Raw genomic sequence first — 115,343 nt, 5'->3', positions numbered from 1 at the left:
ATTTAGCAGCTAATTTAAAAAGGTTATTTGCTTTTTTATCCGAGTAATAAGCAAAGTCCGCCGACGGAAAGTAAAATTCAAACAGAAGCGTCAGCCCCGACTTGGGCTGCACTCCCTTTGTTGGAAACGATATGTCCGCATCGGAAAGATTATAGTACTCGTGGAAATAGCCGTTTGCCTTGTAAGGAACCAACCGGGGAGTGTCGCTGTTGAGGTCGTAGCAAAATTTATTTTCAAAGCCATTTACGCTTGCCATCTTCTTTACATCAACCGCATTATAGAACCTGGTTGTATCGTGTGGTAGAAAAACGTTATTCAGGTTGTCGATTAACGACCACTGCTGTTGTTTATGCAGGTACACCTCGTTATAATAATGGTTTCCATAGTGCCAGTTGCCCTGGGGTCCGGCAAAAGTGACCGCCCGTGTTGTTAGTCCGGCAATGGTGCCGAGAAAGTGAAACATTGCCGTATAATTGCCGCAATTGATATTTACATCCTGCTTTACAGAGAGCTCGAGCTGTTTCAGGGGCGAAAGGTTCAAACTGGTTACGTCTACACCGTTATTGCTGACCCGTAGTTTTCGCAGGTGTCTGCCAATCTTCAAAGTTTTGGTCAGGTCATTATCCGTTGCCAGAATACCAATTGGTCCATTGATGAGTTCAGTAGCAGATCTGAGTTCCGCAGCGGTAAAAGAACTGATGGGCGTTTGCCATCGGCTTAACGGCAGTGTTTCAGTACCCGGGCCGGGAATATTTGCGTAAATAAATTCGTTGTCGAAGCCCTTTGCCGTTGGTGAGTGGTCCACCACCAGTTTGATACGGTTTGCAGCATTGCTATCAACGGGCCGCAACTCGTACCGGTGTGCTCTAACAAGAATGGGGATGGTTATTACTTTATTGCTGGTGTTGATCGTTTTTGTAAAAGTATTGTCGATAAACAAACTCCACTGAGCGGCACCCGGAAAGTGCGACAAGACAATATCGAGGGTTTGATTGGAAAAATTGAGCGCGGCTATCTGTAATGTCGAATCGGAGACGTACAGTTGTGCGTAAGTTTTATATGGATAATACCGGTAACCGTTGTTGCGGTTAACAAGGATATACAGGTTCGAAATCAGCAGAGCAAGCAGTAATAGCCACCATTGAACGCGATTTTTCATGGTTGATCTTGTTGCATCGTCCAATTTTGCGGTAGTACTAGAGAAGCAGGGACGCCAGGGCGAAGTCGGCAATTAAGATCAGGATACAACTTACCACTACCGACGTGGTACTGGAGCGACCGATTTCAAGCGCCCCTCCGGTTACATAATAACCATAGTAAGCGGGAACACTGCTAATGATAAACGCAAATGTAAAGGCCTTACTCAACGCAAAAAATACGTTATAAGCTTTAAAGTTTTCCCGTAAGCCGATATCGAAAATGTCGGCGCCGATGATGCCAGACATACTACCTGCCGTTCTCCCGCCCCAGATACCAAGTACCGCCGAAATGCAGATTAGGCCGGGAACCATAATCAGGGCCCCAATTACCTTTGGTAATACCAGGTAAGCCTTGGTGTTGATACCCATGATCTCCAGCGCATCGATTTGTTCGCTGATGCGCATATTACCAAGTTCACTCGCGATCTTACTTCCTATAACCCCAGCCAACACAATACTTACTACTGTTGGAGAGAGTTCGAGGATCATACTATCGCGTACAATTTGGGCGATAGTGGATTGAGGTACCAGGGGCGAAACAAGCTGGTAAGCCGTTTGAACGGTAGTAACCCCGCCGAGAAACAATGAAATAATCACAACAATAGGCAAGGAACCGATCCCGATTTCGACACACTGGTGCATAAACTCCTTCCAGTACATCTTGGTGTTTTCCGGGCGCGAAAACATCCTTTTCATCAAAAGCAGGTATTCGCCAAACTTGGTAAAAAACTTCATGAATGTGGTAATTCCTTTTTAATTGTGTTCCTTCCCTGCACTGGTAACGGTTCCGGGGTATCCTGTCGGCTACATACCCATGGTAACGGACAGCAGGGCATTGAACAGGAGCGTAAATCCGGCCTCAACGTTGTTAAACTTCCTGTACAATAGCTGCTAAACTGCCCGCTTCTTTTTCCACCAGCTCGTCTTTTGTACCTCCAGGTTGGTGTCGCCTTTGTTCTTCATTTGAGCATCAACAACCGCAATCATCGTCATGTTTACAATGCTCCTGACGCTGCTGCCTAGCTGTAATACGTGAACCGGTTTTTTTAAACCTAATAAAATCGGGCCAATGGCATCTGCTCCACCCACCTCTTTCAGCAGGTTGTAAGCAATGTTTCCTGCTGCGAGGTTAGGGAAGATGAGCGTATTTACATCTTCATCAACCAGTTCGCTAAAAGGGTAGTTGTCGCGTAATATCTCCTTATGAAAAGCAGTGCTTGCCTGCATTTCGCCGTCAACGATTAGCCCCGGGTCTTTTTGCTTGATCAGTACCCGTGCCTCTGCCACCAGTTTTGCCTCCGGCGAATTGCTGCTTCCAAAATTGGAGTAGCTCAACATGGCAATTCTTGGTACCAGGTTAAACTGGCGAACTTCCTTGGCCACCATCAGCGTAATATCCGCAAGCTCCTGCGAAGTTGGGTTAAAGTTTACCGTTGTGTCGGCAAGGAAAAGCGGCCCTTTCTTCGTAAGCAAAAGGTACATGCCCGCGATCTTCTTTACCCCGTCCTCTGTACCGATAATTTGAACCGCTGGCCGGATTGTATCAGGATAGTTTTTTTGTAATCCCGAGATCATCGCATCCGCATCGCCGTTCTCCACCATCATGCAACCAAAATAGTTCCGGTCGCGCATAATCTTTTTGCTCTCGTAAAAATTAAAGCCCCTGCGACCGCGTTTTTTGAAGAAGATTTCTGCGTAGGCATTTCTTTTTTCCTCGGTTTCCTCGCTGATCGGATCGATTATAGGAAAATCGGTCAGGTCAATTTTGTTTGCTGCGGCGAGCTCAAGAATCTTCTTTTCGTCGCCCAGTAATATCGGGTAAGCGATCCCTTCATCGTACACAATTTGCGCTGCTTTCAAAATCTTCAGGTTGTCTGCATCCGCAAACACCACCCTTTTCGGGTTTCCTCGGGCCTTGCTACCCATGATGCGCACAATCTGGTTGTCGAGGCCAAGCCTTTTGTTCAGTTCTAGAATGTAGCCTTCCCAGTTGTGGATCGGTTGCTGGGCAACCCCGCTTTCCATTGCAGCTTTGGCGACCGCAGGCGCAACTGTGGACAGTAACCTTGGATCCAGCGGTTTTGGAATGATATAATCGGGCCCAAAAGTCATATGCTTTTGGTTGTAGGCCAGGTTAACAATATCGGGTACAGACGTTTTTGCAAGCATGGCCAGCGCGCGTACGGCAGCAAGCTTCATCGCCTCGTTAATCTGCGTTGCCCGAACATCAAGTGCACCCCGGAAAATGTAGGGGAACCCAAGCACGTTGTTTACCTGGTTTGGGAAATCCGTTCTGCCCGTAGCCATAATAATGTCTTTACGGGCATTTTTTGCCGTATCGTAGCTGATCTCGGGATCGGGGTTGGCCATCGCAAATGCAATCGGGTTGCGGGCCATGCTTTTAATCATGTCTGCGGTAACCACGTTTCCAACACTCAACCCAAGGAACACATCCGCATCTTTCATCGCCTTTTCCAGGTTCCACTCTTCATCGCTCTGAATGGCGAACTTGATCTTGTCTTCGTCAAGATCAGGACGGCCATGACGTAACACCCCATCCTTATCGAACATGATAAAGTTCTCATGCCGTGCACCCAGAGCAACGTAAAGTTTTACACAAGCCATGGCGGCAGCGCCAGCTCCATTTACAACAAACCTGACCTTGTCAATTTTCTTGCGCTGAAGCTCCAGCGCATTAAGCAGTGCGGCTCCGCTGATGATCGCCGTACCATGCTGGTCGTCGTGCATCACCGGTATCTTCAGATTCTCTCTTAGCCGTCTTTCAATCTCGAAACATTCGGGGGCCTTAATGTCCTCGAGGTTTATGCCGCCAAATGTTGGCTCGAGCGCAGTAACGATTTGTACAAATTTTTCGGGATCGGTTTCGTTTATTTCAATGTCGAACACGTCGATATCGGCAAAAATCTTAAACAGTACGCCTTTTCCTTCCATCACCGGCTTGCTGGCTTCTGGTCCGATATTACCAAGCCCAAGCACAGCCGTTCCGTTGCTGATAACACCTACAAGATTGCCCTTGGCAGTGTATCGGTATACATTCTCTTTATTAATGGCGATCTCTTTGCAGGGCTCAGCAACGCCGGGGCTATAAGCAAGCGAAAGGTCCCGTTGGGTTTTTGCCTCTTTTGTTGGAATTACCTCAATCTTACCGGGCCTGCCCTTTTCATGGTATTCCAACGCTTCCTGCCGTCTTAACTCTTTTTGCATAAGTTTCGATATAAACTGCAAAGTACAACAAACTAGTTCAAGCGGTTTGTTAGTTGTGCAGGAGAATTACTGCAAAATCCTTTCGGGCGTTTTAATATCTTTGCCGCCCCTGAATTTAGCATTTGTGTCGTGCGGCGCCCTCTTTTTTTGGGGATGGCTTACCCCCGCTAAAACAAATTTTTGCACACGTGTACAGGGACTGATACCACAAAACTCATCCTAACAATTACAAAATGTACAGAACTCATACATGCGGGCAACTCAGGTTATCAGATGTAAAAACCCAGGTGACCCTTGCTGGTTGGGTGCAAACGGTTCGCAAATTCGGCAGCATCACCTTTGTTGATCTTCGCGACAGGTATGGGATCACCCAGTTATTATTTAACGAAAGCCTGAACGATAACCTGGAGAACCAGCCGCTCGGCCGCGAATTTGTTTTGCAGGCAAAGGGTGTGGTAAACGAAAGAAGCAACAAAAACCTGAACATACCTACGGGTGAAGTCGAAATCCTGGTAAATGAGTTTACCATCCTGAACCGGTCGGCCGTGCCACCCTTTTCGATACAGGACGATACCGATGGCGGTGATGATCTAAGGATGAAATACCGTTTTCTTGATTTACGGCGGAACGCAGTAAAAAAGAACCTTGAATTGCGCTATGCGGTAAACCGGTCGGCACGAAACTACCTCCACCAAAACGGTTTCATGGATATCGAAACCCCTTTTCTGATCAAATCTACCCCGGAGGGTGCACGCGATTTTGTTGTACCATCCCGTATGAACCCCGGCCAGTTTTATGCACTGCCGCAATCGCCGCAAACCTTTAAGCAGCTGCTGATGGTTAGCGGGTACGATCGCTATTACCAGGTGGTAAAATGTTTCCGCGACGAAGATCTCCGGGCCGATCGTCAACCGGAGTTTACCCAGATCGACTGTGAAATGGCTTTTGTTGAGCAGGAAGATATCCTTGAAATGTTTGAGGGGCTTATCAAGGCAATATTCAAAGATGTAAAAGGCATTGATTATACCGAAAAGGTGGAGCGGACTACCTGGGAAGAAGCTATGTGGACATATGGCAACGACAAGCCCGATATCCGCTTTGGCATGAAGCTCGGCAACCTGAAACACCCGTCAACCGTGTTCTCCGGCAAACAAGCGGAGGTGTCCGCGTCACCGCTCGCAGGAACCACAGGTTTTGGCGTTTTCGACAATGCAGAAACAATCCTTGGTATTGCTATTCCAGGTGCGGCCGAGTACACCCGAAAGCAGGTTGACGAACTTACCGAATGGGTTAAGCGTCCACAGGTTGGCATGCAGGGGCTGGTAAACATCAGGTACAACAGCGATGGTTCCCTCAAGAGCAGCGTAGATAAATTTTTCAACGAAGATCAACTCAAAGCTATCGCGAACTATTGCAATGCGCAGCCGGGTGATCTGATTGTTGTGTTGGCAGGTAAAGAAGAAAAAACCAGGAAAGCCGCGAGTCAACTTAGGTTGGAACTAGCGCAACGGCTAGGTTTAAGAAAGGATACCGAATTTAAATTGCTCTGGGTACTGGATTTCCCTTTGTTCGAGTACGCAGAAGAAGAAAACAGGTGGGTAGCAAGGCATCACCCGTTTACATCGCCGAAACCTGACCAGATTAGTGTGATGATTAATAACGATCCGAAAATCAAAGATGCCGATAAGTACCTTGATCACCCTTATGCGAACATCAAAGCAAACGCTTACGATATGGTGCTTAATGGTAATGAGATCGGCGGTGGCTCCATAAGGATATTTCAACGCGAACTGCAGGAAAAAATGTTTGCTGCCCTGGGTATGGACGAACACGAGCAGCAGCACAAATTCGGTTTCCTGTTAGGGGCATTTGAGTATGGTGCACCTCCACACGGTGGAATTGCTTTTGGCTTCGATCGTTTATGCGCCATACTTGGTGGTAGCGAGAGTATACGTGACTTTATTGCATTTCCAAAGAACAACAGCGGCCGCGATGTAATGCTCGATGCACCGGGAACAATCGATGAGAAGCAGTTTGATGAACTTCAGATCCGGCTTGATTTGAAATCGTAGTGGATGAAGCAATTACCGTTTGCCCTCATCTTGTTCAGGTTGAGCCTCACGCCCGTGGTCTTGATTATTGCCCATTATTTCCCGGAACATAAATATCTCATCGGCATTCTTTGTTTTCTCGCCATCCTTTCCGACATCATGGATGGCATTATCGCACGAAACCTTGGAGTAGCCACTTCAACTTTACGGTTGTGGGATAGCAATGTGGATCTCGTGTTTTGGTTAGCCACCTGTGTTAGTGTGGGCATATGTTTTCCCGGCTTGATCAGTGAAAACCGTTATTACATTATTCCGTTATTTGTACTTGAGCCCATACCTGATATAATTTACTATACCCGCTTTAGGAAGTTCGGTTGCGCCCATAACTACGCCTCTAAACTTTTTGGGCTTGCAATGCTGGCAAGCTTCAGCTGCCTGTTTTTTGCCGGTATTGCATCATGGCCGTTTTATGCGGCAATAATTATCGGGATCGTCTCCCAATTAGATCGGGTGTTGATCTCCGCCATTCTTCCATCAAGGGTATGTGACGTTCCAAGCTGCTATCATGCATGGCTCATCAAAAAAGAAATTCCGTTTAAAAAGCATAAGCTCTTTCACAGCTAGCTAAAATTAATGCCTGTTTGCGACGTTATAAACAAGGCATATCCGAACAGCAATTACCTGGGTACGATTTCGTCGGTGATTAAGGGCGTAAAGTGCGGTAAACAAAAGAACTAATTCATGACCATCATTTATCGAATATTCGGGGTTATCTTAAGTATAGTTGCAGTAATGCTGGCATTATCGATCATATCAGCGTTTTGGGCAATTTTGTCGTCCCCGCTTAACATGTTGTCGGGCTTCCTCATGGTAAGCATCGTTTTATACTCGTGGTTCAGCACCAGGTTTCACAGGCAAGTGCTGCAGCGGAATAAAAAGGTAAACAGCAGTTTGCGGGATTACATCAGGGTAAACGGAATTGTAGCCATGATCTTCAGCATCATCATCATCCTGGAGGGCCTTATACTCATGGCAAAGCCGGAGTTGTTTACAGAAGCCGTCAGCAAAATGGGGGTGCCAATACCCAAAGTAGACCTGGGTATCCTGTTTGGGATTGTGGCCGCATACGGGTTAATACTGTTAGTCCACATCAACTGGACATTCCTGCTAATGAAAAAGTATGCTTCGTTCTTTCGATAAGCTTTCCTGCAAAACCGAATTCGCCAGGTTTTTGATTACTTTGGTTTATGAATTCACCAGCGGTTCCATTAGCGGAAAGAATGCGTCCATCCACCCTCCAGGATCTTGTGGGCCAGGAGCACCTCACCGGTAACGGCAGTATCCTCCGGACCTCCATCAACAATGGCGTTATTCCGTCTATGATCCTTTGGGGGCCTCCGGGCGTGGGTAAAACAACCATCGCCAATATAATAGCGCATACCCTTAACGTGCCCTTTTACCAACTTAGCGCAATCAGCAGCGGGGTAAAGGATGTGCGTGAAGTAATCGAGTCGGCAAAGCAACAGGAGCGGGTGATCCTGTTTATTGATGAAATTCACCGCTTTAACAAGGGGCAGCAGGATGCATTGTTGGGTGCTGTAGAAAAAGGTATTATTACCCTCATTGGTGCCACCACCGAGAATCCGTCCTTCGAAGTCAATTCTGCCTTGCTTAGCCGGTGCCAGGTTTATGTACTAAAAGCACTAACCAGTGATGACCTGGTTGCACTCCTAAAGCAGGTGATGGTTAAAGACGAGTGGCTCAGGTCGAAACAAATTGAACTGCTGGAAACTGAAGCCCTGATCAATATATCGGGTGGAGATGCGCGAAAGCTACTCAACCTGTTCGAGTTGGTTATGCAGTCAGCCAATAACCCAACTGGGCCCATCGAAATTAACGACCGGTTTGTAATGTCGGTGGCACAGAAGAAAATCGCCCTTTACGATAAAACGGGCGAACAACATTACGATATCATCTCTGCGTTTATAAAAAGCATGCGGGGCAGCGACCCCAATGGTGCCGTGTACTGGTTGGCAAGAATGATTGAGGCGGGAGAAGACGTCAAATTCATTGCCCGGCGTATGGTCATTTTCGCAAGTGAAGACGTAGGCAATGCCAATGCAAACGCGCTTCTGCTGGCTAATGCAACGTTTGAAGCAGTAAACAAAATCGGCTATCCCGAAAGCCGGATTATCCTGTCGCAATGTGCAACCTACCTGGCTTCGTCAGTAAAGAGCAACGCGTCTTACGAGGCCATCAACAAGGCGCTTGCAGCAGTTTCGCAGCATGGCGATTTGCCGGTTCCGTTACATCTTCGTAATGCACCTACCAAGCTGATGAAGAACCTTGATTACGGCAAGGACTACAAGTACGCCCATGCTTATGAGGGCAACTTTGCCGACCAGGAATACCTTCCCGAAAAAATCTCCGGAACCAGGTTTTACGATCCGCAACAAAATGCCCGCGAGCTTGAACTCCGCAAATACCTGAAAGAAAAATGGGGAGAGAAGTACGGGTACTAAATCCGGTTATGAGCTAAGAATTATGAGTTAATGTCTTTAGTGAAGAACATTTTTTGGACCCGACAGTGGTATTCTATTTAGCATCGTTGCGTCGCACTCTTGTACCGCAAAGCTTTATTCAGCTGTTTTTGCATCGGTTTTACAGGAGGAAAAAGCTTAATCCGGCGAGCTGCTAGAAAATTCGTGTTGCTTACAATGAAGCGTCGGCAATCACCTGCAAGGATCGTTCAATCAGCCGTTCAACAGCCAGCGCTCCGTTCTTACTAAATTCTTTTTGTACCCTGTTTGCAACGATCACGTTCAGGCTTACACAACGGTGACCTAATATCTTTCCGAGCCCGTAAATGGCCGAGCTTTCCATTTCAAAGTTGCTTACAAAATGATTGTTGAAACGAAAGCTGGTGAGCCGATCAACCAGTTCCGGGTAGGCGAGTGGCATTCGTAAAATTCTACCTTGTGGTGCATAAAAGCCGGGGCAGGTAACCGTGATACCTTTATGGTAATCGTTTCCAAAAAGTTGCAACAATTCTTCGCTTGCCGAAGTGATATAAGGCGTGATTTTGCCGTCATCAAGGTTTGTATGCGCCGTAAATGCTTCCAGAATATTCCGCTCGTCGGGGTTGATGGTAGGTCTGTAATAGTGCAGCAGGTTATCCAGGCCAAGCCCAAACGTTCCAGCTACAAAACTGTCTACGGGTATGTCGCCCTGCAATGAGCCCGAGGTACCAAAACGCAGGATGCTTAATTGTTTTAGCGATGCATTAACTGTGCGTGTTTCAAAGTTAATGTTTGCCAGGGCATCAAGTTCATTAAGTACAATATCAATATTATCCGGTCCAATTCCCGTACTCACCACGGTAAGCCTTTTTGATCCGATTCGACCCGTATGGGTTACAAACTCCCGGTGCTGCATGGTAAACTCTACTTGATCAAAGTGTTTGCTAACTTCCTTAACCCTGCCGGGATCGCCAACCGTTATAATGGTGCCCGCAATTTCTTCGGGGCGTGCGTCGAGGTGGTAAATCGCCCCACGGCTATTAATGATCATCTCAGACTCGGCAATACGTTGCATAACAGGATTTGGTTTGGTAAAGATTAAGGCATGTGTAACAGGATATGAATGTATAGTCTTTCAGTCGAATTTGGCTGAAAGTGGCGCTAAATAAACAGCAACACATCGTTTCGGGTTTAAGGAAATTATACAAGGTGGCTAAAAGCTTCAGCGTTGATCATCCGGGAATGTATCCTAAAAAGTTGATGACTTGAAAGATAAAAGCGGATGGGACAATGCGGGAGTCAATAGCGCTGAAGGCAGGCTTTCAACGGCTAAATTATCCTGCCGGATCCCATCATTTAGAGTAATTTTAGGCATATAACTTTAGATATGGTGGATACTAATGGTGCAGCTATGCCGCTGTTGATGCGAACACCCAGGATAGACCAGGTGGGAGTGGTGGAAAGAGCAGCCCGGATAACAAAGCGCAGCATCAAAAAAGAAACAAAGGTGAACGGCCTGCTGCTAACCTTAAACATGATTGACCTTACCACGCTTGAGGGTAAAGACTCCGAAGGCAAGGTTAAGCAGATGTGTTATAAGGCTAAACATTTGCTCGACACTTACCCGGGGTTACCTACCGTTGCAGCGGTATGTGTCTACCCCGCTATGGTACATACGGCCAAAAAAGCAGTTGAAGGTACGGGTATCAGGGTAGCCTCTGTAGCAACAGGCTTTCCCAGCGGGCAGGCCTCACATGAGGTGAAAATAAGCGAAACAAAATTTGCGGTTGAGCAGGGCGCCGACGAGGTGGACATGGTTATAAGCCGGGGCAAATTCCTTGCAGGAGAGTACAACTTCGTATTCGACGAAATTGCTGCCATCAAGGAAGCTTGCGGAAATGCCCGCCTAAAAGTCATTCTGGAGACGGGCGAGCTTGTGACCTTTGATAAGGTTCGCCGGGCTAGTGATATTGCCATGTATGCCGGAGCCGATTTTATTAAAACGTCGACTGGTAAAGTAACACCTGCCGCAACACTGCCGGTAACCCTGGTGATGTTGGAAGCCATCCGCGATTTTCACTACGATACAGGCCGGATGGTAGGCATGAAGCCGGCAGGTGGTATATCGAAATCAAAACTGGCACTTCATTACCTGGTCATGCTCAACGAAGTGCTGGGTGAAGAATGGATGAACAACCAGTGGTTCAGGTTTGGTGCCAGCAGCCTTGCGAATGACGTACTGATGCAATTGATGAAGGAAAAAACAGGGGTATACCAGGGCAAAGATTATTTCTCGCTCGACTAATCTGCGCAAGCGGCTGGTTGTTGTCAAAAGCCACCCTGTATTGCGGTTCCTGGTCCCACATTCAAACTTATCGGCCCTCTTAAAACACAGCTCATTGGAAAAAAACAACACCCTTAAACTTAAATTCGAAAGCGCCCGAAAGTATGCACCTGCACCTGAGAGCAGGAGTGCTGCAAAGATCAATGCGCAATACGAATTGTTCATAAACGGTCGTTTCGAAAAGCCCCTTAGCGGTAAATACTTCGATACGATTAACCCTGCCACCGAAGAAAAGCTTTCGCAGGTTGCCGAGGCAAATGATGCGGATGTCGACAGGGCAGTAAAAGCGGCCCGTAACGCATACGAGAATGTTTGGAGAGATATGCCGGGCGCAGAACGCGGCAAATACATTTTCCGAATTGCACGGATGATTCAGGAAAGGGCACGCGAACTGGCGGTAATTGAAACATTAAATGGCGGAAAGCCAATAAGGGAAAGCCGCGACTTTGATATACCGGTTGTCGCCAATCACTTTTTTTATTATGCCGGCTGGGCCGATAAGCTCGAGTATGCATTCCCCAATCGCAGACCGCAACCGCTTGGCGTTGCTGCCCAGATTATTCCCTGGAACTTTCCCTTGATGATGGCCGCCTGGAAAATCGCCCCGGCTATCGCAACCGGTAATACGGTCGTACTTAAACCGGCAGAAACAACCCCGCTAACAGCCCTGAAACTCGCCGAGATCATCCAGGAATCTGGCCTGCCACCCGGGGTGGTCAATATCATTACAGGGGCAGGCGCCACCGGCAGTGCCCTCGTTAACCATCCCGATGTTAACAAAATAGCGTTTACGGGCAGCACGGAAGTGGGCAAACACATCCAGAGAGCCATTGGCGGTACCGCAAAAAGGACTACCCTCGAACTTGGTGGAAAGGCAGCCAACATCATCTTTGATGACGCACCTATTGACCAGGCTGTAGAAGGGGTGATCAACGGTATCTTCTTCAACCAGGGACACGTTTGTTGTGCCGGCTCAAGATTGTATGTACAAGAGTCGGTTCTCGGTGAGGTAATAAGAAAGCTTAAGGACCGGTTGGAAACGCTGATCGTTGGTGACCCCATGGATAAGAACACGGACATTGGTGCAATCAATTCTCGCCAGCAACTTGAAAACATCAATAAGTATCTCGACATCGGTCGTGCTGAAGGGGCTGAAATGTACCAGCCCGATATCGAACTACCAGGCAAGGGGTTTTTTTGCAAGCCGACCATTTTCACCAATGTTGCCCAATCAAACAGGATTTCGCAGGAGGAGATTTTCGGTCCGGTTTTGACCATCCAGAGTTTTCGGACCGATGACGAGGTGATTGAAAAAGCCAACAATAGCCCTTATGGTTTATCGGCAGGGGTTTGGACCGATAAAGGATCCAAGATTTTCAACCTTACAACCAAACTCAGGGCAGGAGTAGTATGGGCAAATACCTACAACCAGTTCGATCCAACTTCGCCATTTGGTGGCTACAAAGAAAGTGGCTATGGTCGGGAAGGAGGATTGCATGGCTTAAATGCTTACGTTAAGTTTTAAGAGAAGGATGCTTGGTGGTTGCCTGTTAAAAAATATAGATTGTTGCGCGAATAAAACAAAGTTCATGTCAGTAAAAAATAAAGAGACGATTGCCGCTGAAACGGAGGCAGACATGCGGCAGCCTGAAGAAGCGAGCCGCCGGTTAGAGGTGTTGAAAACGTATAAGATTTTCATTGGCGGAAAGTTTCCGCGTACCGAGTCGGGCAGGTATTACGTAGCGCAGGATGAAGCCGGGCATAAGCTTGCGAACGTATGCCTCAGCTCGCGTAAAGACTTTCGTGAAGCAGTCGTTGCCGCACGTACCGCGTTTGGGGACTGGGGATCGAGGGCTGCCTTCAACCGTGGACAAATACTTTACCGCATCGCCGAAATGCTTGAAGGACGCAAGTTGCAGTTTATTGATGAGCTGGTTAAGCAGGGCGCTGGGCAAGCGGCTGCCGGGCAGGAAGTGGAGCAATCCATTGACCGCCTGATCTATTATGCGGGCTGGTGCGATAAGTTTCAACAACTATTCAGTAGCGTAAATCCTGTTGCAACATCTCACTTTAACTTTTCTGTTCCTGAACCTACAGGAGTTGTGTCGATACTTGCACCGCAAGACAGTGCACTATTAGGATTGGTCTCGGTGATTGCACCGGTTATTGCCGGCGGTAATACTTGTGTTGTCCTTGGTTCATATAGCAAGCCGCTGAGCGCGGTTACCTTTGCCGAGGTGCTCAGCACCTCTGATGTTCCTGGCGGAGTCGTAAACATACTTACAGGTAAGATGGAAGAGCTCGCTCCATATTTCGCCGACCATATGGATGTAAATGCATTGGTGTATTGCGGAGACGATATGGAAATGAAAAAGCTGTTACAACAAAAAGCTGCCCTCAACCTAAAGAGGGTTGTTTTTTATGATCACGTGGATTGGATGTCGGCAAACGGGCAATCACCCTACCTGATCGCAGACAGCCAAGAAATAAAAACAACCTGGCACCCCATTGAAAACATTGGTGGAGCAAAAGCGGGGTACTAGCAGCAAGTGCTTTTGCATTTTGAAATCGGATCTTCTAAATTCGGCTTCAACCCACAAAAGCTTCCTTGCTTTTGCGACGCCTTTATTGAAGCCATCTGCATATTCTGCGGTTTACCACCGAGTCGATAAACCGCTGTTGCCTGAACTTACTTACCCTAATCTGCCCCGTATAAAGGGGTCTCTATATGCATTTCAGAAACTAATGCAGTTTTATGTTGTTGGTGTTTAACACCCAATAAACAAAAACTTGTTTACATAAACTGGTTCCACTTTCTTTGCAAAAGATACTAGCTAGTATGTTTTATGAAAAAGGCAGAGGCAACCAGGTTAGCCATTTTACAAAAGGCATTTGAACTGATATACGTGAACGGTTATCAGACTACCAGTGTTGATGATATCATTGCTACAACCCAGGTAACAAAAGGTGCATTCTACTACCACTTCAAAAGCAAAGATGAAATGGGTATGGGGATCATCAACGAGCTCATCAAACCAACCCTCGCAAATAGTTTTATTAAACCCCTTCATCAGGGGGGAAACCCACTTGATGCTATCTATAACCTGATGTATCATCTGTTGATGAAAAATGATTTTTTGAAAGTTGAGTACGGTTGTCCCGCCGCTAATTTTACACACGAAATGACCCCTTGGAATAAGGACTTTAGTATCGCCTTAAACGAAGTTGTACAACAGTGGATTAAGGTAATGACCGATGCTATTGTCAAAGGAAAAGAGAAAGGATTGATCAGGAAGGATGTAAATGCAAAGCAAGTAACGATGTTTGTAATGTCCGGCTACTGGGGTATTCGAAACTTTGGTAAACTGGAGAACAGCAAAAAAGTATACCTGCCTTTTTTGAAGGAGTTAAAATTATACCTCGGGTCTTTAAGATAGTTTTTTTTGTACAAAAACATACCATTTAGTATGTTTCTTATTCACGACTGAAAACAGAACATGTACCACGTGCTTCTAGTTTCTCACAGTTGGGTTCGCTGGCTTGTGTTGGCAAGCCTGGTGTTTGCAATATCCAGGGCATACAATGGATATACTTCGAAGTCAACCTTTTCCCGGACAGACAATGGCATAAGACATTGGACAGCCACCATCGCACACATACAATTGGTGATTGGGATCTTACTCTATTTTCAAAGCCCGCTTATAAAATACATTATGGCAAGTTTGAAAGGAAATCTACAGCAGTTTGAGCTTGCCTTTTTTGGGCTTATTCATGGATCACTAATGTTGGCCGCAATCGTTGTTGTTACAATTGGCTCAGCGAAGTCAAAAAGAGAACAAATTGACACGCATAAATTTAAAACAATGCTGGTATGGTATGCGATTGCTTTGGGAATTATGCTCATAGCCATTCCCTGGCCATTTTCACCACTTGCTACAAGACCCTATCTCAGATAATATGCTACAGCTACTCAAAACAAAAATCGGGCGACTCCGGATCATCGGGTTCTTAGAAGGACTTTCTCTTTTAATCCTGGTTTTTATCGCAGTCCCGATGAAGTACCTTTTCCACAATCCCGGGTCGTCGAAATTTGTCGGTCCCATTCATGGAGCAATTTTCCTGTTATTCTTGCTAAACACATTAAGTGTAAGCATAGAACACAACTGGAAGTTCAGGTCTACGACTTGGAAGATATTGCTGGCGTGTTTCATTCCATTTGGTACATTTTATATTGACCGAAAAATCCTTCGGAATATGCAGGCTACCAACTATTGAGTTGTTCCGGCAGCGCCGTGGTGAATAGCGGAATGCGCGTCCAGGCCATTCTTGAAACCCAATACATTCGGAACCGAGCCGAATGCCCGTGGCTTCAATCGGCCTCTCGATGAAAAATAATTGTTAAGTACTACCACTTGGGAACAGCTTGATATGATAATGCATGTATCCCGTCCTTAGCAAGTGCCGATACACCAATTTGCGGCTGTTGATCCAGCAGGCAGCAATCTCCGTGGCAAAACAAAGATGTGTACCGTACGTATTTTCTGAGTCTTAACTTTGGCACGTATGAAAGAACTCTCGGTTGTAATCACGGTAATGAACGAAGAGGACAATATTCGTCCAATGGTAGAGGCACTTGAAGACGCCTTGAGGGGCTTTAATTACGAAGCCATATTTGTTGACGATGGTTCAACCGATGCCACCCGTACAAGGTTAAGAGAACTGGTAAACGACCGTATTGTACTGGTTGAATTAAGAAAGAACTACGGCCAGAGTACAGCGATGACTGCCGGCATAGACCATACGCGGGGAGAATATATTGCTTTACTCGACGGCGATCTTCAAAATGATCCCACAGATATACCGGGTATGCTCGAGTTACTTAAACGGGAAGATTGGGATGTGGTAGCAGGCAACAGAAAAAACCGTAAAGATGGATTTATACTCCGGAAGATTCCAAGTAAGATCGCCAATTACCTTATCCGGCGTTGGACCAAGGTTTATATCAAAGATTATGGTTGCACCTTGAAGTTGTTTAAACGGGAGATTGCGGAGGACCTTGGCATATATGGCGAACTCCACCGCTTTATACCCGTTCTTGCCGCCATGCAGGGTGCGCGTATCACCCAGGTAGATGTAAAACATCATGCACGCCGATTTGGTACGTCAAAGTATGGATTAGGCAGAACTTTCAGGGTAATGAGTGATCTGGTCACCATGATATTTTTCAGGAGGTATATTCAAAAACCCATGCACCTTTTCGGCACCATGGGATTCATTAGCCTGGCTGCGGGGATACTTATTAATGGCTACTTGCTTATACTTAAAATATTGGGTTATGATATCTGGGGAAAACCCTTGCTCATCCTTGGACTTATCTTCCTGCTCGGGGGTATTCAGCTGATCACAATCGGCATCCTGGCCGAAATTAATGTCCGGACTTATTTTGAGTCGTCGAACCGTAAAACTTACCAGGTAAGAAAAATTTATGGCGGACAACAGGCTTAAAAATGTTTTGAAGCTGCTCCTCAAAGTAGCGGTCACCATCCTTTGCCTGTGGTATGTAAGTCGTAAAATTGATTTCCTGCTTACCTGGGACTTATTACAACAAAGTGATAAATGGTGGTTATTTCTGGCTGCCATTTTTTTTGTGATGTCGAAGGTGGTCTCGTCTTTCCGGCTCAATTTCTATCTCCGGAATATCGGGGCTCACTTACCAGAGTTGGCAAACCTAAAGTTGTATTGGCTTGGAATGTTCTACAACCTCTTTCTTCCGGGTGGTATCGGTGGCGATGCATATAAGGTGATCGTATTAAACCGGCGCTTTGGGAAACCTGTTAAAAAACTTACTGCCGCTATTTTGTTAGACCGGATAAGTGGGGTGGCCGGCCTGGGAATACTTTCGGCAATTGGCTACTTCCTGATCTTTAAGGGTGAGCAGTATTCGTGGTGGCTGCTTGCTGCAGTATTGCCGGGATTGGCGGCATATTACCTGTTTGTCATAAAACTTTTTCCTTCATTTGTAACCAGTTACTGGAGCACTTTAGTACTTGGTATTGTTGTGCAGCTATTACAGGTGGTGGCGGTGTTCTTTATCATGTCGTCAATCGATATCAACGTCCACCGGTACGAATACATCCTCTTGTTCCTGGTTTCTTCAGTTGTCGCGATCTTGCCTTTTACGATAGGCGGCTTAGGGGCACGTGAAGTTGTTTTTCTATGGGGTAGTCAGCACTTTGCATTGGATAGCCACCAATCCATTTATATCAGCCTGTTGTTTTACCTGATTACACTGGTAACATCGTTTGTGGGTATTCGATGGGTGTATGCGGATCCTTTGCCCGCAGAACCTCCTGGTGCGAAGCCAATCGTATCCTAAACGTGTCCGGGCCACGGTCTTTTATAACGAAGCTTTTGCACCAAAAAAAGCCATCATTCCCATCCCGATTTCAATGGCCCGCTCATCAACATTAAACTTGGGGGTGTGCACATTATGGATAATTCCCTTGTCTTCGTTTCTTACTCCCAGGCGGTAAAAACAACCCGGAACCACATGGGTATAGTACCCGAAGTCTTCGGCACCCATACGCAGTTCAGTTTCTTCAACATTTTCACTGCCCATGAAATCTTTTGCAAGTGCCCATGCATCGTCGGTAAGCAGGGGGTCATTGTCTACAAAAGGGTAGCCTACGTCAATCAAAATATCGGCTTCACCGCCAAGCGCGTGTACCAATTCATAAGTTTGCTTTTTGATGAGTTCATGTGCCTTGTACCGCCATTCTTCATCCATCGCGCGAAAGGTGCCCATCAGCTTTACTTCACTGGGTATAACGTTGGTTGTGTTACCTCCTTTTATCGAGCAGATCGACAATACCGATGGTGATGTAGGATTATTATTCCGGCTGATTACCTGTTGGAGACTTACAATCAGGTGCGAAGCAATGAGGATGGTGTCGGCCGTGAGGTGCGGAGCAGCAGCATGACCACCTTTACTCTTCACCGTGATAAAGATTTCATCAGCGCTTGCCATTACCCTGCCTTTCCGAAAGCTAAGTTTGCCGATTGGTAAACCCGGGTGTACGTGTAAGCCAAAGATGCCTTGCGGCCGGGGGTTCTCCAAAACGCCTTCTTTGATCATCAGGCTTGCCCCGCCAGGATTTCTTTCTTCGCCGGGCTGGAAGATCAGCTTGACGGTGCCCTCCCATTCGTCTTTCAACTCATTTAGTATGCGGGTTGCACCAAGCAGGCAGGTGGTATGCACATCGTGGCCACATGCATGCATAATGCCTTCATTCACCGATTGGTAAGCCATGCCCGTTTCTTCAAGTATGGGTAACGCATCGATGTCGCCACGAAGCGCGAAAGTTCTGCTGTGGGGATTGTTGCCTTGTACATAGCCTACAACCCCGGTAGTGGCTTTTACTTCGTAACGGATGTTCCATTGATCGAGCTTTTCCCTGATGAATTTGGAGGTTTCAAACTCCTGGTAGCTGAGCTCAGGATGTGCATGCAAGTAACGGCGAATGGCAATAAACTCATCGTGGTACCGGCTTGCAAGAGCCTTTATTTTGTCTTTAAGCATGTTTGGTTTCAGTAGGTACCTGGCTGTGATTCGCGGTTAGAAGTCCAGGTCCTCGTCGTCGGTAAAGGTATATTCTATCAGGTCTGGAACTACGTAGATGTATTTATCGGGGTACAAATTTGTAATAAGCTTCTTCAGGTCGGCAGCATCACGCTGTTTTAAAAAGTTACCTACCCGCACCCTGAAGTGTGGGGCCTGGTAAAGGAGGTAGGTCTTTTCGTCGGGAAAGCGGCGCAACATTTCGGCTTTCACTGTGTTCGCTTCTTCGCGTTTCGAGGTATTGATCACCTGGATCCGGTAGCCACGAATTTTCCCGCTTCTCGACAACAGGGATGCACGTTTGTTAATCTCTGCCTGCTTCGCTGATAGCACGTCGAGGCGTGGATCCTTATACACCACCACGGAACCAAAACCCGAGTCCGGAAAAATAGATGGCTGTTGTTTTTGCGCCGATAAGGATAGGGATCCAAAAGCCAGCAAAAACCAAAGAAAGTAGCGCATATAAGAAATTTTAATTGTTAATCTGCTCTCCGCAGTACCCTGCGCCATCATGTTGTTGTTGCCTGTTGTTCGGCCATGATTGCACTGGCGTTGGGTGTGAAAATCAGTGATGCACCTGCTTCAAAATATGCACTGGCTTGATCGTAATTGTATCCAACAGCCGCAACCTGTACTTTATCGGCCAGGTGACTTCTCATTGTCCTTACGTCTGCGGGTGCAGGCTCCCGCTCGCCAAAACCGGTTGAAACCTTCAATACGTCCGTACCCGCTACACCATAAAGGTCGCAACACTTGATCATTTCGTCTTCGGTAAGCAATCCTGTTTCAATGGTAAAGATTACTGCTTTCTCTTTCTTCTTAATCACCGGCACAATGTGGTTGATTTCTTGCGCAACGTAAGCCCAATCACCGTTTTTGATCGCCGTCATATTCACTACTACTTCAAGATTATCCGCACCGTCGACCAATGCAAGCAATATTTCTGCCAGTTTCGCCTCTACGTATTGGTAACCGAACGGAAAGGCAATTACCGTTGAAACTTTCACACCGCCCTCCTGCAATTGCTCCTTTGCCCGCTTCAAAAATAAGGGCGGCACACATACCGCGTTAAAACCATAAGCTTTAGCATCTGAACACAACTTATCGATGTCGGCGATGAGTGGGGGCGGAGCGAGGGTTGTTGAAATAATATTCGAAGGAGAAAACATGTGCCCGTGTATTCGTTAACTGAAATTAGAGAAGATGTTGTATCCGCGAACCTTCACCGGAGCACCTGGTGCTGCACGATGGTTTACCGATGAACGTAATGCGACGCCCGTCCGACTGGTGCATCCGGGCGGGCAACGATGACGCCATGGAATACCCCCGATGGTTCCAAAAAAACTGTGGTCGGAAAGCTGTTGCAAAATGCTGTACATAAAAAAACCAACCACCTGGTGAGATGGTTGGTTTTGGGGCTATTTAGCTACAGGTCTTTTCCATGACACTGCTTGTATTTTTTTCCGCTTCCACAAGGGCATGGATCATTACGGCCAATTTTTGGTCCAACCAGTATTGGTTGCTGCTTTACAGCAGCTCCGTCACCCTGCTCAAAATAGTCGTTTTCGTTGGCAGCATAGTCTTCACCAGCGGCGTCTACCTGCTCTTTATTGGATTGCATCCGGCTCATATCGGTCTTCTCTTCGCGACCTTCCCGGATGGGAATCGGGCGCTCTTCTTCAACCGGTATTCCGCTATGGCAAAGGAAGGAGACGATCTCTTTATTTACACCTTCGTCCATTTTCTTAAACAACCCGAAAGCTTCCATTTTGTAGATTACCAATGGATCTTTTTGTTCGTAAGAAGCCGTTTGTACGCTTTGCTTCAGATCGTCCATTGCCCTCAGGTGCTCCTTCCAGGCGTCGTCGATAAAGCCAAGTGCAATGCTTCGTTCCACTGCATTTGCCAGTTCAGCGCCTTCAGTTTGAAGCGTTTTTTCGAGGTTTGCCAACACCTGCATACCACGACGACCATCAGTAAATGGAACAACTACGTTTTCGATATGATTGCCCTGCTGCTGCCTGATGTTTTTGAATACCGGCAGGGCATTTTTGGCGATCTCAGCCTTTTTACGCTGGTAGTTTTCGTTTGCCTCAACGTAAAGTTTTTCGGCAAGTTGTTGTTCGTTGTTTTTATTGAAGTCCTCTTCAGTAATGGATGTATCAATGCCGAAGTTCATGATTACTGCAAGGCGGAAACCTTCGAAGTCGTTTTGTTCTTTAGCATCGACAACTACGTTTTCTGCAACAAGGTAAAAAGCATTATCGAGGTCGAGTGCAAGGCGCTCGCCGAAGAGTGCATGGCTTCGCTTGGTATAGATTACCGTCCGTTGTTTGTTCATTACGTCGTCATATTCCAACAGGCGCTTCCGGATACCAAAGTTGTTCTCTTCTACCTTCCGCTGAGCCCTTTCGATGCTTTTGGTAATCATGCTGTGCTGGATAACTTCGCCTTCCTTATAACCTGCAAAGTCCATCACCTTCGCAATCCGCTCGCTACCAAACATACGCATCAGGTCGTCTTCAAGGCTCACAAAGAAAATGGATGAACCCGGGTCTCCCTGCCTACCTGCACGTCCGCGTAGCTGCCTGTCCACACGGCGGCTTTCATGCCGCTCCGTACCAAGTATCGCGAGTCCTCCCGCTTCTTTTACACCAGGTCCGAGTTTAATGTCGGTACCACGACCTGCCATGTTGGTTGCAATCGTTACTGCGCCAGCAAGACCAGCTTCAGCAACAACCTGTGCTTCACGGGCATGTTGCTTTGCGTTAAGTACATTATGGGGTACCTGTTTTTGCTTTAGCATTCTGCTGAGCAATTCAGAAACTTCTACGCTTGTTGTACCTACCAGGCAAGGGCGTCCTGCATTACGCAGTTCCTCAATCATGTCGATAACAGCCTTGTACTTTTCCCGCTTTGTTTTAAAGATCATGTCCTGGTCGTCCTTACGGATGATGGACAGGTTTGTAGGAATTGTGACTACATCAAGTTTATAGATATCCCACAACTCTGCTGCCTCAGTTTCAGCCGTACCGGTCATACCGGCAAGCTTATGATACATCCTGAAATAGTTCTGCAGGGTAACCGTTGCATAGGTTTGTGTAGCCGCTTCGATCTTTACGTTTTCCTTTGCTTCAATCGCCTGGTGCAAACCATCGCTATACCGACGTCCGTCGAGTATACGACCGGTTTGTTCGTCAACGATTTTCACCGCACCATCCATTACCACGTATTCAACATCCTTGTCGAACAATGTATATGCCTTTAAAAGCTGCTGTACGGTGTGTATCCGGTCGGCTTTAAGTGCATATTCGTTCAGCAGGTGTTCCTTTTGATGCAGTTTATCTTCAACGCTCAGCTCAGCATCGGTGTCGATTGCATTTAGGGCCACGCTGATATCAGGAAGAATAAAGAAGTTGGGGTCTTCGCCAGATTTGGTAATCATCTGGATACCCTTGTCCGTCAGTTCAACCGAGTTGTTTTTTTCATCGATGTAAAAAAACAATTCCTCGTCCACCTTCGGCATCTCTTTCTGCTGATCCGCGAGGTAATGGTTTTCGGTTTTTTGCAGTTTCGAACGCATCCCGGGCTCACTAAGGAACTTGATCAGGGCGCTCATCTTTGGCAAACCACGGTGCGCGCGCATCAGGGCAAGACCACCATCTTTAGGATCGTCGTTACCTTCTGCAAACTTCTTTTTAGCTTCATTAAGAAACTGGTTGGTCACCCTTTTTTGTGCCTCTACCAACTGCTGAACCCTTGGTCTTAATATGTGGTACTCCTGCTCGTCGCCCCTGGGCACCGGTCCTGAGATAATCAGCGGGGTTCTTGCATCGTCAATCAGTACGCTATCCACCTCATCCACCATAGCGTAATGGTGTTTGCGCTGCACCATTTCATCCGGACTATGCACCATGTTATCCCGGAGGTAGTCGAAACCAAATTCATTATTGGTGCCATAAGTAATATCGGCCTGGTAGGCTCTCCTGCGATCTTCTGAATTCGGTTGATGTTTATCGATACAGTCAACGGTAACGCCGAGCCACTCGAAAATGGGCCCGTTCCATTCACTGTCACGACGGGCGAGGTAGTCGTTTACCGTAACAATATGTACACCTTCGCCGGCGAGGGCATTCAAGTATGCAGGCAATGTTGAAACCAGTGTTTTACCTTCACCAGTTGCCATTTCGGCGATTTTACCCTGGTGCAATACAGCACCACCGATCAGCTGAACATCGTAGTGCACCATGTTCCAGGTTACGCTTCCACCGGCAGCAAGCCAGGTGTTCTGGTAAATTACCTGGTCTCCGTCAATTTTAATATGGGATTTCTCGAGTGCGAGTTTCCGGTCGAGCTCTGTTGCAGTGGCTACAATCTCAGTATTTACGGTAAAGCGGCGGGCCGTTTCTTTTACAACAGCAAAAGCTTCGGGTTGAATTTCTTTCAGGATCTCCTCAATCTGATCATCACGGTCCTTCTTCAGTTTGTCAATCTGCCGGTAAATTGTATCGCGACCAGATATATCTTCGATGGCAAGCTCTTCAGCCTCGGCCTGCTGGCTTACAATGGCGGCATCAATCGTGGTAAGGTGTTGGGCTATTCGCTCCCTGAATTGAACAGTTTTCCCGCGGAGTTCATCGTTTGAAAGTTCCTGGTACTGCTTAAAAAAGGTGTTCACCTTTTCTACAATAGGGGTGAGCACCTTTACGTCTTTCTGCGACTTACTGCCACCGAATATTTTTGATAAGAAACCTATCATATATGTATTTTAGGTAAGGGGGTATAATTTTTAGTTATAAAGCTTTTTAGAAAGTCAAATTTGGTGCTATTCTGAAGAGAATGGCCAATATGACAGGGGAACAAAGGTAGCAAAACACCGGGAGAAGGAAATAAAGCTGTAAAGTGGATTTCTGTTAATATTTTAACTACTGCAAGCCCTTCATTTGCAACGGTGTATTCGGGTTTTCCCGGCTACAAATATCTAAACCGGAGTTTTGCCCCAACTGGTATGAGAACGCTCAGTATGCTGCCTGCTAAGCTAAACCTGCACTAGCTAACTTAGCCAGCGTTTACCGGTTGGAAGTTTTGCACCAGCACCTGTCCCATAACCCTTTGGGTTGTACGGGCCCCGACAAGGGAAGGCCAGTTAACAGTACTCGCTTTTTCATCTAATCGGTGGCAGCGTTTCGCAACTCCATGAACTCCCATCAGAAATAATTGTTGAAGCACTATGCGAATGATCTTATTTGTGTTTACAAGCTTGCTTTTGGGATCTGGTGTAAATGGGCAGACGCTGAATCCTGCTCCTTTCAACAAATCGCGGGCAACAATAAACAAAAGGGGTTTGCTGGTGATAGGTTCGTGGGCGGCAGCAAATATATTGTACAGTGGGGTTGCGGCCGGCAAAAGTTCCGGATCCACCCGGTATTTCCACCAGATGAATACCATTTGGAACGGGGTTACACTCGGCATAGCAGGGCTTGGTTTGCTTAGGCAGCAACAGGAGCATGATGGGTTGGTAAACGCGTTTAAAGAACAATCCGGTATCGAAAAAGTGTTTTTGCTGAACGCCGGTTTAGACCTGGGCTACGTGGCGGCGGGTGCTTATTTGCGGGAACGTTCGAACAACAGTGGAGATCGCGCCAAGCTAACGGGTTATGGCGAAAGCATTATGGTGCAGGGGGTCACACTTTTTGTATTTGATGGAATCATGTACGTGCTTCACCAAAATTATGGGAGAAAGCTGTACCGGGCTGCTTCAAAATTGCATGTATCCTCAGGCGGCAACGGAATCGGGTTACGTTACCGGTTCGGGAGTAGGATTTAAACGCTCCGTAAAAAAAGTCAAAAGTCAAAAGTAAAAAGTCTCAGGTGCAACAGCAAACCGTGACTGAATCATCTTGTTTATCTAGGATCATAAATCCGCAATTCGCCATACGCTAATCCGAAATTCGCCAATCGTAATCCGCTAATCCTTTCCTCTGCGAAAATCTCTGCCTCTCCTGTTCTCTGCGGTAAAAAGTCCAAAGTCAAAAGTAAAAATTCAAAAGTAAAAAGCCTCGGGTGCAACAGCAAATGGTGTCTCCATAATCCTGTTTATCTAGGATCATGAGTCCGTAATCCGACAATCCGTAATCCGCGTATCCTCTGCGAAAATCTCTGCTTCTCCCGTTCACTGCGGTAAACTGCTCTTCGCAATTCGCCAATCCGTAATCCGCCTATCCTCTCCTCTGCGAAATTCTCTGCTTCTCTCGTTCTCTGCGGTAAAAAGTCCAAAGTCAAAAGTAAAAATTCAAAAGTAAAAAGCGTCGGGTGCAACAGCAATCGCAGACTCAATCATCTTCCAGATCGAGGATCATGAATCCGTAATCCGCCAATCCGCAATTCGCTAATCCGGAATCCGCCCATCCTCTCCTCTGCGAGAATCTCTGCCACTCCTTTTCTCTGCGGTGTCTCTTCAATCCGCAATCCGCCCATTCGTAATTCGCCAATCCATTCTAACCCACCTTATCATCCCGGTTGCGTCTTTTTTTCCAGTACATCATAAATGCGATGATGCCGAAGATAATAGCCAGTCCCAGCGTAAACAGGTACGTTGGCCGGATCGGGTAATCAGCAGTCAATAGGTTAAGTGTAAACGTCATGGTGCAGGTTTAAATGCTAAGTTAAGCCGAACAGCAGCGACAGGCAAACTCCAATGTTACCATTGATGGCCGCTGAACCCGGACTTCTAAAGTTTTTCGGATACCGGCATTAGTTTGCTATGGCATCATCGTTGCGTCGCAATCACTTCATCGGCAAAATTAATGGTCATCGTTAGTCTTCGAGGTAAAGCTCTGCCAGTGAAGGGCAGGATTAACTGCACGGAGTATTTTGGGTGTACACGGGAGCGTTTTTCGAAATACGTCCCCGACCATACCCAATACAAAGAAGTCTCAGATTACCCCGATCGAAATTCCCGCCTTTTTGTGGCAGATTTTTAATCGGGAGTATAAAAACAACTCCTTACTTTTGCCCTCCGTAAAAAGTTATGCCCCTAAACAAACCTGCCTTTTAATAGCTCAACAGTGATGTATTTAGGTTGCGATATTTTTTTGGCCTTGTCGTACAATGCCCGCCCGCTGACGCAGTCGGACGGGGATGTATAAGAGGTTTCTTAATAACAAGATTTGGCCTTGTAGTACAATGGATAGTATAAGAGTTTCCGAAGCTCCAGATCCAGGTTCGATTCCTGGCGAGGCCACTACAAACACCGTCACACTCCGCTTCGTAGCCACGTGACTCCTTAGTATCAGCAGCTGTTTTTATTGATCTTCAATACGCAACCGGAGCTGCTTTCCCGATGTTAACCGGCCCCTTTCCAAATTCAATGTCGCGACATCCATTTATTTTTTTGTTAGCTTAGCAGTTCATCCATCAACCTTTTGCATGAAACTGCTGCTCCAGTACCTTAAACCATATAAGTGGATGATTGCGCTTGCATTGTTGCTGGCGGCAATCAACCAAACCTTCTCCCTTTTTGATCCCATGATCTTTGGATTGCTGATCGACAACTATGCAAAACACCCGTTTTACGAAGATGCTGCGCAGACCATTCCCCGGAGCGAAAATGCCTACATCCTGGGGATCATGAAAATGCTTGGCCTGCTGGTCGGCACTGCAATGGTCAGCCGGATTGCAAAAGCCTTCCAGGACTATGTCGTGAACGTAGTTATCCAGAAGTTTGGTGCGCAAATTTTTACCGATGGGCTTAAGCACTCCATGCGCCTGCCCTACCAGGAATTTGAGGACCAGCGTAGCGGTGAAACCCTATCTGTTTTAACCAAGGTTCGTGCAGACACCGAGAAGTTTATCGGCTACTTTATTAATGTACTGTTTGGTATACTGGTAAGCGTAGTATTTGTATCGATATATGCAACCAACAAGCACTGGTCAATCGTACCCACCTACTTCGGCGGTGCGATCCTGATTGCTTTTGTTACCAACATCCTGAGTAAAAGGATAAAAACGATCCAGAAAAACATCGTTAAAGAAACCACCTCTCTCGCTGGAACAACAACCGAGAGCCTTCGCAATATCGAATTGGTTAAAAGCCTTGGCTTGACTGAACAGGAAGTAAAGCGACTGAACAACAATACCTACAAAATCCTGGGACTGGAGCTAAAAAAGGTGAAGAGCATTCGTTCACTGAGTTTTATCCAGGGAACAATGGTTAATTTTCTTCGCCAGGTGATTACGTTTACCCTGATGTGGCTCATCTTCCGGAACATACTCACTATAGGGGAGTTGATTGCGCTACAATTTTACAGCTTCTTTATTTTTGGTCCCCTCCAGGAGATCGGAAGCATTATCATGAGTTACCGCGAAGCCGAAGCCTCGTTAAATAATTTTCACCGGGTGATGGAGAAGAAGGTTGAAGAACGACCAGAAAATCCACTTCCCGTGGGCATGATTGAAGAACTGGAGTTTAAAAATGTCACCTTTAAACACCAGACCGCACAGTATAATGCGCTTGATGGCATCAGCTTCGATGTTAAGATGGGCGAGACTATAGCTTTCGTTGGCCCTTCCGGCGCAGGTAAAAGTACCCTGGTGAAATTGTTGGTAGGGCTATACCGCCCGCAAAACGGAGCAATACTTTACAATGGATTAAGCAGCAACGACATTGAATTTGATGAGTTGCGGAACCAGATTGGTTTTGTGACCCAGGATACACAACTTTTTGCGGGCACAATCAGGGAAAACCTGACGTTTGTAAAGCCGGAAGCAACTGAAGCCGACGTGCTGGATGTTTTGAGTAAGGCAAGTTGTAATTACTTGTTGTCAAGGGCTGAAAATGGAATTGAGACCCTGATCGGTGAAGGCGGGTTAAAACTCAGCGGCGGTGAAAAACAACGCTTGTCCATAGCACGTGCACTGTTACGTAAACCCCACCTGCTTATATTCGATGAGGCCACCTCTTCGCTGGACAGCATTACAGAAGAGGAAATTACCGGAACCATAAAGAATATACTTTCGGAACGTGAGCAAATAACCGTGCTGATTGCGCACCGGCTGAGCACGATAATGCATGCCGACCGTATATATGTACTTGAAAAGGGTCGGGTTGTTGAAACGGGAAGCCACCACCAACTATTAGAGGAAAAAGGGCTTTATTATGCAATGTGGCGGCAACAGATTGGTGAACGTAAAAGCCTTACCGCTGCATAAAGCAGGCAAACCGGAGGATCGAATTTTGCGACATAGGGTGCCTAAGCGGAGAAAACCGGGGCTCAGCAAAGAACTTCCGGTACAAGGGAGTGACACTCGTCCCACTGCGCAGCGGGCGGGCAACGATGCCAAATTCCAGACTAATGCTGGTTACAAAAAATGCCGTTTCTTAAACCACTCATCATTGCAGTGTTAGTTCCTGAAGTTTTGGGTAATCATTATGCCGTGTATGCCTCCGTCGAGTATGCCTATACCCACCCGCCCGTAGGATCGGCGTAATATATTGGCTTTATGGCCAGGTGAATTCATTAGGCCTTTATGGCAGATTTTCAGGTTAGGTCCGATCGCCAGGTTTTCTCCTGCAATCAGGAAGCGGACCCGGGCCTTTCTTATCCGGTCAGAGGGCGACTTGCCCTCCGGCGTTACATGAGAAAAATACCCCCGCGCAAACATGTCGTGTGAATGAGCCCTTGCAACGGATCGTAATGCCGTATCCGCTTTAAGCGGATTTAATCCTGCAGTGTCTCTTTCCTGGTTTACAAGATCAAGCATTTGCGCCTCAAGGTCGGGTCGCGGCTTAAAGTCACTTACCTTAAAAGGCAGCTTTAGCATGCCATCGGACCCCGGCCTTGCTGTTGTATTGTTCATCGCAGGGGTTGGAACGTCTTCAAACACCGGCGACAGCTTTTCGCCAAAATATTCAACAGGTCGGGAAAAATATCCCGCCATATAACTTTCTGAAACCTTAATCGACACCTGCTCGGGCAATGGGAAGGAAAGCAGCAATGCCGACACCAGCGCTGCATAAATTAATCCATTTACAAAGCCGGGTGCCACACCAAGCGCGCGGTTTACCACATTGTCCTGGCTGCTTTTAGGCAGTCGGCTAATAACAGCATTGATCAACACGCCCAACGCTATGCGGGCCAAAAACAACAAAAGGATAAAAGCAAGTGCTTCAGACCAGCCTGCGACGGAAGGAAAAAAACTGAGCAATTGTGTGGAAACATAGGGATAGCCAACCAGGGCAACCCAGACACTGCCAGCCAATACAATTAGTGATGCAAGTCCTGATATAAAGCCGGTGTGCCATCCACGCCAGACAGAAAACAAGATGATTAAAATGAGCAGAATATCTATTACATTCATAACGGTCGAAAAGTATAGGTTAGATCATGCATTTTTGGTACCATCCCGATTGTTACTCCAAAATCGGCCTGATTAGTTCTGTTTCTCGCCTTGTTGGCCCAAGTTAAGGTTAGGTTGGCCGATTTATCCCCGCTGCTACAACAGTTGACGCTACTCCCGTTGCACTATTGTTTAGGAAATCATGCAGGTAAGTACCTTGTGCACAAACAAAAAAATTTTTCTTTGATAGCCGCGCTTATACATTTGCACCGGATCTGGTTCCTGCTTTCGGTAATACCCGAACGGGATTAAAAGGGAAGCCGGTGTAACTCCGGCGCTATCCCCGTAGCTGTAAGTTTCAACAGGCGTTTATCGCCCAGGAAAAACTGTTAATGCTCACACCACTGTTCTAACGAATGGGAAGGTTATTAACAGGAAACGAGCCAGAAGACCTGCCAGGTTAAATCATTTATTCATCGGGCTTTCGGGAGAAAAGCAGGGATGTGATTGTCTTTTAAAAGACCTTTTCATTTCATTGTATCTTTTACCGAAGGTTCATAGCCAAAACCGGGTCTATGAACAGGAATTTACTTTCAACAGCATTTATTCTATCAGGGTTAGTCGCCCAGGCACAAACAGACACCATCAGGGCAAATCAGCTCGACGAAGTGGTAGTTACGGCCAACAAGTACCAACAAAAACAAAGTACGACGGGTAAAGTGATCACCGTGATCAACAAGTCGCAGCTTGAGCAAAGTCGTGGAAAAACCGTGAGCCAGGTGCTTAACGAGCAAGCCGGTATCACAATCAACGGTGCCCTTAACAATATCGGTACAGTGCAAACGGTTTACGTTAGGGGTGCAGCCTCTGGCCGTGCCCTAATACTCATGGATGGGGTGCCCGTTAATGACCCAAGTATGATAAACAATGAATTTGATCTGAACCTGTTCTCCATTGACAACATCGATCGGATTGAAATCTGTAAAGGCGCTCAATCCACTTTGTATGGCTCAGACGCGGTTTCCGGAGTTATCAATATCATCACGATTAACCCCGACGCAAAAAAGGCCCTTAACATTAAGGGTACAGTCAACGGCGGCAACTATGGTACGGTAAAAGGAAGTACCCAGGTTTATGGGAAGTCGGGGAAGGTGAGCTATTCTGCGAGGTATGCAAAATTGAGAACCGACGGTTTTTCTGCCGCTCGCGACACTATCGGAAACAGGAACTTCGATCATGATGGCTATGATGGTAATATTGCCAATGCACAGGTATTGGTGCAGGCTACGCCCAACCTTTCGTTTCGTTCTTTTGGTATGTATAGCCAATACAAGAGCGACATTGACGCAGGGGTATTTTCCGACGAGAAAGATTACGTAATCAACAACAGTGTATTTACGGGTGGAGCAGGGTTCAATTACAAGAAAGACTTTCTTACGCTTACGGGCACCTACCAATATAGCGAACTTAAAAGAACGTATTTGAACGATAGTACATTTAAATCGGGTACTATTTTCGAGGACAACCAGTACTTCGGCAAAACGCAGTTCGTAGAATTTTATGCCAGCGTCAACCTTGGGAGTGGCTTTACGCTTCTTCAGGGTGCAGACTACCGGTACTCATCTTATAACCAGAAGTATTTCTCTGTAAGCAGTTTTGGGCCATTCAGAAGTGCTTTCACCGATACTTCTCTGAGTCAAAGCGCCCTTTACGGCTCGTTAAATTACAGTGGCACAAATAAACGATTGAACGTAGAACTGGGTGGGCGGCTAAATACGCACTCCAGGTATGGTAGTAATGCTACCTATACTTTCAACCCTTCGTATGCGCTTGGTAACCGATGGAGGGTCTTCGGAAGTATTGCAAGCGGGTTCAAAGCGCCCACACTCTACCAGTTAAGTATTAATCCAAAACTTGAGCAGGAGGAGTCGGTGAATTATGAAGCAGGCATCCAGTACAACCACGATCGCCTGAACACCCGGTTTGTCTATTTCAATAGGCGCATTAATAACGGCATTGATTATAACTACATCACGTTTAAATATTTTAACTATGTAAGGCAGGTGGTTAATGGAATTGAATACGAAGTGACTTACAAGCCTGTTGACAAGATTTATGTAACCGGAAATTACACCTTCCTGGATCCTAAAGAAACAACCCAAAACAGGGTGACGAACAAGGATACCGTAACCTACGACTACTCCCTGAGAAGACCAAAACACCAGGCAAACCTAACCATTGGCGGACAGCCGTTCAAGAACCTGGATGTGTCGGTAACGGGCCGCTATGTAAGCAGCCGTTACGATGTTGGCGGTTACCAAAGAAAGGATGTTGTATTAGAGGATTACTTTTTGCTGTCGGCACATGCGAACTATAACTTAAATACCCACTTCGACTTCTTTGCCGATGCACAAAACATTACCAACCGGGTATTTTACGATGTGAGGGGTTATAACTCGATCCCTCTGTTCCTGAATGCCGGGGTCGCATTTAGTTTTTAAGAAGACCTGATGTTCAATTCCCCGTTACATCCCGCTGCTGCGGGATGTTTATTTTTGTGCAAATGCCCTCTCCATGAAATTTGATCTTCAACAATTTCTTACCGTTAGTTTCACCTTATTCGCGGTTATCGATGCAATTGGCTCCATTCCGCTCTTTATTTCCTTGAAGGTTAAGATGGGTGGTATTCGTGAGTTTCGCGCAACCATTATTTCAGGCCTTTTTATGGTTGGTTTCCTGTTTGTGGGCAAGCCTTTTTTATCGTTGTTGGGGGTAACCGTAAGCTCCTTTGCAGTGGGCGGATCTATTGTAATCTTCCTCTTGGGACTTGAAATGGTGCTTGGTCATGAAATCTTTAAAGATGACAAAAACGCCAGGGCCGGAACCGTAGTTCCGATTGCATTTCCGGTGATAGCCGGATCGGGAACGCTCACCACCGTTATGTCGTTACGGGCTGACTTTGACGAAATCAACATCTTGCTGGGCATACTCGTGAACCTGGTACTGGTGTACATTGTGCTTAAATCACTACGCTTGATCGAAAGAGTGTTGGGAGAAGCAGGACTGATTGCCGTGAGGAAGTTCTTTGGTGTAATCCTGCTCGCGATTGCCGTTAGGATATTTAGCAGCAACGTAGGGGAGTTTGGAAAGTAGTGGAAGATGGATCGTTCGAATCAATCAGGTAGTCGCCTTCGCTTTAGAAAACCTCCCATGATTAGATTTCAATTCAGTAACAGGTGATATCCTGTCGCTTAAAGCAACAACCTGTGTAAGTCTGCCACGGTATTCTTTTCCTGATCATCCCTATGCCACAGGGAATTGGCCGCAATAATTCGGATCTTGCGGGTGACTTTACTTTGTCCTGGGTCCAAAACTGCACCATTATACTGCACTTTCAACAAAACTTTCCCGGAGCTTCTTGTCCTCCGATTGACTGGCCTGGACAAATACCTTTGGAATGCCTACAAATCCCCTTACCAGCTTATTGCTGCACGCATGTGCAAGCAGGTTGTCTGCTACAAAAGCCAGCGGAGTTTGAAGTTCAATTAACTTTTTTGCGGTGGTATCGGTAATCGCGTAAGCACTCGTATAGTCGTGAAAGCCGGCACAACGCAGGTGTTCAGAGAATTTACGCGTATAAAGGTTGTCAATGGTTTTATGACTCCACTTTAGCTTACCAAAAAATGCCTTGATATGATAAACGAGCAGTTTAAAGAAGGTTCCGAGATTGCGTCGGAAGTTTTTTTCATAATCGAAGTACAACAGGTCCCAATCATCCGGTAACTCACTCAGCATTTGCCCAACCTGTTCCATTCCCTCCTTCTGTGGTACAGCATCGTCCTCGAGAATGAGTACCTTTTTATAGCCATGCTTCAGCATGTCTTCATAAACCCGGCGGTGACTCCAGCTGCAACCAATCTGCCCGGTGTTCATTGGTTTATTATAACGGTGTAGTTCAATAGCCTTTGCTTCATCATAGATGCCCTGCTCAACCAGGCCATCAATGGTGAAATCCTTTTTATCGGAACCTATGAAGAAGTCGTAGTTTAACCCAGACAGTATTTCATTGATCCTGGTTTGCCGTTGCGTGGCTCTTTCGAGGGTTATAACGTAGATGTGGTCGAAAAACTCGTTGATTGGGGTGAAATCAAGGGTAGTAGACATGAGTGGTAAATGGTGCCTTTTGGTTGTCTGAATACAGGAATCATGCCTAGGTTATCCAGTGTAATGTCTGGTGTTTTAGGGTGTTTACAAATGGGGTATTTTCTTCCTGTGCCTTGATCCACTGCTTTTTAAGTTCGTAGTACCAACGCGCCTGTGCATCGGGTTCACCAACCAGCAAAAGCTTTGGGTCATTCTCCAATCCTGCCTTTAACTTTCTGAAAATGCCCAGGTCCTGGCCGATAAATGTGCGGCCGAGTTTTCGCAATGGCCACCACAGCATATTTGCAACGCTAAGGGTAGTGTAGAAAAACTGGTTCAACTCCGTTTCGGTTTCATTCAGCGGGGTGAGCGTGGTTATAGAAATGATCTCGTTGTCTTCGCCAATCTTGATGTGTTCCCGTCGAAAGCCGGGAATTTCAAACGTGATTTCTGTTGACGTTCCGCCTTTTAGAATTTTATACCCTTTGGAGTTTGATGATGGGGTGTGCCTGGCCATTTTGAAACCAAGGCCCTCGGGTTCAAAATGTTTTTCCTTGATCCGCAGCGACTTTTTCGAACGCCAAAACCACGACTGGTGTACGAAGGTGACATGAGCCGGGTCAATTAAGCCGATCACCGCATGGTCGATGTTACAGGGTAACACCACTCTCTCCACATGTTTAAAGGCTTTGTCGGGAGCCAGCAATAGGTCGGGCAAATCATTCAATACTGCCTGGTCGCTCAACTTTTTATCGGGCATGTAGATAAAGATCACCCCGTTTATCTCGCGGCAGGGATAGGTGGGAGCTTTAATCTTATTTACCTGGATGTTTGTTTCCGGTGCAAGAGCGGGAATGTTGATGCAGACCCCCATTCTGTCGAACTCCCAGCCATGATAACAACATTGTATACGATTACCATCGAACCAGCCACAGGAAAGCGGAACACCGCGATGCGGGCAGTTGTCTTTTAGGGCGAAAACTTCATTGTCATTTGTTCTCCCAAACACAACTTTTTCGCCCAATACCTCCTTTGGCAACAGTTTTCCTTTCTTTAGTTCGCCACCATAGAAGGCCACATACCAGAGATTTTTCAAATACAAACCCACCGGAGCAGACATAAACGGATTTTGATTGCTTCAAATGTAAGCATTGGAGTTGGTAACTGCCTAAGTCGGAAAGCAGTAAAGGGTTTCCTGGCCCGGTGCCGCGGGCACCAATATTGGGTCGACATTCATCGAAAAACGCCTGTAAACCAACACGAGTACGCCACTACTCATAAAATTCATAAAGAGACCGGAAGTAGTTATTGTTCCAGCCATCGACCATTTCCTCGTAAACCTCGTCCGGTATATTCGTATGGCGCAGTTCGACAGAAGTGCCCTGTTTGTGCGGGTGTAATTTGATGGTTACAATAGAGTCTTCTTCCTGTTCACCAAAGTACCAGAGCTGTTCTATCTTTTTTCCTTCTTCAAACGACAGGTTTTGACCCTCAATACTGCCCTCCCATAAAGAAAATTCCGAACCAGGCTCGGTCGACATTACTGCCTCTTCACCGGTCCACAACTTAATCGTGGCAGGGTTGGTCAATGCTACATATACCTCCTCGGGCGGGGCCGGGAGCAGGTAATACTTTTTAAAATCCTTCATATTTGCTTGTTTCGGCTGGCAATGATAGTATAAAGGAATTGTACCAGGTACCCGGCCACGAACAAAGGTGAATCATTGTGCTCAGGCGTTTAAAGTTGTTGGCTTATATGGAAATAAGGCCCGGGAGGTATGAATAATATACGGAGCTTCTATTTATTGTGAACGGGATTGTGATTCAAGCCGTTATATCTCCTGATTACATGTGTGACATTGAATATGACTCTAACATGACAGAGCAATTCATTTAAACTGTACGGCTGCGTATACCTTTGTGTCCTACACCAACCATAAGAATGACCCTGCAGACTCAAGGAAATATATCAAGGTTTTATGTAGCTGGAATTAATTATAAAAAGACTGAAGCTTCAATAAGAGGACAATTCGCTGTTTGTAACGACCAGTATCCTGCTATCGCCGAAATGGCAAACCAATCAGGAATCACCCAATTTTTTATTCTTTCAACCTGTAACCGTACTGAAATTTACGGTTTTGCCGAGGATCCATCCCAGCTTATCGACTTACTGTGCACACGCACAACGGGCGATATAGACACCTTTCGCCAACTGTCGTACAAAAAACAGGGACTCGATGCTGTTCAACATCTCTTTGAGGTGGGTGCTGGTCTGGAAAGCCAGATCCTTGGCGATTATGAAATCATTGGCCAGATTAAGTGTGCTGTGAAGGTCGCAAAGCAATATGGCTTTATCGGCGCTTTCCTCGAACGCCTTGTAAACTGCGTATTGCAATCCAATAAGAATATCAAGAATCAAACGGCGCTTAGCGGTGGTACCGTATCGGTATCCTTTGCTGCCGTACAATATATTCGTCGCTACTTTAATAATGTAGCTGGCAAGAAAATACTTTTACTCGGCATTGGAAAAATCGGCAGAAACACCTGTAAAAACCTGGTCGATTACCTTAACAAGCCAAACATCACCCTTGTAAACCGAACCCAAGAGAAGGCAGCCCACCTTGCGGCTGAATTGGGTCTCAGCTACGACGCATACGAAAATCTTGCTGACCAGGTAGCTGCTGCCGATATTATATTGGTGTCGACTAATGCTCCTGAGCCTACCATTCTTACCAGCTTTTTCAAAGGCAATTCACCCAAACTCGTTATTGACCTATCCATTCCATATAATGTGCAGGATGGTGTTAAATGCCTGCCAGGAGTCACACTCGTAAATGTCGATGAACTTTCTAAGCTCAAAGACGAAACGCTTCAAAGAAGGATGGCGGAAGTGCCTAAAGCAAAAGCCATTATTGCACTTCATAAGGCTGAATTTCTTGACTGGTGCGACATGCGGAAAAATGCACCCGTAATTAACGCAGTCAAAAAGAAGCTGCATGATATGCATCAATGCAGCATGTTTTTGTCGACCTATACAAAACTAAATACGGCGTCTCCGGCTGTAGCTGGTGTAAATCAACAAGCCATTCAGAAAGTCATCAAAAATATGGCGGTTAAAATGCGCGTTAAGAAAACCCCCGGTTGCGCATATATCGAAGCCATCAACGATTTTATTGTTACCCACGTTAACTAATATGCAGAGTAAGGTGCTGAAGATTGGTACCCGGGAGAGCCAACTCGCCGTTTGGCAGGCTACCCGGGTTAAGGAACTGCTGTATCTGAACGGTTTTGAGTCCGAACTTGTTTACATAAAAAGCGAGGGTGATGTTGACTTACAGACTCCCCTTTACGAGATGGGTGTTCAGGGTATATTTACCCGAAGCCTCGACATCGCTTTGCTTACCGGGCGTATCGATCTTGCGGTACATAGCATGAAGGATGTTCCCACCCGGCTCCCGGAAAGGATCATCCAGTCGGCCGTACTTGAACGCGGTTCCTTTAAAGACCTCCTGGTTTTCAAAGATCGAGCATTGATGGATCAGTGGCAAGTAAGCGCGGCTTCAATCTTCCCGGATCCGGTACTCAGCGGAGTCATTGCAACAAGTAGCATCCGCCGTCAAGCACAATGGTTAAACAGGTACCCGGGACACACAGTTGAAAACCTGCGGGGTAACGTAAATACGCGTTTAACAAAGCTGGCAGAAAGCGAGTGGGACGCCGCCATTTTTGCAGCGGCGGGGTTAGAGCGAATCAATCTACGGCCCGAAAATTCATTGGAGTTGGATTGGATGTTACCCGCTCCTGCACAGGGCGCCATAGTAGTTGTTTGCAAAGAAGATGATCAATATGCTTTTGAAGCATGCCAGCCATTCAACCATGTGGAAACCGCATTATGCACCAGGGTTGAAAAAGATTTTTTGCGTGCTCTAATGGGGGGTTGTTCAACACCGATAAGTGCGCTTGCACGAATTAACAGCGACCAGATCGTTTTTACCGGCAATATTTTTTCGGTGGATGGTAAACATAAGGTGGAAATTACCAGACAATCCGGGCTTAATGATGCTGCGGAACTCGGCGCTGGTGCTGCGGCCGAACTACTCGAAAATGGAGGCCAGGCAATTGCAGATACCATTCAACATGAAAGAACCTATTAGAATATTGTGCACCCGGCCGCTCGACAACCAGTTGATAGAAATGGCCAGCGATAAGGGGATATTAATTGAAACCTCATCATTTATTGAAACCACTCCCACAATAACCCCGGAAATCTCCGAGTATATTGCCCGGGCCGCAAGCAGCCGATGCGATGTGGTAATTACCAGCATGAACGCCGCGGAGGCAGTTATCAGCGAACTTCAAAAGGATCTTTCTGTGCCGCCCTGGCACATCTACACCATGGGAGGTACCACTAAAGATATTCTGCAGCATTACTGGAGCGAACTTGCCGACCTCGTTGTAGCCGACAACGCGGCTACACTTGCCGACAAGATTATTGATGAAAACCCGATAGAGGTTGTATTCTTCTGCGGAAATATCAGGCGGGACGAATTGCCCGACAAACTTAAATCGGCATTCATCAAGGTCGAAGAAATTAAGGTTTATGATACCGTAATGACCTCTAAGAAGGTTGATGGCACATATCACGGCATCCTGTTTTTCAGCCCCAGCGCCGTCGAGAGTTTTTTTAGCGCGAATAGTATTGCAGAGCAAACCATTTTGTTTGCCATTGGCAACACTACGGCTGCGACAATCAGGGAATATTGTAAAAACGAGGTTATAACTGCTGATCAGCCGGGTAAAGAGCATCTTGTGGAAAGAACAATCGGGTACTTCAATGCGTTAAACAACTGACCTGTACTCTTGCAAAATAACTTATGACAGAACTAAAGAACGATCTTTTATTAAGGGCGCTCCGGGGTGAAGAAGTTGAAAGACCACCCGTTTGGATGATGCGCCAGGCGGGAAGATACCTGCCGCAATACCTGGAACTAAAAGCGAAATACGATTTTTTTGAGCGTGTTCAAACGCCCGAACTCGCTACGGCAATAACATTGCAGCCTGTAGATCTTGTTGGTGTGGATGCCGCAATTATTTTCTCCGATATATTGGTGATACCCCAGGCAATGGGTCTGGAAGTATTGATGGAAGAAGGAAAGGGTCCATCTCTGCCCCAGGTAATCAAGACCATCAGCGACATCGACAACTTGCAAACCGGAGGGGTGGAACACAGCCTGCGGTATGTAACAGAAGCCTTGTCGCTAACCAAACGAGAACTGAACGGACGTGTTCCATTAATTGGGTTTGCTGGCGCGCCCTGGACCATTCTCTGCTATATGGTAGAAGGGAAGGGAAGTAAAACCTGGGACAAAGCAAAGCAGTTTGCTTACACTTCTCCCGAACTGGCGCACCGGTTGCTTCAAAAGATCACCGACATTACCATTAATTATTTAATAGCGCAGGCAAAAGCAGGTGCAGATATGGTTCAGGTTTTTGATAGTTGGAGCGGATCGCTAAGCCCGGCTGATTTCAAAACATTTGCTCAACCCTACCTCTTGCAGATCGTTGAAGGCGTTAAGGAACACGTTCCTGTAACCTTATTTCCGAAAGGTAGCTGGTATGCGCTCGAAGACCTTAGTAAAAGCGGCGCTTCGGCGCTTGGGATTGACTGGTGCGTGTCGCCGCAGTTTGCCCGTCATGCTACAGGCAACCGCATGACCCTGCAGGGAAACTTTGATCCTTCGAAGTTGCTTGCGCCAATACCAGACATTCAGTCCGCAGTAAAGGAAATGATTGATGCTTTTGGTACCCGCCGGTACGTTGCCAATCTTGGTCATGGTATTACGCCCAATGTTCCAGTGGATCATGCACGTGCCTTTGTAGACGCCGTTAAGTCGTATAAGGCTCCACAAGAGTAGCTGACAAAAGGATGACAATTGTGAACTAAACCCGTTTGTAATGGAGATCGGTATCAAGGAGCAATGGATCGCATTTATACACCAGTTACAGGATGATATTTGTCATGGCCTTGAGGTAGTAGACGGAAAGGCAGTTTTTGTTGAGGACGCCTGGCAACGCCCGGAAGGTGGCGGTGGTAAAACAAGGGTGATTGCAAATGGAAACGCAATTGAGAAAGGCGGGGTTAATACCTCTGTTGTGTTTGGTGAGGTTACTGATCCCATGCGAACCCAGTTGAAAATCGACGGTCATAGCTGGTTTGCTGCCGGCCTTTCACTTGTTATTCACCCAGCTAATCCGTTTGCTCCTACTGTTCATGCCAATTACCGCATGTTTGAATTGTATAATGCCGGGCAGCAGGTAATCGATCGTTGGTTTGGTGGAGGAACAGATCTTACCCCATATTACCTTCTTGAGGAAGATGCTATTCATTTTCATGCTACCTATAAACAAGCTTGCGACCAGTTTGATCAGGGGTTTTATCCACGGTTCAAGAAAGAATGCGACAATTACTTTGTCAATTGGCACAGGAGCAATGAGCGCCGGGGAATAGGTGGTATCTTTTACGACTATCAAAAGCCCTCAGACGAAAAGGATGTGAACTTCTGGATCGGTTTTGCCAAAACCTGTGGTTATGCATTCCTCGACGCCTACGTGCCCATCCTGGGCAGGCGGATGCATTCTCCATTTGAGCCCCAGCATAAGCATTGGCAGGAGATCCGTCGTGGCAGGTATGTTGAGTTCAACCTCGTTCACGACAGGGGTACGCTGTTCGGACTCAAGACAAACGGACGAATTGAAAGCATACTCATGAGCCTGCCACCAACAGTACGATTTGAATACAACTACCAGCCAGTAGCCGGCAGCCCCGAAGACAAATTGTTACAGGCCTGCCTAAATCCTGTAGACTGGGTCTAATATATCAATGCTGTGTAACAGCTCACTTTAATTTACAATAAATGTTATTACAACGGAGAAACAGGATATTACGTGCGAACCCATCGATACGTTCGATGGTGGCAGAAACCGTTCTTACCCCCAACGACTTTATTGCGCCGTTGTTCATCGATGAAGGCCGGAATATACAGACCGAGATAGCTTCCATGCCTGGCTATTACCGCAGGAGTCTCGACCTTACGGTAAACGAAGTAAAGGAGCTGTGGAGCATAGGCATTAAATGCGTTTTGTTGTTTATCAAGTGTAAAGACGAGTTGAAGGATAACACCGGCAAAGAGGCCTGGAACAAAAACGGGTTAATGCAGCGGAGCATTAAAGCCATTAAAGATGCGGTGCCTGAAATGTATGTGATGACCGATGTTGCCCTGGATCCATATTCATCTTTCGGCCACGACGGTATCGTTGAAAATGGCGAGATCGTAAATGATCCTACGGTGGAAGCACTCGTTAAGATGAGCATCAGCCATGCTGAAGCGGGCGTTGATATGGTTGCACCAAGCGATATGATGGATGGCCGGATCGGTGCCATAAGGCAGGGCTTCGAAGACAGTGGTTTTACCAAAACAGGGATCATGGCCTATAGTGCAAAATATGCATCATGTTTCTATGGCCCTTTTCGCGATGCACTCGATAGTGCGCCTGGTTTTGGAGACAAAAAGACTTACCAGATGGATTTTGCCAACCGTACCGAAGCGGTTAAAGAGGCATTGATGGATGTTGAAGAGGGTGCCGACATTGTAATGGTAAAACCAGGCTTACCTTACCTCGATATCGTTCGCGAAGTAAAAAATGCCGTAGACGTTCCCCTTAGCGTTTACAACATTAGCGGCGAATACGCCATGATTAAAGCTGCGGCAAAAATGGGCTGGATCAACGAGGAAAAAGCAGTCCTCGAAACGCTTACGGCATTTAAACGCGCCGGGGCCGACCTCATTGCAACCTACTTCGCAAAAGACGCCGCGAGGTTGCTCGCCAGGTAGTAACGGGGCTTCTCTAACTTTTGACTTTTGATTGTTGACTTCTTCTTACAGCCATAGACATGACTACAAACAGCATTGAACTATTCGAAAGAGCGCAGCGCTCTATCCCCGGCGGTGTAAATTCACCGGTACGTGCATTTAAAAGCGTTGGCGGAACTCCCGTGTTTATGAAATCGGCAAAAGGCGCATACCTCTACGACGTAGACGGTAACCGTTATATTGATTACATAGCCTCGTGGGGGCCGATGATCTTAGGGCATGCCTGGGAGCCAACTGTCAGGGCAATTCAACAATATGCAGCTTACTCCACGTCATATGGCGCACCAACCGAGCTCGAGGTAAAAATGGCCGAACTCATCCTCAGCATGGTTCCAAATGTTGAACTTATCCGGATGGTGAGTAGTGGTACTGAAGCTTGTATGAGTGCGATCAGGCTTGCGCGTGGCTATACGGGCCGAAACAAAATCATCAAGTTTGAGGGCCACTATCATGGCCATGCCGACAGCTTTCTTGTTAAAGCCGGCAGTGGTGTTGCAACTTTTAATATACAAGCCGTTCCGGGTGTAACTGCCGGTGTGGCAAATGACACGTTAACCTGTGCCTACAACAACCTCGACGCGGTAAAGCAACTTGTGGCGGAGAATAAAGGAGAAATCGCTGCCATCATCACAGAACCCGTTGCCGGAAACATGGGCTGTATCCTGCCGCATGACGGCTTTTTGCAGGGACTAAGAACCATTTGCGACCAAGAAGACATCGTATTGATCTTTGATGAGGTGATGACCGGCTTTCGCCTTGCTGCAGGAGGTGCACAGGAGGTCTACGGTGTTCGTGCCGACCTTGTTACTTATGGCAAAGTGATTGGTGCAGGGATGCCCGTAGGTGCCTTTGGCGGCAGCCGAAAGATCATGGAACATATCGCACCGCTCGGTAGCGTTTACCAGGCCGGAACCCTAAGCGGCAACCCTATTGCAATGATTGCTGGTTACACCTTGTTAACCGAACTAAAAAACAATCCTTCTATTTACAGCGAGCTTGAAGAAAAAACGGTTTACCTGAAAAAGGGTTTAAATACCGTGTTACAAGAATGGGGTAAACCATATGTCATCAACCAGCTTGGCTCAATGATCAGCGTGCATTTCAGCGGGCAACCCGTAACCGATTTTGCAAGTGCCGCCGCAGCGAACAATCAACTGTTCAGCCACTTTTTTCACGCTATGCTCAATAGGGGAATTTACCTTCCGCCATCTGCGTTTGAAAGTTATTTCCTCAACAACGCGCTAACCTATAAAGACCTCGATCAAACCATTAAAGCTGCTGAAGAAAGCCTGCACGAAATTGGGTAATTACGACGTCTGCTCAACTCCATCTTATCACAGAGGTTTTTTATGGACCCGGCTTATGTAATTCTATTGCGCATCCTTGCGTCGCACTCTTGTACTGTGGCTCGCCTGGCAGCGAGTTAATAATTCGTTGGTAAAACAAAAAAGTACTTCATTTAAACAATTTCCAGGCTGGAAGTTTTGTTTAAATGAATTGGAACCAGCTATGCGGTCAATGGGTAGATACAAGAGAAAAAACAAACGCATACCCAACTAAGCACTCTGGCTCAGTAATTCACATGGTTTTAGCCCGGTATGTTTCTTAAAAGCGGTAGAGAAGTGGGAAATGGAAGAGTAGCCCAGCAATGCAGATACATCGGTTACGCTTAAACCTTTTTCGTACAAAAGGTATTTGGCGTGCTCCATGCGTTGTTGCTGGTAAAAGTCAAATATGGTTGTTCCGAAAATTTCCTTGAAACCTTTTTTAAGATAACACTCATTGATTGCAACCTTGCGGCTGAGCTCCTTGATAGTTATGGGATCGCCAATGTGTTGCAGCAGGATCTCCCGCGCATTTAGGATCTTTTCCCTGTCGAGTTCGTTTGCAAGGAACTTGCACGAAAAACCTTCTTCTTTCTCATCAAGCAGGCATTCAAGACTATAAAGCAGGATTTCGTGAATTTTCGCATTCACAAATATGTTCTCGAGGCTGCCGGTATAGCTGTGCGTTAAAAACGAGTCGAGCACATTACGCTTACGGGTGCACAGCGGGAAAAGTTTGGTAAACGACGAGGGATGCCTGAACGCAACAACTTCATCTTTACGATTGCTAAGCTTTACGTTTTGCGTAAAACGCGAGAGGAAAGTCTGGGTAAAATAAAAAGAAAACACATCAACCGTTCGTGTTTTGCCGCTACATGAGTCAGTAGGGAGTTGCTTGCATTTGGTACAACCCTTTTCTTCGCAGTACTTGTTGCCGGTGATGCAGAATCTGAGTTCGAGGTAGTTGTCTTCGGGTTTTTGCTGGTGGTAGTGGTAAACCATCATACCCGTGTCATCACCTATGCGCTCGTGATGGGCAAAGTAACGTTTTATGGAATATTGAATGGAACCCGGAATATGCTGCTCTTTTTCATGAAGCAAATCCAGCAATGGATCAATTTCCTGCTGGTTGGAGAGGCGAAGTATATCCAGGGGTTTCAACATCTGTGGCAAATTTAGTGTAGAAATGGTATTCGGTACAAACCCGTTAACCAAATGACAATATCATGGCAGTCGTGGAGTGGAACCATCATTGCGAACGCAGTGAAGCAATCTCCTGTTAGTTGTCGCGAGCGTGTCTGTAGTTGGATCGTCATTGCGAACGTAGTGAAGCAATTCCTTGTTAGCTGTCCCTAACGTGTCGGGTAGTTGGATCGTCATTGCGAACGCAGTGAAGCAATCCCTTGTTAGTTGTTGTGAACGTTTCTGGAGTCAGTTCGTCATTTGCGAACGCAGTGAAGCAATCTCTTGTTAGTTGTCGCGAATGGGTCGGTAGTTGGGTCGTCATTACGAACGCAGTGAAGCAATCCCTTGTTAGCTGTCGCTAACGTGTCGGGAAGTTGGATCGTCATTGCGAACGTAATGAAACAATCTCCTGTTAGTTGTTGTGAACGTTTCTGGAGTCGGTTCGTCATTGCGAACGCAGCGAAGCAATCCCTTGTTAGTTGTCGCGAGCGTGTTGGTAGTTGGATCGTCATTGCGAACGCAGTGAAGCAATCCCTTGTTAGTTGTTGTGAACGTTTCTGGAGTCAGTTCGTCATTTGCGAACGTAGTGAAGCAATCTCTTGTTAGCTGTCGCGAACGTATCGGGTAGTTGGATCGTCCTTGCGAACGTAGTGAAGCAATCTCCTTTTAGTTGTCGCGAACGCTTATGGATTTGGATCGTCATTGCGAAGGCAGCGAAGCAATCCCTTGTTAGCTGTCGCTAACGTGTCGGGTAGTTGGATCGTCAGAGGCAGCGTACTGAAGCAATCTCCTGTTAGTTGTTGTGAACGTTTCTGGAGTCAGTTCGTCATTTGCGAACGTAGTGAAGCAATCTCTTGTTAGTTGTTGTGAACGTTTCTGGAGTCAGTTCGTCATTTGCGAACGTAGTGAAGCAATCTCTTGTTAGCTGTCGCGAACATCATGGTAGTTGGATCGTCATTGCGAACGCAGTGAAGCAATCCCTTGTTAGTTGTCGCGAATGGGTCTGTAGTTGGATCGTCATTGCGAACGCAGTGAAGCAATCTCTTGTTAGTTGTCGCGAACGTGTCTGTAGTTGGATCGTCATTGCCAACGCAGTGAAGCAATCTCTTGTTAGTTGTCGCGAACATGCCCTTAGATCAAGTGTCCTCTTGTCGAAAGTAGCAAACGGTTTTTGATGATGAATGGTGAATGCATTTGGGAAACGCATTTCTGAAAATCGTCTCTTCCATTCATAATGCACTGAGCGATGCTCACATGTAATTGCCTGCCCTGTTCGCAATGACGATAAGCAAGCGTGTGGTTGCGAAGATTGTGCTGGCGATGCTACAACTTGGGATTGCTTCACTGCGTTCGCAATGACGACAAGCAAGCGTTTGATTGGGTGGGCTGCTGGGATTGAATTTACGATATATAACATGGGATTGCTTCACCCTGTTCGCAATGACGATAAGCAAGTGTTGGGTTGGGTGGGCTGCTGGGATTGAATTTACGATGCTACAACTTGGGATTGCTTCACCCTGTTCGCAATGACGATACGGAAAGGTGTGGTTGGGCGGTTGCTGGGATTGAACTTGCGATGCTACAAGGGGGGATTGCTTCACCCTGTTCGCAATGACGATAAACAAGTGTTGGGTTGGATGGTTGCGAAGATTGTGCTTGCGATGCTACAACTTGGGATTGCTTCACCCTGTTCGCAATGACGATAAGCAAGTGTTTGGTTGGGCGGTTGCTGGGATTGAACTTGCGATGCTACAACATGGGATTGCTTCACTACGTTCGCAATGACGACAAGCAAGTGTTTGGTTGGGTGGGCTGCTGGGATTTAACTTGCCATGCTATAACATGGGATTGCTTCACTGCGTTCGCAATGACGACAAGCAAGCGTGTGGTTGGGTGGGCTGCTGGGATTTAACTTGCCATGCTACAACATGGGATTGCTTCACTACGTTCGCAATGACGATAAGAAAACTCATCTCCCCCAAGACTCCTCCTTCGTTGGAATGACAAAAACATCACCCCATCTCTTACCTACAGAATTCGTTTATTCGCCCAGCTACTTGTTGCTGTCAAACGTAGCGTCGCAACCACTGTCGCCACATGGTAAAAAGCTGGTCCCAAAACCCCCTAAAAGGGGCTTAATGTTTTAACACTGATATGTGTTTACAGCAGCTATTTTACTGGGAAAAATACCTTATTTTTTGTACCTTCGCAAACCTTCTCAAAATCAATAAAAGAAGGGATAATCAAGCATTTATGAGTGAAACAACTTTAGTAACCGCCGCAGATCAAAACAAAAATTATGGTGCCGATAGCATCCAGGTTCTTGAGGGCCTGGAAGCAGTAAGAAAACGGCCTGCAATGTATATCGGTGACGTGGGTGTTAAAGGGCTGCATCACCTGGTGTACGAGGTGGTTGATAACAGTATTGATGAGGCGCTTGCCGGCTATTGTAAAAACATTAATGTAACCATCCACGAGGACAATTCGATCAGTGTAAGTGATGATGGACGTGGTATCCCCACCGCCATTCATACTAAGGAAAACCGTAGTGCGCTCGAGGTGGTGATGACCGTATTACACGCGGGTGGAAAATTTGATAAAAACACGTATAAAGTAAGTGGTGGCTTACACGGGGTAGGGGTAAGTTGCGTTAATGCACTGAGTACCACCCTACACGTAACGGTTCACCGCGAAGGAAAAATATTTGAACAGGAGTACCACTGTGGTGTTCCTGAGTACCCCGTTCGGGAAATCGGAACATCTTCAACAACCGGAACAACGGTTCGCTTTTGGCCTGATTACAGCATTTTTATTGTTTCCGAATACAACAAGGACATCCTCGAGGGTCGTCTTCGGGAACTGGCTTACCTGAACAGGAAGATCACCATCAACCTGACGGATCTACGTGAAAAAGATGACGACGGTAAACCTTATTCTAAAGTGTTTTACAGCGAGGGCGGTATTGTAGAGTTTGTAGAAATGCTCGACAAAAACGGCCGGCGTACCCCGCTGATCCCGACAACCCTTTTTGTTGAGGGACATGATGAAGCCAGTAACGTTGCTGTTGAGGTTGCCATGACCTATAACGACGACTTTAAGGAGCACATTTTTTCGTACGTTAATAACATTAACACCATTGAGGGAGGTACCCACGTTACCGGTTTCCGGCAGGCACTTACCCGGGTGTTTAAAACCTATGGCGACAAAAACGGCCTGTTTGAACGCGCCAAAGTTGTGGTAGAAGGAGATGACTTTCGCGAAGGCTTAAGTGCCATTATTTCGGTTAAGGTTCCTGAACCACAGTTTGAAGGACAAACCAAAACCAAGCTTGGTAACAGCGAGGTAAGCGGTATCGTGCAAACCACGGTTGCCCGTGCACTTGAGCATTACCTTGAGGAAAATCCGCGTGAAGCGAAAAATGTAATCTCCAAGATCGTTCTTGCTGCGCAGGCGAGGGTTGCGGCTAAAAAGGCCCGGGAAATGGTTCAGCGGAAAACGGTTTTAAGTGGCGGCGGTTTACCCGGTAAACTGGCGGACTGCTCTGAGCGTGACCCAACGAAAACAGAATTGTACCTGGTAGAGGGTGATTCCGCTGGTGGTACAGCCAAGCAGGGTAGGGAAAGGAGTTTCCAGGCCATATTGCCCTTGCGTGGTAAAATCCTCAACGTGGAAAAGGCAATGGAGCACAAGATTTACGAAAATGAGGAAATCCGGAATATGTATACCGCCCTTGGCGTTACCGTTGGAACCCCGGAAGATCCAAAGCAGTTGAACCTTACCAAACTTCGCTATCACAAGCTCATCATTATGACGGATGCCGATGTGGATGGCAGCCACATCGCGACATTGATCCTGACGTTTATTTTCCGCTACATGAAAGAATTGGTGGAAGCGGGTTATGTATACATTGCGCAGCCGCCGCTTTACCTGGTAAAGAAAGGCAAAGAACAGGAATATGCCTATAGCGAAGAGCAGCGGAAGTTGTGGGTGGAGAAACTTGGTGGTGGTAAAGATGACAGCGTAACGATCCAGCGCTACAAAGGACTGGGTGAAATGAACTCTGAGCAATTATGGGAGACCACAATGGATCCATCACGTCGTACACTGAAGCGGGTAACCATTGAAAGTCTCGCAGAAAGTGATCGTGTTTTTAGCATGCTCATGGGCGATGAGGTAGCACCGAGAAGAGAATTTATTGAGAGTCACGCGAAGTACGCAAAGATTGACGTTTAAACAGAACACTGCTTAGCGTGGCGCCACCTGTTTAAAATTGAATTGGTTTTAAAACGGCAAAATACCCGCCGGCGCTGGTAAAAGCTTGATTACCTGCTTTTGTTGTAGCTTGCGCCAGGTCAGGGATGTTATTTACTTACGATTTAAAATCATTTCAACATGGATACTTCAAAAATGCTGCGGGCATATTGTCTTAAAACGAAAGAGAAAGACGTTCCGATGCACGATGCTGTGATTACAAGAACAGCAAAAGGCGGCTATATGGCTGGTGGCAACGATGGTAAAGGAAATAAAATGGCTGCTATCTTAAGTGAAGCAAAGGCATTACAGGCGATTGAAGACGGTGTAGCTTCAAAAGGATTCTAATACATCTTGAATAACACATAAAAAACCTCGCAAGCGCGGGGTTTTTTTATATCCCTAAACAGGTGCCAAACTTAAGAATGGACAGGGGCGGGTAGGGGAGCCGGTATAACCACCGCCTCGTGCATCCGTGTTAAAAAGCGGAGCATAGACTCCATGCTTTTAATATCGTCGACCACCAGTAAGAACATTTTACCTACCTGCTTTAACCTGGCTTTGTTGGTACCTGTTTGCAGGTATCCCAACACGTTTTTAAACAACTCCGACTCAAAGTATGGTGAGTCGGGCCGATTGATGAAATAGCAGCGTAGCGTATCGTCTTTCAAACTCATTTTTTCGAACCCAATACCTACTGCCAGTTTGCGGCAGCGTACCGTGGTAAACAGGTCGAGCACGGGCTCCGGAAGCGGACCAAAACGGTCGAGTAGTTCAGCCTGGAAATCCTGCAGTTCCTGTTCATTTTCGCAGTTGTCAAGCCTGGTATAAAGCGAGAGCCTTTCCGTAATGCTGTCTACATAGCTGTCCGGGATCAGGATCTCAAGGTCGGTATCGATGGTACAATCGGTTACGAAGTCGTCTTGTTTCTGTATCTCTTCTTTAAACAGTTCTTTGAACTTGCTTCGCTTGAGTTCGCGAATGGCTTCGTCCAGGATTTTCTGGTACATCTCGAAGCCAATCTCGGCCATAAAGCCGCTTTGTTCACCACCCAGCATATTGCCCGCGCCACGAATGTCGAGGTCGCGCATCGCAATCTGGAATCCACTCCCCAGCTCGCTATGTTGCTCGAGTGTTTGTAAACGTTTACGGCTATCGCTTGGAAGTGTACTGATGGGGGGAGCCAGCAGGTAACAAAAAGCTTTGCGATTACTTCTGCCGACCCGCCCGCGAAGCTGGTGCAGATCGCTTAAACCAAAGTGATGAGCGTTATTGATGATAATCGTGTTTACGTTGGCAATATCAACACCGCTTTCCACGATGTTGGTACAAACCAATACATCATATTTCTTTTCAATAAAATCCAGAATGCGCTCTTCCAACTCATGACCTTCAAGCTGGCCATGCGCAAAACCAATGGAGAGGTCCGGGCAGAGTCCCTGGATCAGGCCGGCCATCTCACCAAGCCCCTGCACCCGGTTGTGAATAAAAAACACCTGTCCACCCCTTTCTGTTTCATAATAAATCGCATCGCGAATGGCGTCCTGATTAAACACCATTACTTCTGTTTGTATAGGTTGGCGGTTAGGTGGCGGAGTATTGATGATGCTAAGGTCGCGGGCACCCATCAGGCTGAACTGCAATGTGCGCGGAATTGGTGTTGCAGTAAGCGTAAGGCAATCAACGTTTGTCTTGAGGGTTTTTAATTTCTCCTTTGCGCCCACACCAAATTTTTGTTCTTCATCAATCACCATTATGCCCAGGTTCTTAAATTGAACTTCTTTTCCCAGCAGCGAGTGTGTGCCAATGATGATGTCGACCTTGCCTTCCTCCAGCCGTTTCAGGGTATCTTTTTTATCCTTTGTAGATTTAAACCGGTTGATATAGTCAACTGTTACGGGAAAGTCTTTCAGACGTTCGCTGAAAGTTTTGTAATGCTGAAAAGCCAAAATCGTAGTTGGCACAAGCACGGCAGCTTGTTTGCCATCGATGCAGGATTTAAAAGCAGCACGAATTGCTACTTCCGTTTTTCCGAAGCCCACGTCTCCGCAAACCAACCGATCCATTGGCGAAGGGCTCTCCATATCTTTTTTTACGTCGCTTGTAGCCTTGCTCTGGTCCGGCGTATCCTCATAGATAAAGCTCGCCTCTAATTCTGTTTGAAGGTAGGTATCCGGTGAGTGGGCAAAACCCTGTTGAGCCTTTCTTTCTGCGTATAATTGTATCAGGTCGAAGGCAATTTCCTTAACCCTTGTTTTGGTTTTTTCTTTTAATTTATTCCAGGCATCGCTGCCGATCTTATTGATCTTTGGTATGCTCCCTTCCTTACCGGTGTACTTGCTGATTTTATGCAGCGAGTTGATGTTAACGTACAGGATATCGTTGTCTTTGTAGATGATCCTGACGGCTTCCTGCAGCCGGCCATTTACTTCAATTTTTTGCAGCCCGCTATAGGTACCTACCCCGTGATCGATATGGGTAACATAGTCGCCTGGTTGCAGTTCCCGCAACGTACGTAGGGTAAGTGCCTTGTTCTTATTGTAGGCTTGTTTTACCTTGTATTTGTGGTAACGCTGAAACACCTGGTGGTCCGTATAACAAACCACTTTAAGTTCCTCATCAATAAATCCCCTGTGAATATCATTTGCAAGCGGGGTGAAGTGAACTTCTGCCTTAAGGTCCTCGAAGATGCTGTGTAAGCGTTCAAGCTGTTTTGGGTTTTCGGCGAAGATGTAGAGATCAAAGCCTTTGCTTTCCCATTGCTTCAGGTCGCGTATTAAAAGGTCGAACTGGCGGTTGAACGACGGTTGCTCTTTTGTTTGGAAGTTTAGCTGCAGCACATCTTCACTCGACTGGGCACCCTGCTGAAAATAGAACCGGTGACCAAATTCAACAATGTGTTTTTCGGCAAGCTGCTGTTCCAACGTTTTTGCAGATACAAAATCGCTCACCTGCACATTCTTGAGCACCTTGTCTTCGTCGTCTTCTTCGTCATTCCGGGTTCTCGACTCTTTCTGCAGTTCAAGGAAGAACTCAAGGTCCTCTTCCTGTACTTCAATTCGTTCTTTTGCAAATTGCCAGTCTTCAATCCAGGTGACGGTATTGGCTGGAAGAAATTCAAGCAGGGATACCTTGTTTTCGCCTTCAAACTGGGTTTCTACATTCGGTATGATGTTTACCTGCAATAGTTTTCGTTCGCTAAGCTGGGTTTCCGGGTCAAATATGCGAATGCTGTCAACATCGTTTCCAAATAGTTCAACCCGGTAAGGCTTTTCATTGCCAAAAGAATAGATATCGAGTATACCTCCGCGAAGCGCAAACTGGCCCGGCTCGTAAACAAAGTCGGTCCGCTGGAACCCATACATAACAAACAATTCCATGAGCCCATCAAGGTTGATGGTGTCGTTTGTCTTAAGCTGTATGATGTTTCCTGAGAGCGTCTTTGCCAATACCACCTTTTCGAATAAAGCTTCAGGATGGGTGACAATGATTTTCTTATTACCTCCAACAGATAGCTTCATTAGCGCCTCTGTACGCAGCATAACATGACTGCTGTTAAGCAGCCTGAAGTTCTTGCGGTTTTTAAAAGAGGAAGGGAAGTAAAAAAGGTCGAGCGCGTCAGTAAGGCTCTCGAGGGTATTGTGGAAGTATGCTGCTTCTTCAGCATCATTTAGAATAACCAGGTGATTAAGCGAAGCAGTGGAGCCGGTATTAAAGATGGCGTTTACAATAAACTGGCTGCTGCTGCCATGAAGATTTTTAAGTTGCACCTTCTGCGGTGCAGACATAAGAAGCCTGCCCGCGAGTTGAAAAACCCGGGGATCTTTTCGGAATTTGTCGGTTAAATGCTGTAGGTTCATCTGCTCTCGCCGTACTCCTGCTGCCCGTTGGCTTCACAAGGGGTGCAAAGATAAATGCTAAACATCAAGAATGATCAGTCAGTTTCTTTAGGCTTTCCCTAAACCTCTGCCGACCCACGCCGTGGTAAATGCAAGTGTATGACCCTGAACTGTTGACCTTGGTTTTTATCTGTTACCATGCAAACACTTATTTGTATTTTGTAAAAAATTATAAGCATGGCCGAACCCTGGCGAACCGGTATTGTAACAAAGATTATCAATGAAACGCCTTCAACACGCAGGTTTTGGATTGAAGTTCCGGACCTTATAAGCTTCGATTTTAAACCAGGGCAGTTTGTAACACTGGATCTTCCCATACATGAAAAGAAGAACAAGCGATGGAGAAGTTATTCCATTGCTTCGTCGCCCGATGGAACAAATTCCTTTGAACTGATCATCGTAAGGCTCGAAGGTGGGCTTGGAACGGCATACCTGTTCGACGAAATCATGGAGGGATCGGAACTGTTATTGCGAGGGCCGCAAGGTGTTTTTGTGCTGCCGGAAAACCTTGATCGCGACATCTTCCTGATTTGCACAGGTACGGGTATAGCTCCTTTCAGAAGTATGGTGCAGCACATACACCGGTACAATATCCCGCACCGGAATCTTTACCTCCTTTTCGGTTGCCGGTATGTTTGCGATTGTTTATATGGACCTGAATTGAAGGCATTGGAAGAGGATCTACCGGGCTTCAATTACCTGCCTACCTTTTCACGGGAGCCGGCAGAAAATCCACTCGTGCGGAGCGGTTATGTGCATAGCTTATACCAGCAGATACTTGAGACAGAAAAACGGCCCGCTTACTTCTATCTTTGTGGTTGGAAGGAAATGATCAATGAAGCCAAACAGCGGATACTTGAATTGGGTTACGACCGCAAGGACATTCATCTTGAACTTTACGGATAAACTGTATTTGGAATGAGTAAACAGCATTTGAAGATTTTGTCGCAGTTACTTGGTGGTTTGCTCACCATTATGCTTGCTTTCCTATTCTACGAAAACAGGTTGTTCGATTTGATGAAGCTCTATATTGGGATGGGCTGCGTGTTCATCGTTGTTGCTGTTTTAACAAACGTGCTCGATAAACTTAGTACCAAGATCAGCCTGCTTTTTTTTCTACTCCAGGCCATTGCATTTTTCTATGCATCGAAGGTGCCCATCGAAGACGATGATAGCCTTATGAAGCTCATGATTTTGCTTGCCGGGGTGCTTTATGTCGGACTGGCCATCTACTTCCTGACGAGTGCAGATCCCTCGCTCCGGAAGCGGCGCAGGCGAAAAAGTTCCGGAAGCAGGCATCCACGGCAGGTTAACCCATAACACCACCGCTGCAATTCAACACCAGGAAAGAAGCACCTTAGTTGCTGCACAAGCCGGGCACTAACACATATATCAACTGGTGCGTGATACATCGAAGCAATTCATGTTGACGTTACTTGCGCAATTATGGTTTCGGCTGGAACAGAAATTACGATGTCAGCCTATATAACCTCTTGCGAACATTAGCCCAAATAAAATATAACGAAAGCGGCTGCCGGGAGGCAGCCGCTTTCGTTATATAAAACAAGTTTAACTGATTGCGTCCAGTACAATGGACTTTATATTATCGATGTGAATTCGTTCCTGGAGCATGCTGTCCCGGTGACGAATGGTGACAGTTTGGTCTTCTTTAGTTTGGTAGTCGATTGTAATGCAGAACGGAGTTCCTACCGCATCTTGCCTGCGGTAACGTTTTCCAATGGTGTCTTTTTCTTCGTAAAAGCAACGGAAGTGCGATTTACAACCATCCATGATCTCCCTTGCAATATCTGGTAAACCGTCTTTTTTCGTAAGGGGAAGTATAGCAAGTTTTACCGGCGCAATCTTAGCCGGAATATGCATAACTACCCTGCTATCTGTGCTGCCGTCCTCTTTTGTTAGTGTTTCTTCCTCGTAACTCTCACTTAGAATCAACAGGAACATCCGGTCCAGGCCAATCGAAGTTTCGACCACATAGGGAATGTAGTTCTGGTTAAGTTCATTGTCGAAATATTGTTGCTTTTTTCCGCTCAGCAGCTGGTGGTTCTTGAGGTCAAAGTCGGTTCGGGAATGTATCCCCTCAACTTCTTTGAACCCGAATGGAAATTCATACTCTATATCCAGGGCGGCATCGGCGTAGTGGGCAAGTTTCACATGATCGTGGTAGCGGTACTTATCGCGCGATATACCAAAACTCAGGTGCCATTCGAGCCGTGCTTTTTTCCAGTAGTCGTACCATTCCATTTGTGTGCCGGGTCGAACAAAAAACTGCATTTCCATTTGTTCAAACTCGCGCATCCTGAAGATAAACTGGCGGGCCACGATTTCATTCCGGAACGCTTTACCGGTTTGGGCTATACCAAACGGAATCTTTTGCCGGGCAGTTTTTTGTACGTTTAGAAAGTTTACAAAAATACCTTGCGCGGTTTCTGGTCGGAGATAAATGGTATCTGATTCTTCAGCTATACTTCCAACCTGGGTGCTGAACATCAGGTTGAATTGCCTAACATCTGTCCAGTTGCAGGTATTGCTTACCCCGCACTTTATCTTGTGTTCCTCAATCAGTAACTTCAAACCGGAAAAGTCTTCGGCCGCGAGCAGGCGATCCATACGCCCGAGAATTTCTTCTGATTGGCTTTCAGTAAGGGTAGCTGCATAACCTTCAATCAGGTGATCAACCCGGTAACGTTTGTTGCTGTCCCTGTTGTCGATCATGGGATCGCTGAAGTTATCAACGTGCCCACTGGCTTTCCAGGTTAACGGGTGCATGAAGATTGCGGCATCTATGCCAACAATATTTTCGTGCATCTGGGTCATCGATTTCCACCAATGGTCGCGGATGTTTTTTTTGAGTTCGCTTCCGTATGGGCCATAGTCGTACACGGCACTTAAGCCATCGTAGATTTCGCTGCTTTGAAATACAAAACCATATTCTTTGGCATGCGAAATAATGGCCTGGAACTTATTCTCGTTTGTCGTCATAATGCCGGCAAACCTACAGGAAAAACGGGGTAATTTAAAATCACCCGCAGGAGAGAAAAGGAAGAAATGAAAGCGCTAATTAAGGAAAAGACGTTGATTTCTTAGTCTTTCCTCCGAGTCGTGCAATTGCTGTTGCAACATTTCGAACTCGTGTTCTTTTCTAATGAGATCAGATTGGCATTGAATAATCTGCTTGCGGTAATCGCGAACCTTGTGCTGCAATTTTTTTGTAAACGTAGCCCTGAAAACGAGGCCGATGATGATGCCAATAAACAGCGGGGCAACAAGTTGAAACAACAGTTGAAAAGTTTGAAGAGTCATCCGGGTTTTTTAAGGATATTAGGTAACTGGCTTATTGATGTTAAAGGGTATCAAATAGTTGCATTTAAGGTATAAATACCTGTTACTCAACCCGGACCATCGTATTTCTACGTTATTGTAATCTATCGCAAATGTAATGCAATTACGCATTATCTAATATAATTGTCCACATAATGTGCTGACTATAAAGATATAAGAACCTGGTGGGGTTCCCGCGAGGGTGTTTGCCTGTGTGTTGAAGGGCACATTCTTTAAAATGCCACCTGTAGCTAAAATAAACCATGCAGTGGTTAGTTTCTGTTTATAGCTTTTTGTTCTGTACGTGCCGGTCTTTATCCCGGTTGGTTTTCTTTTCAAAATTCTTTTCGAGGGCAGCTGTAAGGTCTACCCCTGTTTGGTTGGCTAAACAAATCAGCACCCATAGCACGTCTGCCATCTCATCGCCCGGTTCTCTGTCGGACTCATTCGCTTTAAAAGATTGCTCCCCATATTTTCGAACCATAATCCGGCTTAATTCCCCTACTTCTTCCATGAGGATGCCAAGATTTGTCAGCTCACTAAAGTACCGTACGCCAACGGTCTTAATCCAGTTGTCCACATCTGCTTGTGCCTGTTGAAGTGTCATACCTTATTCTTTGTTTTTTGTGTCTATTACAATGGTTACCGGGCCGTCGTTAAGCAGGCTCACCTTCATGTCGGCACCAAAGACTCCTGTTTGTACCGGTTTTCCCAGGTCCTGCTCAACTTGCTTCAGGAATGCCTCGTAAAGAGGGATAGCCACATCAGGCTTCGAGGCGCGAATGTAAGATGGCCTGTTGCCTTTTTTCGTGCTGGCATGCAACGTAAACTGGCTCACCACCAGGATGTCCCCTCCGGTATCTTTCACGCTAAGGTTCATCACGCCTTCGGGATCGTTAAAAACTCTTAGGTTCACCAGTTTGCCGGAGAGCCACTGAAGGTCTTCCGGTGCATCAGCGTCTTCAAAGCCCGCGAGAATCAGCAGTCCCGACTCGATCTTGCCGGTATTCCTGTCATCCACCACAACCGAGGCTCCGGTTACCCGTTGTATTACTGCTCTCATGAATTAAGTTTGCCGTTTATATATGATGATGAAGATAAATGTTTACCCCGAAATCACTTTTAGCACGGCGCGTAGCGGCGGCAGTGGCGGGCAAAATGTAAACAAGGTTGAAACAATGGTGGAAGGGCGTTGGCTCATTGCCGAATCGCAACTGGTAACAGCAGAACAAAAGGCAATACTGGCCGAACGGCTTGCAAACCGGATCACGCGGGAGGGTGCGTTGCTCGTAAAATCCCAAACAGAACGGACACAACTGGGCAATAAGGAACAGGTTATCGAAAAAATAAACGTCCTGGTTAACGAGGCGTTGATCAGGAAGAAAGCGAGAATTGCTACGAAAGTGCCCAGGGCCGTTAAACAAAAGATTAGGGCGAGCAAACAATTTCGATCGGATGTAAAGCAAAACCGAAAGAAGTTCAGGCCGGGCCAGTACTAAACTATACCCCGGCTTCCCCATCCATTTTATATCGTCACCATCCGGTTCTTACTCCTATTTTTGGGCGAAATTTTCCATACCATTGAGCGGAATAAAAAAATTAGCAGGACAAACGATTTGGTATGGCGCAAGTACTATCGCTGCAAGATTTATCAATTACCTGCTGACACCTTATCTTACCGGGGGAGTATTGCTCGTTTCAAGTTATGGTGAGATGAGCCTTGTTTATGCTGCCATTCCTTTGCTCAATGTGCTTTTTACCTACGGTTTCGAAACCGCTTACTTCAGGTTCGCACAACGCAAGGAACACGAACAAAACATCTACAGTACAGCTGCGCTCTCCTTAATGTGTTCAACGATTTTATTTTCCATCCTGCTTTGGACCTTTCACGAGTCGTTGGCAAAGTTTGCCGGGGTGCCTGAGAACCCCCTCCTGATTAAGTTAAGCATCCTGGTGATTGCATTCGACAGCTTAAGCACACTACCTTTTGCCAGGCTCCGACAGGAAGGACGCCCGGTAAAGTTTGCAGTAATCCGCATAGCTGGTATCTTAATCAACATCGGGCTAACCGTATTCTTTCTTTCCTATTGTCCTAAGCTTATTGCAAATGATCCCGGCCATTGGGTAGGTCTGTTTTACAGTAGTACCACCAACCCGGTTACTTATATCGTTGTTGCCAATGTTGTGCAATCTGCGTTTACCCTGCTTTTACTATTAAAGGAGATTGGTGAAATACAGCTAAAATTCGACGCTAAGTTGTGGAAGGAAATGCTGGTGTATTCAATGCCCCTGGTCATTGCCGGCCTCGGAGGAATGATTAACGAAACATTCGACAGGATTATGCTATCCTGGTGGGTGCCGGGTACGGAAGTTTTCAAGCAGGAACAGGTAGGTATCTATAGCGCCTGCTACAAACTATCCATACTCATCACCCTGTTCATACAGGCGTTCCGTATGGGTGCAGAACCGTTCTTTTTTAAACAGGCGCAGGGCGACAACCCTCAGCGTACCTACGCAAGGGTGATGAAATTCTTCGTGATGACCGTAACGATGATGTTTCTTGTAGTCGCCCTGTTTCTTCCACTTTGGCGATACTTTGTAGGTCCTAAATTCTGGGGAGGTCTTGTTGTTGTGCCGATCCTCTTGCTGGCAAATATTTTCCTCGGCGTGTATTACAACCTTAGCATCTGGTACAAACTGGGAAACAAAACACGGGCTGGTGCCTACCTCACCTTGATTGGTGCTTTGGTTACGCTAATTATCAATTTTGTTTTTATACCCCGTTATGGGTTTATGGCCTGCGCATGGGCAACTTTTTTTTGCTACGGAACAATGATGGTTTTAAGTTTTATATGGGGACAAAAGGAGTACCGTATTCCGTATGCAACAAAGAAGTTGGTCGCTTATATCATCATTGTTGTTGTATTATTTCTCATTCACCTCTTCATCAGTTACCTGCTCCCGAACATGGTTATTCAAACAGTTCTCGCAGTCGTGCTGCTGGCACTTTATGTTTCCTTCCTGTTGCTTGTTGAGAAAAAGGAATTTCAAAAGTTACCCATAGTAGGCAAATACCTGAGATAGAGTTGCCGGCGCAGTCCTGTTCATGTGCCGGCAACCCTGTATGCCTAAGCTTCGTTCCGGGATATGTTGTACAGTTCGTACCAATCCTGCTTATCAAGTTCGATGTCGAAAGCGCCTGCTATATTCCTGATGCGTTGTTCGCTGGTTGTTCCGATTAACGGGAGCGCACCAATCTGCACGATCCAGGCTACGGCGAGCGACTCAATGTCAACCTGGTATTTAGCACTCATTTCTTGCAGCTTTTCGCGCACGCGCACGGCAATCGGATCAGTTCCGCTTGCAATACGGCCACCCGCCAATGGCGAAGAAGCAAGTGGGTGCATGTAACGCTGTTTGATGTAGTCAATCTGGCCATTATCAAGTGCTGCCGTATTCAGGAGATTAAGTTCAATATGGTTGGTGACAATCGGTGTTTTCAGGTACGAAGACAAGAGCTGGTGCTGGAAAACCGAGAAATTTGCTACACCAATATTTTTTACTTTCCCCGTTTCTTTTAACCGTAGTAATGCAAGTGCAGTTTCTTCAAGGTTCGATGTCGGGTCGAGGTGATCTAAAAGAAAGATATCAATGTAATCGGTTTTCAGGTTGCGCAGGGAGTTATCAACGCAATTCAGGATATGTTGTTTCGACGTATCGTAGTGTTTAATCCGAACTTCGGGTTGGCTGCTGTGTGGCATTCTAAGGCCGCATTTGGTAAACAAAACAATGTCTTCCCGTTTAAACGATTTCCGCTGTATCAATTCACCGAAAGTTGCCTCGCAGTTGTACAGGCCATAAACATCGGCATGATCAAAAGTATTTATGCCAAGTTCAAGACAGAGATTTACGATCCGCTCCATCTTGTCGCTGATGTTTTCCATTTCGTTCCAGCGGTAAAAGCCATAAATCGCTTGCGATACTTTGGGTCCGGAGTCACTCAGATATACTTTTTGCATGGCCGTCTTATTAGGAAGTTTGGTTTGATTTGCTTCAGGGGCACGAAACTAAAATTAATTGGTGAGTTTACGGATTGGAAAATCAACAAACCCGGTGTGCCTTCCCGTTGTTGCTAAAACATCATTCGGCGGCAAACAAAAAAACCCTTGTTAAAGGGTTTTAGTGCTTGCCATATCGTCGTGTTTCCGTACCCGTATTTTTTGGGGACCAACAGCAGGAATACTGGTGGACATCGTTGTGTCACTCCCTTGTACAGTGAGTACTTTATTCACCGTGGCTCAGGTGCAGCGATTTGCCTGAATGTATGAGCTCAAAGTTGGTGACCAAACACTAGGCGTTCCTGTTAATACAATTGAGGTCTTCGAAAGCAACTTCGAGCCTCTTGCTAAAGGTCTCTTCTCCTTTGCGCAACCATACCCGGGGATCATAATATTTCTTGTTTGGCTTTCCCGGTCCTTCAGGATTGCCAAGCTGTCCTTGCAGGTAGCCTTCACTCTTTTTGTAATTGTTGAGGATACCTTCCCAGAATGCCCATTGTAAATCGGTATCAATATTCATTTTGATTGCACCATAACTAATGGCTTCTCTGATCTGGTGTTGTGGTGATCCGCTACCTCCGTGAAACACGAAGTATAGAGGCTTTTCACCCGTTTGATAATGTTGCACGATATAGTCCTGGCTATTCTTTAGTATCTCAGGGCGTAGTTCAACGTTGCCCGGGCTATAAACACCATGTACGTTTCCAAAGGCTGCGGCAACGGTAAACAAATTGCCTACTTCGCGAAGGTGCTCATAAGCGTACGCAACATCTTTTGGCTGGGTATATAGTTTGTCGTTTTCTACATCACTGTTGTCTACACCGTCTTCCTCTCCACCCGTTACGCCAAGTTCTATCTCTATACCCATACCCAGCGGCTGAAGCCGTTTGAAGAACTGTACAGACGTTTCAATGTTTTCCTCTACTGTTTCTTCAGAAAGGTCAAGCATATGTGAGCTAAACAGGGGTTGATTTTTTTCTTTGTAAAACTGTTCGCCGGCATCAATCAAACCGCTGATCCAGGGCAGCCACTTTTTCGCAGCATGATCGGTATGAAGCACAACGGGCACGCCATAATACTTAGCAACATTATGGATATGAAGCGCACCAGAAATAGCACCCGAGATGTTTGCTTGAAGGTTGTCGTTGGGCATTCCTTTACCGGCTATAAACTGAGCTCCGCTATTCGAGAACTGGATGATCACAGGCGAGTTCACTTTTGCTGCCGTTTCAAGCGTTGCGTTAATCGAATTTGTGCCAATCGTATTCACAGCAGGCATAGCAAATTCGTTTTGTTTAGCATCCTGTAAAAGTGCTTCCAGTTCTTCACCGAAAACAACACCAGCTTTGTATTTCTTCATGAATGAGTTTTTGTTGTGATTACAAAAAGATAAATATACGTAGGCTGAGTTTGAATACTCAAACTTTATCACCAGAAATATCAGCCCCAAACCGGAGAAGCTTTCGGCTATGCCGGGGTTTAATTTACTTATAATACAACACGACAAGCCGCTGAACAAATGATTTCAGTTCATCCCTGGAAAGTCTAAGCTTTGTTGTTGTGATGATCTAATTTAGGTAACTGTAGTTTGTAATGCTTCAGTCACGAATGAGGTTGAGTCGGGGAGGACCCAAAGGGTTTGGGGAAACTTGCGACCTTGGCGCTGCAGCGCCACGCGGAGTCCGGCGTTTGCTAAAACAAAAAGAGGCTGTCTTTGTGAGACAGCCTCTTAGTCGGGGCGGTCCCAAAAGCATTTGGGAAACTTGCGACCTTGGCGCTGCAGCGCCACGCGATAATCTTTAGGCTACCCAGTAGCTTGTTCAAGGAACCGCTTTGCACCTCTCTTTTTGATATTGTTTTCAGCCTTTAATGCTTCTGTACGACCCTCATAGACCTTGGTGTAAACCAATTTCCAAGGCACACCTTTGCTGGTGTGTTTACTCCAGCCATTGTTGTGATCATTCAAACGTTTAGCTAAGTCCTGTGTGCTTCCCGTATAAAACTGTTGAAGCGAGTCACTGAAGAGTATATAAATATAGTATTCCATATTAATGTATCTACCGCCTTCAATTGCGCACTATCAAGCATTCGAAAACCTCATGATTAGGAGCGTAGAGCGTAGCTTTAAAATACAAAATTCATGAAATTCTGAGACGATCTTAACTCGGGGCGGTCCCAAAAGCATTTCGGAAACTTGCAGCCTTGGCGCAGCGGCGCCACGCGATAATCTGGCGTTTGCTAAAACAAAAAGAGGCTGTCTTTGTGAGACAGCCTCTTAGTCGGGCGGTCCCCAAGGGTTTGGGGAAACTTGCGACCTTGGCGCTGCAGCGCCACGCGATAATCTGGCGTTTGCTAAAACAAAAAGAGGCTGTCTTTGTGAGACAGTCTCTTAGTCGGGGCGGCAAGATTCGAACTTGCGACCTCCTGCTCCCAAAGCAGGCGCGATAACCGGGCTACGCTACGCCCCGAACAAATAACTTCCGGTGAAGCGGTGAGGGAGGGATTCGAACCCTCGGTACAGTTTAACCCGTACGACGGTTTAGCAAACCGTTCCTTTCGGCCACTCAGGCACCTCACCAACCAAACCCCTTACTTTTCTAAGGGGTGGCAAAAATAAGGGTTAACTTCCAATTGTCAAATATGAATTTAAATATTTTTTTAGCCCGCCATTATTTCTCCGTTGAGCACTGTGGTTGACACAAAAAACCCCGCCGGTTTTGGCAGGGTTACAAGATATTATTTAGAGAGTTACATCGCAGCCAGCTGAACCTTTTGCTGCAGTTCCATCACGTTTTCGCGGAACAAGCTGTCTGTGTCCATAAGATCTTTCACGGTCTGACAGCTATGGATTACCGTGGTATGATCCCGGCCACCAAAGTGTTCTCCTATTGTCTTCAACGAATTTTTCGTAAAAGCCTTAGCCAGGTACATTGAAATCTGGCGGGCCTGTACAATTTCACGTTTGCGGGTTTTCTGCAACAGCTTATCATAAGGAACATCAAAATATTCGCATACCATCTTTTGAATGGTCTCAATGGTGATTTCCTTACTGCTCGTCTTTACAAAATTGCGCAATACTTTTTTTGCAAGCTCAAGGTCGATTTCCCTTTTGTTCAAAGATGATTGTGCAAGCAGGGAAATGAGTGCACCTTCGAGTTCACGGATATTACTGTTGATGTTATAGGAAACATATTTCACAACTTCCTTTGGCATGTCAAGCCCATCATTCTTCATCTTCCTGTCAAGTATCTCAATCCGGGTATCATAGTCCGGCATTTGCAGATCGGCACTTAGTCCCCAGCGAAAGCGACTAAGCAAACGCTCCTGCAAACCATCAAGATCTTTCGGAGGTTTATCAGATGATAATACCAGTTGTTTACCCGACTGATGCAGGTGATTAAAGATGGCAAAAAAAGCATCCTGGCTTCTTTCCGCCCGGTTAAAAAACTGGACGTCGTCGATGATCAAAACATCAATGAGTTGATAGAAATGTATGAAGTCGTTGATTGCGTTGTTACGACTATGGTCCTGGAACTGGTTAATAAACTTTTCTGAACTTACATACAGTACCACCTTGTTCGAATGAAGCCTTTTTACTTCATTGCCTATGGCCTGGGCGAGGTGTGTTTTGCCTAAGCCAACACCACCATAAACAACCAGCGGATTAAATGAATTTGCGCCAGGCTTCTCTGCTACAGTTTTACCTGCTCTTCTTGCTACACGATTACAGTCACCTTCTATAAAAGAGTCGAAAGTATATATAGGATTAAGCTGTGGATCGATCTGCATTTTCTTCAGACCAGGAATAACGAATGGATTCTTAACCGGGTTGTTAATGACCAACGGAAAGTCCATCTCGTTGTTGGTGTAGGTCTTGATATTGTTAGCAGGAACGTCCATTGTCAGTGGTTTGTTGTTGTTGTTACCACTGTCCACCATTATCCTGTATTCTAGCCTGGCATCCTTTCCTAATTCACGCTTTAAAGTTTTTGCAAGTAAGTTAACGTAGTGCTCTTCGAGGTACTCGTAAAAGAACTGGCTGGGTACCTGTATGAGTAAGATATTACCTTTTATTTCTACGGGTCTGATGGGTTCGAACCAGGTTTTATAATGTTGCCATTCTACTATGTCTTTAATAATCTTTAAACAATTATTCCAAACGATATCAGCAGTTTTAGGCATATTGGTCACCACAATTTTTTATACAGGTTATGAATGTTAGCTGATCGGTTTTTCCTAATTACGTTCTCCACATGCTGTGTAAAAGAATATTTGGCAGGACGGCGAATATCAAACATTCTAGGTTAAAAAAAAATTTTTTATACGCTTGGAATTCCCCTCATAACACCAGTATAATTATCCATAGCAAAGCGTAATTTCTGGCACGAAAAAAGTGCTCTCGCAGCTTCGTAAGTGCCTAATTTTCAAAGTGGCCTGATTAGCAAACACATCCCTTCGTTAACTGACTTTATAGTTGACAATCGAAGCAAATTTTCATTTCTTATGATGAAGAAATCTACCTATATGTTGCGTTCAACCAAAAACCATTTACCGGATAGGTTTTATCAATTACCATTCCATTTATAGTAGCGATACGAATTGGGGTCTCTCGTGGAAAGTTGCCGTGGTCTGTCAAAAATATTGTATGCGGGCCGTTCCAATGAAAATACACTTATATAATGAAATGTCTAGTACCCTTATTGCGTTTAAGATAATTTTAAGTGATACTTTTGCAGCCAAACTTTTTTTAGATGTCTTACGAAATCACAGGTAAACTTGTCGCGAAATTTGATATTGTGCAGCGCACGGAAAGCTTTAAAACACGGGAGTTTGTTATAGAAAAATCGGATGATATAAACGGTCGTGTGATCACCAATTACATAAAGTTCCAATGCGTGCAGGATAAAACAGCAATGCCTGACCGTTTCAACAAAGGAGACGAAGTGAAAGTGCAGTTCAATCTTAAAGGAACCAAGTGGGAGAAAGACGGTAAAACGAACTATATCACCAACCTCGACGCATGGCGTATGGAGAGTGTAAAATTGTCCCAGGATGACCAGGGTCAAAACACCACCAACTACAACGACATTGCTCCCTCAGACGTTGTAGATGACCTGCCATTTTAACCAACATAAACCCATGTCATAGTGCCCGGGCAAACAGTCTCTATTGATGAGCGACAGCTGGTAAAGCTGTTGTCTTGCTCTTCAGCCTAACATTGAAACAGCAGCACAGGGTTGTACATGCACGGGTAATACATCAAAGTAAATATTTCCTCGTTTCGATAGAAAGATGTTGTTCACACTTTCAAATGCAACAGCAAGTCACACTCCGACTCACACCTTCTGAAGCACTCGATGAGCAGGTGATCAGTTCAACGATCGCTGCTCATCTTAATAAAGCTGTAACCGATATTACCGGCTATTTTGTTGTTAAGCAATCTCTGGATGCAAGGGGTAAACAGGCGTGGGTTAATCTCACCTTAAACGTGTTTATCAACGAACCTTTCCAGCAAAGAACGGTACGGAAAATTGAATTGCAGCCAGTGCATTCTGCCAGGCATAGTGTCGTTATTGTGGGTGCAGGTCCGGCCGGATTGTTTGCTGCACTTTACCTTATCGAACAAGGCATAAGACCTGTAATATTAGAACGTGGAAAAGATGTTAAAGCAAGGCGAAGAGATCTTGCTACGTTGAATAAAGCAGGGGTCGTAAATGCAGAAAGCAACTACTGTTTTGGTGAGGGTGGTGCAGGTACATATAGTGATGGTAAACTGTATACAAGAAGTACTAAACGCGGTGACGTCAATCGCATACTGAACATCTTTGTGCAGTATGGTGCTGATGAAGAAATATTGTATGAGGCACATCCCCATATTGGTACGAACAAGCTTCCCCATATCATTACTGCAATTCGCAATGCCATCATCGAAAGCGGCGGCCTTTTCATTTTTGAAAAGAAAGTAACCGACTTATTGATTGATCGCGGATCAGTCACCAGCGTAGTAACAGCTGATGGTGATCAGTATCCTGCTGACTCAGTCATCATTGCCACAGGTCATTCCGCGCGCGACATATTTACGTTTTTACATGCGAAAGGAATATTGATTGAAGCAAAACCTTTTGCCCTTGGTGTGCGTGTTGAGCATCCACAGGCATTGATCGATGAGATGCAGTATAACCGCAAGCCAACAATCTCTTCTCCTTTTACGGCAGAGGGGTTGAGTTACAAGCGTAGCGAATATTTACCGCCTGCATCTTACAGTCTTGTTCAACAGGTAAAAGACAAAGGTGTCTTTAGCTTTTGCATGTGCCCGGGTGGGATAATTGCCCCCGCTGCTACTAATCCGGGCGAACTTGTTGTAAATGGATGGAGCCCGAGTAAGCGAAACAATTTTTTTGCAAACAGCGGCATGGTTGTAACGGTAAACCAACAAGACCTCACGAGCCTCCAAGAATACAATGCTTATCTCAAACACCACGGAAGTGACATCAATTCACCACTTAGCCTGATGTATTTTCAGCAGATGGTTGAAGAAAAAGCCTTTCAGACCGGTGGTGGTAATATGGTCGCGCCGGCACAACGAATGGCTGATTTCAGTGATAATAAATCCTCATCATCATTGCCATCATGTAGCTATTTGCCCGGGATACATTCTGCAAATCTTAACGCTTGTTTGCCACCATTTATCTACAAAAGCCTGCAACAGGGTTTCAGGGCCTTTGGTGAAAAAATGAAAGGGTACTTTACCAATGATGCCCTGGTTGTAGCAACAGAAAGCAGAACATCATCGCCGGTCCGTATCCCGCGCGAGCAATTAACGTTGCAGCATCCCCAACTCAAAAACCTGTATCCCTGCGGCGAAGGAGCAGGATACGCAGGCGGTATCGTAAGTGCTGCAATGGATGGCGAGCGTGTTGCAGCAAGCATATGCCTGCAACTCACCGGTAAAGCCTGACCAAAACGGGGTCCAGGCAACTTCATCGAAACAACTGCTCATGCTGGATTATGGGCTACAGTAGGACTGCCAAACCGGGTTTCTTTATATCCCGGCGCGGTTAAGAAAATTGCCAAACCGTTTACCTCCTTTTGATTATATTTCGATTATTCATTAGCGTTTTACATCACCTCAACTTTATGCTTGTAAAAACATTCGGAAGCGCGGTATACGGCGTTGAAGCCATCAACATTACAATAGAAGTAAGCGTAGGTGAAGGACAGGGCTACTTTCTTGTAGGCCTTCCTGATGGCGCTGTAAAGGAAAGTCAGCAACGGATAGACAGCGCGATAAAGTCCAATGAGCTCCGGATGCCCCGAACTAAGATCGTGGTCAACATGGCTCCTGCCGACATCAAGAAAAGTGGCTCGGCCTTCGATCTTCCCATCGCCATGGGTATCCTTGGTGCCAGTGAACAGTTGGAAAATGCGGATCGTTTGAAAGACTATGTGATCATGGGCGAACTCAGTCTTGATGGGGCAATTCAACCCATAAAAGGTGCACTGCCTATTGCCATACAGGCCCGCAAGGAAGGATTCCGGGGCCTGATTGTTCCAAAGCAAAATGCCCGTGAAGCGGGAATGGTTAACAACCTTGCGGTGTACGGCGTCACGCATCTCAACGACCTTCTCGGCTTTTTCGCTGATGAAACATCACTAAAGCCGGTGGATGTAGATACCCGCGAAGAGTTCTTCAATTCGCAATATCAATTTGATCTCGACTTTAGCGATGTTAAAGGTCAACAGAACATCAAGCGCGCACTGGAGATAGCCGCGGCAGGTGGTCACAATGCTATATTGATTGGCCCCCCCGGTGCCGGCAAAACGATGCTGGCAAAGCGGTTGCCTACGGTGTTGCCACCATTAAGTCTGCACGAAGCGCTTGAAACAACAAAGATCCATAGTGTTGCAGGTAAGCTTCCCGAGAATGCATCACTTATCAATAAGCGACCATTCAGAAGTCCCCATCATACCATCAGTGATGTTGCCCTGGTTGGCGGTGGCGGTGTTCCGCAGCCAGGCGAAATTTCACTTGCCCACAACGGGGTATTGTTTCTTGATGAGTTGCCCGAGTTTAAGCGCACCGTTCTTGAAGTAATGCGCCAGCCTATGGAAGAACGAAGGGTTACTATTTCCAGAGCAAAAGTCGCACTTGATTTTCCCGCAAACTTTATGTTGATCGCGAGTATGAACCCCTGCCCATGTGGCTATTACAACCACCCCGAAAAAGATTGTACCTGTCCACCCGGTGCTGTGCAGAAGTACCTCAATAAGATTTCCGGACCGCTACTCGACAGGATTGACCTTCATGTTGAAGTAACACCGGTTGCCTTTGGTGAACTTACGGGGCATGTGAAAGGCGAAGCTTCTGAAACCATCAGGAACCGCGTAATCAAAGCACGTGAAATACAAACAGAACGTTACAAAAACACACCGGGCACATATGCTAATGCCCAAATGAGCAGCCAACAACTCAGGCAGATATGTATGATCAACCAGGCAGGTGACGCATTGCTCAAAAAAGCAATGGAGCGTTTGAATTTATCTGCCCGTGCTTACGACCGAATTCTAAAAGTTTCACGAACGATAGCAGATCTTTCAGGCAGTGCCGACATCAAAGTTGAGCATCTTGCTGAAGCCATTCAGTACCGGAGCCTCGACCGCGAAGGATGGGCTGGTTGATTCAGCAAATCATTTGTGGCAGGTAAAAGTCCCTGGCATTGCAGCCATTTTATTTTGAAGCCCGCTATCAATGTTTACGTAAGCGCGACTCTCTGCAAAAGCCTGCATTAATACACGACTGTTTACAGGGGGTTGAAATGAGGTGAAGTGGGCTGTGATGTTTCCGTTTGATTTTTCGTTCATGTTAAACGAAAGAGGCTTTGAACCACAATCAAACGACATTGCCGCCATATCAATCATTTTTAATTGCTGTTGGGCCTGTGTTTTGAAAATTAGCTTCCGGTTGGTGATATCATATACAATGTTCCATTTCGTAAAGCTTCCCTGGGAAACTTTGTCAAGTATGCCGAACGAGTAATCTACCATATCCGTCTTCTTCGACGGGCCAAATTGATCTACCATTTTGCAGGCGGTAGCAAACCGGTCGATCGAGTTGTCGGTAAAACCATTTGTATGAGGTTTGTTAACTCCTTTTAACGACTCGGTGTAGGTGCTATTGGTTAAAACGGGGTAGGGAAGCTCACCAGAACGATGAACACTTATCCTGCCATCTAAAAATTCAATTGTCGCAGACTGACCTCTTGCATCTGCAACCAAAAAGTGCAGGGGTGCGCCAATACTTGCGATGCGTATGATTTTCTCACTTGCAATGACTTCATCGATGGTTGCGGCATTGTCAAGTTGGTATTGTACCCACTGAAGTACCGGAAGTCCCGGCCGCTTGTCTGCCGCAGGGTACTTCGTTTCACTTAGCCACATCACTTCGACCACAAGGCCTTTTTCGTTCATCCCCCCGTTTGGAAATTCTTTGCCATACTGGTTAAAGGTTATGGAGCCATACTTCGAGGTCCATTCAAATGAATTGCTGTTGTCAACCACCAGCGAACGTTTTGCCAGGCCACGCAGGTTAGAATGAACCATACCGGTGCCGGTCACCCAATCGTAGTTGCGGCCGAAAACGAGCCGTCCTTTATGTTCAAGCAAGAAAGTAGTGCAGGCCATCACCTCAGCGGCGATACTGATCATCAGTAAAACAAGCAAAACACGTTTCATGCAATAAAGTAAGTTGATAAGCCATTCAAAACGTTGCTCAAACCTAAAACGTTTTGTGAAATTACGCGACCAGCTTACCGCGGTACACACAGGTTTGATGCTGTATATTCCAATAAGTTTACCTGCTCTATACTTTCTTCTGAGACAAGCATAACCAACCTTCTTCAACACCGTGGGCGCCTTGCCGAGCCAGTGGGCCCGACTTCTCTGCCTTTTCTTTTTCGTTCATTGATCCACCCGAAGGGGCCTGGTCACCAATCCTGTACGTACGTGAGTCGTTAGCCTAATCTTTCCCGTGCTGACCGAAAGTATGCCGTGGAAGAGCGTGCTACCTGTCGAAGCCGGGTTCATTCGGGTAGAAACAGGGGCTTCATAGATGACCTTCAGCCAGCTGCCGCAAGACTGCTTACCCCAGCGATACTTCATCCACTACTGTTGTAGAAATTGCCTGAAATAAAAAATGCGAACAAATCGACCCGTACAGCAGTTACATTTGCACACTATATTGTTTGTATGGCAGAGCATGTAAAAAGAGGCATTATACTTATGAACCTGGGATCGCCCGACTCTACGGAAGTTCCTGATGTTAAGAAATACCTCACTGAATTTTTGATGGATGGGCGTGTTATCGATTACCCATGGATCTTTAGAAAAATCCTGATTAGCGGAATAATTGTACCCACCCGTTCACCCCGATCGGCAGAAGCTTATAAAAAAGTTTGGACCAAAGAAGGCTCCCCGTTGGTTGTAATCACAAAGCAGCAACAACAGGCACTTCAGCAGCAAGTTGAAGAACCTGTTGAAATTGCAATGCGGTATGGCAACCCGTCAATGGAGCAGGCCTATGAAAACCTGTTGCAGAAAGATCCGGGTATAAAAGAAGTGATCGCAATTCCGTTGTACCCACATTATGCAATGTCGAGCTACGAGACGGCAGTTGAACACGCAAAAACAGTTTATCGCAAAAAAGCATACCCGTTCAAGCTCTCCTTTATCGACCCATTTTACGATAATGAACATTTTATAACGGCACTCACCGATAGTATCCGGCCATATCTTCAGCAACCGTACGACCAGGTGTTATTTAGTTATCATGGCTTGCCACAACGCCACATGACTAAAGCAGACCCTACCCATAAGCATTGCATGCAATCGCCTGATTGTTGCGAAGTGGCTTCGGTAGCGCACAAAACCTGTTATCGTCACCAATGCCGCACAACTACAAGGCTGGTGGCCGACCGGCTGCAAATACCAACTGAAAAAGTAGGCATATCATTTCAGTCAAGACTGGGCCGGGAGGAATGGTTAAAGCCATACACCGCCAAGCGGCTCGAGGAACTGCCAGGTGAAGGCGTGAAGAAATTGATTATACTCTGCCCTGCTTTTGTAAGCGATTGCCTGGAAACACTCGAGGAAATTGCCATGGAGGGACGCGAAAGTTTCCTGCACGCAGGCGGCGAAACCTATACGCTTGTGCCTTGCTTAAACATACACCCACTCTGGATAACCGCGATGAAAAAATGGATTGACGGCGAGTGGGTGAAAGCAAGTACGCAAAACGAGGTGCAACTGGTATAGCTGATACTTTGCGGGACAATGAACGTAGTTTAAACTGAACACAACAGGCACATGCTGCTTTACCTTAAAGCCCTCCACATCATTTTTATCGTAACCTGGTTTAGCGGGATGTTTTATATCGTTCGTCTGTTTATATACAATGCAGAAGCAGCCCAAAAGACCGGGGTTGAACGGGAGGTCCTTCAAAAGCAGTATGAAATCATGATCAAACGCCTTTGGTTTGGTATTACCTGGCCTTCTGCTGTTCTCACACTTATATTTGGGCCGCTGGTGATGTATACGTTTGGATACTTTAGCCCGGTTCCGGGTTGGCTCTGGATAAAACTTGCATTTGTTCTGTTACTGTATTGCTACCATTACTCTTTGCACCTGATCTATCGGCAACAAATGCGGGGCTTGTTCTCGATATCTTCTCAAAAGCTTCGCGTTTGGAACGAGGTTGCAACCATATTCCTGGTTGCTATTGTTATGCTCGTAGTGGTAAAACAAAACATGAGTTGGGCCTGGGGACTTGGCGGGCTTCTGCTCTTTGTCGTATTGCTCATGAGTGCCATTAAGATTTACAAAAGTATCCGGGATAAGAAGTGATCAGGCTACCCTGAAAGGCTTATTACAAGCAGCAGTGAGTTGTCCCGGGCTCACGCACTCACCGTCGGCTATAGCCTGATGGTATCTTCCTGCTTTCTCCTACATTTGGTTTTAAAATAGATTCATGCACATTCCGAAAGTTTGCTTCGTTTTATTGCTGTTTTGCATCAGTTGTAACTCATCGACAGACGTAGATACGATTGTTCACAACGGTGTTGTATATACTGTCGATAAAAACTTTAGCACTGTGCAGGCATTTGCTGTGGACGACGGTAAAATTGTGGCTACCGGTACGAACGAGGAGATTCTGGAAAACTACAATGGTAAAGAAAAGGTTGATGTTGGTGGACGTGCTGTTTACCCTGGCTTCATCGATGCACATGCCCATTTTCTTGGTTACGGTCAATCTCTGTTTGCGGTTGATCTTTTCGGAACCAGAAGTTGGGAGGAAGCAGTGAAACGTGTGCAAAAATTCGCATCGGAGCACCCGGAAGAGGCCTGGATTGTTGGTCGGGGATGGGACCAAAATAAGTGGCCCGGAAAAGCATTTGCCAATAATGACCGGCTGAATGAGCTCTTCCCTGACAAGCCCGTATTCCTTACCAGGGTTGACGGTCATGCGGCAATGGCCAACCAGAAAGCATTGGATCTTGCCGGCATTAAGCCCGGGCAAAAACTAACCGGAGGTGAGATAGAGACAAAGGGTGGTAAGCTTACGGGATTGCTGATCGACAATGCCAAAGGACTGGTAGGCTCCAGGCAGCCTGCTGCTACCATTAACGACTATGTGAAGTGGCTGACTGCTGCCCAAAACAATTGCTTTGCAGTAGGACTAACAACAGTCACCGACTGCGGTCTGATGTATAACGATGTTGAAGCAATAGATGGTCTGCAGAAAGAAGGTAAGATTGATATGCGCATGTACATCATGCTCAGCGACGATCCCGCCAATTACGACAAGTACCTGGCAAAGGGACCTTACAAAACCGAGCGGATGTTTGTGAAAGGTTTTAAGGTTTATGCTGACGGAGCCCTGGGTAGCAGGGGCGCCTGTTTATTGCAGCCTTATGCAGACCGGCATGACTCTTACGGCTTCCTGCTGAGAACAAAAGCTCACTATGACTCCGTTGCGCAACTTCTTGCGCCTACGGCTTTTCAAATGTGTACCCATGCGATCGGCGACTCTGCCAATCGCGAGATCCTTAACATTTACAACCGCGTCTTAAATGGCGCCAATGATAAACGCTGGCGTATCGAACATGCCCAGGTAATTAACTGGAACGACTTCTCCCTCTTTAGTAAATCAACCATTGTTCCATCAGTGCAACCTACCCATGCAACCAGCGATATGTATTGGGCACAGGAAAGGGTAGGCCCCGAACGCATCACCGGCGCTTATGCCTACAAGCAACTTCTTATGCAAAATGGCTGGTTGCCGCTGGGCACCGATTTTCCTGTTGAGGACATCAGTACTTTCAAAACATTTTTTGCAGCAGTAGCCCGTAAAGACGACAAGGGTTTTCCAGCAAAGGGCTTTCAACCAGAAAATGCGCTCACGAGAGAACAGGCCCTCCGCGGTATGACTATATGGGCGGCACGGGCGGGTTTTTTGGAAAAAGAGTGTGGCAGTATCGAGAAAGGAAAAAACGCCGACTTCACCATCCTGAGCAACGACCTCATGAAGGTGCCTGAGGATAGGATCCTTCAAACCAAAGCAGTTTCAACTTATCTCGCCGGAAAAAAGGTATTTGGCAAGTAGGCTGCTAAGCCACCTAATCAATCTCCACCGATTAAACCTGTAGCGTACAACCGTGCCCCTACAAGGGTCAGGTATTGTCATTTTCTTTTGGCTATCCCTATGCCAGGTCATCTCTTCTTTTAACCGCGCCTGTAGCCATCCCGGTTTGAGACTTCAATCAGCCGAATTGCCGTGCATGCCGATGCCGTACGAACATTTTAACTATCCTAAAGAAAGTATTGTAAGAACAGAATGGATTGTTTAAGTTTGCTGAAACAATAATTTAGACAAGCCTAAATAAATGATAAGGTTAATACTCCTTTTTACTTTAGCCGCTACCTCGCTTTTCACAGGCGGTCAGCCGGTTACAGATACAACCAGGGGTGTAGTAATTGCCGATGGTAAGCCGCTTGCAGGTGTTTCTGTCGTTCCCGAAGGAAAACGCCGGGGCACCATAACCGATGAAAGTGGCCGTTTTGCGTTGCCTGGTCTGACGGGTAAGCTAAAGCTTCATTTTTCTGCTATTGGGTTTATTCACCAAAGCAAGGACTTCATGCCGGGAAGCGCGAAGACCTTCGAAGACACAATCACCCTGATTGCCGACTCCCGAACACTTGACGATGTTGTGGTAAGTGGTACCATGAGAGCCGTATCAAAAATGGAAAGCCCCATTTCAGTAGAAGTTTATACCCCCGTGTTGTTTAACAAAAATCCGACACCGAACATTTTTGAGAGTCTTTCAATGGTAAACGGGGTTCAACCACAGCTTAACTGCAATGTTTGCAATACCGGTGATATTCATATTAATGGAATGGAAGGTCCTTACACCATGATCTTAATTGATGGAATGCCCATTGTTAGCAGCCTTTCAACGGTATATGGATTATCAGGAATACCGAACAGCCTGGTTAAAAGAATAGAAATCGTTAAGGGGCCGGCTTCAACACTTTATGGAAGCGAAGCAGTGGGAGGGCTGATAAATATCATCACCAAAGAGCCGGCTTCAGCTGCGCGGCTCCGTGTTGATTTTTCAGGTACAAGCATTGGGGAATACAATACAGATGTGAGCACGGGGTTTAAGGTTGGTAATGCAACTGCATTGCTTGGTATTAACTATTTCAATTATTGGAACAAGCGGGATATTAATAATGACAACTTTACCGATGTCGCCTTGCAAAACCGATTTTCCATATTCAACAAATGGGCGTTTCGCACCAGAGGTCAAAAGCTTGCAAGTTTAGCAGCCAGGTATGTGCACGAAGACCGGTGGGGTGGGGAAATGCAGTGGAACAACAAATTGCGAGGATCCAACCAGGTTTATGGAGAAAGCATACTGACCAACAGGGTTGAATTTATTGGGAATTACGGCCTTAACGCCCATCTTTCCGCCGATATTTCGTACAACTACCATTTGCAGGATAGCTATTATGGCGACACAAAGTATTATGCAAAACAGCATGTAGCCTTTGGGCAGCTGCGGTGGGCAGCAAACTATGGACGACATGACTTGTTGATAGGCTTGCCTTTACGGTTTACCAGTTACGATGACAACTCCCCGGCTACCGCCGTTAATGGTGTAAATAGGCCCGACAGGGTGTTTTTGCCTGGTATCTTTGTGCAGGATGAGTTAAAAGCAAGTGAAAAGGTTACCACCCTGGTAGGTCTACGTTTTGATCACCATAATGCACATGGTGGTATTGTAACACCAAGGGTAGCCGTAAAATGGTCGCCAAACTTAAATAACACCCTGAGACTGAGCGGTGGAAATGGTTACCGGGTAGTGAACCTGTTTACGGAGGACCACTCTGCGCTAACCGGTGCCAGGGATGTGGTTATAACTGAAAAGCTGAGGCCTGAGCAAAGCTGGAATGTAAACCTCAACTACACGAGCAATTTTAAATCGGCTGCGGTGTTGTTTTCCTATGATGCAAGTGTATTTTATACTTATTTCTCCAACAAAATCATTGGTGATTTTATTACCGATCCCCGCAAAATCATTTACGACAACCTGGACGGACATGCAATTTCAAAGGGGGTTTCCCTGAATACAGATTTGTCGATTGCACACCGGTTAAAGCTTAATGCAGGGGTAACCGTGATGGATGTATTCCAGGTAGAACGCGATGCCACCGGCAAACTTCAGAAAATACCACAGTTGTTTGCCCCCAAGTTCTCGGGAACATGGGCAGCGAGTTATTCATTTCCCCGCTATGCATTAACGTTCGACTGGACAGGCAGGTTAAATGGGCCGATGCACCTGCCGGTTGTACCTGGCGACTATCGCCCCGGGATGTCGCCAACATATTGCATTATGAACCTGCAGGCAACAAAAAATTTCGGAGGCACCTTTGAAGTGTACGGCGGAATAAAAAACCTTCTCAACTTTCTTCCATCCAATCCCCTGCTTCACCCGGATGATCCTTTTAACAAAGCCAGTGGCAAGTATTTCGACGCCAATGGTGTTCCCCGCCCTGAAACCAACCCCAACGGGTACACTTTTGATCCCTCGTACAATTATGCGCCGATCCAGGGAGCAAGAATATTTGTTGGTATGAGGTGGACGGTTACAGGTAAATAGACCATTCGAGCTGTTTTCACCAGTGATGGGCAATGTACCCCGCCATAATTGGGATGATTACAATTCCGGAGCTTGTTGTGGACCGGGAAACGGCGCTGCCTGCTGTTATGCGGTACAAGGGAGTGACACAACCGGAGCCGAATAGTTAACTTCTGCCGGTTCCATAATAAACATGTTATGAGTGTGGGCATTAACCCTGGTCGGGATTTTCTTCCAGATACGTCGGGGGCATTATTCTCAGGCACCATCCCCGGCCGTACACCCGAAGTGTGAACCTTCACTTTCCTTACCTTTGCACACATTTTTATTTGCGGTTAGAATATAGCACATACAGAACATATGAGTTTAAAGTATAAAGAGTTTTCGGGTTTAAATCTGCCTGCTATCGAAAAAGAAGTGCTTGATGCATGGCGGGAAAACGGTGCCTTCGAAAAAAGCGTTTCACTTCGTGAAGGAGCGCAACCATTTGTATTTTATGAAGGGCCACCAAGTGCGAATGGGATGCCGGGCATTCATCACGTGATCTCGCGTACATTAAAGGACCTCGTATGCCGGTATAAAACAATGAAAGGTTTCCAGGTGAAGCGTAAGGGCGGTTGGGACACCCATGGATTACCTGTTGAACTGGGTGTTGAAAAAATGCTTGGTATTACAAAAGAAGACATCGGTAAAACCATTTCTGTAGCTGAGTATAATGAGACATGCAGGCGCGAAGTATTGAAGTACAAGGATAAATGGGATGACATTACCAATAAAATGGGTTATTGGGTTGACCTTGAAAATCCATATATCACCTTCGAAAACAACTACATAGAAACGCTTTGGTGGATTCTGAGTAAGTTGTACGACAAGGGGCTGCTTTATGAAAGCGTTAGTATTCAGCCGTACAGCCCTGGTGCTGGTACAGGGTTGAGCTCACACGAGCTGAACCAGCCTGGTACATATAAGGACGTTAAAGACACCTCGGTAGTCGCAATGTTCAAGGCAATCAGGGACGACAGGTCGCAGTTCCTGTTTGACTCTGCGCAATCCGACCAGGTTTTCTTTATGGCCTGGACCACAACACCCTGGACCCTGCCGTCGAACCTTGGCCTGACGGTTGGACCTAATATCGACTATGTACTGGTAAAAACCTTCAATCCCTATACGCATCTGCCGGTCAATATTGTAATTGCCCAGGCGTTGCTGGCGAAATACTTTAAAGCGGAAGGCGAAAATGCATCGCTTGACGAGTATAAAGAAGGGGACAAAGTTCTTCCTTATACGATCCTTAATACTTTCAAAGGCCGCGACTTAGAGGAATGTCGTTATGAGCAGTTGTTGCCCTTCGAAGCGAATGATCCTAAAAACGCAGGTGGCGATCCTTTCCGGGTGCTACTCGGCGACTTTGTGACAACGGAAGATGGAACCGGTATCGTGCACACCGCCCCCGCGTTTGGTGCTGACGACTTTAAGGTTGGTAAGAAGTACGGAATTGGAATATTAACCATGGTGGATCGGCAGGGTAAGTTTGTTGACGGACTCGGCGAATTCAGTAACCGGTTTGTAAAGAACTATAAAGACGATAAGGCGTATGAAGATGTGAATGTTGACATATCTGTAAAGCTGAAGCGGGAAAATAGGGCGTTTAAGGTGGAAAAGTATGAACATAGCTATCCACATTGCTGGCGTACTGACAAACCGGTACTATACTATCCCCTGGATGCCTGGTTTATTAAGACAACTGCCTTGAAGGACCGTATGGTGGAGCTAAACAAAACAATCAACTGGAAACCAAAGTCGACCGGAGAAGGGCGATTTGGGAACTGGTTGGAAAATATGGTTGACTGGAACCTAAGCCGTAGCCGGTACTGGGGCACCCCGCTACCAATATGGAAAACGGAGGATGGATCTGAGCAGGTGTGTATCGGTTCTATCGAGGAACTCCGGGACCAGGCAGATAAAGCCCGGGAGGTCGTGGGGAGCGAAGTAAATGCGCGTATGCAGACTGCTGAACTCGACCTTCATAAACCCTTTGTTGACGACATTATATTACTTAGTGCGTCGGGAAAACCCATGAAGCGAGTGCCTGACCTGGTTGACGTTTGGTTTGACAGCGGAGCAATGCCGCTTGCACAATGGCATTTCCCGTTTGAAAACCACAAGGAGTTTGCCGCAAACTACCCCGCTGACTTTATAGCTGAAGGCGTAGATCAGACCAGGGGATGGTTTTACACCCTGCATGCCATCAGTGCTTTAATTAAGGAAGATGTGCAAGAGGAATTAAAATCGCGTGGTTTCCAGGTAAGCGACGAAAAATATCCTGGTCTTGCCTACAAAACCGTGGTTTCAAATGGGCTTGTGCTGGATAAAAGCGGGAACAAAATGAGCAAGCGACTTGGAAATGTGGTTGATCCTTTTCAGACGATTGAAAAGTTTGGCGCTGATGCTACCCGATGGTACCTGATCACCAATGCATCACCATGGGACAGCCTTAAATTCGACATCAGCGGGATCCAGGAGATACAGCGAAAATTTTTTGGTACCCTTTACAACACCTACCAGTTTTTTTCCCTCTATGCTAATGTGGACGGTTTTTCGTTCCGCGAGGCTTACATACCGTTAGAAGAGCGGCCAGAGATCGATAAGTGGATTTTATCGTCGCTGAATTCGTTGGTTAAGCGGGTGAACGAGGAGATGGATGATTATGAGCCCACACAGGCAGGGCGTGCGATAGAGGATTTTGTTGATGAACACCTGAGCAACTGGTACGTGCGGTTAAGCCGCCGGCGTTTTTGGAAAGGCGAATACGAGTTGGATAAGATCAGTGCTTACCAGACATTATATGAGTGCCTTGAAACAGTGTTGCGGTTAATGGCACCGATATCGCCGTTCTTTAGCGATGCACTTTTCTTGAATTTGAACAGGATCACTTTGCGATTCAATGCCGAAAGCATTCACCATGTTGATTTTCCGGTTGCAAATGAGAGCGTTATAGATACATCGCTTGAAGAAAGAATGCAGCTGGCGCAGGATGTCTGTTCGCTTGTACTCTCGATCCGGAAAAAGGTGAATATCAAAGTGCGTCAGCCTTTGGAAAAGGTGTTAATACCGGTGTTAAACCCCGAAATGAAAAAGCAATTGCAAAAGGTGGAGAGCCTGATTGCAAGTGAAGTAAATGTAAAGGGGGTTGAGTACCTGACCGACACTGAGGGCTTCATTAGTAAGAAAATAAAGCCGAACTTCATTGCCCTTGGTAAGAAGCTTGGTTCCAGGATGAAAGCTGTGTCTGCTGCACTGGCTGCTTTTTCACAGCACGAAATCTCCCTGTTGGAAAAAGAGGGTCAGTACACGCTTGACATTGGGGAGCCATTGGTTATTTCTTTAAACGAGGTGGAAATACTGGCAGAAGACATACCGGGATGGAGTGTGGCAAGTAAGGGTAGCCTTACCGTTGCGCTTGACATTACGTTAACCGACGAATTACTTCGCGAAGGTGAAGCACGGGAGTTTGTAAACCGGGTTCAAAATATGCGTAAAGACAGCGGCTTTGAACTTACTGACAGGATAAAGGTTAAAGTACTTGAAAATGCTTCACTGGGTCAATCTATTCATAAATATAAAAACTATATTTGCGCCGAAATTTTGGCTGATAGTATCGATTTTGTTCGTGAACTATCTGGTGCCACCGAAATTGAGGTAAACGACATTGCTCTAAAGGTCAGAATCTTAAAAAACGATTAATGCCATGCCCACTAAACCCTTAAAAGCTGTAGAGCCGCTTAAATCAGAGAAAGATTCCACTGCCTCCCGGCGATTGTCGCGCGAGAAGGATCATGAAGTTCAGTCCGGGAAATCAAACAGTTCTAATCATAATATAAAAGCGGGAGATCCGGAAGTATCAACAACCGAGTCCACTTCCTCCGCACAGACCTTAAAGACAAAATCAGTGAAAAAAGCACCAATAGAAACAAAAAACACCGCGAAACCGAATAAGAAAGCTGACGCTAAACCTGTTGTGCCTTCAGAAGACCAGGCCAATAGCCAGGATAATACAGAAAGTGCCGGCAAAGCTGTGCTAAAATCTGGTTCCGGCAATGGTGTAGCTAAGCCGGAGGAGTCGAAGACTGAGTCTAAAGCTGCCGCTGTTAAAGCCGCTGGAAAGCAGGTGATCGTTCCAAACAAACCAGCAATCAACCCAAAGCCTGTTTCTGACAAGAAGGAAGAATCTTCAGCTAGCGGGCCGGTAGTTGTACCAAAAACCTCTACGACAAAGATGGTTGATTATGCTCCGGAGTTTACCAAGAGTGTTCTGGATAGCCCGGCACAAGCACCATTAAAACCGACTATGAGATATAGTGATGTTGAACTAAATGAATTTCGCGAACTGATCAACAAAAAGCTTGAGGCTGCGAAAAAAGAACTTGCCTACTTGCAGGGCCTGATTACAAGAAAGGACGAAATGGGTGGAGATGAAAGTGATAACCGTTACATGACCATGGAAGATGGTAGCATGAGCATGGAAAGAGAGCAGCTCAGTCAAATGGCCAGCCGCCAGATCACGTTTATCGATCACCTTGAAAAAGCAATCATGCGGATCGAAAATAAAACATATGGTATTTGCCGGGTAACTGGTAAGTTAATCGATAAAGCTCGTTTGCGGGCGGTACCTCATGCTACGCTAAGCATGGAAGCCAAGTTGGGTATCGTAAAGTAATCGCAGAATATATTAATGTTAAACGGGAGGTGTTCGCGCCTCCCGTTTTTATTTACTTGATGCCGGTTATGTGGATAGTTGCTTACCTGACCTCCTGCATATTTACGAGTTTCTCGTAAATGCCACCTCTCATCAGGAGTTCGTCGTGCGTGCCGCTTTCCGCAACGCTACCTTTGTCTAATACGACGATCTGGTCGGCGTGGCGAATGGTACTGAGGCGATGCGCAATTACAACAGACGTTCGATTTTGCATCATCTTATTGATTGCGTCCTGCACAAGGCGTTCACTTTCCGTATCAAGCGATGATGTTGCTTCGTCGAGGATAAGGATTGGCGGGTTCTTTAGAACAGCCCTGGCAATTGTAAGCCGCTGACGTTCCCCTCCACTGAGCTTACTACCCCTGTCGCCGATGTTTGTCTGGTATCCTTCTTCCTTTGTTGTGATATAATTATGTGCATTAGCGATAACAGCAGCGTTTTTTACCTGTTCGGTAGTTGCCTTTTCCATGCCAAGTGCAATGTTATTTGCAATAGTGTCGTTGAACAGTATGGGCTCCTGGGTAACGATACCCATTTGAGTACGTACAGCGTGTAGTGAATATTCTTTGATGTTTTTTCCATCTATCAGGAGCTCTCCTTCGGTAACGTCGTGAAAACGGGGAATCAGGTCTGCAAGGGTACTTTTACCCGCACCCGATGAGCCCACCAGGGCGACGGTTTTGCCTTTATAAATTTTCAGGTTGATATTTTTTAGTATCACCTTTTCTTCATAGTGAAAGCTGACATTCCTGAACTCGATACAGTCGGTAAATTCAGGAAGTTGAAGACCATTTTCATTTGCATCCACCTTTACCGGGGCTTGTAAGATCTCCTCTATCCGGGCTATGGCAGCACTTCCACGTTGAATATTGTAAAAAGAAGTTGAAAGTGCCTTGGCCGGGCTGATGATTTGCGTGAAAACACCAATGTACATGATAAAGCCTTTTGCATCCAGCCCGGCTGAGGTTCCGCCGAGTACGAGTCTTCCGCCGAACCATAGTATCCCGCATAATACGAGCACTCCAAGGAACTCGCTTAGGGGAGAAGCAAGGTCCCGCCGGTATTGCATTTTGTTACGAACATGCAGCAGTTCTTCATTGGTGGTAAAAAAACGGTTTCGCAAGAGGCTCTCGGCATTAAAAGCTTTAATTACCCGGAGACCACCGAGGGTTTCATCCAAAACCGATAATGCCTCACCAAGTTTAACAGCTGCAACATTGGACTGTTTTTTTAGCGACCTGCTAATGCGGCCGATGATTAAGCCGGTTAGCGGGAGAAATATAAAAAGGAAAAAAGAAAGTTGCGGACTGAGAAAGATGAGGGTAGCCAGGATTATAATGATGTTTAGCGGATCTTTGATGAACCCCTCCATTGTTCCGACCACAGAGTTCTCCAGTTCACCAATGTCATTTGTCATCCTGCTCATTACGTCGCCTTTTCGCTGATCAGTAAAATAGCCGATAGGCAGATCAAGCAGTTTGTTGTACAGGTCGCCCCTTAACCTTGTCATGACCGAATTCTTCATTGGTGCAAGCACGTAGTAAGACAGGTATAAGAACACGTTTTTCAGCAAAACCATCACTATTATGACAACACAGATAATTGCAAGCGCTATTAATGGACCCTCGGCTCCGTTTGATTTGATGATGTCGAGAATTTTGTCATCGAAATATTTGATCAGGTTTGCTGCGCCTTTTACCGATTCTGTTCCTTTCCGGGTTGGTGGGCCACTTGAGGGGTCCACAAAGATCAAATCAAGAAAAAAAGGAAGGGTGCCAAGAGAAACAAGTGAGAAAACGATTGAGAGCACCGTAAACAGGAAATAGAGAAAGATGTTCTTTTTATAAAACCGCAAGTATTTGAATAGTCTCGAATATTTTTTCATCAGTGTTTTAAATCAATCGAATCCCCACAAAGTAACTAATTTTACCCTGATAAACACGATCTATGGAAGAAGGAAAACGGCAGAAGCAAGTGGCAGCGGTTCTGCAACAGGAATTGAATAATATTTTTATGAAGCTCGGCCTGAACATGATTGACGGAGGAATGGTTTCAATCGTTAAAGTACAGGTAACGCCTGACTTACTGGAGGCAAGGATCTATTTGAGTTTATTTAAAGTAGCGGATACCAGCGGTGCAATCAAACGGATAGAAGATAGGGCATGGGAGATCAAGCGCGAATTGAGTGCACAAATCAAGCACCAGCTTCGTCGCATACCGGTATTGACCTTTTACCTGGATGATACGCTTGATTATGTTTTCAAGATGGAAGAGATTTTCAGACAAATTAATCCTACCGACAATACTGAACCAAAGGCCTGAGTGCGCGCTCCTTTATGACTAACCTTACTTCATGACCCTTCTTTTTGCGTGGCGATACTTCAAGGCAAAGAAAAGCACCAACGCTATAAATATAATCTCCTGGATCAGCGTATTGGCAATTGCCGTTGGCGCAGCAGCACTTATTGTAGTGTTAAGTGTTTTCAATGGTTTTGAAGGACTGGTGAAAGGCTTATACGCGGATTTTTATGCCGATGTAAGAGTGTCGGCCAAATCCGGCAAGTTCATTACACTTACTCCCGCTCAACTTAATACGATTAGCACAACACCTGGGGTTAAAGGTTTAACCTTAACAGTAGAAGAGAAGGCAGTGTTGGTTAACAACGAATACCAAAGCATCGTGTACCTGAAGGGAGTAGACGATGCCTATCCTAATGTAAGCGGTTTGCCGTCGCATATTATAAAAGGAACCTTCGACCGTGGAACGGTGAAAAAGCCGGCATTGGTGATTGGTACCGGGATTGAAAACGCAATCGGAGCCGACCCCGGTAAAAACATCCGTCCCTTAACTGTTTATTTACCCAATCGTCAATCTACATCCACCTCAATTTCCGAGGCATTGAATTCCTTTAATGTTATGGTAAGCGGAAGTTTTGCTATACAGCAGGACTTTGATAATAAGTATGCGCTCACCAACATTGGTTTCCTGAAGTATATGCTTGACCTGCAGCCCAATGAGTTTACATCGGCCGAGGTAAAGTTGAGGGATCCATCGCAGATGGACCTTGTCAAAAACAGGATTCAAAAACGTTTGGGTCCAAACTTCATGGTTGAAACCCGGTACCAGCAAAACCAGAGTTTGTATTCGGTAATGCAGGTTGAAAAATGGGTGATCTATTGTATTCTTTCACTTATCCTGATGGTAGCTGCATTTAATATGATCGGAGCACTTACCATGTTGGTTCTTGAAAAGCAAAAAGACATTTCGGTTCTCCAGGCAATGGGTGCAAGCCGTGGGTATATACAAAAGATTTTTCTGAGTGAAGGTTTCGTGATCGCCATAATCGGTGGAGGATCAGGCATACTGCTGGCGGTATTGGTTTGCTTCCTCCAGATTAAATACCACTTGATTAAGTTAGAAGGGGGCAGTTTTATTATCGACTATTACCCTGTTAAGATGGTTGCACAGGATTTTCTACTCGTTATCACTACCGTTCTGGTTATCGCCTTGTTGGCGGCGTGGCTCCCTGCCCGAAAAGCCAGCAAACAGACATTTTCACTTAAAAGCTAACAACTTTGGCGCTTGGGCAATCTCTTTGGGACGGGCTGCGTTTATGCAGCTGCTACCTTGTTGTGGCTTTCCACCAGCAAATTTCAATGTTATAACGCCGGAGATCCCGGTAAGATCGATGTGAAGCAAACCGCTAAAAGGTGAACGTTCTGAAAACTATTCATTTCCTTATACATCATTCTTTTTTATCAGATCTCGGGTTTTTTTCTATTTTCGGCATGGTTATTATAAAGTATTTGACAACTTTTAACAGGTCTTTTTTTTGAATCGGGAGGCATCCATCACAAGGAATAATTCATCTAAGTGATGTTGGGGTATGGGCGGAAAAGCATAATGTAGCCAAAGTGAACATTGCATTATTTATCAGTAGATATTTCTAAATGCGCTGTAAATACATTTAATTTGCTATCCGGTTGCCCCCAATGATTATCAACAAAATTAAATGCTTAGTGCATGCAACAAATTATGATTGGCGGGATCTTAGCTTTTGCGGTTACCTTTTTTTCAATACCGGTAATTATTAAAGTAGCCAATGCGAAGAAACTTTACGACGAACCAGATGATGCACGGAAAATTCACACCAAACCAATTCCATCTTTAGGGGGCCTGGGCATATTTGTAGGTTTTGCCCTTTGTTTGCTTCTTACCCTTCCGTTTACGGCCACAGTACCTGAGTTTCAGTACTATATCGCCAGCTTCATGATCATGTTTTTCGTTGGGATCAAGGATGATATCCTGGGACTTTCTCCAATGAAGAAGTTTATCTGCCAGCTCGTCGTCGCTACCATACTAATGGTAAAAGGAGGATTGCTGATTACGAATATGCATGGTTTCCTTGGGCTTGAAACAATAAGTCCCGTTTTCAGTTATATACTCACTTTATTTACCATCGTTGTTACCGTGAATGCCTTCAACCTTATCGATGGTGTTGACGGATTAGCCGGTGGTATTGGCCTGGTTACCTCGCTAATCTTTGGCATATTCTTCTACGTTAACGACAACCTTCCCTATGCCTTGCTGGGAATTGGTTTTGCTGCAAGTGTACTGGCATTTTTGTATTACAACTTTCACCCTGCCAAGATATTCATGGGAGATACGGGTTCATTGCTAATGGGACTTGTAAACAGTATATTGGTTATCAAGTTCATTGAAAGCGGAACGGCGGTGAAGTACTATCCTTTATCGGCTTCCCCTGCTGTTGGTTTCGCCATTGTATTGCTTCCACTCATGGATACGTTACGCGTATTTGCCATCAGAATACTGAACCGCAGGTCGCCCTTTAGCCCTGACCGAAATCATATTCATCATTTGTTGCTGGACAGGGGATTAAACCATAAGAGTGTGGCGCTTACCTGTGTTGCGGTTAATGGTGTGTTTATCGCGGCTGGTTTTCTGCTGCAACCCATCGGCACAACCTTCCTAATCCTTGGCCTAGCAATGTTTTTCTTTGCCGGTATATACTTCCTTTACCTCACCAAGCCAAGGGCTACCGCGGCACTACGGGTAATCAAGAAGGCAGAAGTTGAAGAGAGTGAAATGGCTGAGCCGGCTGGTAAAAGAATTCGCCTTGTTTCCTTATTCAACCGTGCAGTTGCTGTTGACGAGGATTAATTCATAAGTTATCGTTTTAAAAAAGCAACCCTGTTGGTTGCTTTTTTTATGCTGGGTCTAATAAGCGCAGTTAAACCCTATTTCATAGATTTGCCCACAAATTTTTGTTTACTATGACGGAAGAGCTGGAATTAATTATAGATGATGTGGAGGACTCCATGAAGAAAGCTATCGGTTTTCTGGAGGTTGAACTTGTAAAGATCCGCGCGGGAAAAGCCAATCCAAACATGCTCGACGGAATCAATGTGGATTATTACGGTAGCCCTACCCCAATCAACCAGGTCGCGAATATCAATATCATGGATGCCCGAACCATCAGTATTCAACCCTGGGAGAAGAACATGTTGCACCAGATTGAACGCGCTATTATCGCTGCAAACATTGGGATCAACCCGCAGAATGATGGGGTGCTGATTCGGTTATTCCTGCCGCCCCTGACGGAGGAGCGTCGCCGTGAAATGGTGAAAAGGGCAGCAGCCGAGGGTGAGCATTCGAAAGTTGCTATCCGGAACATTCGCCGCGACGGGATTGAGCAAGTTAAAAAGTTGCAGAAAGAAGGTTTGAGTGAAGATGTTGCCAAGGATGCTGAACAATCGATACAGAGTGTAACCGACAGGTTTATCTTGTTGGTAGATAAGCACCTGGATGCAAAGGAGAAAGAGATAATGTCGGTTTAAATATCAGAGACTAGATTAAGTTCCGGAAGGTCTGCAATGTATGTTGTGGACCTTTTTTGTTGTTGTGCCTTCAAAACCGAAGGTTGTTAGGAAGACTAAGATTTTGTAGGCAGTGCTTGCCGCTCGTTACTACAACTTAATTACAACGGCTTTTACGGGCTTAGCCGGCTTATTTGCAAGGTAAACTCCAACAAGGATGATCCCAAGGCATAATACCTGGAGTGCTGAAATATGTTCACCATCAAGTAGCCCCCAAAACACAGCGACAAAGGGTATCCCGTAAGTTACCATCGAAGCAAATAGTCCCCCTGCCCGTTTTACAAGCATATAAAAAAGAATAGAAGCTACTGCAGTACCGAAAACGCCCAGTACAATGCCTGCAGCAGTAGATTTCAGGACAGCGTAATTGGAGAATTCATGTTGTTGGTAGCCGCTCAACAATAAGGCGAGGCCTGAAGGGATAACAAGGAAAGTAAAAGCAACGGCAGCAATGTTTAGGGATCCAACAGTGTTTAAGTGCCGGGCAACAATATTTACATTGATACCATAGAGAATTGTAGCCAACAATACCAGCAAGGAATAGCCGATATAGCTAAAGCTGATGTTGCCTTTTGCAAGAAACAGCAGGCATAGTCCGGTGAAACCAATCAATACTCCTATTTGCTTCTGCCGGTTAATCTTAAGGTCGAAGAAGCTTATGCCAACTACGATGGTAAACAGCGGTGTTAAGGCATTCAGTATCCCGGCAAGTGAACTGTCGATCCTCGTTTCGGCAATGCAAAACAGAAATGCCGGAAAAAAGCTTCCCAGTAAACCGGAAAGCATAACCAACTTGAGCTTTTCATTTGGAATTGCCTTATACGCCCTGATTGTAAAGGGCAGGAGAACCAGCCCTGCACTGATCATTCGCAAACCAGCTACATCATACGGCGACAAGGCTTCCATCCCGGTTTTCATAAGCTTGAAGGAGCTGCCCCAAATGAGGCACAGCACAACGAAAATCCCGATGTTTACAAATTTATCCTTCAAACCTTTTGGTTTGCGGTAAAGGTCATACATTCGGTAGTACAGTCGTAAAAAATAAAAACGTTTAATGTGATTAAACTCAACGAGATTTCGACAAGGGCTCCAAAAGGCTGGGACAAGGAAACAACCAAGGCTAAAACAGCAGAAGTACTCGAAGAGCTGGACGACTATCAAAACCTGTTGTATGCCGGTGGCAAAGAGTCAATGCTGATAATACTGCAAGGAATGGATGCCAGTGGTAAAGACGGTGTTATTAAAAATGTATTTAGTTACATCAACCCGCAGGGCATATCTGTTAAGTCGTTCAAAGCACCCTCTACCGACGAATTATCACACGATTTCCTGTGGCGTATACACCAGCACGCTCCTTCGAAGGGAATGATTCAACTTTTCAACAGGTCGCATTACGAGGATGTATTGATCACGAGGGTTCATAAATGGTGCGATGATGAGACCGCTTATAAAAGGATGGAGGCTATCAACCACTTTGAAGAGCTATTGCAGGAGCATAATGATACTACGATACTTAAATTCTACCTGCATATATCGCGGGAAGAACAGCAGCAACGTTTCGACGAGCGGTTGAAAAACCCGATGAAACGATGGAAACACAACCCAAAAGACCATGAAGAGGCAAAGTTGTGGGATGATTATCAGAAAGCCTATGAAGACTGTTTCGAAAGATGCAATAAAGTACCCTGGGAAATTGTGCCTGCTGATCAAAACTGGTACAAGGAACACCTTATTGCTACCCGGGTTATTGAAACACTGAAAGGTATGAAACTAAAATACCCGGAATAGCCAATTTCTAGAGGCACACATCAGTAAAGAAAAAATATACGCTGGTCAACCGTTAACCCGGAAGTAGCCTGGCATGGCGTCGTACTTCAAGAGCGCCGTTGATTGACGCTAATGTACACAGGTCATTGCTATCGAGGAAGACACCATCCTGCTTGTAATTATCAACCCGGATTAAATCAACCCTTCAGTAGCTAGATCACCAGAACCGATAGGTGTACAATCCGGGTAGAGCAGTTTATATTTGTGAAGCTTGCCGGCACCAATGTGTTTCCGCTACTTACCAATTTTATGAAAAAATCATTACTAATCCTTGTATTGTGCTCAGTTGTATCGTCGGTTGAGGCCCAGACGTCAGCGAACGGAACAAAGCCTAAAGCACCTGTAAAATCGAAGAAAACGAGCGGTAAATGGGATAAAGGCGGTATTGCCAGCTTTGCTGTCGCACAATCAGGTACCCGCAACTGGGCAGCTGGTGGTGACCGGTTTAGTCTTTCCGCTAATGCTTTTCTTTACCTCTACGCAAAACACACTATTGGGCGTGGGCACTGGGACAACATGGTGGATGCAAGTTTTGGATTGCTGAAAAGCCGGGCTCATGGACTGGTTAAAAACGATGATAAGCTGGAATTGACCTCAAGGTGGTCATATGAACTTGGTAAAAAACCCATTCGTCATTTCAGGCTTGGAGCTGTTCTGAACTTCAGAACCCAATTTGCTGATGGATACGACTATGATGATGGAAGGAAGCGTATTTCTGCTTTTCTGGCTCCCGGGATTTTTACGCTTTCACCGGGTATCCAGTATTTTTCAAACAAAGAAACATTCAGTGGTCATCTTGGAGTTGCCAGCCGCTCTGTTTTGGTTGCAAACAGGCCGTATGAACTTGCAGCTAACTATGGAGTTTTGCCAAATAGCGAAGTTCGGATAGAAGCCGGTTTGCATGCTTTATTCAATTATAACAAAGAGGTGGTGAAGAATGTAAACCTGCGTTCGGCACTGGACCTATTTTCTGATGTTGTTGCTAAAGATCCGGCCAATATTGATGTATATTGGACCAACATGATTAACATGCGAGTTAATAACTGGCTAAACGTGATTTACAGTTTTGATCTCAAGTACGACGTTAACACCCGGATTTTTGGCTATACCAAATCCCGACCCGATACTCAACTGAAGTCTGTTTTTGGTGTGGGTGCTTCCGTAAAGTTCTAGTGATCCTTGCAGCTGTTGGTGAACAACGAAGATTTTTTTGGCTCAAGCTGAAGTGAGTCTATTTGGCATCCTTGTCCGCCCGGCTACGCCGTTCGGCCGCCCGCCCGGATGAACCGGTTCGGACGGGGGCGTCGCACTCTTTTACTGCATCGCATTACTGGGCTCAGCGAAATCGAATTAACGGCTTATCGAACCACATTGCTTCATAATAATTACTTTTGTTGTATCCCGTAATGCAGTGCATACGGGATTATTTTTCTAGCTCAAACCGACCCCGTGAACCCCGAAATATACCAGATAAAGCTTCCCCAGTTTGAAGGTCCGTTTGACCTGCTGCTTTTTTTTATAGAAAGAGACGAGTTAGACATCTATAACATACCGATTACTACCATCACTAACGATTTTCTCGCTTTTATTCATTCACAGGAGTCGCTGAACATTGAGCTTAGTAGTGAGTTCATCCTTTTTGTTTCAACCCTAATGCGCATAAAAGCGAAAATGCTTTTGCCCCGCAAGGAAATTGATGCCCAGGGGAACGAAATTGATCCCAGGCAGGAGTTGGTCGATAAAATTCTTGAATACAAGAAGTTCAAGGAAGCTGCCGTTCAAATGGCTGAGATGGAAGCTTTGCGCATGTTAATGGTAAAAAGAGGAAACCTGCAGAAGGAGCTCAGTGAAATAGGGGAAAACGCAGGAGAAGGTACCGAGATACAAAATATCAGTTTGTTTAAGCTGATGAAGGCCTTCGAGAAGGTCATGCAGAAAGTACATGATCGACAGAACAGGCCGGTCCATACCGTTGTGCGTTACAATTACACCATGGAAGAGAGCAGGCAGTACGTGCTTGACACTGCAGCAAAAGGTAAAACGGTTTCGTTCGAAAAGGTTTTCGAGGTTTGTAACGATCGCATACACGCGATATTCCTGTTTCTTTCCGTGCTTGAACTGATCCAGTTACACTTTATGACGATAATGGTCGGCGAAGGAAAAAATAACTTTATCATTGAATGGAACGAGAACCGTGAGGAGGAAGACACCGGTCTGGACCTGGCAACCCGTAATTATCCTTCAGAAAATTAACCGGCTGCAAAGCGGGATCGTAAACTAATCCACCAGCCTTATTCTTAGCCGGCGATCATGCTACTCACCCTAACTTTATCCTTCAGCATTTCGCGAACTGTTTCTGCAATACCCTGGGCATCGTAGCCACATTCGCGATGAAGTTCTTTGGGGCTACCATGTTCAACAAGCCTGTCCGGTATTCCGAGCATCTTTACTTCTGCGTGATAATTATTTGCGGCCATGAACTCCAGAACTGCGCTTCCAAATCCACCCACGATCGTTCCATCTTCTACCGTAATTACTTTACCATAGTTTTGGAAAACCTCGTGCAGCAATTCTTCATCAATTGGCTTAACAAAACGCATGTCGTAGTGTGCCGGGTTGAGGCCCTGAGTTTTAAGTTCCCGGATAGCATTAGTAGCAAAGTTCCCCGGATGTCCAAAAGAGAGAATAGCGATATCCTCACCGCCCTTGATTTTTCTGCCTTTCCCGATGGGAATTTCTTTAAATGGCGTGCGCCATTCCGTCATCACGCCCTCACCCCGTGGATAGCGTATTACAAAAGGAGCGTCGTTGGTGGGTAATTGCGCAGTGTACATCAGGTTCCTAAGCTCAGACTCGTTCATGGGTGCACTGATGACCATGTGCGGAATACAGCGGAAGTAAGCAATATCATACGCACCGTGGTGGGTAGGTCCGTCTTCGCCCACAAGTCCGGCGCGATCCAGGCATAAAACCACCGGCAACTTCTGAATCGCTACGTCGTGCACGACCTGGTCGAAAGCCCGCTGCATAAAGGAAGAGTAAATGTTGCAGAACACGGTTAATCCCTGGGTTGCAAGGCCCGCACTAAGCGTTACCGCGTGCTGCTCGCATATACCCACATCAAATGACCGGTCAGGCATTTTGTCCATCATAAATTTCAGGGAGCAACCACTTGGCATTGCCGGGGTAACTCCCATGATCTTGTCGTTAGCTTCGGCAAGTTCAACTATTGTATGACCAAAAACATCCTGGTATTTGGGCGGTTGCGGGGCATCATATTTCTTTTTAACGATCTCTCCGGTGATTTTATCAAATAATCCCGGGGCGTGCCATTTGGTTTGGTCCTTTTCGGCAAGCGAATAACCTTTACCCTTAACCGTAATGATATGAAGGATCTTTGGTCCGGGAATTTCCCGGAGGTCCTTTAGCGTGTCGATAAGCTTTGTAATGTTATGTCCGTCGATCGGACCAAAGTATCGCAGCTTAAGCGCCTCAAAAAGATTTGCACTGCTGCTAACCATGCCTTTTACACTGTCGGTTAACTTGTGTGCCATTGCCCTTGTAAAACCTTTACCAACCGGCAATTTGCCCAAAGCATTCCAAACGTCGTCTTTGAGCTTATTATAGGTGGGAGAGGTAGCAATATCTGTTAAGTATTCTTTGAGCGCGCCCACATTTGGGTCGATGCTCATACAATTGTCGTTTAAAACGATCAACACATCACTGTCGGCAACACCTGCATGGTTCATTGCCTCAAAGGCCATTCCGGCGGTCATGGCTCCGTCGCCAATAACGGCAACAACCTTGCGATCTTCTTCTTTTTTGTATTTGGCAGCCATGGCCATACCAAGCGCAGCAGAAATCGAAGTTGAAGAATGCCCTACTCCAAACGTGTCGTACTCACTTTCTGACCGTTTGGGAAAACCACTTAGACCGTTGTATTTCCTGTTTGTATAAAAATTCTCCCGGCGACCGGTTAAGATTTTATGCCCATATGCCTGGTGACCAACGTCCCAAACCAACTGGTCGTAAGGTGTATTGTAGATATAATGTAAAGCCACCGAAAGCTCTACAACACCCAGGCTGGCTGCAAAGTGACCACCGTGTACACTAACAACGTCAATAATGTACTGCCTGAGTTCGTCGCAAACCTGGTGTAATTGTTCCCGGCTGATATTTTTAAGGTCCGAAGGGGCATTAATTGTTTTGAGTAACGTGCCGGGAGTAATTTCCATTCACTAAATTTTTGTAAAAATAAGGCTTTAAACCTTTTTGATCGGGTACCTGGTTTATAACAACAAAGTTTTATAACGAAAGTTTAAATGCGATATTTGAAAGGAGCATTGTTAATCCTGCAAATCTTTTGAACGGAAATCAATAACTTGTACGAAAGAATATCATACAAAGAACTGGTGCGACATTTGGCTTCTGCACCAATGGAACCCACATTTCACCTTTAATCAAAAGTATTCAGGTGAAAGCACCACAGTTCGTTATTTTTGAGAAATATGAAGCAAAAGATCTCTAAGTATTGGCTTTGCCAAATTGGGGGCTGGAGTACCTATATTATTGTTTGGACCTTCTTCTACCTTACTCTGCGTACCCAGGAGCAGCCGAATTTCTTTGAGGTGCTTATGCTCGATGCCATTGTAGGGCTGGCCACAACCCATTTAATGCGGTTTTGTATTCGACGGCTCGGATTTCTTAAGAAGTCGCTCGACATCCAGATCATCTCGATGTTTCTTACCACACTGGCTTTCTCATTTGCTTTTGGATTCGCCAGCATCTTCTTCGAGAACTTGTTCAACCTAACCCCCGAACAATTCAAGCGGTTCACCCTGTTTAACCAGACTTTACGGGCATCATATGGTGCTTTCTTCTTCCTGATCATCTGGAATCTCATTTATTTTACTTACCACTACATTGAAAAAAGCCGCCAGGAGCAGCTTGATAAGATCCGCTTACAAACACTTGTAAAAGAGCTGGAACTTAAAACTATAAAATCGCACATCAATCCTCATTTCATTTTTAATGCCTTAAACAGCATTAGGGCGCTGGTGGACGAAAACCCGGAAAGAGCACGCCAGGCTATTACCGAGTTGAGTAATATTTTAAGGAGCAGCATGAAAGCGGAAAAGCTTGAAACCGCTCCACTCGAAAAGGAGCTGGGGATCGTAAAAGATTACCTGGCACTTGAGCACATTCGCTTCGAGGACCGGCTCAGGGTGGAGTACGACGTAGATGAAGATACCCTTGATCAGCCGGTGCCACCTATGATGTTGCAAACGCTTGTGGAAAATGCCATTAAACATGGAATAAGCAAAAGGGTAGAAGGCGGGGTAATTAAAATCATTTCCGACTTTAAAGGCGACCAACACGAACTAATCGTTCAAAACACCGGGCATCTCAACGGAGGGTACAATAGCGACGGTTTTGGCTTGTACAGCACCCAAAACAGGTTGATGCTGATGTACGGCGAAAAAGCCCACTTTCAGATCAAAGATTCCAATGATATGGTGGAAGCCAAAATTACAATGCCTGCCACCCTGAACTAATAAACCCAATAACCCATGTCGATCAGAACGATCATCATTGATGACGAACGTCTAGCCAGGAACGAGTTAAAAAAGTTATTACAGGAGTTCAGTGAAATTGAGATTATAGATGAGGCCGCGAACGTAAACGAAGGCCTGGAGAAAATTGAACAACATTCACCGGACCTGATCTTCCTTGATATTCAGATGCCGGGAAAAACAGGTTTTGATCTGCTGGAGGAACTTGAAAGGAGCCCAAGGGTAATTTTTACAACCGCTTACGACGAATATGCTTTGAAAGCTTTTGAAGTAAATGCCTTCGACTACCTGTTAAAACCAGTTGAACCCCGCCGTTTGTACGACGCCATTCAAAAACTACACTACGAAGAAAGCAAAGAGCCTTCCTCATCCGGGGTTATCATCAACAGAAATACCCTGCTTGGTGAAAATGACCAGGTATTTGTAAAAGATGGTGAGCGCTGCTGGTTTGTAAAACTTAATGAAATTCGCCTGTTTGAAAGTGTAGGAAACTATGCCAAAGTGTTTTTTGCAGGCAATAAACCCCTGATCCTTAAATCGTTGAATGCCCTTGAAGAAAGACTCGACGACAAGGTGTTTTTCCGTGCCAATCGAAAGCACATTATTAACATGCGGTGGATCGATAAAATTGAGCCCTATTTCAATGGGGGGTTACTGCTGGAACTAAAAGGAGGAGAAAAAATTGAAGTAAGCCGCAGGCAAACGGTTAAGTTTAAGGAAATGATGAGTTTATAAAGGCTTAATGCTAAATGCATTCGGTTAACTTTACCGGATTTAGCACCATAGTTAACCAACATGATCAAACGTTTGATATTTCCGGCTTTTTTGCTAGTCGCAGTCACCGGTTTCTCTCAGCAGATTAATCAGGTGATTAACCTTAAAGAAGTTGAACGCATTGAAAAGACGCTTTCTTCCGACGATATGCAGGGTCGGAGAACCGGAACACCGGGGATTGACAAAGCAGCAGCTTTTATCAGCAACGAGTTTAAGGCAGCGGGCTTAAACTCGTATACGGGCCAGAAAGATTATTTTCAGCATTTCACCATGGTACGTCCAGTGCCGAACGGTGGCGCTGCTATCGTAAATGGCAAGGCTGTAGACCTAAGCCAGGTTGTTGTTGTAACCAGCCAGCCAGAATTAAAAATAAACGATAAGTCGGGATACGAAGTCGCCTACATTAAAGCGGGTGACAACCTTTTCGTGCAGGCTTCAGCCCTCGTGCAAGCTGGAAAAAACACCATTATTATTGTTGATACCAGTTTCAGGAGGCTATTTAGCAGGTTGACATTTCTGAAACGCCAATTGTTCAAATCCGACAAGAGCCAGGTTTTCCTGCTTTCGGCAGGAAAACCGGAAACTTTTTCCATTGAGTCTAAACACACTGTCACCGAAATGCCGTTGACAAACGTAGTCGGGGTTTTACCAGGTAAAACCAGAGCCGGTGAATTTGTTGTCTTCTCCGGGCATTATGATCACCTGGGCATTGGCAAACCAGAGAACGGCGACTCCATCTACAACGGTGCAAACGACGATGCCGCTGGCATAACGGGTGTTATAATGCTAGCGAAATACTTTAAGGCACTTAACAATAACCAACGCACAATCATATTTGTGGCTTTTACAGCAGAAGAGTCCGGGGGCTATGGCTCGCAGCATTTTTCCCGTACCCTGGATGCAGCAAAGGTTGCGGCGATGTTCAATATCGAGATGATTGGTACCGAAAGTAAATGGGGGAAGAATTCTGCCTATATTACCGGGTACGAGAAAACGGATATGGGACAGATCCTGCAGAAAAACCTTAGCGGATCGGACTTTAGGTTTTACCCCGATCCTTATACGGAAGAGCAATTGTTTTATCGTTCGGATAATGCCACACTCGCCCGCCTGGGGGTACCTGCACATACAATCTCCACTTCTAAAATGGATGCTGAACCCAATTACCATAAACCAAGTGACGAAATCGGCACATTAGACCTCGGCAATATGACTGAGATTATCAAGTCTATCGCGGTTAGCGCTACCTCCATCATTGCGGGAAAGGACAGTCCCTCAAGGGTAAAAACATCAGATCTGGAGCGATAGTCGCCAGGCAGCATCATCTACCATATTCCCGATTTGGTTTAATCAGCGGTTGAGCTTGTATCGCTCAGGTTTAATCCGGGCTGTTTTCTGGAAACAAGATCCATTCGGTTAATTACTGGGGTGTGCCAGCCCTTTACCAGCCCAGTTATTGGTTTCATTTAGTAAGCGGCGCAGTCGGTAAAATACTCGATATACTTTTGGTAAGGATGGGGCTCAGCCAGACTTAAGTGATTTAGTACACCAAACTTTGGAGGGAACTTACGGTAATTGCTAAATAGGGAAAATGCCGTACAAGAGTGCGACGCAACGATGTTTTCTGAAGCGATCCCGCCCGGTCCAAAAAAAATGTATTTGAGAGCAGTGTTTTGAAGGATCGGCGCAATCCGAAATTCGCTCATCCGTAATCCGCTAATTATACGCTGATCATCATGGAATGAACGGCATCGCTCATTTCTTTGATCAGGCTTTCGTCTTTTTCAATGGCATTACCTACTACGATCACGTCGGCGCCGGCTTTACAGTTGCGGTAAGCTTTTTCAGGATCGCTAATACCCCCGCCGATAATTAGCGGAGCTTCGATATGGCTTGCGACCATCTCGATCATGCTTTCAGGGATGGGACGTTTTGCACCGCTTCCCGAGTCCATATAAATGAGTTTCATGCCCAGCATTTCACCTGCCATGGCCGTGCAAAGGGCGATTTCATTTTTGTCGGAAGGAATGGGAGTGGCGTTTGAAATGTAGGAGACTGTAGTAGGTGCGCCACCATCGATGACCATATACCCTGTTGGCATAATTTCGAGCCCGCTTTTACGAACAAAAGGGGCACTGACAACGTGTTGACCAATTAGCAATTCAGGGTTACGACCCGAGATAAGAGAAAGATAAAGGAGGGCGTCGGCATACTTACTCACCTGTGAAGGGCTTCCGGGAAAAAGGATAACGGGAATATTGCAAAGGGATTTGATCTTTTGAATACACTCATCCTGGTGATTAGAGATCAGCAAACTACCACCTACAAATAGATAGTCAACTTTTGCATCGATTGCAAGTGATACCAACTGTTCAATTTTCGGATTGTCAACTTTATCAGGATCAACTAAGACCGCGAACGATTTGTGCCCCTGTTGTTTATTCCTTAAAAAATGCTGGTATAGCTTATTCTTCATGCAATTGATATCATCTGGTAATTGCAAAAATGCAAAAAACTTTTCTGTTTAAGCCGTTTATTTTAACAGAACCGCGCGTAATGCAACCGGGTAATGGAAATTGCGCGTTAAACACTCATACCAGATGCAATTATCGCACCCGGAAGAAGCAAAATCGGGGGTTATGGTGAGTGCTGCAACGAATTTATCATTGTAATTTTTGTTATATGATATTGTACTGGTTTTTAATTCACAATTAAGCAACAACAGTGCCCTGATTAGCACATTTAATTATCCACCGGCGGTGCATAATCCGTGAAACACAGCAGGGCTGGCGCTTACGTAAAAAGCGAACTCAATTTTCCACACGCTGTTGATATTTCCCTTTAAGCATTTCAGAAAAGGAGAGATATTTTCGTCGTCTGCTTCTTAATTTTTTAAACCAACGAACCCGTTTTAAATAACTATAAATCTTTTGCCAATGACCAAATCGAAATCCACAACCGGTCTTAAGTTCAGCCGGCGTTTTACCAAAGAAGGTGTATCGCCGTTCGACATGTTTGAATACGATTATCGTACAAGTATCATCAGGAACCCTAATGGTGAGGTTGTATTTGAAATGAACAACGTGGAGGTACCGAAACAGTGGAGCCAGATTGCAACCGACATTATTGCGCAGAAGTACTTTCGTAAAGCTGGTGTACCTCAACCGGATGGTTCTACAGGCCGGGAAACTTCTACCAAGCAGGTAGCACACCGTATGGCCAATTGCTGGAAGGTTTGGGGTGAAAAATATGGCTACTTCGCGAGTGCAAAAGACGGACAGGTATTTTATGAAGAGCTTGTATTCAGCATTTTAAACCAGGCTTGTGTGCCAAATAGCCCGCAGTGGTTTAATACCGGTTTATATGAGAGCTATGGTATTTCAGGCAAGCCGCAGGGGCACTATTTTGTAGACCAGACAGACGGACAACTTAAAAAATCTACTTCGGCATACGAGCGTCCGCAACCGCACGCCTGCTTTATCCTGAGCGTTGAGGACGATCTTGTAAACGATGGCGGGATCATGGACCTTTGGGTGCGTGAAGCCAGGATTTTTAAGTATGGTTCCGGAGTAGGTACCAACTTTTCCAACATTCGCGGCGAGGGTGAAAAACTTAGTGGCGGTGGTACTTCGAGCGGCTTAATGAGCTTTTTAAAGATTGGCGACCGCGCAGCTGGTGCAATAAAATCAGGTGGAACAACACGCCGCGCAGCAAAAATGGTGTGTCTCGACCTGGATCACCCTGAAATTGTTGATTTTATTGATTGGAAAGTTGAGGAAGAAAAGAAAGTAGGTGCGCTGATCAATGCCGGCTATGCATCAGACTACGAAGGAGAAGCATACAAGACCGTGAGCGGCCAGAACTCCAACAACTCTGTTCGTATCCCAAACGAATTTTTCGAGAAACTTGAAAAAGGAGAGGATTGGGAACTTAAGGCACGTACGGATGGCCGTACCATGAGAAAAATTGCTTCAAGAGAACTGTGGAACAAGATTGCTTATGCAGCATGGCGTTGTGCTGACCCGGGAGCTCAATACAATACGACCATTAACGAATGGCATACTTGTCCTAAAGGTGGTGAGATCCGTGCTTCTAATCCGTGCAGCGAATACATGTTCCTCGATAATACGGCCTGCAACCTTGCATCGGTAAACCTGAGGCAGTTTTTCGACGGTGACACCAACATTTTTGACGTGGAAGGTTTTGAATACACCTGCCGTTTATGGACAGTGGTATTGGAAATATCTGTGCTTATGGCCCAGTTTCCATCGAAAGAAGTAGCCCAATTGTCATACGACTACCGCACACTCGGTTTGGGTTTTGCCAACCTGGGAAGCATGCTTATGGTAAGCGGTATTGCTTACGACAGCGAAGAGGCTCGTGGAATTGCAGGTGCAATCAGTGCGATTATGACGGGTGTCAGCTACAGAACCAGCGCGGAAATGGCGGCAATCCTTGGCGCTTTTAATCGCTACGAAGAAAATAGGGAAGACATGATGCGGGTTATGCGTAACCACCGTCTGGCCGCATACGACGCAGATACTTACGAAAAGCTGAGCGTAAAGCCACAGGGTATCAAAGCGAAATATTGCCCCGATTACCTGCTTACGGCGGCTTGTAAAGCATGGGATGATGCTGTTGAACTCGGCGAAAAGTATGGATACCGTAATGCGCAAACTACCGTTATTGCCCCAACAGGAACCATCGGGCTGGTGATGGATTGCGATACCACCGGTGTTGAACCTGACTTTGCCCTGGTTAAATTTAAAAAGTTGAGCGGGGGCGGATACTTCAAAATCATTAACCAATCGGTTCCACAAGCTTTGCACAACCTTGGTTATGCCGAAAAAGAAGTGGATGCTATTATAAAATACGCGGTTGGAAGCGGCACATTTGATGGTGCGCCATTTATCAACCCTCAAACATTAAGTGAAAAGGGTTTTATAGCTGAAGAGATCAAAAAACTAAGCGAAGCCGTAAAATCTGCTTTTGAAATTGGTTTCGTTTTCAACAGGTTTAGTTTGGGAGAGGCATGTTTTGAAAGACTTGGATTTTCAGCAGAGCAATACAACGACTGGAGCTTCAACCTGCTTGAGGCGCTTGGTTTCACCGAAGAGGAAATTGATGCTGCAAATGATTATATCTGTGGTACCATGACCGTTGAGGGTGCACCTTACCTTAAAAAAGAACACCTTTCCGTATTTGACTGTGCAAACAAGTGCGGCAAAAAGGGCGAGCGCTTCATTCATGCGCATGGTCACATCCGCATGATGGGAGCTACACAGCCGTTCATCAGTGGTGCGATTTCTAAAACAATCAACCTTCCGAACGAGGCCAAGGTAGAAGAGATTGCTGATTGCTACTTGTTGAGCTGGCAGCTGGGACTTAAAGCAAATGCTTTGTATCGCGATGGATCGAAACTAAGCCAGCCACTGAGCAATAAAAGCGATAAGAAAAAGAAAACGGAAGACACCGCAACAACTGCAACAACCGCATCAACCCAAACTGCTGAAGCTGCACAAGCTGAGGCGAACATTGTGGACATGAGCAAGCTTACCGTAGCTGAATTGCTCGACGAAGTTGCAAAGCGGATGCAGGATAGTCCGGATACCCAGTTTATGCGCCAGTTATCGCGTATTGTTGAAAAGAAGACCCTGCCTGGAAAGCGCCGTGGATTTACCCAAAAAGCAAAAGTAAACGGCCAGGTATTGTTCCTACATACCGGTGAATACAGCGATGGTACGCTGGGCGAGATCTTCATCGACTTGTCGAAAGAAGGTTCCACCCTTCGCAGCCTGATGAACTGTTTTGCCATTGCCGTTTCTATCGGTCTGCAGTATGGTGTTCCGTTAGAAGAGTACGTTGAGAAATTTGTGTTCACCAAGTTTGAGCCGGCCGGAATGGTTGATCATCCAAACATTAAAACCACGACATCACTGGTTGACTTTACGTTCAGGTGTCTTGCTTACGAATACCTGCACCGTACCGACCTGGTGCACGTACTCAATAAACCCGAGATCGGCAACCTTGGCGAAGATGAGGAAGTTGACGACATAAAACCTGAGCTAAGCAAGGTGAGGGTTTCATCGCCAAATGTTGCCCCGGTAACCCACCCGCAAAAGTTGCACCGTGCAAGTGTTGCCAAAGCTGATGTGGGTATGGACGCGGTAAATGCAGCTGCTAAAAACATGCAGAGCGATGCGCCTGCCTGTAATGTATGTGGTCATATTACCCTTAGAAGCGGTACCTGTTACAAATGCCTGAATTGTGGTAACAGCATGGGATGTAGCTAACAAGTCTTTGATATAAACATAAAGGCCACCGGTATGGTGGCTTTTATGTTTATCGGTATTGCTAATTGTACCGTTATGAGCAGGGCTAATAGCCGTGAAAATCGCCGAAACAAACAATCTGCAGACTGCCCCCGGGTGAACAGCTGAGCCGGCCTGTCATCGCCATGGACCAAGCCAGAATAATAACTTCATTTCAGTGGGAATTCTAAACGGGATACTACCTTGCAATCCTAAAAAACTTACATGGGTCTTAACTTTAAAACACTTCTTCCGATATATTGCTTTTGTTGTTTGTTTACTGCTACTGCACAGAATAAGCGGGATGTAGTAGCTGGTCCGATGATGGGACAGGTTGAACTACGAAGCGGGCAGGTTTGGATAGAACTAAAAGAAGGTATACCCGCAGCACTTATTCGTTACTGGCAAAAAGGTAAAACCAGGGCAACGGGCAAAACGATTACTGTTCAGAAGCTTGATGCAGGTTTTCCCAATGTTTACAAGTTTGATATCACCGGCCTGGAGCCGGCAACCACGTATGAATACCAGGTTGGTGCTACCCGGGCACCGGAGGTGTTGGGTGCAGGAATTTTTACCACCCAGGATTTGTGGCAATGGCGAAAGGCTCCACCTGACTTTAGTTTCTTAACCGGCAGTTGTGCCTATTTTAATGAACCCCAATACGACCGGCCCGGTAAACCCTATGGCGGGGATAGTACCATTTTCCTGTCCATGGCCAGAGAACGTTCTGCATTTATGTTGTGGTTGGGTGATAACTGGTATACACGTGAAGCCGACTATTACAGCGCATGGGGTTTGAACTATAGGGCATCACGCGATCGCAGTATGGCAGTGTTACAGCCTTTCTTAAAAGCAATGCCCCATTATGCCATATGGGATGATCATGACTATGGCCCGAACGACGCGGATAAAAGTTATGTGCTCAAACAAGAGAGCCGCAAAGTATTTATGAACAGCTGGTGTAATCCTTCTTTCGGTGAAAATGGAGAAGGTGTTTATAGCAGGTTCACCTATAATGATGTCGACTTTTTCTTGTTAGACGACCGCTGGTTTCGCAGTCACGACGCCACACCTGATAGCATTAATGGTCAGCCAAATACCGGGAAGCGCATGTTTGGTCAGCAACAAATGGAGTGGTTTAAGAATGCGATGCGTTTGAGTAATGGAAACACAAACATCAACTTCAGGATCATCGCGATTGGCAGCCAGGTGCTGAATCCCTTATCACCGTTTGATTGCTTCCGGCATTTTTCGGCAGAGTATCGCGAGATGCTCGACTTTTTGCAAACGGAAAAAATCAATGGCGTGGTTTTTCTTACCGGTGATCGCCATCTTAGCGAGATAAACAAATTAACAAGAGACAGAAATTACCCCTTATACGACATTACGTCTTCGCCACTTACATCCGGTACTTCAAAGTACAGTGAGGCAGAACGCAACAATCCAGCGCGTGTATTGAGCATTACGGACAAGCAGAACTATACCCGTGTCAGCTTTTCCGGCAAAGGGCAGGAACGTAGAATGCTCGCTGAATTCCTGGATATTAATGGTGACAGGTTAGGAGAGTGGAGTGTGAACCTCAAAGACGTTTCAAATAAATAAGGTCATAATAATGGTAAGTGCTAAGATTGCATTTCAATCGGCACACTTCAGCCGGGTGTCCGGCGAAAGCAACAGGTTTCGTCAGGCTGAAAAAAATAACGGGTGTTTTCAACACGTGAATAAGATCTGAAAGGGCGATTATACAACGTATTGATCCGTGGCAGCAGGTGCTATAAAGAGGATAAGGTTAAAGAACGGGCGCTTTGATCAAAATATAAAGAACGGTAACATGCAAATCACTTTTGAATACGAAAAGAGGCTTGTTATACAGGCACTGCGGCTTCACTTCATCACACGTTCCGAAATCAAACTGTTGATTATACTGGTTAACATCTTTGCCATTTTATCTGCCGCCCTTTTCTACTTCAAAAAAGTTTCGCCTCTTGCCTTCCTGGTCAGTTCGATATTGTGGGTTGGCTTAATGGCAGCCTTTTGGTTTATTATGCCTTATGCGGTATACAGAAAGGCTTCGACGTTCAGGGATGGCTTTACCATGTTTTTCAACGATGCAGGTGTGCGCCTGCAAAATGAGCGGGGATATACAGAGTGGGGATGGAAACAATTCAGCACCTACTTCGAAACCCCGCATTTTATTCACCTGTATTTCGATAGCAGGTCTTTTTTCCTGGTGCCAAAGGCTGCAGCAGTACGGGAAGGTAATCTTGAAGAAATCAGAGAACTGTTGCGTCGTAAAATAGCACGTAAATAATTAAAGTTGTTTCTCCATTATATAATGTGGAATAGTTACTTCTTCAAATTCACTACCCGCAACTTTGTAGCCCAGTTTTTCGTAGAAACCAACGGCTGTTTTTCTCGCGTGCATCACAATCTTCCTGTTTCCCCGGTCTCGCGCGAGGTTCTCAGCAAACTGCATCAGCACCCTTCCGATCCCTTTACCTTGTAAACCAGTTTTTACAGCCATTTGGCGGAGTCGAACGCTGCTTGCATCAACCTGGGTAAGCAGGCAACAACCCAACATCTCGTCGTCTTCAAAAGCTCCGATCAGCACATCTTCTTTTTCCTTCTCAAGTTCTTCCGGCTTAAATGAAAGACCAAGTGGCTTACGTAAAATCTGGTTACGCATTTCCACCATCTGCTTATACTCCTTGGAACCGTGATCAATAATCTTCAGCGGCATATCGATAGTTTGGGTTTTATAATATAGGAACCATTGGCAAAATAGACAACTGCAGCGATCTGAACTCCCTGAACAGGGTTGTTCAAAAGAAGTTATCCGACTTTTGAATTCGGTTGTAAGATGTGATTTTTATCGCTTAAACCCAAATAAAAACATTCCGGAAAATTAGGCTCAAAACCCCGTTACAGGCCCCTTTTCATAAGGGAATCAACGCTTAATAAAAAAGTGAAAAGTCAGATTTTTCACCTACTTTGGGCGCTCTTAGTCAAATAAATAAAAATCTGCTAAGTACTTGCTTATTTATCAAAATATATATTTTTGCAACCGTAACTAAAAATTATTACAATGTCAGACATCGCAACAAGAGTTAAAAAAATAATTGTTGACAAACTAGGCGTAGATGAAGCTGAAGTGACCAACGAAGCGTCATTTACGAATGACTTAGGAGCCGATTCTTTGGACACCGTGGAGTTAATCATGGAGTTTGAAAAAGAATTTAATATTTCTATACCTGACGAGCAGGCAGAGACAATTACTACAGTAGGACAAGCAGTTGCCTACCTTGAAGAGCATGCTAAGTAACTGGGAACAGCCTTTTTATTAGCGATAACTTATTAATCCGCCTTACAAATGCTTCAAGCTGCTGTAGGCGGATTTATACTTAAATGAAAGCGGCCAGCATATGGAATTGAATAGAGTTGTAGTAACAGGAATGGGTGCCCTTACGCCATTGGGAAACAGCCCCGAAGCGTTTTGGGAAGGATTAATTAACGGTGTATCCGGGGCCGACGTTATTACAAACTTCGATGCTTCAAAATTCAAAACCAGGTTTGCCTGCGAGATTAAAAATTTCGAACCCACTGAACATCTCGATCGGAAAGAAGCCCGCAAAATCGACCGCTTTAGCCAGATAGCCATTGTTGCAAGCGACCAGGCTATCAAAGACGCAAACATCACCACAGAAAATGTAAACCCCGACCGTGTAGGTGTCATCTTCGCCAGCGGTATCGGTGGACTCATTACCTTTCAGCAGGAGGTTGTTGAATTTGCAAAAGGTGATGGCACCCCACGCTTCAATCCTTTCTTCATACCAAAGATGATCCTTGATATCGCGGCCGGTCACATATCCATGCGCCATGGCTTCCGGGGTCCAAACTTTGCTGTTGTTAGTGCCTGCGCTTCCTCTACCAACGCCATAATGGATGCATTTAACTACATCCGTTTAAACAAGTCTGACATCATTGTTACCGGTGGTAGTGAAGCCGTCATCAGCGAAGCTGGCGTAGGCGGGTTTAATGCCATGAAAGCACTCAGCGAACGAAACGACGATCCCAAAACCGCAAGTCGCCCGTACGACCGCGACCGCGATGGTTTTGTAATGGGCGAAGGCGCCGGTGTACTTGTACTCGAAAGCCTTAACCACGCGCTGGCGCGCGGTGCAAAAATCTACTGCGAAATTGCAGGTTGCGGCGCCACTGCCGATGCGCACCACATAACTGCACCACATCCCGATGGTTTAGGTGCACAAAACGTAATGCTTGCTGCACTCGAAGACGCCGGCATGCAACCTCACGAAATAGACTACATCAACACGCACGGCACATCAACGCCATTGGGTGATGGTGCCGAACTCAAAGCAATCGCACACGTATTTGGCGAACACGCTTACAACTTAAACATCAGCTCCACCAAGAGTATGACAGGGCACTGTCTCGGAGCAGCCGGCGTTATTGAAGCAATCGCCTGCATTAAGTCTGTCACCGATGGTATCATTCCGCCTACCATCAACCACTTCAACGACGACCCTGAGCTGGACTCCCGGCTGAACTTCACCTTCAATACAGCACAACACAGAACAGTGAAAGCGGCTTTAAGCAATACATTTGGATTCGGTGGCCATAACGCCGCAGTGATCGTAAAAAAATATGTAGCTTAATACTGTGCAAATTTTCAAAAAATTCTTTGGCAAGCAATCTTCCCAGCAGTCATTCGAAAAGCAAATTGAAAATGTGCTTGGCCTCAAGCCCGGCAACATATCGCTGTATACTACTGCCCTGAGCCACCGCTCGGTTAAAGAAGGTGCCGACGAAAACAATGAGCGGCTCGAATACCTTGGCGATGCGGTATTAAGTACTATAGTCGCAGACTATCTTTTTAAGAAGTATCCGTATAAAGGCGAAGGCTTTTTAACCGAGATGAGAAGTAAGATGGTTAACCGCCAACAGCTTAACGATCTTGCGCTTAAGATTGGTCTTAAGAAAATCGCATTGTACAACAAGTTTGATGGCTCACTTAAAGGAAGCCAGATTTTTGGCAATACACTCGAAGCATTGGTTGGTGCCGTATACCTCGATAAAGGTTACCGGAAAACACAACGCTGGGTGCAAAAGCATATCATTATCCCACACCTTTATGTAGACGACCTGGAGAGTATCGATATTAACCTGAAGAATAAACTGATCGGCTGGGCAAGTAAAAATGGTCGCGTTCTCACCTTCGACACCCTTGAAGAAAAAGTGGAAAACAGCAGGCGCATCTTTACCATTGCGGCAGTGCTTGACGGCGAAAAGCTTGCACAGGGTAAGGGCTACAATAAAAAAGACGCCAGCCAGATAGCAGCACAACTCGCCATTGAAAAGTTAGGGCTCTAGCTTTCGTATAACAGACAAAGCATTCGTCTGTCATCCAGAATATGTTTTTCTCGCCGATAACAATATTTAAAACCCCCTGCTTAATATAAGCCCGATCAATAACGTAGAAAGCAGGTATTCCATCAACAGATATACCCCGTTTACTGTAACATTTTTTGGGGACCGACAGATGACCATTGATGAGGCTCCGGTTGTGTCACTCCCTTGTACCGCATAACACTACTCACCACAGTTAAAACTGTTTGGCACACGCATGACACGGATCTAACGGATGATCTATGGTTCTTTGAAAGAACAATCTTTTTAAATTGTTTTCAAACCGTGTTTTCCGTCTTCTATTTCCACCAGGTGCCATTACCTGATTTCCTGGCACAATTCAATTAACACACCATTGGTCTCTTTCGGGTGAACAAAACAAATCATCTTGTTATCGGCTCCGCGTTTAGGCTCTGCATTGATCAACGTAAAACCTGCTGCTTTCAACCGTTCCATCTCGGCATAGATGTCTTCAACCTCAAACGCGATATGGTGCACGCCTTCTCCTTTCCTGGCGATAAATTTTGCAATCACCCCATCAGCTGCCGTACTTTCCAACAATTCAATTTTACTATCCTGCTTGAGAAAAAATGCAGTCGATACCTGTTCGCTTTCAACAGTCTCCTGCTTGTAACAGTGGGTGTTCAGCAAGGCTTCGAAAAGTGGCACCGCCGACTTCAGGTCTTTAACCGCTATACCGATGTGTTCTATTTTAAGCATGGAATTGATGTTGATTAGAGATGTTGTAGTTAACCCAAATTGGTTCCCTTGACTGCACACAAACCTGGGTTGAAGTTGGATTGCTGTACTTTTGCAGTTGATTATTCAAGTCATTTTGTTATGCTGAAATTACCAGTTTATCTCGATAACAATGCCACAACTCCGTGCGACCCAAGGGTGGTAGAGGCCATGCTGCCCTACTTTACCGAAAACTTTGGGAACGCCGCCAGTCGAAGTCATGCTTACGGCTGGACGGCCGATGAGGCAGTTGAATATGCAAGAGAACAGGTAGCGGAGCTAATCGGGGCAGACCCTAAAGAGATCATCTTTACCAGCGGGGCAACTGAGGCCGACAACCTGGCGATAAAAGGTGTTTTTGAGATGTATGCTGGTAAGGGCAACCACGTGATTACCGCTGCCACTGAACATAAGGCGGTATTGGATACCTGCAGGCACATCGAAAAACTCGGCGGCGAGGTAACCTGGCTGCCAGTTCAGCCAGATGGGCTCATCGATTTACCAACCCTCGAGTCGGCCATTAAACCCAATACAATACTAATTGCTATCATGTATGCAAACAACGAGACAGGGGTTGTACAGCCGGTTAAAGCGATCAGCGACATCGCGCGGAAACATGGGGTTTTGTTTTTTACAGATGGTGTTCAGGCTGCAGGCAAAATCCCGTTGGATGTTAATAGGGATGGCATAGACATAATGGCCCTGACCGCTCATAAGATGTACGGACCAAAAGGAGTTGGTGCATTGTATGTCCGTCGCCGCAACCCGCGCGTAAAACTAACCGCGCAAATAGACGGCGGCGGTCATGAAAGAGGAATGCGTAGCGGTACACTTAACGTGCCGTCGATAGTTGGTTTCGGAAAGGCTGCCGCGCTTGCAAAAACCGAAATGCACGACGAAGGTGTACGATTAACAGGACTCAGGAATAAACTGGAGCAGGAGCTGTTAACGGTTGGCGAGGCTTATATTAACGGAAACATTCGTCACCGGCTTCCCCATGTGACCAACATTTCGTTTAAACATGTTGAGGGCGAAGGACTGCTGATGGGTATTAGCAAAAGCATTGCTATCAGCTCCGGGTCGGCTTGTACTTCTGCTTCACTTGAACCATCCTATGTACTCAAGGCGCTGGGATTAAGTGACCAGGAAGCATATAGCTCACTGCGGTTTAGCCTGGGACGCTTTACCACCAGTGAACAAGTCGATTTTACAATTGAGCAAGTGAAAAAATCCGTTCATGAACTTAGGCAATTGAGTCCATTATGGGAGTTGCACAAATCAGCATAGTGCTGCCGACTCTCGGCTACCGTCAGTAGTACCCGGATAGAAGTGCAAAGGAGGGGAGCATGGTCTCCCCTCCTTTGATAAGGTGGTTGACACGGGTTGAACGGCGTCAGAAGCCTCGAGCTTTGTTGAACCTCAACTACGATTACCTTTCGCGGCTGCCTGCTCGGGTAACGGATTCGTTTTTGGCGCAGCTTGGGCTGGACGAGGTGGGGGCGGAGGTGCGATCTGAGCAGGATGGACAGACGTTTCAGCCGGTACGGCAGGTGTTGGTGGCGTTACCCGCTGTCCCTCCCGGACTGGTGCTATAGCAGGCACAGGCGGAGGAGGGGGTGGTATCATCTGGGCAGCAGGGGTGGGAGCTTCAGCAGGTACAGGAGGTGGGGGTGGAGGTACATTTTGTTGGTCCTGCATTTGCAGTACAGCAGGCGCGGGAGGTGGGGGTGGAGGAATCTCTGTTCCGGGTCTTTTTCCGGTATTTTCCCTTTTTGCGCTTTGCGCTCCTGCTACCAGCGAGGCTGCACTTAAAGCACTAACAACAACGAAAGTTTTAATTTTCATAACAACGTTTTTGCTGAGACACGCATAAGTTGAACTTTCCACATCTGTTACACCCTTTTTCCCGTTGAAACAGTCCCCGCGGCGAACCGAACCATTTTCCGAAAATTAACGAGAGATTGTTAAGCGGGTTTTTATTCTACCCCAACCTTAAAACTAATTCTAGGGCGTTCTTTAATTCATACTAGATTTGACTATATGTGGATCATCTGCAGTAAAGAATGGAAACAATTTTTCAGCAGCCTTACCGGGTACATCGCAATTGTTCTTTTTCTATTATTAATGGGCCTTTTCCTTTTTGTCTTTCCCGGTTCCAACATCCTCGAATATGGCTATGCTACACTCGATAGCTTTTTTTCGTTGGCGCCATGGGTGATGCTTTTCCTGGTGCCAACAATTACTATGCGTAGCGTTGCCGATGAATATAAAACCGGAACCTTTGAGCTTTTGAAGACTTTGCCACTTACAAACCAACAGGTGGTTTGGGGTAAGTTCTTTGGTTGTTTATTGGTTGTTGCAATTGCTTTATTGCCCACAATTGTATATGCAGTCAGTATCCAGCAGTTGAGTGCAAAGGGTGGGATTGATATCGGTGGTACAATCGGTAGCTACCTGGGACTCTTGTTTCTTGGTGCAGTGTATACCGCGGTTGGCATTTGTATGAGCAGTTTCACCAACAATACGGTAGTCGCATTTATTGCTTCAGCCTTTGTGTGTTTTCTCCTTTATAGCGGGTTTGAGGCTTTAAGTCAGCTCCCGGTATTTGCCAACGGGGTTGATTACTATATCCAGATGCTTGGCATCAGCTTCCATTATAAGAGCATCAGCAGGGGAGTCGTAGATACACGCGACGTACTATACTTTGTTATGGTAATCGTTTTTTTCCTGTTTATTACGCAACGAAACCTGCTTAAAAGATAACGGGGTTAGAAAAACGTTCATGTTGTTTCATTCCTGCCAACGCCCCGTGTATTGCAAATTATACTAGAACGTTCTAAGGGTTCAGTCAACCTGGCTCCGGGGGTTTTTATCTGAAACAGGCGCTTTCGAAAAAATAAAATCATGAGAATTGCAGAAAAGTTGTTGAACAATAAACTTTGGTGGCTTCCGACATTGCTTGTATTTATTGCAGCAATCTACCTGGTGTCGGTTTTTCACTACCGGTTAGACCTTACAACGGAAAAGCGTTATTCACTTAGCCCGTCTACTAAGGAGCTCCTGAAGGGATTGGATGAGCAGGTGCAGGTAGATGTTTTGCTCACAGGTGAATTAAGCGCGGGATTTAAAAGGCTTGGCATTGCTACTGACGAGTTGCTGGCCGAGTTCAGGGAATACGGGGGAACAAACCTGCAATACCGGTTTGTCAGGCCGGGCGAGGGTATGCCTGATAGTCTGCGATATGCTGTTTACGATAGCCTGGTTCAACAAGGCATTCGCCCTTTTAATAACCAGGTAACTGCCAAAGAAGGAGAAGAAAAAACAGAAAGGCTGATTTTCCCTGCTGCGCTCGTTAAGTACGGCGACCGCCAGATACCAGTTGACCTGATGAGCGGAAGGAGCGGCCAGGATGAAGAAAGTACCCTCAATTACAGCGAAGCCTTATTGGAATTTAAGTTTGCCGACGCTATACATAAACTTACCCGCAAGAGCCTGCCGGTTATTGCTTATGCGGCGGGTAACGGGGAGCCATTAAACCCAACAGTAAAGGATCTTTTCGAGGTAATGAGCAACAATTACCGCTTTGGCGTAATTGACCTTGCACGCGCAGCATTAGACCCCGATACTATCCAGGCATTGTTAGTGGTGAAGCCTTCAAAGCCGTTTAATGATATCGAAAAACTGAAAATCGATCAGTATGTATTGAACGGGGGCAACGTAATCTGGTTTATCGATAAGCTTTATGCCGAGATGGATAGCCTCTTACGTGCCCAGGCCGACTTTGTAGCGTTCGACAAAAACCTAAACATTGAAGACCTGTTGTTCAAATACGGGGTGCGCATAAATAACGACCTTTTGCAGGACCTGAAAAGTGCAAAGCAACCGCTTGTAGTGGGCCAGGTTGGTGATCAGCCGCAGATTCAGCGTCTGCCATTTCCCTATTACCCTCTGTTAACCTCAACCGGTAGCCATCCCGTTTCAAAGAATCTCGATGACATCCTGAGCATTTTTCCCGGGTCAATCGATACGATTAAAGCTCCCGGGATACGGAAAACGGTACTGCTTACATCAGATACCCTAAGCCGAACCCTTAGTTCCCCGGCACTCGTTAGCCTTCAAAGTGTAAAGACCGAAGAAGACCTGAGGACCTTTAACAGGAGCTACCTGCCGGTGGCTGTACTCCTCGAAGGCAGGTTTTCCTCACTTTATGCAAACCGGTTATCACAGGCACTCCGGGATAGTCTTTCACTGTACTCCGACAAGCCATTTACGCCTACAGCGTTAAAGGAAAGCCGGCAAATCGTAGTAAGTGATGGCGACCTCGTTACCAATACAGTCAGCCAGACACAGGGTGCGTTGCCCATGGGTAAACAACAATATGAAAATTACCAGTTTGCCAATAAGGATTTCCTGCTTAATGCTGTTGACTACCTGGTGAGCCAGAACGGCATACTTGAAACAAGGGCAAAGGATGTAGCATTACGCTTACTCGACAAAGCGAAGCTGGCTGAACAAAAAACCAAATGGCAGTACCTTAACCTTGGGATACCTGTTGTACTTGTACTATTGTTTGGATGGCTTTATCAGGTAAGGAGAAAGCGTTTATATTCCAATTAACAGGGTATTTAGCACTGATGGTTTATGCGCATCGTGGTTATGGCCGAGGCGCATACGAAAAGTAAAAGAGTGCGACGCAACGATGCTCCATAGTACCTCTTCAGCTGGGTCCAAAAGAATAACTTAACCTGTCGGCTAAGATATATATCACGTATTTCGTAAATGCTTTGTTTATTTTTGGCTTTCAAATTTTATCATGACTGTTGACCAGATTACTTATCTCATTTTCGGTATTGCATTAGTGTTGGCCCTGGTTTTTGATCTCGGGATAATGAGTAAAAGCCAATCGGTGATAACAATCAGGAAGGCACTATTCCAGACCATCTTTTGGGTACTCTTATCATTGGCGTTTTGCGCTTTCCTGTGGTTTCAAAAGGGTGGAGAAGTAGGTACGAAATATATTACTGCTTACCTGATGGAATGGAGCCTGAGTATCGACAACATCTTTGTTTTCATCCTGATATTCACATTTTTCAGGGTGCACGAACTTGATGCCGGTCGTGCGCTGCTCATCGGGATACTGTTGGCGATTGTATTTAGGATCCTCTTTATATGGCTTGGTATCGAACTCATCGACCGTTTTCACTGGCTGTTGTACGTGTTCGGAGCTTTCCTGTTGTATACCGGTATACACCTGTTTTTCCAGAAAGAGGATGATGAGTATAATCCCGCTGATAGCTTTATTTACCGTGCTATTCAGAAGGTTTTCCGGATCACAACCCTTCAACCAAGGGGAAGGTTCATGGTACGCCAGGACGGTAAGATTTATTTCACCTCTCTGGCCATTGTTGTGTTTATGCTTGCGGGTACGGATATCGTGTTTGCTCTCGACAGCATACCGACAGTAGTGTCGCTCGTTCGCGAAAAGGCGACCCAGCCATTTACTTCCGATGATATCATGGTCATCTATTCTTCAAACATTTTCGCCGTTCTGGGCCTTCGGAGTTTATTCTTCCTCTTGCGGGGAGCAGTAGACAAATTCGACTACCTGCAACAGGGTATCGCAATTGTACTTGTGTTTATCGGTGTTAAGATGTTGATTGAATTCTTCGACATTCACATATCTATTTATATATCACTTGCGGTTATTATCTTATGCCTGGGCGGTTCAATTGCATATTCAATTTACGCCTCCCGGAACAATCCTGCCCCTCTGCCTCAGGAAGATCTCTAACCCATTAACCTCCCGGGATTGTCTTACACTATAGGGAACATTGCAGCAATTCTTCAAGGCAAAGCCAGGCTTACAGATCCTGGTGCAACCATTGAGCATTTGTTGATCGACAGCCGTCGGCTTGTATTTAGTACAACATCCCTGTTTTTTGCCTTGCACGGATCCCGCAATGAGGGTTCTTACTATATCGGTGATCTTATATCGAGAGGGGTGTTCAACTTTGTGGTGCCCGCTGGTGTTGACGTTGAAGCCTGGCCATCGGTAAACTTTATAATTGTTGACGATGTGCGAAATGCACTACAAACCCTTGCCTCTGTTCACCGGCAAAAGTTCGATTTCCCCATTGTCGGTATTACGGGCAGCAATGGTAAAACCATCGTCAAAGAGTGGCTATACCAATTGTTACAGCCTGATCTTAATATCGTAAGAAATCCGCGCAGCTACAATTCACAAACAGGTGTGCCACTAAGTATATGGCAAATGGATGAGGTGCACCAACTTGGCATTTTCGAGGCAGGCATCTCACGCCCCGGAGAAATGAGTCGCCTTGAGGATATGATCAGGCCAACGATAGGGATACTAACCAATATTGGTGAGGCACACAAAGAAGGATTTGCCAATGACCTGCAAAAGGCCCGGGAAAAAGCAATCCTGTTTGCCGGGGTAAAACAATTGGTGTATTGTAAGGATGCGCTTACTCCCGGGTTTAATCCTGAACACCTGCAGAGCGCCCGCAGGGATCAGGACATTTCGTTTTTTTCTTGGAGTCGTCGTAGCGAAGCAAGCCTGTTTGTCGTTAATAAAACGACCACCAACACCGCCACCACGATCAACGGGGTTTATGCCGGTATTCCTGTTTCGGTCACCATACCGTTTACTGACCGGGTCTCCATAGACAATGCCATAACCTGTTGGTGTGTACTCATCATCCTCGGCTATAACCAGGAGCTCATTTCAGAAAGAATGCGCCACCTTATTGCAGTAGATATGCGTATGCAATTGAAGGCGGCTATACATGGTTGCTTACTAATTAACGATAGCTACAGCAACGATCTGCTTTCTTTTGCGCTGGCCCTTGATTATCTACGGCAGCAATCCGTGGGAAAGAATTCAACCGTTATTTTATCCGACATATTAGAATCCGGCCTTTCGCCTGCACATCTTGTTAAGTTGGTGCTGGATAAGGTTGAAGCTGCTGGTATCAACCGGCTTATCCTTATCGGACCGGGCTTTTATGGTATACGTGCAGGTTTGGAGGTAGCCGAAGGCCGGCCTTCTACCGGGTGCCAGGTTCACTGCTATGAGTCTACAGACGCTTTCCTCCAGGCTGTTCATACCAGCCTTTTCAGAGATGAAGTGATTCTCCTGAAGGGTGCAAGGGTGTTCGAGTTTGAACGGATCGGGCACCTGCTTGAGGCACAGACCCATCAAACCATTCTCGAAGTAAACCTAAGTGCGATGGTTCATAACCTGAAGGCCTACCAGCGTATACTGCACCCGCATACAAAGGTTATGGCGATGGTTAAAGCATTCAGTTATGGTAGTGGTAGCGTGGAGATCGCGCGTTTGCTACAGTACCAGAAAGTTGATTATCTCGCGGTGGCCTATGCCGACGAAGGTATAACCCTGAGGAAAGACGGGGTTAGTTTGCCCATTATGGTAATGAACCCTGAAGAAGTGACCTTCGATGCCCTGGTCGAGTACAACCTGGAACCCGAACTATACTCTTTTTCAATCCTGAGGGCCTTTGATGAATACCTCAACCGCGCAGGATTGGCAGGATTTCCTATTCATCTAAAGATTGACACCGGCATGCATCGTCTTGGTTTTGAAACCTTCGATGTACCCTTACTTACGGATATACTTGTCGCAAATCATCGTCTGGTGGTACGTTCGGTGTTTAGTCACCTGGTTGGGAGTGATAACCCGCTGCATGACGCGTTTTCACTACGGCAAGCTTCCGATTTTGAAGCTGCCTGTGGATCCATCGAAAGCTTGATCGGGTATACCTTTATTAAACACCTTTCAAATACGGGCGCTATCTTTCGGCATCCTCACCTGCAATATGATATGGTACGCCTTGGGATAGGCCTCTATGGGGTACCCGCACCAGGAGTTAACCTTCCTTTGCAGCCTGCAGTTAGCCTGAGGACCACAGTCGCCCAGGTACGTAAGGTTCAAGTCGGCGAAACAGTTGGTTACAGCAGGGCCGGGCTGCTGCATCGTGACAGTATAATAGCTACGGTGAGAATTGGATATGCTGATGGGTTTAGCCGAAAGCTCGGCAATGGTGTGGGCAGCATGTTGGTTCGGGGTGCCCTGGCACCGGTTATCGGCAATGTTTGCATGGACATGACGATGTTAGACGTTACAAACATAGATGGGGTTCGTGAAGATGATTACGTTGAGGTTTTTGGAACGAATCTTCCGGTTACCCGGATAGCGGAATGGTGTGAAACGATTCCTTACGAAATCATGACTGGTATAAGCCAAAGGGTAAAAAGAGTGTATTTTGAAGAGTAATACTTATGTGTATGAGAGTTGTTTTATGATCGTTAAACTTAAGGCTGCCCGTTTCAAAGTGGGATTACTTAATTCTGGAACCCTCACACATCCATATCTTTGAATTT

At 45.9% G+C, this 115,343-nt stretch carries 89 protein-coding genes, 3 tRNA genes, 1 pseudogene and 1 riboswitch (1 of these 94 only partly in view); of the genes and pseudogenes, 60 read left to right on the top strand and 33 right to left on the bottom strand.

Annotation, left to right across the window (positions count from 1 at the left end):
* The 3 genes from EXU57_RS11780 to EXU57_RS11770 form a co-directional block, all read right to left on the bottom strand.
* Window positions 1–1,159, bottom strand: the 5' portion of a protein-coding gene (locus EXU57_RS11780; protein WP_133268407.1) for a hypothetical protein. The gene continues 80 nt to the left of window position 1, outside the view; the window shows 1,159 of its 1,239 coding nt (coding positions 1–1,159); the start codon lies at window positions 1,157–1,159; its stop codon lies off the left edge, out of view.
* A 37-nt stretch (window positions 1,160–1,196) separates the two neighbouring features.
* Complete coding sequence (locus EXU57_RS11775) at window positions 1,197–1,934, bottom strand: MlaE family ABC transporter permease (RefSeq protein WP_133268406.1); 738 nt, start codon at window positions 1,932–1,934, stop codon at window positions 1,197–1,199.
* A 156-nt stretch (window positions 1,935–2,090) separates the two neighbouring features.
* Window positions 2,091–4,424, bottom strand: coding sequence for an NADP-dependent malic enzyme (locus EXU57_RS11770; RefSeq protein ID WP_133268405.1), 2,334 nt, complete (start codon window positions 4,422–4,424; stop codon window positions 2,091–2,093).
* Between the two features lie 233 nt (window positions 4,425–4,657).
* Here EXU57_RS11770 and aspS point away from each other — a divergent pair, with 233 nt between their 5' ends.
* The 4 genes from aspS (at window position 4,658) to EXU57_RS11750 (ending at window position 8,997) form a co-directional block, all read left to right on the top strand.
* The gene (gene aspS, locus EXU57_RS11765; RefSeq protein ID WP_133268404.1) at window positions 4,658–6,496 is read left to right on the top strand and encodes an aspartate--tRNA ligase; all 1,839 of its coding nucleotides are present in this window, start codon (window positions 4,658–4,660) and stop codon (window positions 6,494–6,496) included.
* Between the two features lie 3 nt (window positions 6,497–6,499).
* Window positions 6,500–7,099 (top strand): CDP-alcohol phosphatidyltransferase family protein, encoded by a 600-nt coding sequence (locus tag EXU57_RS11760; protein ID WP_133268403.1) that lies wholly within the window; start codon window positions 6,500–6,502, stop codon window positions 7,097–7,099.
* A gap of 117 nt (window positions 7,100–7,216) precedes the next feature.
* Window positions 7,217–7,675, top strand: coding sequence for a hypothetical protein (locus EXU57_RS11755; RefSeq protein ID WP_133268402.1), 459 nt, complete (start codon window positions 7,217–7,219; stop codon window positions 7,673–7,675).
* 47 nt (window positions 7,676–7,722) lie between these two features.
* On the top strand, window positions 7,723–8,997 hold the full coding sequence (locus tag EXU57_RS11750) for a replication-associated recombination protein A (RefSeq protein WP_133268401.1): 1,275 nt from the start codon (window positions 7,723–7,725) through the stop codon (window positions 8,995–8,997).
* A gap of 190 nt (window positions 8,998–9,187) precedes the next feature.
* Here EXU57_RS11750 and EXU57_RS11745 read toward each other — a convergent pair whose 3' ends face one another.
* Window positions 9,188–10,069 carry a nucleoside phosphorylase gene (locus EXU57_RS11745; protein WP_133268400.1) on the bottom strand — a complete coding sequence of 294 codons (882 nt, stop codon included), beginning with the start codon at window positions 10,067–10,069 and terminating at the stop codon, window positions 9,188–9,190.
* Between the two features lie 312 nt (window positions 10,070–10,381).
* On the opposite strand from EXU57_RS11745, the gene deoC (EXU57_RS11740) reads away from it, so the two are divergent.
* The 8 genes from deoC (EXU57_RS11740) to EXU57_RS11705 all read left to right on the top strand — a co-directional run bounded on the left by deoC (EXU57_RS11740) (window position 10,382) and on the right by EXU57_RS11705 (window position 17,714).
* A complete protein-coding gene (gene deoC, locus EXU57_RS11740; RefSeq protein ID WP_133268399.1) occupies window positions 10,382–11,299 on the top strand; it encodes a deoxyribose-phosphate aldolase in 918 nt (305 codons plus the stop codon).
* Window positions 11,300–11,393: 94 nt separating this feature from the next.
* Complete coding sequence (locus tag EXU57_RS11735) at window positions 11,394–12,863, top strand: aldehyde dehydrogenase family protein (protein WP_133268398.1); 1,470 nt, start codon at window positions 11,394–11,396, stop codon at window positions 12,861–12,863.
* 64 nt (window positions 12,864–12,927) lie between these two features.
* Window positions 12,928–13,881: an aldehyde dehydrogenase family protein gene (locus tag EXU57_RS11730; RefSeq protein ID WP_207955466.1), complete on the top strand. Its 954-nt coding sequence runs from the start codon at window positions 12,928–12,930 to the stop codon at window positions 13,879–13,881.
* Between the two features lie 303 nt (window positions 13,882–14,184).
* Window positions 14,185–14,775 (top strand): TetR/AcrR family transcriptional regulator, encoded by a 591-nt coding sequence (locus EXU57_RS11725; RefSeq protein WP_133268397.1) that lies wholly within the window; start codon window positions 14,185–14,187, stop codon window positions 14,773–14,775.
* Window positions 14,776–14,835: 60 nt separating this feature from the next.
* Window positions 14,836–15,294, top strand: a complete 459-nt coding sequence (locus tag EXU57_RS11720) for a hypothetical protein (protein ID WP_133268396.1) — start codon at window positions 14,836–14,838, stop codon at window positions 15,292–15,294.
* A 1-nt stretch (window position 15,295) separates the two neighbouring features.
* Window positions 15,296–15,613, top strand: coding sequence for a DUF3817 domain-containing protein (locus tag EXU57_RS11715; protein ID WP_133268395.1), 318 nt, complete (start codon window positions 15,296–15,298; stop codon window positions 15,611–15,613).
* 288 nt (window positions 15,614–15,901) lie between these two features.
* A complete protein-coding gene (locus tag EXU57_RS11710; RefSeq protein ID WP_133268394.1) occupies window positions 15,902–16,843 on the top strand; it encodes a glycosyltransferase family 2 protein in 942 nt (313 codons plus the stop codon).
* Window positions 16,824–17,714 carry a YbhN family protein gene (locus tag EXU57_RS11705; protein ID WP_133268393.1) on the top strand — a complete coding sequence of 297 codons (891 nt, stop codon included), beginning with the start codon at window positions 16,824–16,826 and terminating at the stop codon, window positions 17,712–17,714. Before EXU57_RS11710 ends, EXU57_RS11705 begins: the two co-directional genes overlap by 20 nt.
* Before the next feature lie 21 nt (window positions 17,715–17,735).
* Here the strand turns inward: EXU57_RS11705 and EXU57_RS11700 are convergent, their stop codons facing one another.
* The 4 genes from EXU57_RS11700 to secA form a co-directional block, all read right to left on the bottom strand.
* Window positions 17,736–18,917 carry a M20 family metallopeptidase gene (locus EXU57_RS11700; RefSeq protein WP_133268392.1) on the bottom strand — a complete coding sequence of 394 codons (1,182 nt, stop codon included), beginning with the start codon at window positions 18,915–18,917 and terminating at the stop codon, window positions 17,736–17,738.
* A gap of 36 nt (window positions 18,918–18,953) precedes the next feature.
* Complete coding sequence (locus EXU57_RS11695; RefSeq protein WP_165958115.1) at window positions 18,954–19,418, bottom strand: SPOR domain-containing protein; 465 nt, start codon at window positions 19,416–19,418, stop codon at window positions 18,954–18,956.
* A gap of 47 nt (window positions 19,419–19,465) precedes the next feature.
* Window positions 19,466–20,125, bottom strand: coding sequence for a deoxyribose-phosphate aldolase (gene deoC, locus EXU57_RS11690; RefSeq protein WP_133268390.1), 660 nt, complete (start codon window positions 20,123–20,125; stop codon window positions 19,466–19,468).
* Between the two features lie 257 nt (window positions 20,126–20,382).
* Window positions 20,383–23,715, bottom strand: coding sequence for a preprotein translocase subunit SecA (secA, locus tag EXU57_RS11685; protein ID WP_133268389.1), 3,333 nt, complete (start codon window positions 23,713–23,715; stop codon window positions 20,383–20,385).
* Window positions 23,716–24,186: 471 nt separating this feature from the next.
* Between secA and EXU57_RS11680 the strand changes: the two genes are divergently transcribed.
* Window positions 24,187–24,783: a DUF6992 family protein gene (locus tag EXU57_RS11680; protein ID WP_133268388.1), complete on the top strand. Its 597-nt coding sequence runs from the start codon at window positions 24,187–24,189 to the stop codon at window positions 24,781–24,783.
* A gap of 670 nt (window positions 24,784–25,453) precedes the next feature.
* Here EXU57_RS11680 and EXU57_RS25095 read toward each other — a convergent pair.
* Window positions 25,454–25,600: a hypothetical protein gene (locus tag EXU57_RS25095; protein ID WP_165958114.1), complete on the bottom strand. Its 147-nt coding sequence runs from the start codon at window positions 25,598–25,600 to the stop codon at window positions 25,454–25,456.
* A gap of 527 nt (window positions 25,601–26,127) precedes the next feature.
* Here EXU57_RS25095 and EXU57_RS11675 point away from each other — a divergent pair.
* Window positions 26,128–26,199, top strand: a tRNA-Arg gene (locus tag EXU57_RS11675).
* A 185-nt stretch (window positions 26,200–26,384) separates the two neighbouring features.
* Window positions 26,385–28,166 (top strand): ABC transporter ATP-binding protein, encoded by a 1,782-nt coding sequence (locus EXU57_RS11670; RefSeq protein WP_133268387.1) that lies wholly within the window; start codon window positions 26,385–26,387, stop codon window positions 28,164–28,166.
* A gap of 192 nt (window positions 28,167–28,358) precedes the next feature.
* On the opposite strand, the gene EXU57_RS11665 is transcribed toward EXU57_RS11670, so the two are convergent.
* Window positions 28,359–29,315 carry a CvpA family protein gene (locus EXU57_RS11665; protein WP_133268386.1) on the bottom strand — a complete coding sequence of 319 codons (957 nt, stop codon included), beginning with the start codon at window positions 29,313–29,315 and terminating at the stop codon, window positions 28,359–28,361.
* Window positions 29,316–29,553: 238 nt separating this feature from the next.
* Window positions 29,554–29,769, top strand: a riboswitch (cobalamin riboswitch).
* A 100-nt stretch (window positions 29,770–29,869) separates the two neighbouring features.
* Between EXU57_RS11665 and EXU57_RS11660 the strand changes: the two genes are divergently transcribed.
* On the top strand, window positions 29,870–31,795 hold the full coding sequence (locus tag EXU57_RS11660; RefSeq protein ID WP_133268385.1) for a TonB-dependent receptor plug domain-containing protein: 1,926 nt from the start codon (window positions 29,870–29,872) through the stop codon (window positions 31,793–31,795).
* Window positions 31,796–31,868: 73 nt separating this feature from the next.
* On the top strand, window positions 31,869–32,447 hold the full coding sequence (locus tag EXU57_RS11655) for a MarC family protein (protein WP_133268384.1): 579 nt from the start codon (window positions 31,869–31,871) through the stop codon (window positions 32,445–32,447).
* Window positions 32,448–32,675: 228 nt separating this feature from the next.
* Here the strand turns inward: EXU57_RS11655 and EXU57_RS11650 are convergent, their stop codons facing one another.
* From EXU57_RS11650 to EXU57_RS11640, 3 genes are all read right to left on the bottom strand, one after another.
* Window positions 32,676–33,458, bottom strand: coding sequence for a glycosyltransferase family 25 protein (locus EXU57_RS11650; protein WP_133268383.1), 783 nt, complete (start codon window positions 33,456–33,458; stop codon window positions 32,676–32,678).
* Window positions 33,459–33,504: 46 nt separating this feature from the next.
* Window positions 33,505–34,557, bottom strand: a complete 1,053-nt coding sequence (locus EXU57_RS11645; RefSeq protein WP_133268382.1) for an aromatic ring-hydroxylating oxygenase subunit alpha — start codon at window positions 34,555–34,557, stop codon at window positions 33,505–33,507.
* 151 nt (window positions 34,558–34,708) lie between these two features.
* Window positions 34,709–35,086: an SRPBCC domain-containing protein gene (locus tag EXU57_RS11640; protein WP_133268381.1), complete on the bottom strand. Its 378-nt coding sequence runs from the start codon at window positions 35,084–35,086 to the stop codon at window positions 34,709–34,711.
* A 293-nt stretch (window positions 35,087–35,379) separates the two neighbouring features.
* Between EXU57_RS11640 and hemA the strand changes: the two genes are divergently transcribed.
* The 7 genes from hemA to hemL are packed head-to-tail and all read left to right on the top strand — an operon-like array spanning window position 35,380 to window position 42,675.
* Window positions 35,380–36,630, top strand: a complete 1,251-nt coding sequence (gene hemA, locus EXU57_RS11635; protein WP_133268380.1) for a glutamyl-tRNA reductase — start codon at window positions 35,380–35,382, stop codon at window positions 36,628–36,630.
* A gap of 1 nt (window position 36,631) precedes the next feature.
* Window positions 36,632–37,591, top strand: a complete 960-nt coding sequence (gene hemC, locus EXU57_RS11630) for a hydroxymethylbilane synthase (RefSeq protein ID WP_133268379.1) — start codon at window positions 36,632–36,634, stop codon at window positions 37,589–37,591.
* Window positions 37,575–38,288, top strand: a complete 714-nt coding sequence (locus EXU57_RS11625) for a uroporphyrinogen-III synthase (RefSeq protein ID WP_165958113.1) — start codon at window positions 37,575–37,577, stop codon at window positions 38,286–38,288. Before hemC ends, EXU57_RS11625 begins: the two co-directional genes overlap by 17 nt.
* A gap of 23 nt (window positions 38,289–38,311) precedes the next feature.
* Window positions 38,312–39,352: a uroporphyrinogen decarboxylase gene (gene hemE / locus EXU57_RS11620; RefSeq protein ID WP_133268377.1), complete on the top strand. Its 1,041-nt coding sequence runs from the start codon at window positions 38,312–38,314 to the stop codon at window positions 39,350–39,352.
* 40 nt (window positions 39,353–39,392) lie between these two features.
* Window positions 39,393–40,310: an oxygen-dependent coproporphyrinogen oxidase gene (gene hemF, locus EXU57_RS11615; protein WP_243745578.1), complete on the top strand. Its 918-nt coding sequence runs from the start codon at window positions 39,393–39,395 to the stop codon at window positions 40,308–40,310.
* Window positions 40,311–40,351: 41 nt separating this feature from the next.
* Complete coding sequence (gene hemB / locus EXU57_RS11610; protein ID WP_133268376.1) at window positions 40,352–41,329, top strand: porphobilinogen synthase; 978 nt, start codon at window positions 40,352–40,354, stop codon at window positions 41,327–41,329.
* A gap of 59 nt (window positions 41,330–41,388) precedes the next feature.
* Window positions 41,389–42,675 (top strand): glutamate-1-semialdehyde 2,1-aminomutase, encoded by a 1,287-nt coding sequence (gene hemL, locus EXU57_RS11605; RefSeq protein WP_133268375.1) that lies wholly within the window; start codon window positions 41,389–41,391, stop codon window positions 42,673–42,675.
* Window positions 42,676–42,924: 249 nt separating this feature from the next.
* Here hemL and EXU57_RS11600 read toward each other — a convergent pair whose 3' ends face one another.
* Window positions 42,925–43,857, bottom strand: coding sequence for a helix-turn-helix domain-containing protein (locus EXU57_RS11600; protein WP_133268374.1), 933 nt, complete (start codon window positions 43,855–43,857; stop codon window positions 42,925–42,927).
* 2,274 nt (window positions 43,858–46,131) lie between these two features.
* Here EXU57_RS11600 and gyrB point away from each other — a divergent pair.
* Both gyrB and EXU57_RS11590 read left to right on the top strand, forming a co-directional pair.
* Entirely contained in the window at window positions 46,132–48,111 is a 1,980-nt protein-coding gene (gyrB, locus tag EXU57_RS11595; protein ID WP_133268373.1) for a DNA topoisomerase (ATP-hydrolyzing) subunit B, read from the top strand.
* Window positions 48,112–48,270: 159 nt separating this feature from the next.
* Window positions 48,271–48,477 (top strand): hypothetical protein, encoded by a 207-nt coding sequence (locus EXU57_RS11590; RefSeq protein WP_133268372.1) that lies wholly within the window; start codon window positions 48,271–48,273, stop codon window positions 48,475–48,477.
* A 71-nt stretch (window positions 48,478–48,548) separates the two neighbouring features.
* On the opposite strand, the gene mfd is transcribed toward EXU57_RS11590, so the two are convergent.
* On the bottom strand, window positions 48,549–51,989 hold the full coding sequence (gene mfd, locus EXU57_RS11585) for a transcription-repair coupling factor (RefSeq protein ID WP_133268371.1): 3,441 nt from the start codon (window positions 51,987–51,989) through the stop codon (window positions 48,549–48,551).
* Window positions 51,990–52,205: 216 nt separating this feature from the next.
* On the opposite strand from mfd, the gene EXU57_RS11580 reads away from it, so the two are divergent.
* Window positions 52,206–52,934: a ferredoxin--NADP reductase gene (locus tag EXU57_RS11580; RefSeq protein ID WP_133268370.1), complete on the top strand. Its 729-nt coding sequence runs from the start codon at window positions 52,206–52,208 to the stop codon at window positions 52,932–52,934.
* Window positions 52,935–52,946: 12 nt separating this feature from the next.
* Window positions 52,947–53,348 (top strand): hypothetical protein, encoded by a 402-nt coding sequence (locus EXU57_RS11575; protein WP_133268369.1) that lies wholly within the window; start codon window positions 52,947–52,949, stop codon window positions 53,346–53,348.
* Window positions 53,349–53,597: 249 nt separating this feature from the next.
* On the opposite strand, the gene EXU57_RS11570 is transcribed toward EXU57_RS11575, so the two are convergent.
* The 4 genes from EXU57_RS11570 to dtd form a co-directional block, all read right to left on the bottom strand.
* A complete protein-coding gene (locus tag EXU57_RS11570; RefSeq protein WP_133268368.1) occupies window positions 53,598–55,028 on the bottom strand; it encodes a glycine--tRNA ligase in 1,431 nt (476 codons plus the stop codon).
* Between the two features lie 75 nt (window positions 55,029–55,103).
* Window positions 55,104–55,349: a hypothetical protein gene (locus EXU57_RS11565; protein ID WP_133268367.1), complete on the bottom strand. Its 246-nt coding sequence runs from the start codon at window positions 55,347–55,349 to the stop codon at window positions 55,104–55,106.
* 301 nt (window positions 55,350–55,650) lie between these two features.
* Complete coding sequence (locus tag EXU57_RS11560) at window positions 55,651–55,974, bottom strand: nucleotide pyrophosphohydrolase (protein WP_133268366.1); 324 nt, start codon at window positions 55,972–55,974, stop codon at window positions 55,651–55,653.
* A gap of 3 nt (window positions 55,975–55,977) precedes the next feature.
* Window positions 55,978–56,430, bottom strand: coding sequence for a D-aminoacyl-tRNA deacylase (gene dtd / locus EXU57_RS11555; RefSeq protein WP_133268365.1), 453 nt, complete (start codon window positions 56,428–56,430; stop codon window positions 55,978–55,980).
* Window positions 56,431–56,458: 28 nt separating this feature from the next.
* Here dtd and arfB point away from each other — a divergent pair.
* Both arfB and EXU57_RS11545 read left to right on the top strand, forming a co-directional pair.
* Window positions 56,459–56,866, top strand: a pseudogene (arfB, locus tag EXU57_RS11550) (alternative ribosome rescue aminoacyl-tRNA hydrolase ArfB); the annotation flags it as partial.
* An 82-nt stretch (window positions 56,867–56,948) separates the two neighbouring features.
* Window positions 56,949–58,451, top strand: coding sequence for a lipopolysaccharide biosynthesis protein (locus EXU57_RS11545; protein ID WP_243745575.1), 1,503 nt, complete (start codon window positions 56,949–56,951; stop codon window positions 58,449–58,451).
* A 44-nt stretch (window positions 58,452–58,495) separates the two neighbouring features.
* Here EXU57_RS11545 and EXU57_RS11540 read toward each other — a convergent pair whose 3' ends face one another.
* The 6 genes from EXU57_RS11540 to dnaA form a co-directional block, all read right to left on the bottom strand.
* Window positions 58,496–59,386, bottom strand: coding sequence for an aldo/keto reductase family oxidoreductase (locus tag EXU57_RS11540; protein ID WP_133268364.1), 891 nt, complete (start codon window positions 59,384–59,386; stop codon window positions 58,496–58,498).
* Window positions 59,387–59,717: 331 nt separating this feature from the next.
* Complete coding sequence (fbaA, locus tag EXU57_RS11535; protein WP_133268363.1) at window positions 59,718–60,785, bottom strand: class II fructose-bisphosphate aldolase; 1,068 nt, start codon at window positions 60,783–60,785, stop codon at window positions 59,718–59,720.
* A gap of 444 nt (window positions 60,786–61,229) precedes the next feature.
* On the bottom strand, window positions 61,230–61,472 hold the full coding sequence (locus EXU57_RS11530; RefSeq protein ID WP_133268362.1) for a GIY-YIG nuclease family protein: 243 nt from the start codon (window positions 61,470–61,472) through the stop codon (window positions 61,230–61,232).
* Between the two features lie 346 nt (window positions 61,473–61,818).
* Window positions 61,819–61,893 (bottom strand) — tRNA-Pro (locus EXU57_RS11525).
* 21 nt (window positions 61,894–61,914) lie between these two features.
* Window positions 61,915–62,003, bottom strand: a tRNA-Ser gene (locus tag EXU57_RS11520).
* A 170-nt stretch (window positions 62,004–62,173) separates the two neighbouring features.
* Entirely contained in the window at window positions 62,174–63,607 is a 1,434-nt protein-coding gene (gene dnaA, locus EXU57_RS11515; protein WP_133268361.1) for a chromosomal replication initiator protein DnaA, read from the bottom strand.
* Between the two features lie 569 nt (window positions 63,608–64,176).
* Here dnaA and EXU57_RS11510 point away from each other — a divergent pair.
* The 3 genes from EXU57_RS11510 to EXU57_RS11500 all read left to right on the top strand — a co-directional run bounded on the left by EXU57_RS11510 (window position 64,177) and on the right by EXU57_RS11500 (window position 68,104).
* Complete coding sequence (locus tag EXU57_RS11510; RefSeq protein ID WP_133268360.1) at window positions 64,177–64,551, top strand: DUF3127 domain-containing protein; 375 nt, start codon at window positions 64,177–64,179, stop codon at window positions 64,549–64,551.
* A gap of 185 nt (window positions 64,552–64,736) precedes the next feature.
* On the top strand, window positions 64,737–66,383 hold the full coding sequence (locus EXU57_RS11505) for an NAD(P)/FAD-dependent oxidoreductase (RefSeq protein ID WP_133268359.1): 1,647 nt from the start codon (window positions 64,737–64,739) through the stop codon (window positions 66,381–66,383).
* A 179-nt stretch (window positions 66,384–66,562) separates the two neighbouring features.
* A complete protein-coding gene (locus tag EXU57_RS11500; RefSeq protein WP_133268358.1) occupies window positions 66,563–68,104 on the top strand; it encodes a YifB family Mg chelatase-like AAA ATPase in 1,542 nt (513 codons plus the stop codon).
* A 9-nt stretch (window positions 68,105–68,113) separates the two neighbouring features.
* On the opposite strand, the gene EXU57_RS11495 is transcribed toward EXU57_RS11500, so the two are convergent.
* Window positions 68,114–69,157, bottom strand: coding sequence for a linear amide C-N hydrolase (locus EXU57_RS11495; protein WP_133268357.1), 1,044 nt, complete (start codon window positions 69,155–69,157; stop codon window positions 68,114–68,116).
* A gap of 513 nt (window positions 69,158–69,670) precedes the next feature.
* On the opposite strand from EXU57_RS11495, the gene hemH reads away from it, so the two are divergent.
* The 6 genes from hemH to EXU57_RS25615 all read left to right on the top strand — a co-directional run bounded on the left by hemH (window position 69,671) and on the right by EXU57_RS25615 (window position 80,335).
* Window positions 69,671–70,735, top strand: a complete 1,065-nt coding sequence (hemH, locus tag EXU57_RS11490) for a ferrochelatase (protein ID WP_133268356.1) — start codon at window positions 69,671–69,673, stop codon at window positions 70,733–70,735.
* Window positions 70,736–70,786: 51 nt separating this feature from the next.
* Entirely contained in the window at window positions 70,787–71,323 is a 537-nt protein-coding gene (locus EXU57_RS11485; protein WP_133268355.1) for a CopD family protein, read from the top strand.
* 124 nt (window positions 71,324–71,447) lie between these two features.
* Window positions 71,448–73,082: an amidohydrolase gene (locus EXU57_RS11480; RefSeq protein WP_133268354.1), complete on the top strand. Its 1,635-nt coding sequence runs from the start codon at window positions 71,448–71,450 to the stop codon at window positions 73,080–73,082.
* A 280-nt stretch (window positions 73,083–73,362) separates the two neighbouring features.
* Window positions 73,363–75,639, top strand: coding sequence for a TonB-dependent receptor domain-containing protein (locus tag EXU57_RS11475; protein WP_133268353.1), 2,277 nt, complete (start codon window positions 73,363–73,365; stop codon window positions 75,637–75,639).
* 339 nt (window positions 75,640–75,978) lie between these two features.
* Window positions 75,979–79,362 carry an isoleucine--tRNA ligase gene (gene ileS / locus EXU57_RS11470; RefSeq protein ID WP_133268352.1) on the top strand — a complete coding sequence of 1,128 codons (3,384 nt, stop codon included), beginning with the start codon at window positions 75,979–75,981 and terminating at the stop codon, window positions 79,360–79,362.
* A 4-nt stretch (window positions 79,363–79,366) separates the two neighbouring features.
* On the top strand, window positions 79,367–80,335 hold the full coding sequence (locus EXU57_RS25615; protein ID WP_243745574.1) for a TraR/DksA family transcriptional regulator: 969 nt from the start codon (window positions 79,367–79,369) through the stop codon (window positions 80,333–80,335).
* Between the two features lie 82 nt (window positions 80,336–80,417).
* Here EXU57_RS25615 and EXU57_RS11460 read toward each other — a convergent pair whose 3' ends face one another.
* Window positions 80,418–82,259, bottom strand: coding sequence for an ABC transporter ATP-binding protein (locus EXU57_RS11460; RefSeq protein WP_133268351.1), 1,842 nt, complete (start codon window positions 82,257–82,259; stop codon window positions 80,418–80,420).
* A gap of 62 nt (window positions 82,260–82,321) precedes the next feature.
* Here EXU57_RS11460 and EXU57_RS11455 point away from each other — a divergent pair, with 62 nt between their 5' ends.
* The 4 genes from EXU57_RS11455 (at window position 82,322) to frr (ending at window position 86,233) form a co-directional block, all read left to right on the top strand.
* Window positions 82,322–82,696, top strand: coding sequence for a ribosome-binding factor A (locus EXU57_RS11455; RefSeq protein WP_133268350.1), 375 nt, complete (start codon window positions 82,322–82,324; stop codon window positions 82,694–82,696).
* Window positions 82,697–82,727: 31 nt separating this feature from the next.
* A complete protein-coding gene (locus EXU57_RS11450) occupies window positions 82,728–83,945 on the top strand; it encodes an FtsX-like permease family protein (RefSeq protein ID WP_133268349.1) in 1,218 nt (405 codons plus the stop codon).
* A 453-nt stretch (window positions 83,946–84,398) separates the two neighbouring features.
* Window positions 84,399–85,556, top strand: coding sequence for an MraY family glycosyltransferase (locus tag EXU57_RS11445; protein ID WP_133268348.1), 1,158 nt, complete (start codon window positions 84,399–84,401; stop codon window positions 85,554–85,556).
* 113 nt (window positions 85,557–85,669) lie between these two features.
* Entirely contained in the window at window positions 85,670–86,233 is a 564-nt protein-coding gene (frr, locus tag EXU57_RS11440) for a ribosome recycling factor (RefSeq protein ID WP_133268347.1), read from the top strand.
* A gap of 129 nt (window positions 86,234–86,362) precedes the next feature.
* Here the strand turns inward: frr and EXU57_RS11435 are convergent, their stop codons facing one another.
* A complete protein-coding gene (locus EXU57_RS11435; protein ID WP_165958112.1) occupies window positions 86,363–87,262 on the bottom strand; it encodes a DMT family transporter in 900 nt (299 codons plus the stop codon).
* A 66-nt stretch (window positions 87,263–87,328) separates the two neighbouring features.
* On the opposite strand from EXU57_RS11435, the gene EXU57_RS11430 reads away from it, so the two are divergent.
* The 3 genes from EXU57_RS11430 (at window position 87,329) to EXU57_RS11420 (ending at window position 90,352) form a co-directional block, all read left to right on the top strand.
* Window positions 87,329–88,060: a PPK2 family polyphosphate kinase gene (locus EXU57_RS11430; RefSeq protein ID WP_243745573.1), complete on the top strand. Its 732-nt coding sequence runs from the start codon at window positions 87,329–87,331 to the stop codon at window positions 88,058–88,060.
* 288 nt (window positions 88,061–88,348) lie between these two features.
* Entirely contained in the window at window positions 88,349–89,272 is a 924-nt protein-coding gene (locus EXU57_RS11425; RefSeq protein WP_133268344.1) for a DUF3078 domain-containing protein, read from the top strand.
* A gap of 276 nt (window positions 89,273–89,548) precedes the next feature.
* Entirely contained in the window at window positions 89,549–90,352 is an 804-nt protein-coding gene (locus EXU57_RS11420) for a segregation and condensation protein A (RefSeq protein ID WP_133268343.1), read from the top strand.
* 44 nt (window positions 90,353–90,396) lie between these two features.
* Here the strand turns inward: EXU57_RS11420 and dxs are convergent, their stop codons facing one another.
* Window positions 90,397–92,334 carry a 1-deoxy-D-xylulose-5-phosphate synthase gene (dxs, locus tag EXU57_RS11415; RefSeq protein WP_133268342.1) on the bottom strand — a complete coding sequence of 646 codons (1,938 nt, stop codon included), beginning with the start codon at window positions 92,332–92,334 and terminating at the stop codon, window positions 90,397–90,399.
* 273 nt (window positions 92,335–92,607) lie between these two features.
* On the opposite strand from dxs, the gene EXU57_RS11410 reads away from it, so the two are divergent.
* The 3 genes from EXU57_RS11410 to EXU57_RS11400 are packed head-to-tail and all read left to right on the top strand — an operon-like array spanning window position 92,608 to window position 95,754.
* Window positions 92,608–93,654, top strand: a complete 1,047-nt coding sequence (locus tag EXU57_RS11410) for a sensor histidine kinase (RefSeq protein WP_133268341.1) — start codon at window positions 92,608–92,610, stop codon at window positions 93,652–93,654.
* A 15-nt stretch (window positions 93,655–93,669) separates the two neighbouring features.
* A complete protein-coding gene (locus tag EXU57_RS11405; protein ID WP_207955465.1) occupies window positions 93,670–94,407 on the top strand; it encodes a LytR/AlgR family response regulator transcription factor in 738 nt (245 codons plus the stop codon).
* Window positions 94,408–94,467: 60 nt separating this feature from the next.
* On the top strand, window positions 94,468–95,754 hold the full coding sequence (locus EXU57_RS11400) for a M20/M25/M40 family metallo-hydrolase (protein ID WP_133268340.1): 1,287 nt from the start codon (window positions 94,468–94,470) through the stop codon (window positions 95,752–95,754).
* 412 nt (window positions 95,755–96,166) lie between these two features.
* Here the strand turns inward: EXU57_RS11400 and EXU57_RS11395 are convergent, their stop codons facing one another.
* On the bottom strand, window positions 96,167–96,922 hold the full coding sequence (locus EXU57_RS11395; protein ID WP_133268339.1) for a geranylgeranylglyceryl/heptaprenylglyceryl phosphate synthase: 756 nt from the start codon (window positions 96,920–96,922) through the stop codon (window positions 96,167–96,169).
* A gap of 460 nt (window positions 96,923–97,382) precedes the next feature.
* Between EXU57_RS11395 and EXU57_RS11390 the strand changes: the two genes are divergently transcribed.
* The 3 genes from EXU57_RS11390 (at window position 97,383) to EXU57_RS11380 (ending at window position 103,068) form a co-directional block, all read left to right on the top strand.
* Window positions 97,383–100,739 carry a vitamin B12-dependent ribonucleotide reductase gene (locus EXU57_RS11390; RefSeq protein WP_133268338.1) on the top strand — a complete coding sequence of 1,119 codons (3,357 nt, stop codon included), beginning with the start codon at window positions 97,383–97,385 and terminating at the stop codon, window positions 100,737–100,739.
* 243 nt (window positions 100,740–100,982) lie between these two features.
* Window positions 100,983–102,359: an alkaline phosphatase D family protein gene (locus EXU57_RS11385; RefSeq protein ID WP_133268337.1), complete on the top strand. Its 1,377-nt coding sequence runs from the start codon at window positions 100,983–100,985 to the stop codon at window positions 102,357–102,359.
* 229 nt (window positions 102,360–102,588) lie between these two features.
* The gene (locus tag EXU57_RS11380; RefSeq protein ID WP_133268336.1) at window positions 102,589–103,068 is read left to right on the top strand and encodes a YcxB family protein; all 480 of its coding nucleotides are present in this window, start codon (window positions 102,589–102,591) and stop codon (window positions 103,066–103,068) included.
* Here EXU57_RS11380 and EXU57_RS11375 read toward each other — a convergent pair whose 3' ends face one another.
* On the bottom strand, window positions 103,069–103,497 hold the full coding sequence (locus EXU57_RS11375; protein ID WP_133268335.1) for a GNAT family N-acetyltransferase: 429 nt from the start codon (window positions 103,495–103,497) through the stop codon (window positions 103,069–103,071).
* A gap of 345 nt (window positions 103,498–103,842) precedes the next feature.
* On the opposite strand from EXU57_RS11375, the gene EXU57_RS11370 reads away from it, so the two are divergent.
* The 3 genes from EXU57_RS11370 to rnc all read left to right on the top strand — a co-directional run bounded on the left by EXU57_RS11370 (window position 103,843) and on the right by rnc (window position 106,148).
* The gene (locus EXU57_RS11370; protein ID WP_026751146.1) at window positions 103,843–104,079 is read left to right on the top strand and encodes an acyl carrier protein; all 237 of its coding nucleotides are present in this window, start codon (window positions 103,843–103,845) and stop codon (window positions 104,077–104,079) included.
* A 100-nt stretch (window positions 104,080–104,179) separates the two neighbouring features.
* Window positions 104,180–105,433 carry a beta-ketoacyl-ACP synthase II gene (gene fabF / locus EXU57_RS11365; protein ID WP_133268334.1) on the top strand — a complete coding sequence of 418 codons (1,254 nt, stop codon included), beginning with the start codon at window positions 104,180–104,182 and terminating at the stop codon, window positions 105,431–105,433.
* A 4-nt stretch (window positions 105,434–105,437) separates the two neighbouring features.
* Window positions 105,438–106,148, top strand: coding sequence for a ribonuclease III (rnc, locus tag EXU57_RS11360; protein WP_133268333.1), 711 nt, complete (start codon window positions 105,438–105,440; stop codon window positions 106,146–106,148).
* Window positions 106,149–106,502: 354 nt separating this feature from the next.
* Here rnc and mce read toward each other — a convergent pair whose 3' ends face one another.
* Window positions 106,503–106,904, bottom strand: coding sequence for a methylmalonyl-CoA epimerase (mce, locus tag EXU57_RS11355; RefSeq protein ID WP_133268332.1), 402 nt, complete (start codon window positions 106,902–106,904; stop codon window positions 106,503–106,505).
* A gap of 123 nt (window positions 106,905–107,027) precedes the next feature.
* On the opposite strand from mce, the gene EXU57_RS11350 reads away from it, so the two are divergent.
* A complete protein-coding gene (locus tag EXU57_RS11350) occupies window positions 107,028–108,209 on the top strand; it encodes an IscS subfamily cysteine desulfurase (protein WP_133268499.1) in 1,182 nt (393 codons plus the stop codon).
* Window positions 108,210–108,341: 132 nt separating this feature from the next.
* Here EXU57_RS11350 and EXU57_RS25370 read toward each other — a convergent pair whose 3' ends face one another.
* Window positions 108,342–108,767 (bottom strand): hypothetical protein, encoded by a 426-nt coding sequence (locus EXU57_RS25370; protein WP_133268331.1) that lies wholly within the window; start codon window positions 108,765–108,767, stop codon window positions 108,342–108,344.
* A 195-nt stretch (window positions 108,768–108,962) separates the two neighbouring features.
* On the opposite strand from EXU57_RS25370, the gene gldF reads away from it, so the two are divergent.
* From gldF to EXU57_RS11325, 4 genes are all read left to right on the top strand, one after another.
* Window positions 108,963–109,685 carry a gliding motility-associated ABC transporter permease subunit GldF gene (gene gldF / locus EXU57_RS11340; RefSeq protein WP_133268330.1) on the top strand — a complete coding sequence of 241 codons (723 nt, stop codon included), beginning with the start codon at window positions 108,963–108,965 and terminating at the stop codon, window positions 109,683–109,685.
* 141 nt (window positions 109,686–109,826) lie between these two features.
* Window positions 109,827–111,539, top strand: coding sequence for a gliding motility-associated ABC transporter substrate-binding protein GldG (gldG, locus tag EXU57_RS11335; RefSeq protein ID WP_133268329.1), 1,713 nt, complete (start codon window positions 109,827–109,829; stop codon window positions 111,537–111,539).
* Window positions 111,540–111,735: 196 nt separating this feature from the next.
* Complete coding sequence (locus EXU57_RS11330; RefSeq protein WP_133268328.1) at window positions 111,736–112,713, top strand: TerC/Alx family metal homeostasis membrane protein; 978 nt, start codon at window positions 111,736–111,738, stop codon at window positions 112,711–112,713.
* Window positions 112,714–112,731: 18 nt separating this feature from the next.
* Window positions 112,732–115,236, top strand: coding sequence for a bifunctional UDP-N-acetylmuramoyl-tripeptide:D-alanyl-D-alanine ligase/alanine racemase (locus tag EXU57_RS11325; RefSeq protein ID WP_133268327.1), 2,505 nt, complete (start codon window positions 112,732–112,734; stop codon window positions 115,234–115,236).
* Window positions 115,237–115,343 lie beyond the last annotated feature (107 nt).

Source organism: Segetibacter sp. 3557_3, from assembly GCF_004354985.1.
Lineage (GTDB): Bacteria > Bacteroidota > Bacteroidia > Chitinophagales > Chitinophagaceae > Segetibacter.
Note: the sequence above shows the minus strand (reverse complement) of the source record. Positions and strands in the feature narration are given on the sequence as shown.

Coding starts and splice junctions, on each gene's coding strand:
- EXU57_RS11575 (WP_133268369.1), top strand. CDS start 52,947: ATGAGTAAACAGCATTTGAAGATTTTGTCGCAGTTACTTGGTGGTTTG.
- hemB (WP_133268376.1), top strand. CDS start 40,352: ATGTTATTACAACGGAGAAACAGGATATTACGTGCGAACCCATCGATA.
- EXU57_RS11775 (WP_133268406.1), bottom strand. CDS start 1,934: ATGAAGTTTTTTACCAAGTTTGGCGAATACCTGCTTTTGATGAAAAGG.
- EXU57_RS11425 (WP_133268344.1), top strand. CDS start 88,349: ATGAAAAAATCATTACTAATCCTTGTATTGTGCTCAGTTGTATCGTCG.
- EXU57_RS11510 (WP_133268360.1), top strand. CDS start 64,177: ATGTCTTACGAAATCACAGGTAAACTTGTCGCGAAATTTGATATTGTG.
- aspS (WP_133268404.1), top strand. CDS start 4,658: ATGTACAGAACTCATACATGCGGGCAACTCAGGTTATCAGATGTAAAA.
- EXU57_RS11460 (WP_133268351.1), bottom strand. CDS start 82,259: ATGAAAAAATATTCGAGACTATTCAAATACTTGCGGTTTTATAAAAAG.
- EXU57_RS11680 (WP_133268388.1), top strand. CDS start 24,187: ATGCGAATGATCTTATTTGTGTTTACAAGCTTGCTTTTGGGATCTGGT.
- EXU57_RS11625 (WP_165958113.1), top strand. CDS start 37,575: ATGAAAGAACCTATTAGAATATTGTGCACCCGGCCGCTCGACAACCAG.
- gldF (WP_133268330.1), top strand. CDS start 108,963: ATGTGGATCATCTGCAGTAAAGAATGGAAACAATTTTTCAGCAGCCTT.
- EXU57_RS25615 (WP_243745574.1), top strand. CDS start 79,367: ATGCCCACTAAACCCTTAAAAGCTGTAGAGCCGCTTAAATCAGAGAAA.
- mce (WP_133268332.1), bottom strand. CDS start 106,904: ATGCTTAAAATAGAACACATCGGTATAGCGGTTAAAGACCTGAAGTCG.
- hemL (WP_133268375.1), top strand. CDS start 41,389: ATGACTACAAACAGCATTGAACTATTCGAAAGAGCGCAGCGCTCTATC.
- hemE (WP_133268377.1), top strand. CDS start 38,312: ATGACAGAACTAAAGAACGATCTTTTATTAAGGGCGCTCCGGGGTGAA.
- EXU57_RS11600 (WP_133268374.1), bottom strand. CDS start 43,857: ATGTTGAAACCCCTGGATATACTTCGCCTCTCCAACCAGCAGGAAATT.
- gldG (WP_133268329.1), top strand. CDS start 109,827: ATGAGAATTGCAGAAAAGTTGTTGAACAATAAACTTTGGTGGCTTCCG.
- frr (WP_133268347.1), top strand. CDS start 85,670: ATGACGGAAGAGCTGGAATTAATTATAGATGATGTGGAGGACTCCATG.
- dtd (WP_133268365.1), bottom strand. CDS start 56,430: ATGAGAGCAGTAATACAACGGGTAACCGGAGCCTCGGTTGTGGTGGAT.
- EXU57_RS11375 (WP_133268335.1), bottom strand. CDS start 103,497: ATGCCGCTGAAGATTATTGATCACGGTTCCAAGGAGTATAAGCAGATG.
- EXU57_RS11670 (WP_133268387.1), top strand. CDS start 26,385: ATGAAACTGCTGCTCCAGTACCTTAAACCATATAAGTGGATGATTGCG.
- EXU57_RS11660 (WP_133268385.1), top strand. CDS start 29,870: ATGAACAGGAATTTACTTTCAACAGCATTTATTCTATCAGGGTTAGTC.
- EXU57_RS11445 (WP_133268348.1), top strand. CDS start 84,399: ATGCAACAAATTATGATTGGCGGGATCTTAGCTTTTGCGGTTACCTTT.
- EXU57_RS11380 (WP_133268336.1), top strand. CDS start 102,589: ATGCAAATCACTTTTGAATACGAAAAGAGGCTTGTTATACAGGCACTG.
- EXU57_RS25095 (WP_165958114.1), bottom strand. CDS start 25,600: ATGACGTTTACACTTAACCTATTGACTGCTGATTACCCGATCCGGCCA.
- EXU57_RS11645 (WP_133268382.1), bottom strand. CDS start 34,557: ATGTCTGCTCCGGTGGGTTTGTATTTGAAAAATCTCTGGTATGTGGCC.
- EXU57_RS11755 (WP_133268402.1), top strand. CDS start 7,217: ATGACCATCATTTATCGAATATTCGGGGTTATCTTAAGTATAGTTGCA.
- mfd (WP_133268371.1), bottom strand. CDS start 51,989: ATGAACCTACAGCATTTAACCGACAAATTCCGAAAAGATCCCCGGGTT.
- EXU57_RS11455 (WP_133268350.1), top strand. CDS start 82,322: ATGGAAGAAGGAAAACGGCAGAAGCAAGTGGCAGCGGTTCTGCAACAG.
- EXU57_RS11500 (WP_133268358.1), top strand. CDS start 66,563: ATGCTTGTAAAAACATTCGGAAGCGCGGTATACGGCGTTGAAGCCATC.
- EXU57_RS11640 (WP_133268381.1), bottom strand. CDS start 35,086: ATGAAGGATTTTAAAAAGTATTACCTGCTCCCGGCCCCGCCCGAGGAG.
- EXU57_RS11710 (WP_133268394.1), top strand. CDS start 15,902: ATGAAAGAACTCTCGGTTGTAATCACGGTAATGAACGAAGAGGACAAT.
- EXU57_RS11760 (WP_133268403.1), top strand. CDS start 6,500: ATGAAGCAATTACCGTTTGCCCTCATCTTGTTCAGGTTGAGCCTCACG.
- deoC (WP_133268399.1), top strand. CDS start 10,382: ATGGTGGATACTAATGGTGCAGCTATGCCGCTGTTGATGCGAACACCC.
- EXU57_RS11695 (WP_165958115.1), bottom strand. CDS start 19,418: ATGCGCTACTTTCTTTGGTTTTTGCTGGCTTTTGGATCCCTATCCTTA.
- gyrB (WP_133268373.1), top strand. CDS start 46,132: ATGAGTGAAACAACTTTAGTAACCGCCGCAGATCAAAACAAAAATTAT.
- EXU57_RS11665 (WP_133268386.1), bottom strand. CDS start 29,315: ATGAATGTAATAGATATTCTGCTCATTTTAATCATCTTGTTTTCTGTC.
- EXU57_RS11565 (WP_133268367.1), bottom strand. CDS start 55,349: ATGACTCTTCAAACTTTTCAACTGTTGTTTCAACTTGTTGCCCCGCTG.
- EXU57_RS11395 (WP_133268339.1), bottom strand. CDS start 96,922: ATGAAGAATAAGCTATACCAGCATTTTTTAAGGAATAAACAACAGGGG.
- hemC (WP_133268379.1), top strand. CDS start 36,632: ATGCAGAGTAAGGTGCTGAAGATTGGTACCCGGGAGAGCCAACTCGCC.
- EXU57_RS11480 (WP_133268354.1), top strand. CDS start 71,448: ATGCACATTCCGAAAGTTTGCTTCGTTTTATTGCTGTTTTGCATCAGT.
- fabF (WP_133268334.1), top strand. CDS start 104,180: ATGGAATTGAATAGAGTTGTAGTAACAGGAATGGGTGCCCTTACGCCA.
- EXU57_RS11720 (WP_133268396.1), top strand. CDS start 14,836: ATGTACCACGTGCTTCTAGTTTCTCACAGTTGGGTTCGCTGGCTTGTG.
- EXU57_RS11505 (WP_133268359.1), top strand. CDS start 64,737: ATGCAACAGCAAGTCACACTCCGACTCACACCTTCTGAAGCACTCGAT.
- EXU57_RS11745 (WP_133268400.1), bottom strand. CDS start 10,069: ATGCAACGTATTGCCGAGTCTGAGATGATCATTAATAGCCGTGGGGCG.
- EXU57_RS11390 (WP_133268338.1), top strand. CDS start 97,383: ATGACCAAATCGAAATCCACAACCGGTCTTAAGTTCAGCCGGCGTTTT.
- EXU57_RS11540 (WP_133268364.1), bottom strand. CDS start 59,386: ATGCAAAAAGTATATCTGAGTGACTCCGGACCCAAAGTATCGCAAGCG.
- EXU57_RS11475 (WP_133268353.1), top strand. CDS start 73,363: ATGATAAGGTTAATACTCCTTTTTACTTTAGCCGCTACCTCGCTTTTC.
- EXU57_RS25370 (WP_133268331.1), bottom strand. CDS start 108,767: ATGAAAATTAAAACTTTCGTTGTTGTTAGTGCTTTAAGTGCAGCCTCG.
- EXU57_RS11560 (WP_133268366.1), bottom strand. CDS start 55,974: ATGACACTTCAACAGGCACAAGCAGATGTGGACAACTGGATTAAGACC.
- secA (WP_133268389.1), bottom strand. CDS start 23,715: ATGATAGGTTTCTTATCAAAAATATTCGGTGGCAGTAAGTCGCAGAAA.
- EXU57_RS11715 (WP_133268395.1), top strand. CDS start 15,296: ATGCTACAGCTACTCAAAACAAAAATCGGGCGACTCCGGATCATCGGG.
- EXU57_RS11450 (WP_133268349.1), top strand. CDS start 82,728: ATGACCCTTCTTTTTGCGTGGCGATACTTCAAGGCAAAGAAAAGCACC.
- EXU57_RS11330 (WP_133268328.1), top strand. CDS start 111,736: ATGACTGTTGACCAGATTACTTATCTCATTTTCGGTATTGCATTAGTG.
- EXU57_RS11650 (WP_133268383.1), bottom strand. CDS start 33,458: ATGTCTACTACCCTTGATTTCACCCCAATCAACGAGTTTTTCGACCAC.
- EXU57_RS11495 (WP_133268357.1), bottom strand. CDS start 69,157: ATGAAACGTGTTTTGCTTGTTTTACTGATGATCAGTATCGCCGCTGAG.
- EXU57_RS11405 (WP_207955465.1), top strand. CDS start 93,670: ATGTCGATCAGAACGATCATCATTGATGACGAACGTCTAGCCAGGAAC.
- EXU57_RS11730 (WP_207955466.1), top strand. CDS start 12,928: ATGTCAGTAAAAAATAAAGAGACGATTGCCGCTGAAACGGAGGCAGAC.
- dxs (WP_133268342.1), bottom strand. CDS start 92,334: ATGGAAATTACTCCCGGCACGTTACTCAAAACAATTAATGCCCCTTCG.
- EXU57_RS11655 (WP_133268384.1), top strand. CDS start 31,869: ATGAAATTTGATCTTCAACAATTTCTTACCGTTAGTTTCACCTTATTC.
- EXU57_RS11725 (WP_133268397.1), top strand. CDS start 14,185: ATGAAAAAGGCAGAGGCAACCAGGTTAGCCATTTTACAAAAGGCATTT.
- EXU57_RS11580 (WP_133268370.1), top strand. CDS start 52,206: ATGGCCGAACCCTGGCGAACCGGTATTGTAACAAAGATTATCAATGAA.
- fbaA (WP_133268363.1), bottom strand. CDS start 60,785: ATGAAGAAATACAAAGCTGGTGTTGTTTTCGGTGAAGAACTGGAAGCA.
- EXU57_RS11530 (WP_133268362.1), bottom strand. CDS start 61,472: ATGGAATACTATATTTATATACTCTTCAGTGACTCGCTTCAACAGTTT.
- EXU57_RS11570 (WP_133268368.1), bottom strand. CDS start 55,028: ATGACGACAAACGAGAATAAGTTCCAGGCCATTATTTCGCATGCCAAA.
- EXU57_RS11770 (WP_133268405.1), bottom strand. CDS start 4,424: ATGCAAAAAGAGTTAAGACGGCAGGAAGCGTTGGAATACCATGAAAAG.
- EXU57_RS11370 (WP_026751146.1), top strand. CDS start 103,843: ATGTCAGACATCGCAACAAGAGTTAAAAAAATAATTGTTGACAAACTA.
- EXU57_RS11410 (WP_133268341.1), top strand. CDS start 92,608: ATGAAGCAAAAGATCTCTAAGTATTGGCTTTGCCAAATTGGGGGCTGG.
- EXU57_RS11705 (WP_133268393.1), top strand. CDS start 16,824: ATGGCGGACAACAGGCTTAAAAATGTTTTGAAGCTGCTCCTCAAAGTA.
- EXU57_RS11385 (WP_133268337.1), top strand. CDS start 100,983: ATGGGTCTTAACTTTAAAACACTTCTTCCGATATATTGCTTTTGTTGT.
- EXU57_RS11700 (WP_133268392.1), bottom strand. CDS start 18,917: ATGCTTAAAGACAAAATAAAGGCTCTTGCAAGCCGGTACCACGATGAG.
- hemH (WP_133268356.1), top strand. CDS start 69,671: ATGGCAGAGCATGTAAAAAGAGGCATTATACTTATGAACCTGGGATCG.
- hemA (WP_133268380.1), top strand. CDS start 35,380: ATGACCCTGCAGACTCAAGGAAATATATCAAGGTTTTATGTAGCTGGA.
- EXU57_RS11485 (WP_133268355.1), top strand. CDS start 70,787: ATGCTGCTTTACCTTAAAGCCCTCCACATCATTTTTATCGTAACCTGG.
- dnaA (WP_133268361.1), bottom strand. CDS start 63,607: ATGCCTAAAACTGCTGATATCGTTTGGAATAATTGTTTAAAGATTATT.
- hemF (WP_243745578.1), top strand. CDS start 39,393: ATGGAGATCGGTATCAAGGAGCAATGGATCGCATTTATACACCAGTTA.
- EXU57_RS11590 (WP_133268372.1), top strand. CDS start 48,271: ATGGATACTTCAAAAATGCTGCGGGCATATTGTCTTAAAACGAAAGAG.
- EXU57_RS11400 (WP_133268340.1), top strand. CDS start 94,468: ATGATCAAACGTTTGATATTTCCGGCTTTTTTGCTAGTCGCAGTCACC.
- EXU57_RS11750 (WP_133268401.1), top strand. CDS start 7,723: ATGAATTCACCAGCGGTTCCATTAGCGGAAAGAATGCGTCCATCCACC.
- ileS (WP_133268352.1), top strand. CDS start 75,979: ATGAGTTTAAAGTATAAAGAGTTTTCGGGTTTAAATCTGCCTGCTATC.
- deoC (WP_133268390.1), bottom strand. CDS start 20,125: ATGTTTTCTCCTTCGAATATTATTTCAACAACCCTCGCTCCGCCCCCA.